This is a genomic window from Paenibacillus sp. VT-400 (assembly GCF_001029205.1).
GTDB lineage: Bacteria > Bacillota > Bacilli > Paenibacillales > Paenibacillaceae > Paenibacillus > Paenibacillus amylolyticus.
On the sequence record NZ_LELF01000067.1, the window covers coordinates 692,056 to 807,398 of the forward strand.

The 115,343-nt window shown below is 43.5% G+C and carries 110 protein-coding genes and 4 pseudogenes (1 of these 114 running past the window's edge); 80 read left to right on the top strand and 34 right to left on the bottom strand.

What is annotated here, in order from left to right; genetic code table 11:
* A protein-coding gene (locus EL84_RS13735; RefSeq protein ID WP_047842058.1) for a PQQ-dependent sugar dehydrogenase crosses the window boundary here: on the top strand, positions 1-217 show its end. It extends 995 nt beyond the left edge of the window; the window shows 217 of its 1,212 coding nt (coding positions 996-1,212); its start codon lies off the left edge, out of view; its stop codon occupies positions 215-217.
* A gap of 774 nt (positions 218-991) precedes the next feature.
* Here the strand turns inward: EL84_RS13735 and EL84_RS13740 are convergent.
* Both EL84_RS13740 and EL84_RS13745 read right to left on the bottom strand, forming a co-directional pair.
* Entirely contained in the window at positions 992-1,723 is a 732-nt protein-coding gene (locus EL84_RS13740; protein WP_047842059.1) for an MBL fold metallo-hydrolase, read from the bottom strand.
* A gap of 56 nt (positions 1,724-1,779) precedes the next feature.
* Positions 1,780-2,322, bottom strand: coding sequence for a hypothetical protein (locus EL84_RS13745; protein WP_047842060.1), 543 nt, complete (start codon positions 2,320-2,322; stop codon positions 1,780-1,782).
* 104 nt (positions 2,323-2,426) lie between these two features.
* Between EL84_RS13745 and EL84_RS13750 the strand changes: the two genes are divergently transcribed.
* Positions 2,427-3,290, top strand: a complete 864-nt coding sequence (locus tag EL84_RS13750; RefSeq protein ID WP_047842061.1) for an SDR family oxidoreductase — start codon at positions 2,427-2,429, stop codon at positions 3,288-3,290.
* A gap of 47 nt (positions 3,291-3,337) precedes the next feature.
* Here the strand turns inward: EL84_RS13750 and thrS are convergent, their stop codons facing one another.
* From thrS to EL84_RS13765, 3 genes are all read right to left on the bottom strand, one after another.
* Entirely contained in the window at positions 3,338-5,338 is a 2,001-nt protein-coding gene (gene thrS, locus EL84_RS13755) for a threonine--tRNA ligase (RefSeq protein WP_235431530.1), read from the bottom strand.
* 471 nt (positions 5,339-5,809) lie between these two features.
* The gene (locus tag EL84_RS13760; protein ID WP_047842062.1) at positions 5,810-7,570 is read right to left on the bottom strand and encodes a sensor histidine kinase; all 1,761 of its coding nucleotides are present in this window, start codon (positions 7,568-7,570) and stop codon (positions 5,810-5,812) included.
* On the bottom strand, positions 7,567-8,328 hold the full coding sequence (locus EL84_RS13765) for a response regulator transcription factor (protein ID WP_047842063.1): 762 nt from the start codon (positions 8,326-8,328) through the stop codon (positions 7,567-7,569). The genes EL84_RS13760 and EL84_RS13765 overlap by 4 nt, the downstream gene beginning before the upstream one ends.
* A 220-nt stretch (positions 8,329-8,548) precedes the next feature.
* On the opposite strand from EL84_RS13765, the gene EL84_RS13770 reads away from it, so the two are divergent.
* Together EL84_RS13770 and EL84_RS13775 are read left to right on the top strand one after the other, a co-directional pair.
* A complete protein-coding gene (locus tag EL84_RS13770; protein ID WP_161799429.1) occupies positions 8,549-9,649 on the top strand; it encodes a peptidoglycan DD-metalloendopeptidase family protein in 1,101 nt (366 codons plus the stop codon).
* 303 nt (positions 9,650-9,952) lie between these two features.
* Positions 9,953-10,456, top strand: coding sequence for a GNAT family N-acetyltransferase (locus EL84_RS13775; protein WP_036610704.1), 504 nt, complete (start codon positions 9,953-9,955; stop codon positions 10,454-10,456).
* Positions 10,457-10,572: 116 nt separating this feature from the next.
* Here the strand turns inward: EL84_RS13775 and EL84_RS13780 are convergent, their stop codons facing one another.
* Positions 10,573-11,064 carry a DinB family protein gene (locus EL84_RS13780; RefSeq protein WP_047842064.1) on the bottom strand — a complete coding sequence of 164 codons (492 nt, stop codon included), beginning with the start codon at positions 11,062-11,064 and terminating at the stop codon, positions 10,573-10,575.
* Positions 11,065-11,350: 286 nt separating this feature from the next.
* Between EL84_RS13780 and EL84_RS13785 the strand changes: the two genes are divergently transcribed.
* From EL84_RS13785 to EL84_RS13810, 6 genes are all read left to right on the top strand, one after another.
* Positions 11,351-11,770, top strand: a complete 420-nt coding sequence (locus tag EL84_RS13785; protein WP_047842065.1) for a hypothetical protein — start codon at positions 11,351-11,353, stop codon at positions 11,768-11,770.
* Complete coding sequence (locus EL84_RS13790; RefSeq protein WP_047842066.1) at positions 11,767-13,056, top strand: ammonium transporter; 1,290 nt, start codon at positions 11,767-11,769, stop codon at positions 13,054-13,056. Before EL84_RS13785 ends, EL84_RS13790 begins: the two co-directional genes overlap by 4 nt.
* A gap of 149 nt (positions 13,057-13,205) precedes the next feature.
* Entirely contained in the window at positions 13,206-14,147 is a 942-nt protein-coding gene (locus EL84_RS13795; RefSeq protein WP_047842067.1) for a DUF1963 domain-containing protein, read from the top strand.
* 176 nt (positions 14,148-14,323) lie between these two features.
* Entirely contained in the window at positions 14,324-14,791 is a 468-nt protein-coding gene (locus EL84_RS13800) for a DinB family protein (RefSeq protein WP_235431531.1), read from the top strand.
* A gap of 106 nt (positions 14,792-14,897) precedes the next feature.
* On the top strand, positions 14,898-15,851 hold the full coding sequence (locus EL84_RS13805; RefSeq protein WP_082219015.1) for an aminoglycoside phosphotransferase family protein: 954 nt from the start codon (positions 14,898-14,900) through the stop codon (positions 15,849-15,851).
* A 148-nt stretch (positions 15,852-15,999) separates the two neighbouring features.
* The gene (locus EL84_RS13810; RefSeq protein ID WP_047842068.1) at positions 16,000-16,506 is read left to right on the top strand and encodes a DUF2569 family protein; all 507 of its coding nucleotides are present in this window, start codon (positions 16,000-16,002) and stop codon (positions 16,504-16,506) included.
* Between the two features lie 131 nt (positions 16,507-16,637).
* Here the strand turns inward: EL84_RS13810 and EL84_RS13815 are convergent, their stop codons facing one another.
* From EL84_RS13815 to EL84_RS13880, 14 genes and pseudogenes are all read right to left on the bottom strand, one after another.
* The gene (locus EL84_RS13815) at positions 16,638-17,096 is read right to left on the bottom strand and encodes a threonine/serine exporter family protein (protein ID WP_047842069.1); all 459 of its coding nucleotides are present in this window, start codon (positions 17,094-17,096) and stop codon (positions 16,638-16,640) included.
* Positions 17,097-17,114: 18 nt separating this feature from the next.
* Positions 17,115-17,876 carry a threonine/serine exporter family protein gene (locus EL84_RS13820; RefSeq protein ID WP_047844182.1) on the bottom strand — a complete coding sequence of 254 codons (762 nt, stop codon included), beginning with the start codon at positions 17,874-17,876 and terminating at the stop codon, positions 17,115-17,117.
* 235 nt (positions 17,877-18,111) lie between these two features.
* The gene (locus EL84_RS13825) at positions 18,112-18,417 is read right to left on the bottom strand and encodes a hypothetical protein (protein WP_047842070.1); all 306 of its coding nucleotides are present in this window, start codon (positions 18,415-18,417) and stop codon (positions 18,112-18,114) included.
* A gap of 64 nt (positions 18,418-18,481) precedes the next feature.
* A complete protein-coding gene (locus EL84_RS13830) occupies positions 18,482-19,525 on the bottom strand; it encodes a S66 peptidase family protein (protein WP_047842071.1) in 1,044 nt (347 codons plus the stop codon).
* 111 nt (positions 19,526-19,636) lie between these two features.
* Positions 19,637-20,956 carry a DUF4179 domain-containing protein gene (locus EL84_RS13835; protein WP_047842072.1) on the bottom strand — a complete coding sequence of 440 codons (1,320 nt, stop codon included), beginning with the start codon at positions 20,954-20,956 and terminating at the stop codon, positions 19,637-19,639.
* Positions 20,953-21,468 (bottom strand): sigma-70 family RNA polymerase sigma factor, encoded by a 516-nt coding sequence (locus EL84_RS13840; RefSeq protein ID WP_047842073.1) that lies wholly within the window; start codon positions 21,466-21,468, stop codon positions 20,953-20,955. Before EL84_RS13840 ends, EL84_RS13835 begins: the two co-directional genes overlap by 4 nt.
* Positions 21,469-21,904: 436 nt before the next feature.
* Positions 21,905-22,432, bottom strand: coding sequence for an ankyrin repeat domain-containing protein (locus EL84_RS13845; protein ID WP_047842074.1), 528 nt, complete (start codon positions 22,430-22,432; stop codon positions 21,905-21,907).
* Positions 22,433-22,501: 69 nt separating this feature from the next.
* Positions 22,502-23,365 carry a helix-turn-helix transcriptional regulator gene (locus tag EL84_RS13850; protein WP_082219018.1) on the bottom strand — a complete coding sequence of 288 codons (864 nt, stop codon included), beginning with the start codon at positions 23,363-23,365 and terminating at the stop codon, positions 22,502-22,504.
* A gap of 18 nt (positions 23,366-23,383) precedes the next feature.
* On the bottom strand, positions 23,384-23,836 hold the full coding sequence (locus EL84_RS13855; RefSeq protein ID WP_036611088.1) for an NUDIX domain-containing protein: 453 nt from the start codon (positions 23,834-23,836) through the stop codon (positions 23,384-23,386).
* Positions 23,837-23,995: 159 nt separating this feature from the next.
* Positions 23,996-24,484, bottom strand: a pseudogene (locus tag EL84_RS13860) (GNAT family N-acetyltransferase); the annotation flags it as partial.
* A gap of 148 nt (positions 24,485-24,632) precedes the next feature.
* Complete coding sequence (gene flgB, locus EL84_RS13865) at positions 24,633-25,043, bottom strand: flagellar basal body rod protein FlgB (protein WP_036610664.1); 411 nt, start codon at positions 25,041-25,043, stop codon at positions 24,633-24,635.
* A gap of 183 nt (positions 25,044-25,226) precedes the next feature.
* On the bottom strand, positions 25,227-26,042 hold the full coding sequence (gene speD / locus EL84_RS13870) for an adenosylmethionine decarboxylase (RefSeq protein WP_036610662.1): 816 nt from the start codon (positions 26,040-26,042) through the stop codon (positions 25,227-25,229).
* Between the two features lie 157 nt (positions 26,043-26,199).
* Complete coding sequence (locus EL84_RS13875) at positions 26,200-26,778, bottom strand: DUF1273 domain-containing protein (RefSeq protein ID WP_047842075.1); 579 nt, start codon at positions 26,776-26,778, stop codon at positions 26,200-26,202.
* Positions 26,779-26,850: 72 nt separating this feature from the next.
* The gene (locus tag EL84_RS13880; protein WP_152683021.1) at positions 26,851-27,999 is read right to left on the bottom strand and encodes an RluA family pseudouridine synthase; all 1,149 of its coding nucleotides are present in this window, start codon (positions 27,997-27,999) and stop codon (positions 26,851-26,853) included.
* Between the two features lie 189 nt (positions 28,000-28,188).
* On the opposite strand from EL84_RS13880, the gene EL84_RS13885 reads away from it, so the two are divergent.
* On the top strand, positions 28,189-28,596 hold the full coding sequence (locus EL84_RS13885) for a hypothetical protein (protein WP_047842076.1): 408 nt from the start codon (positions 28,189-28,191) through the stop codon (positions 28,594-28,596).
* A gap of 217 nt (positions 28,597-28,813) precedes the next feature.
* On the opposite strand, the gene EL84_RS13890 is transcribed toward EL84_RS13885, so the two are convergent.
* On the bottom strand, positions 28,814-29,524 hold the full coding sequence (locus EL84_RS13890) for a GT-D fold domain-containing glycosyltransferase (RefSeq protein ID WP_047842077.1): 711 nt from the start codon (positions 29,522-29,524) through the stop codon (positions 28,814-28,816).
* Between the two features lie 312 nt (positions 29,525-29,836).
* Here EL84_RS13890 and EL84_RS13895 point away from each other — a divergent pair, with 312 nt between their 5' ends.
* The 6 genes from EL84_RS13895 to EL84_RS32015 all read left to right on the top strand — a co-directional run bounded on the left by EL84_RS13895 (position 29,837) and on the right by EL84_RS32015 (position 35,625).
* Positions 29,837-30,526, top strand: a complete 690-nt coding sequence (locus tag EL84_RS13895) for a glycosyltransferase (protein WP_047842078.1) — start codon at positions 29,837-29,839, stop codon at positions 30,524-30,526.
* Positions 30,527-30,544: 18 nt separating this feature from the next.
* Positions 30,545-31,534 carry an SDR family NAD(P)-dependent oxidoreductase gene (locus tag EL84_RS13900; protein WP_047842079.1) on the top strand — a complete coding sequence of 330 codons (990 nt, stop codon included), beginning with the start codon at positions 30,545-30,547 and terminating at the stop codon, positions 31,532-31,534.
* 75 nt (positions 31,535-31,609) lie between these two features.
* Positions 31,610-33,013, top strand: a complete 1,404-nt coding sequence (locus EL84_RS13905) for a nucleotide sugar dehydrogenase (RefSeq protein ID WP_047842080.1) — start codon at positions 31,610-31,612, stop codon at positions 33,011-33,013.
* Entirely contained in the window at positions 33,000-33,746 is a 747-nt protein-coding gene (locus EL84_RS13910) for a class I SAM-dependent methyltransferase (protein ID WP_047842081.1), read from the top strand. The genes EL84_RS13905 and EL84_RS13910 overlap by 14 nt, the downstream gene beginning before the upstream one ends.
* Positions 33,747-34,197: 451 nt before the next feature.
* Entirely contained in the window at positions 34,198-35,328 is a 1,131-nt protein-coding gene (locus tag EL84_RS13915; protein ID WP_047842082.1) for a glycosyltransferase family 2 protein, read from the top strand.
* Positions 35,329-35,475: 147 nt separating this feature from the next.
* Complete coding sequence (locus EL84_RS32015; RefSeq protein WP_161799430.1) at positions 35,476-35,625, top strand: hypothetical protein; 150 nt, start codon at positions 35,476-35,478, stop codon at positions 35,623-35,625.
* 334 nt (positions 35,626-35,959) lie between these two features.
* Here EL84_RS32015 and EL84_RS30840 read toward each other — a convergent pair whose 3' ends face one another.
* A complete protein-coding gene (locus tag EL84_RS30840) occupies positions 35,960-36,484 on the bottom strand; it encodes a DUF5412 family protein (RefSeq protein WP_053061486.1) in 525 nt (174 codons plus the stop codon).
* A gap of 24 nt (positions 36,485-36,508) precedes the next feature.
* Positions 36,509-37,402: an AraC family transcriptional regulator gene (locus EL84_RS13925; RefSeq protein ID WP_047842083.1), complete on the bottom strand. Its 894-nt coding sequence runs from the start codon at positions 37,400-37,402 to the stop codon at positions 36,509-36,511.
* A gap of 114 nt (positions 37,403-37,516) precedes the next feature.
* Here EL84_RS13925 and EL84_RS30845 point away from each other — a divergent pair, with 114 nt between their 5' ends.
* The 10 genes and pseudogenes from EL84_RS30845 (at position 37,517) to EL84_RS13975 (ending at position 52,132) form a co-directional block, all read left to right on the top strand.
* Positions 37,517-39,337: an ABC transporter ATP-binding protein gene (locus EL84_RS30845; protein ID WP_053061487.1), complete on the top strand. Its 1,821-nt coding sequence runs from the start codon at positions 37,517-37,519 to the stop codon at positions 39,335-39,337.
* A gap of 202 nt (positions 39,338-39,539) precedes the next feature.
* Complete coding sequence (locus tag EL84_RS13935; RefSeq protein ID WP_235431613.1) at positions 39,540-41,291, top strand: ABC transporter ATP-binding protein; 1,752 nt, start codon at positions 39,540-39,542, stop codon at positions 41,289-41,291.
* Positions 41,270-41,580, top strand: a pseudogene (locus EL84_RS13940) (Rpn family recombination-promoting nuclease/putative transposase); the annotation flags it as partial. The gene EL84_RS13935 and the pseudogene EL84_RS13940, both read left to right, overlap by 22 nt.
* A gap of 355 nt (positions 41,581-41,935) precedes the next feature.
* Positions 41,936-43,816: a DNA helicase RecQ gene (gene recQ / locus EL84_RS13945; protein ID WP_017689902.1), complete on the top strand. Its 1,881-nt coding sequence runs from the start codon at positions 41,936-41,938 to the stop codon at positions 43,814-43,816.
* 1,072 nt (positions 43,817-44,888) lie between these two features.
* Positions 44,889-46,931, top strand: a complete 2,043-nt coding sequence (locus tag EL84_RS13950; RefSeq protein WP_047842085.1) for a B12-binding domain-containing radical SAM protein — start codon at positions 44,889-44,891, stop codon at positions 46,929-46,931.
* Positions 46,932-47,418: 487 nt separating this feature from the next.
* Complete coding sequence (locus EL84_RS13955) at positions 47,419-47,925, top strand: BglII/BstYI family type II restriction endonuclease (RefSeq protein WP_200904530.1); 507 nt, start codon at positions 47,419-47,421, stop codon at positions 47,923-47,925.
* A 94-nt stretch (positions 47,926-48,019) separates the two neighbouring features.
* On the top strand, positions 48,020-49,855 hold the full coding sequence (locus EL84_RS13960; protein ID WP_047842087.1) for a stalk domain-containing protein: 1,836 nt from the start codon (positions 48,020-48,022) through the stop codon (positions 49,853-49,855).
* A 641-nt stretch (positions 49,856-50,496) separates the two neighbouring features.
* Complete coding sequence (locus EL84_RS13965; RefSeq protein ID WP_047842088.1) at positions 50,497-51,078, top strand: histidine phosphatase family protein; 582 nt, start codon at positions 50,497-50,499, stop codon at positions 51,076-51,078.
* A gap of 74 nt (positions 51,079-51,152) precedes the next feature.
* Positions 51,153-51,503, top strand: coding sequence for a hypothetical protein (locus tag EL84_RS13970; protein ID WP_047842089.1), 351 nt, complete (start codon positions 51,153-51,155; stop codon positions 51,501-51,503).
* Between the two features lie 44 nt (positions 51,504-51,547).
* Entirely contained in the window at positions 51,548-52,132 is a 585-nt protein-coding gene (locus tag EL84_RS13975) for a chloramphenicol phosphotransferase CPT family protein (RefSeq protein WP_047842090.1), read from the top strand.
* A gap of 42 nt (positions 52,133-52,174) precedes the next feature.
* Here the strand turns inward: EL84_RS13975 and EL84_RS13980 are convergent, their stop codons facing one another.
* Positions 52,175-52,549, bottom strand: coding sequence for a hypothetical protein (locus tag EL84_RS13980; RefSeq protein ID WP_047842091.1), 375 nt, complete (start codon positions 52,547-52,549; stop codon positions 52,175-52,177).
* Between the two features lie 159 nt (positions 52,550-52,708).
* Between EL84_RS13980 and EL84_RS13985 the strand changes: the two genes are divergently transcribed.
* The 12 genes from EL84_RS13985 (at position 52,709) to EL84_RS14045 (ending at position 63,589) form a co-directional block, all read left to right on the top strand.
* The gene (locus EL84_RS13985) at positions 52,709-53,002 is read left to right on the top strand and encodes a hypothetical protein (RefSeq protein ID WP_047842092.1); all 294 of its coding nucleotides are present in this window, start codon (positions 52,709-52,711) and stop codon (positions 53,000-53,002) included.
* A gap of 136 nt (positions 53,003-53,138) precedes the next feature.
* Positions 53,139-54,179 (top strand): ABC transporter substrate-binding protein, encoded by a 1,041-nt coding sequence (locus tag EL84_RS13990; RefSeq protein WP_047842093.1) that lies wholly within the window; start codon positions 53,139-53,141, stop codon positions 54,177-54,179.
* A 1-nt stretch (position 54,180) separates the two neighbouring features.
* Positions 54,181-54,957: an IucA/IucC family C-terminal-domain containing protein gene (locus EL84_RS13995; protein WP_047842094.1), complete on the top strand. Its 777-nt coding sequence runs from the start codon at positions 54,181-54,183 to the stop codon at positions 54,955-54,957.
* Between the two features lie 45 nt (positions 54,958-55,002).
* The gene (locus tag EL84_RS14000; RefSeq protein ID WP_047842095.1) at positions 55,003-56,724 is read left to right on the top strand and encodes a helix-turn-helix domain-containing protein; all 1,722 of its coding nucleotides are present in this window, start codon (positions 55,003-55,005) and stop codon (positions 56,722-56,724) included.
* 354 nt (positions 56,725-57,078) lie between these two features.
* Complete coding sequence (locus EL84_RS14005; protein ID WP_047842096.1) at positions 57,079-57,684, top strand: hypothetical protein; 606 nt, start codon at positions 57,079-57,081, stop codon at positions 57,682-57,684.
* A gap of 668 nt (positions 57,685-58,352) precedes the next feature.
* Positions 58,353-58,682: a hypothetical protein gene (locus tag EL84_RS14015; protein WP_152683023.1), complete on the top strand. Its 330-nt coding sequence runs from the start codon at positions 58,353-58,355 to the stop codon at positions 58,680-58,682.
* A gap of 134 nt (positions 58,683-58,816) precedes the next feature.
* Entirely contained in the window at positions 58,817-59,059 is a 243-nt protein-coding gene (locus tag EL84_RS32530) for a DUF4279 domain-containing protein (RefSeq protein ID WP_235431532.1), read from the top strand.
* A 574-nt stretch (positions 59,060-59,633) separates the two neighbouring features.
* Positions 59,634-60,215: a hypothetical protein gene (locus tag EL84_RS14025; protein WP_047842098.1), complete on the top strand. Its 582-nt coding sequence runs from the start codon at positions 59,634-59,636 to the stop codon at positions 60,213-60,215.
* A gap of 19 nt (positions 60,216-60,234) precedes the next feature.
* Complete coding sequence (locus EL84_RS14030; RefSeq protein WP_047842099.1) at positions 60,235-60,690, top strand: hypothetical protein; 456 nt, start codon at positions 60,235-60,237, stop codon at positions 60,688-60,690.
* Between the two features lie 47 nt (positions 60,691-60,737).
* Positions 60,738-61,196, top strand: coding sequence for a hypothetical protein (locus EL84_RS14035; RefSeq protein ID WP_047842100.1), 459 nt, complete (start codon positions 60,738-60,740; stop codon positions 61,194-61,196).
* Between the two features lie 107 nt (positions 61,197-61,303).
* Complete coding sequence (locus EL84_RS14040; protein ID WP_047842101.1) at positions 61,304-61,678, top strand: hypothetical protein; 375 nt, start codon at positions 61,304-61,306, stop codon at positions 61,676-61,678.
* A gap of 117 nt (positions 61,679-61,795) precedes the next feature.
* Positions 61,796-63,589 (top strand): serine hydrolase domain-containing protein, encoded by a 1,794-nt coding sequence (locus tag EL84_RS14045; protein ID WP_047842102.1) that lies wholly within the window; start codon positions 61,796-61,798, stop codon positions 63,587-63,589.
* Between the two features lie 191 nt (positions 63,590-63,780).
* On the opposite strand, the gene EL84_RS14050 is transcribed toward EL84_RS14045, so the two are convergent.
* Complete coding sequence (locus EL84_RS14050; RefSeq protein WP_047842103.1) at positions 63,781-64,161, bottom strand: hypothetical protein; 381 nt, start codon at positions 64,159-64,161, stop codon at positions 63,781-63,783.
* A 329-nt stretch (positions 64,162-64,490) separates the two neighbouring features.
* On the opposite strand from EL84_RS14050, the gene EL84_RS14055 reads away from it, so the two are divergent.
* From EL84_RS14055 to EL84_RS14090, 8 genes are all read left to right on the top strand, one after another.
* Complete coding sequence (locus tag EL84_RS14055; RefSeq protein ID WP_047842104.1) at positions 64,491-65,252, top strand: hypothetical protein; 762 nt, start codon at positions 64,491-64,493, stop codon at positions 65,250-65,252.
* Positions 65,253-65,376: 124 nt separating this feature from the next.
* Positions 65,377-66,000: an SLATT domain-containing protein gene (locus tag EL84_RS14060; protein ID WP_047842105.1), complete on the top strand. Its 624-nt coding sequence runs from the start codon at positions 65,377-65,379 to the stop codon at positions 65,998-66,000.
* Between the two features lie 181 nt (positions 66,001-66,181).
* Entirely contained in the window at positions 66,182-67,054 is an 873-nt protein-coding gene (locus EL84_RS14065; protein ID WP_047842106.1) for a hypothetical protein, read from the top strand.
* Between the two features lie 96 nt (positions 67,055-67,150).
* Positions 67,151-67,957: a hypothetical protein gene (locus EL84_RS14070; protein ID WP_047842107.1), complete on the top strand. Its 807-nt coding sequence runs from the start codon at positions 67,151-67,153 to the stop codon at positions 67,955-67,957.
* Positions 67,958-68,148: 191 nt separating this feature from the next.
* Complete coding sequence (avs4, locus tag EL84_RS14075; RefSeq protein ID WP_047842108.1) at positions 68,149-72,846, top strand: AVAST type 4 anti-phage nuclease Avs4; 4,698 nt, start codon at positions 68,149-68,151, stop codon at positions 72,844-72,846.
* Between the two features lie 155 nt (positions 72,847-73,001).
* Complete coding sequence (locus tag EL84_RS14080; protein WP_047842109.1) at positions 73,002-73,751, top strand: hypothetical protein; 750 nt, start codon at positions 73,002-73,004, stop codon at positions 73,749-73,751.
* A 619-nt stretch (positions 73,752-74,370) separates the two neighbouring features.
* A complete protein-coding gene (locus EL84_RS14085) occupies positions 74,371-74,556 on the top strand; it encodes a hypothetical protein (protein WP_047842110.1) in 186 nt (61 codons plus the stop codon).
* A 36-nt stretch (positions 74,557-74,592) separates the two neighbouring features.
* Complete coding sequence (locus tag EL84_RS14090; protein WP_047842111.1) at positions 74,593-74,904, top strand: hypothetical protein; 312 nt, start codon at positions 74,593-74,595, stop codon at positions 74,902-74,904.
* A gap of 207 nt (positions 74,905-75,111) precedes the next feature.
* Here the strand turns inward: EL84_RS14090 and EL84_RS14095 are convergent, their stop codons facing one another.
* Both EL84_RS14095 and EL84_RS14100 read right to left on the bottom strand, forming a co-directional pair.
* Complete coding sequence (locus EL84_RS14095; protein ID WP_235431533.1) at positions 75,112-75,786, bottom strand: hypothetical protein; 675 nt, start codon at positions 75,784-75,786, stop codon at positions 75,112-75,114.
* A gap of 64 nt (positions 75,787-75,850) precedes the next feature.
* Complete coding sequence (locus EL84_RS14100; protein ID WP_047842112.1) at positions 75,851-76,399, bottom strand: RNA polymerase sigma factor; 549 nt, start codon at positions 76,397-76,399, stop codon at positions 75,851-75,853.
* A gap of 312 nt (positions 76,400-76,711) precedes the next feature.
* Here EL84_RS14100 and EL84_RS14105 point away from each other — a divergent pair, with 312 nt between their 5' ends.
* Positions 76,712-77,314 carry a hypothetical protein gene (locus tag EL84_RS14105; protein ID WP_047842113.1) on the top strand — a complete coding sequence of 201 codons (603 nt, stop codon included), beginning with the start codon at positions 76,712-76,714 and terminating at the stop codon, positions 77,312-77,314.
* 57 nt (positions 77,315-77,371) lie between these two features.
* Entirely contained in the window at positions 77,372-78,586 is a 1,215-nt protein-coding gene (locus tag EL84_RS14110) for a hypothetical protein (protein ID WP_047842114.1), read from the top strand.
* A 101-nt stretch (positions 78,587-78,687) separates the two neighbouring features.
* Here EL84_RS14110 and EL84_RS14115 read toward each other — a convergent pair whose 3' ends face one another.
* The 3 genes from EL84_RS14115 to EL84_RS14130 form a co-directional block, all read right to left on the bottom strand.
* Positions 78,688-80,367 carry an ABC transporter substrate-binding protein gene (locus EL84_RS14115; RefSeq protein ID WP_047842115.1) on the bottom strand — a complete coding sequence of 560 codons (1,680 nt, stop codon included), beginning with the start codon at positions 80,365-80,367 and terminating at the stop codon, positions 78,688-78,690.
* 134 nt (positions 80,368-80,501) lie between these two features.
* Positions 80,502-82,112: a response regulator transcription factor gene (locus tag EL84_RS14120; protein ID WP_047842116.1), complete on the bottom strand. Its 1,611-nt coding sequence runs from the start codon at positions 82,110-82,112 to the stop codon at positions 80,502-80,504.
* 422 nt (positions 82,113-82,534) lie between these two features.
* On the bottom strand, positions 82,535-84,346 hold the full coding sequence (locus tag EL84_RS14130) for a sensor histidine kinase (protein WP_047842118.1): 1,812 nt from the start codon (positions 84,344-84,346) through the stop codon (positions 82,535-82,537).
* 170 nt (positions 84,347-84,516) lie between these two features.
* On the opposite strand from EL84_RS14130, the gene EL84_RS14135 reads away from it, so the two are divergent.
* The 5 genes and pseudogenes from EL84_RS14135 to EL84_RS14155 all read left to right on the top strand — a co-directional run bounded on the left by EL84_RS14135 (position 84,517) and on the right by EL84_RS14155 (position 89,939).
* The gene (locus tag EL84_RS14135; protein WP_370739087.1) at positions 84,517-85,479 is read left to right on the top strand and encodes an ABC transporter permease; all 963 of its coding nucleotides are present in this window, start codon (positions 84,517-84,519) and stop codon (positions 85,477-85,479) included.
* A gap of 16 nt (positions 85,480-85,495) precedes the next feature.
* Entirely contained in the window at positions 85,496-86,368 is an 873-nt protein-coding gene (locus tag EL84_RS14140; RefSeq protein WP_047842119.1) for a carbohydrate ABC transporter permease, read from the top strand.
* 191 nt (positions 86,369-86,559) lie between these two features.
* Positions 86,560-87,069, top strand: a complete 510-nt coding sequence (locus EL84_RS14145; protein WP_047842120.1) for a hypothetical protein — start codon at positions 86,560-86,562, stop codon at positions 87,067-87,069.
* A gap of 318 nt (positions 87,070-87,387) precedes the next feature.
* Positions 87,388-89,003, top strand: a pseudogene (locus EL84_RS14150) (xylulokinase).
* Between the two features lie 294 nt (positions 89,004-89,297).
* Positions 89,298-89,939 (top strand): FusB/FusC family EF-G-binding protein, encoded by a 642-nt coding sequence (locus tag EL84_RS14155; RefSeq protein ID WP_047842121.1) that lies wholly within the window; start codon positions 89,298-89,300, stop codon positions 89,937-89,939.
* Between the two features lie 128 nt (positions 89,940-90,067).
* Here the strand turns inward: EL84_RS14155 and EL84_RS14160 are convergent, their stop codons facing one another.
* Positions 90,068-90,655 (bottom strand): NAD(P)H oxidoreductase, encoded by a 588-nt coding sequence (locus tag EL84_RS14160; protein ID WP_047842122.1) that lies wholly within the window; start codon positions 90,653-90,655, stop codon positions 90,068-90,070.
* 245 nt (positions 90,656-90,900) lie between these two features.
* Between EL84_RS14160 and EL84_RS14165 the strand changes: the two genes are divergently transcribed.
* The 13 genes and pseudogenes from EL84_RS14165 (at position 90,901) to EL84_RS14225 (ending at position 98,395) form a co-directional block, all read left to right on the top strand.
* Positions 90,901-91,299 (top strand): winged helix-turn-helix transcriptional regulator, encoded by a 399-nt coding sequence (locus EL84_RS14165; RefSeq protein WP_047842123.1) that lies wholly within the window; start codon positions 90,901-90,903, stop codon positions 91,297-91,299.
* Positions 91,296-91,790, top strand: a complete 495-nt coding sequence (locus EL84_RS14170; RefSeq protein ID WP_053061488.1) for an NUDIX hydrolase — start codon at positions 91,296-91,298, stop codon at positions 91,788-91,790. The genes EL84_RS14165 and EL84_RS14170 overlap by 4 nt, the downstream gene beginning before the upstream one ends.
* Before the next feature lie 3 nt (positions 91,791-91,793).
* A complete protein-coding gene (locus EL84_RS14175; protein ID WP_047842124.1) occupies positions 91,794-92,240 on the top strand; it encodes a hypothetical protein in 447 nt (148 codons plus the stop codon).
* 58 nt (positions 92,241-92,298) lie between these two features.
* Positions 92,299-92,814, top strand: a complete 516-nt coding sequence (locus tag EL84_RS14180; RefSeq protein WP_047842125.1) for a hypothetical protein — start codon at positions 92,299-92,301, stop codon at positions 92,812-92,814.
* A gap of 28 nt (positions 92,815-92,842) precedes the next feature.
* A complete protein-coding gene (locus EL84_RS14185) occupies positions 92,843-93,706 on the top strand; it encodes a DUF4085 family protein (RefSeq protein WP_047842126.1) in 864 nt (287 codons plus the stop codon).
* 35 nt (positions 93,707-93,741) lie between these two features.
* Positions 93,742-94,014, top strand: coding sequence for a hypothetical protein (locus EL84_RS14190; RefSeq protein ID WP_152683025.1), 273 nt, complete (start codon positions 93,742-93,744; stop codon positions 94,012-94,014).
* 22 nt (positions 94,015-94,036) lie between these two features.
* Positions 94,037-94,252, top strand: coding sequence for a hypothetical protein (locus EL84_RS14195; protein WP_152683026.1), 216 nt, complete (start codon positions 94,037-94,039; stop codon positions 94,250-94,252).
* Between the two features lie 43 nt (positions 94,253-94,295).
* A complete protein-coding gene (locus EL84_RS14200) occupies positions 94,296-94,844 on the top strand; it encodes an HAD-IIIA family hydrolase (RefSeq protein ID WP_047842129.1) in 549 nt (182 codons plus the stop codon).
* Positions 94,845-94,864: 20 nt separating this feature from the next.
* Positions 94,865-95,338, top strand: coding sequence for an NUDIX domain-containing protein (locus EL84_RS14205; protein ID WP_047842130.1), 474 nt, complete (start codon positions 94,865-94,867; stop codon positions 95,336-95,338).
* A gap of 78 nt (positions 95,339-95,416) precedes the next feature.
* A complete protein-coding gene (locus EL84_RS14210; protein WP_053061489.1) occupies positions 95,417-96,280 on the top strand; it encodes a phosphotransferase in 864 nt (287 codons plus the stop codon).
* Positions 96,281-96,351: 71 nt separating this feature from the next.
* Entirely contained in the window at positions 96,352-96,915 is a 564-nt protein-coding gene (locus EL84_RS14215; RefSeq protein WP_047842131.1) for a MepB family protein, read from the top strand.
* A gap of 258 nt (positions 96,916-97,173) precedes the next feature.
* Entirely contained in the window at positions 97,174-97,548 is a 375-nt protein-coding gene (locus EL84_RS14220) for a MerR family transcriptional regulator (RefSeq protein WP_047842132.1), read from the top strand.
* Positions 97,511-98,395: pseudogene (locus EL84_RS14225) on the top strand (aldo/keto reductase). Before EL84_RS14220 ends, EL84_RS14225 begins: the two are co-directional and overlap by 38 nt.
* Positions 98,396-98,595: 200 nt before the next feature.
* Here EL84_RS14225 and EL84_RS14230 read toward each other — a convergent pair.
* Entirely contained in the window at positions 98,596-98,817 is a 222-nt protein-coding gene (locus EL84_RS14230; protein ID WP_047842133.1) for a hypothetical protein, read from the bottom strand.
* Positions 98,818-99,076: 259 nt separating this feature from the next.
* On the opposite strand from EL84_RS14230, the gene EL84_RS32535 reads away from it, so the two are divergent.
* The 5 genes from EL84_RS32535 to EL84_RS14250 all read left to right on the top strand — a co-directional run bounded on the left by EL84_RS32535 (position 99,077) and on the right by EL84_RS14250 (position 106,237).
* Positions 99,077-101,578, top strand: coding sequence for a X2-like carbohydrate binding domain-containing protein (locus tag EL84_RS32535; RefSeq protein ID WP_053061490.1), 2,502 nt, complete (start codon positions 99,077-99,079; stop codon positions 101,576-101,578).
* A gap of 1 nt (position 101,579) precedes the next feature.
* On the top strand, positions 101,580-104,306 hold the full coding sequence (locus EL84_RS30855) for an InlB B-repeat-containing protein (RefSeq protein WP_053061491.1): 2,727 nt from the start codon (positions 101,580-101,582) through the stop codon (positions 104,304-104,306).
* Between the two features lie 186 nt (positions 104,307-104,492).
* Positions 104,493-105,521 carry a hypothetical protein gene (locus EL84_RS30860; protein WP_053061492.1) on the top strand — a complete coding sequence of 343 codons (1,029 nt, stop codon included), beginning with the start codon at positions 104,493-104,495 and terminating at the stop codon, positions 105,519-105,521.
* A gap of 197 nt (positions 105,522-105,718) precedes the next feature.
* Positions 105,719-105,877 carry a hypothetical protein gene (locus EL84_RS32025; protein WP_161799431.1) on the top strand — a complete coding sequence of 53 codons (159 nt, stop codon included), beginning with the start codon at positions 105,719-105,721 and terminating at the stop codon, positions 105,875-105,877.
* Between the two features lie 63 nt (positions 105,878-105,940).
* Complete coding sequence (locus tag EL84_RS14250) at positions 105,941-106,237, top strand: SHOCT domain-containing protein (protein WP_047842134.1); 297 nt, start codon at positions 105,941-105,943, stop codon at positions 106,235-106,237.
* Positions 106,238-106,384: 147 nt separating this feature from the next.
* On the opposite strand, the gene EL84_RS14255 is transcribed toward EL84_RS14250, so the two are convergent.
* Entirely contained in the window at positions 106,385-107,368 is a 984-nt protein-coding gene (locus EL84_RS14255; protein ID WP_047842135.1) for a cation diffusion facilitator family transporter, read from the bottom strand.
* A gap of 293 nt (positions 107,369-107,661) precedes the next feature.
* On the opposite strand from EL84_RS14255, the gene EL84_RS14260 reads away from it, so the two are divergent.
* The 5 genes from EL84_RS14260 to EL84_RS14280 all read left to right on the top strand — a co-directional run bounded on the left by EL84_RS14260 (position 107,662) and on the right by EL84_RS14280 (position 112,288).
* On the top strand, positions 107,662-108,339 hold the full coding sequence (locus tag EL84_RS14260) for a response regulator transcription factor (protein WP_047842136.1): 678 nt from the start codon (positions 107,662-107,664) through the stop codon (positions 108,337-108,339).
* Positions 108,336-109,712, top strand: coding sequence for a sensor histidine kinase (locus tag EL84_RS14265; RefSeq protein ID WP_047842137.1), 1,377 nt, complete (start codon positions 108,336-108,338; stop codon positions 109,710-109,712). Before EL84_RS14260 ends, EL84_RS14265 begins: the two co-directional genes overlap by 4 nt.
* A 67-nt stretch (positions 109,713-109,779) precedes the next feature.
* Positions 109,780-110,910 (top strand): ABC transporter permease, encoded by a 1,131-nt coding sequence (locus EL84_RS14270; protein WP_047842138.1) that lies wholly within the window; start codon positions 109,780-109,782, stop codon positions 110,908-110,910.
* Complete coding sequence (locus EL84_RS14275; protein ID WP_047842139.1) at positions 110,907-111,584, top strand: ABC transporter ATP-binding protein; 678 nt, start codon at positions 110,907-110,909, stop codon at positions 111,582-111,584. Before EL84_RS14270 ends, EL84_RS14275 begins: the two co-directional genes overlap by 4 nt.
* A gap of 164 nt (positions 111,585-111,748) precedes the next feature.
* Positions 111,749-112,288, top strand: coding sequence for an NUDIX hydrolase (locus EL84_RS14280; RefSeq protein WP_047842140.1), 540 nt, complete (start codon positions 111,749-111,751; stop codon positions 112,286-112,288).
* A gap of 284 nt (positions 112,289-112,572) precedes the next feature.
* Here the strand turns inward: EL84_RS14280 and EL84_RS14285 are convergent, their stop codons facing one another.
* Positions 112,573-113,067, bottom strand: a complete 495-nt coding sequence (locus EL84_RS14285; RefSeq protein WP_047842141.1) for a PLAT/LH2 domain-containing protein — start codon at positions 113,065-113,067, stop codon at positions 112,573-112,575.
* Between the two features lie 302 nt (positions 113,068-113,369).
* Between EL84_RS14285 and EL84_RS14290 the strand changes: the two genes are divergently transcribed.
* Genes EL84_RS14290 through EL84_RS14300 form a run of 3 tightly spaced genes read left to right on the top strand, consistent with a single transcriptional unit; the run spans position 113,370 to position 115,326 of the window.
* Complete coding sequence (locus EL84_RS14290) at positions 113,370-113,963, top strand: DUF4304 domain-containing protein (protein ID WP_047842142.1); 594 nt, start codon at positions 113,370-113,372, stop codon at positions 113,961-113,963.
* 42 nt (positions 113,964-114,005) lie between these two features.
* Positions 114,006-115,013 carry a phosphotransferase gene (locus EL84_RS14295; protein ID WP_047842143.1) on the top strand — a complete coding sequence of 336 codons (1,008 nt, stop codon included), beginning with the start codon at positions 114,006-114,008 and terminating at the stop codon, positions 115,011-115,013.
* Between the two features lie 19 nt (positions 115,014-115,032).
* Complete coding sequence (locus EL84_RS14300) at positions 115,033-115,326, top strand: RNA polymerase alpha subunit C-terminal domain-containing protein (protein ID WP_047842144.1); 294 nt, start codon at positions 115,033-115,035, stop codon at positions 115,324-115,326.
* Positions 115,327-115,343 lie beyond the last annotated feature (17 nt).

The window sequence follows — 115,343 nt, forward strand, 5'->3', positions numbered from 1 at the left end:
GAATCTGCGTGGAGAGCAGCTGCTGAAGGTTACTCTTTCGGAAGATGGCACACAGGTGGAGCAGGTGGAACCGATCTTCGAAGATGAGTGGGGCCGGATTCGCAATGTGAGTGCTGGCGAGGACGGGAAGTTATATGTGCTTACGAACAATCGGGATGGACGAGGATCGCCACGTGATGGAGATGACAAGCTGATTGTACTAACTCCGGAGAGCTGAGTCGGGGTCAGGGGAGAGAAAATCAGTGTTGTAGGACAACGTCGAACCGAACTCGTCTCCCCGTAAGGTAGTGGATGGAGTAAGTTTAAAACGAACGGTTGCCGCTTATCTTGAGCTAAAGCCCTGAAGTGCCCTGAATCTGAATCGCTCTAAATAATATTTTTCTAACGAACCTGACGCACCTTAAATAGAGGTTTGGTGGCGTTCGTAGAATTTAACGAACCTCAGCCACGTTATATAGCCAAAATTCACTCGAAACCTGCAGAAAAACCAACGAAATGAGTAACTAAGGTGTCTGGAGTTCGTTAGAAAATCTTGATACTCAAAATACTGCGTATAGGGTGTCTGAGATTCGTTACAAAACAAGTATAACGTTTAGACTGTGCCCAATTCGTTAGAGGCGGACCTCAGTCAATAAGTAGACACTTACGTTACGGATTTTCCGGTGAATTGATTTGCCAAACGGGCAGGGGAAAGAAACTGTGCACATGTCGTAGTTCAGTATAAGATACTGCGTGCATACTGTATGAATAGCGTGCACAATAGGAGCTACCATACGGTCAACACCAGTGCAGTAGAATAGTAGAAGTGCGTGGTTAATTAATTAAAGGAGCTGTCCCCGTCAAATTCATGACTTATGGGACAGCTCCTTGATTGTAATGTATGTGTCATCCTAATCTTGAATGAGCTACAACGCACAATGCCGCACGAAGAGAAACAGCGTTAATAGGATGCGTTATCGTTCCAAAAAACTCACAGGTCCGCGTTCTTTACTTACTCTGCGCTCTCCGCAAGTGTGGCAATACGCTGAGCCGGATCATTCATGTACTCTCCACCGTGATAACAGAGAACCTTATTGAGCTTAAGGTTGGTCAGTTTCTTCAGGCTTCGCAGCGCTTCAGGCATGTCCGGTGTCGCTTGTGGTGCGGGGCCAACCAGTTCATCATCGACCACACGAAGTTCATCGGCAGCGAGCAGGAACTGTTGCTCCCCGAAATACAGGCAGATATGACCTGGCGTATGTCCCGGTGTATGAATGACCTGTGTACCACCTTGAAGGGGTAATAAATCTCCGTCCGACAGAGTTCTGCTAATGTTCACTTCAGGCAGCTGCAAGAGCAGTTGGTCTGCCAGTGCCAAAACGGGCGCGGGCAGCAGAGCACGACGTTCAGGCGTGAATTTGATCAAAGGCTTCTCACCGGTTAGATATGGAATCTCATTGGCATGTGCCCAGATTTCCAGATCAGGGATGGCATCCAGAAGAGCACCCAAGTTACCGATATGATCGATGTCCTGATGAGTAATAATCACACGTTTGACGTCCGAGAGCTGTACGCCCTCTTGTTCCAATGCGGATTGAAGTTCAGCGAATTGTCCAATCATGCCTGTATCCACCAGGGTAACGCCATCTACATCACGAAGCATGACGGGGAATATGGGGCTGTTCCCAGAAGGCGTAGGAATCTGAAGATTTAGCACAGTAATCGAAGTTGTTGGATGGCTCATGGTTATTCGGACCGTAGTCCGGTACACCTCCTTATATTTTTTAGCAATGATTGTTGTTATTCAGGGCGATTATATTTCAAGTGTTTTCTATATTTTTTTACCGTATGGAGCAGCGCTTCGAACGTATCTTCTTCATTACTGCCATCCTTAACGATGGAGACAAACGAGAAGTTATCATGAACAAGTTTGTTCCTCGTCTGAAACACCAGACTAAGGGCTTCAGCGAAGTTTTCTTTTTCGGGTTCCAGAGCAATGAACTCTTTACTCAGTTCGGCCTGAATAATCTCCATGTTGGAGCGTGCACGGTAGGCAGGAGTTTTCATCAGCTGAGTCGAATTAAACTTTTTCTGATATACGTCTCTGTACAGTTGATGTAACATTTGTTCAATAATGGCGCATAGTTCGATGACCAGTGAAGCATATCTTCGGTTTTTACGTTTTCGGGTGAGCTCACGTGTTTCTTCTTTGTCCAAAACACCGTATTTTTCATACAGCGTAGAATCAACGTTCTGCAAGATTTCCTGATATTCCTGTTCGAGTAGTGCGATTTCAAGTTTGGCTTGTTTTTTAACTTTTTTAAAATCTTCTTTGGTCAGCATACTTGTCCTCCCATGGAAACCGAGATGTGATCCTATCATTATCTCATATTGTCCGTCGTCGCGCCTCTAATTTCGGAACCTCAGGTTCAGAAGGGAAGTACCTCATGTCCAATCAGACAGCAATTGTAACAGGAGCTAACTCAGGTATGGGGTTGGCAACCACCATTGAACTTGCAAGGCAAGGATATCGCGTAATTATGGCATGCCGCAGTGAGAAGCGCGGACAGGAGGCTCTTCAGGAAGCTGTGCGTCAGTCCGGTTCTTCTGCGATTGAATTGATGCTGTGTGACCTGGGTTCACTCGAAAGTATACGCCAGTTTGCCGGCACATTCCGCGAGCGTCATGATCACCTTGACGTTCTGGTTAATAATGCGGGGGTAGTGATGGTTAAGCGGAAGGAAACCTCAGACGGGTTCGAACAAAGTATCGGTATTAACCATCTGGGACATTTCCTGCTGACCTTACTTTTGATAGAACCTCTGAAAGCTGCGAAGCAGGGACGGGTTGTGAACGTTTCGTCAGGTGCCTACAAGGCCGGCAAAATCCACTTCGAAGATCCACATCTGCACAAAGGTTATAATCCGATCAAAAGTTATGCTCAATCCAAACTGGCGAACGTGCTGTTCACTCGTGCACTGGCTAGCAAACTGTCAGGTACTTTTGTCACAGTGAACTGTCTACACCCTGGTGCGGTGGGAACGAGTATTGGCGTAGATCGCAATACCGGATTTGGCACACGCATTATGGCATTTGCAGGTAAACTTCCATTCTTTCTGTCCCCTGAAGAAGGGGCGCGAACGGCTGTTTATCTGGCCACAAGCCCTGAAGTCGTCGGCATCACCGGTCGTTACTTCTATCAACAGAAAGAGCAGCAGCTGAAGGCACATGCCGTTGACGATGCTTCAGCTGAGCGTTTCTGGACGTGGAGCGAAGAACAGGTGGGGCTAAGAGATGACGAGAAGTTGTAATTCAGCACAAGCTGATGAGTGACTCATGAATAGAGTCGTTACATATTTTATACTTTTGCCTTCACAGCTTGTTGGATCATTTCAATAACAGCTTCAATACGTTGGATGCCTTGATCTCCCTGACCGTATGCACGGACAGAGGCGGATGAGGCATTTTTCTCATTCTCACCAAGCACGAGCGAATAAGGCACTTTTTCCATCTGGGATTCACGGATTTTGTACCCGAGCTTCTCGCTACGAAGATCTGTTTCTACCCGAATGCCCGCAGCACGGAGTTGGCTCTGTACTTGGAGTGCATAGTCTGCATAATGATCTGACACAGGTAGGAGCTTCACTTGTACAGGTGCGAGCCAGAGTGGGAACGCTCCTGCATAGTGCTCAGTCAGGATGCCGATGAAACGATCGATCGAACCATAGATGGCACGATGGATCACGACCGGACGGTGTTTCAGGCTATCCTCGCCAATGTAAGTGAGGTCGAATTTCTCCGGCATTTGAAAATCAAGCTGGATTGTTCCGCACTGCCAGCTGCGCTTCAGCGCATCGAGGATATGAAAGTCAATTTTCGGTCCATAAAAGGCACCGTCCCCTTCGTTAATGCGATACTCCACGCCCCGACGATCTAGTACATTTTGCAATGCGCGTTCCGCTTGATCCCACAGCTCTTCCGAGCCCATGAAATCTTCCGGACGAGTGGACAATTCAATCTTATATTCGAATCCAAAGATATCGTACATACGTCCGATCAGTGAGATCGCCTGATTGATCTCGTCCTCGATCTGCTCTGGCATGACGTAGAGATGGGCATCATCCTGGCAGAATGTCCGCACACGCATCATGCCGTTCAGGGCACCTGAGAATTCATGGCGGTGAACCTGACCAAATTCCATCATGCGAATGGGTAATTCGCGATAGGAATGAAGTGTGTTTTTGAAGATCAGCATATGCCCAGGGCAGTTCATCGGTTTCAGTGCAAAAGTGGCATCGTCCACTTCCGAGAAATACATATTGTCCTTGTAATGCTCCCAGTGACCGGATTGCTCCCACAGACGATTGTTCATCATGAGAGGAGTCCGAACCTCCTGATAACCTTCCTGTAATTGTAGCTCACGGGAGAATTGCTCCAGTTCAGTGCGAACAGTCATGCCTTTGGGCAGATAAAAGGGCATGCCGGGAGCTTCTTCGGAGAACATGAACAGTTCAAGCTCTTTGCCAAGTTTACGGTGATCTCGTTTCTTCGCTTCTTCGAGCATGTGCAGATGTTCATCCAGTTGGGCTTTGTTCGGGAAAGCAGTGCCGTAGATGCGTTGTAGCATCTTATTATCCGAGTTACCCCGCCAGTACGCACCAGCTACATTCAACAGCTTGAACGCTTTGATCCGACCAGTGGATGGAAGATGGGGACCGCGACACAGATCGAAGAACTCTCCTTGATCATAGATCGAAAGCTCGGCGTCCTCTGGCAAATCCCGAATGAGTTCATGCTTGTAAGGGTCCTGGATTTCTCCGAAGATACGGAGGGCTTCCTCCCGGTTAACGACCCGGCGACTGATCTTATGATTTTCCTGAATGATTTTGTTCATTTCCCGCTCGATGGCAGCCAGATCACTGATGGACAAGGCATGCTCCAGATCAACATCGTAATAGAATCCATCTTCAATGACTGGGCCGATACCCAGTTTCACTTGTTCTGCACCGTAAATGCGTTTGAGTGCCTGTGCGAGCACATGTGCTGCGCTGTGACGATAACGATACAGACCTTCCGCACTTTCTAAAGTAACGATAACAAGTTCGCAATCTTGCTGGAGCACCCAATCGAGATCGACATTTTGACCATCTACAATACCGCCGATAGCCTGTTTCCCAAGACTTGTGCTGATAGATGAGGCAACCGCACCTACAGTGATGCCTGCTTCGTAAGAACGTATCGCGCCACCTTGCAGACGGACCTCAATGGAATGACTGGATGGTTTAAGATCATTTGCTTGGTTGTTTATTTCGTTACCTGATTTGTTGCTTACTGAGTTACTGTTTTCTTGTTTGCTCATGTGAACCACTCTCCATTTCTTAAAATGAAAGCGCAAAAAACACCCGTCCCGGAAAAGGGACGAGTGCGCTTGGCTCGTGGTTCCACCCTAATTTTGGTTATGGTGCACCCTGCTCTCGGCCAGCCGCCGGAACAGAAAACATCATAACCCTCATTGGAATCCGTTATCGGGGATCAGGCGGTGAACTCTACTGGCAGCATGCCAAACATCCGAAGGAAGTTCGAAATGCTGAGGTTCGAGGTCACGGCTGCAGAGGGGTAATTCCGGTCCGTTCGCTGAAGAAGGTTTCACCAATCCCCTCTCTCTCTGGGCAGCACGCAAACGAAATCATGTCTCTGGTCATCGCCAAATATGTTAGATCAACTCATCAGATGATCCTGAAATGTGTTGTGTTCATTATCAATATATTGGAACAGGTGTTATTGAGTGTCGATTATATAGACTGAAAATGGAAAGGTCAAGCGGAACATTTTAATTGGTTTCGGACGGCCCATCCCATATTAAGCGAATGATCGTTCCTTCACCAGGGGTGGACTGTACCTCAATACGACCATTCATGGCTTCGATCAAACCTTTGGTTACCGCCATGCCCAGCCCTGATCCAACGTCCGATGTACCTGTATCTGTACCGCGATAGTATCGTTCAAATAACTTCCATACCGTCTCGGAGTCCATGCCTCTTCCATTATCGGCAAACTGAATGCTGAACTCATCAGCGTGTTCACCAGAATGCACACTGACAACCAGGATGGACTCGGGCGGATTATGAAGAAGGGCATTGGCGGTCAGATTATCCACAATTCGTTCAAACGACGGAATATGGACAAGTCCATACACAGGCACTTCGGAAGGTTGGAATAGGATGCGACCTTCTCCATATGCTGGATTCCGTTCAGCGCGCTGGATCAGATCACGGAGCAACGTATTTACGTCAGTCTCTTCCACCACAGGTTGATATCCTCCACTGCGTAATCGATAGGTCATGGCAAGGTCGTTAACAAGCCTGTCCATGTACATGGACTTATCGAGCATTATGCCTGCGAATTCCCTGACTTCCTCCGCGGTCCAGCTATACTTATCCGCCTCAAGCATATGAGCATATCCCTGAATGGAGGAGAGGGGTGTCTTCAGGTCATGTGTTATGCCAGCAATCCACTCCTCCCGCAGAGAATCGGTCTGTTTCCGAAGTTCTTCATCTTGCTTCAAAGTGTGAGACAGGGCCTGCATGGAGCGAAGCACTTCAGCATACACGTTGTATTTTCGCTTCCACTTTCCGTTACGACGCTGACTGCGAGGCACTCCAAAGGCTCCGGTAGGTTCCTCGTAATGTCCTCGTTCCAGACGCTGTAACCATTGGAGCATATGCAGCATGGGTGAACCGAATCGGTTGGCATACCAGAAGGCAAGCAAAATGAGCAGAATGATGATGGATACAATCAATACGACCAATGCCGGTTCCAGAATAAAATTGTAGGGGTTCTGATCACTGTTCACCGCCGGATCAACAGGGATGCTAATCAGCCAAGTGGTTTCACTCTGTTCGTCGTACCACGTTGCAACAGACAGGCCAGATCGACTCGGATAGCGAACTTGCAGAACGAGTTCCTGAATGGTGTATTCGGTCGGTACGCCCATGGTTGGTTTGTTGAAGGAAGAAATTTCACGTCCTGACGGGTCCAATATTTGAAGATAAGCATTGGCAGTACGAAGGGCCTCCTGTTGGTTGGGCTGAAGATTAAGCTTCCCGTTGGTAAAAGCAAGATCTGAACGAATGTTATTCATTAAGGACTTGGCCGGGTTACGCTCACCATATAACAAGGTAAAATCCTTTCCGTTCTTCTCCCGGATCAGCATGGCGATCTGATAAGGGAACGGCTTCTGGCTTTCCCAGTATGCAATCAATTCCCCCGGTTTATAGTGAGAAGGAACATCGGCGGGTGTGTGATATTCATCAATGGCGTTGCCTTGTTCGTCAAGAACTTGGAGCCAGCCTTGATTTTTATCCACTTGCTTTAGCAATTCAGGGTCATACCGGATGGTATTATCCGGCAGGATTTCTGCTGTACTAATCAATTGGTCCAGACCATTGGCAGCAAAATCATCTACCAGATTCACTTCATTTACCTTTTGCACGACCCAGTAAGTGGCTACAGACCCAAGCAGGATGATAAGAACGACTGCACCGGCAAGCATCCCGATAAACCGGGTCATTAACCTGCGACGAATACTCATGGGCGTGACACATGTTCCGGCTGAATCAGTTTGTACCCCAGACCCCGGACGTTAACAAGAAACACCGGATTGGAAGGATCGGCTTCAATGCGCTCCCGAATGCGGTGAATATGAACCATCACAGTATTGTCATCACTAATGGCTTCCGAGCCCCAGACCCGCTCATATAGATCTGATTTGGTGAAAATTCGATTGGGATGTTTGCAGAAAAAGAGTAACAGTTGGAACACAAGTGCCGGACAAGATACAGACTCACCTTCAACCCGAAGTTCACCAGCCCACTCCAGTACCTGGAATCGTCCAAAGTCGTACACGCCTTCCGATGTGCTGGGAGATGACGTATTTACGTTAGATGGGACATGATCCGAGATCGCTACGCTTTTAGATGGTAAATAACGCTTCAGTAATGATTTAATTCGAGCAACGACTTCCAGCGGATTAAAGGGTTTGGCGACATAATCGTCGCCACCAACGGCGAATCCGGTTAATTTGTCATAATCGGTTGTTTTGGCCGTTAGAAACAGGATGGGCGCATCGGTGACCTGCCGTAGAAAAGGACAGATTTCCAGTCCACTTTTGCCAGGAAGCATGATGTCGAGCACGATGCAATGATACGTCTTGTTGTTGCATGCTTCGATGGCAGCTTCGCCTGTTGTAACGGTATCAATATCGAGAAACTGCTCTTTGAGCAGAACGGTTTTGAGCATATGCAGAATAGCCTGTTCATCATCCACAAGCAGTAATGAGACGTTATCCATAGTTTAAAAATGACCTCCTGATCCTTCCGTTGTGTGTATTGCTAATCATACCATCCAAGAAGGCTGTATAGCGTACGAGCTATCTTAACGGAATCTTAATTATACAACCTCAAAAGGCGTTGCAAGTTTAACTACATGTAAGATGGGGTTAGACGAAGGATAAGACTCATTCTGTACACTTAACTGGAAAGTATAACGATTAACTGAAGGGATGTTGAGAATGAACAGAGAAGGTCATCTGAAATCAGAACAACAAACACATTCTAAATTACAGAATAGAAAGGGCTGGAAGGTGCTTGCGATTACCCTTGGAGCTTGCGTGATATTGTCTGCTTGCGGCAACAGTAACTCCATTACTTCCGACCAGGCAGAGCAGCAGTCAGCCGAACAGGCATCCAATAATGAAGCGAGCGAGAACTCCAATCAGGAGCAGAACTCAAGTTCAGAGGTGAGCGCGGTGGTAACACCGGACAATTTCATAGATACGTTGATGAACGGTTCAAAGGATGCAATCTATAATCAGTTCTCTCCGGAATTGAAGGGGACGTTAACGCTTGAGCAGTTCAAGACGACCGCTGATCCTTTTCTGGAAGGTGTTGAATCGTGGGAGCAAGTGGTAGACGCCAAAATGAATCAATTAACCGAGGTGGCTTGGAAGGATCAGACTGGGACCAAAGGGATTCGAGCCTATTTTTCCGAAGAAAATCAAATTGAAGGTCTCTCGATCCAACCGCTGCAAGCTTATGAGGACACGGATGCCAAATTCACCAAAACGGAATTTCAATTGCCGATGAAGGGAGAATGGTATGTATTCTGGGGAGGTAATGATGTGTTGTCGAACTATCATTATGAGCATGAAACCCAGCGGTATGCGCTGGATATCGTACGGACCAAAGAGCAATCCAGTTATCAAGGTGATGCAACGGCAAACGAAAACTACTATGCTTTTGGTGAACCGCTCTATGCAGCTGCCGATGGTACTGTCGTCGATATCAAAAATGATATACCGGACAATGTACCGGGTGTCATGAATCCGGAAGAACCGGCTGGTAACTACGTGGTAATCGACCATGGCAACAGTGAATACAGCATCACAGGACACATCAAGAAAGGCAGTGTTTCGGTCAAAAAAGGAGATAAGCTCAAGCAGGGAGATCCTATCGGTGAGCTTGGTAATTCGGGGAACTCCAGTGAAGCTCATCTGCATTTCCAGGTATCGGACGGCCCGGATCTGTTCACATCTCGCTCAATTAACATTCGTTGGGCAGACCAGAGTCAGCAGTTCACTCGTGGGAACACAATTCAGGGACTTCCAGAGTAATGCTATATATAAGTTAAAGCATTGAATTTACACTGGACTACTACGCGGTCAGAACCATCTTCCGATCGCTGTTATCCCCAGATTTTATTGATTCCCTTATATAAAGGGGCAAATCCGGGGATAAAGGCGCACGCTTCGCTTCTTCTGATTGGTTCTGTCCTCTCCTCTCCGTTGTCGTGTAAATGTTTACTTAAACATTTACAGATTTCTCTGTCAGAATGTTAGGGATGACGAAGACTTCTCTTCTCCGTTATAATATCTTCTATAATTAGAGGTTTGATCTGGAATGATGGAGGAATAGCGATGAAACTGGAAGATGTGCAGATTGAATATGCGCGCCTGGAGGACTTGCCGAGGATTGTGGAGATTTATAATTCTACTATTGAGGGCCGTATGGCAACAGCGGATTTGGAGCCAGTGACGGTGGAGCAACGTTTGCCTTGGTTCGAGGAACATACACCGGAACATCGTCCGCTTTGGGTGATGAAGCAGGCAGGACAGGTGGTAGCTTGGGCGAGTCTCAGCTCGTTCTATGGACGTCCTGCGTATAATGGAACGGTGGAAGTCAGTGTATACGTGGATCAGCAATGCCGCGGAATTGGGGCTGGTGGGCGTTTGCTCGAAACGGTATTTGCAGCATGTCCTGCACTTGGAATTAAGACCATTCTTGGATTTGTCTTCGGGCATAACGAACCGAGTCTGGGGTTATTGCGCAAGCATGGATTTGAACAGTGGGGATATTATCCCGAAGTGGCCGTGTTGGATGGTGTGAATAGAGATCTGGCGATTTTGGGCAAAAAAATATAAGTGTCGTTCTTATTCGTAACATAAGAACACTGAAAACCTCCAACCTAAATTAATAGGATTGGAGGTTTTTTTGTCGTTCGACTATATTTTTCGCTATGTGAAAAAGGAGGTTGTGTTTATACGCCAAGCTGCTGTTTAATCTCTTGGATCTGTCCCAGATGACGTTCCTCATGATAACTTGTAAAGTCAATCCATTGGGTTAGATCCATCTCACCAAATACGGGATGAGGAAAGGACTTGCTACGCAGCAGGTCAGGATCATGATCCAATGCAAAGTTGTTTAAAGCTTGGTGAGATTCGTCCAGATCACTGCGTACGTCTGCAAGTGCTTCAGGTGCTGCTGGAGGCTGAAGATGGGGTGGTGCCTCGACGGAGCGGCTGCGGTCCAACGATAGTTCATATGGTTTTTTGTCCACAGACACCGTCTGTTCCTTCTCGAGGGCCAGGCGGGCTTGTTTTCCAATTACATTTTCCATCAGATTCAGATGTCGTAGTACTTGCATAATACTCCATTGTTGGGGTGAAGGTTTTCGGTTCAATTGTTCTTCTTCGAGTCCAGAGACTGCTTCCCAGATTTGGTTGCGTATATCGTCATTACGAGTAAACATCGTACAATCCTCTCCTTATATATAGGTTCTATGATGCGGGTAGTCTGTGTATGTTCATTACCCCAAATGTGGATGCTTATTCTATAAGCATTGAGAATGGAAAGAGTGAATGCGAACCTGGGCAACATTATCCTTTGTTAGATGTAATTCGTGGCAAATAAAAAAAGCCGTTCTCCATGAACGGTTCATTTAAATCCATTCCAAGTCCAAAAAAAGATTGACGGGCAGACCCCGGCAAACTATAATCGGTACAAGTAACTTGATATGTAAGGAGTCCTGACATGATATGTTAGTAATCGACGAGGTGTATCACCATACAGCATTGCAAATATCATCGTCCGATTTATTGTACCTTATCGAACGGCTGAAGGTCAAAAAAGAAAATGAGATCGAAACGCTCAAGAAAAAGATCGAACAGTTCGAACAAAAGCGTCGAGCGGAAGAGGTTGCTTATCAATCGTTGTCGCCCGTACGCAAATGGTTTGCGGGACGTCCAGCATCCCATCATCAGGCGGTGGAGTATATGGTGCAGGTGAAGGAACGTTTTCGCAAGATGGAACAGATTCGCAGACGCATCCGTGAATTGGATCAGATCGCAGAACGAATTAAGCATCCGGACAGCATTGAGCGGGACGAGATTGAGCTTGCGCCCGATACAATCCGTGAGCTCAGACAGCTTAGTGAAACGGAGGATGTACAAGCATGACTTTGGAGACGTTAAGCACCGGGATTGATACGGTCTGGGTCGTACTGAGTGCAGCGATGATTTTATTGATGGAGGGTGGATTCGCCCTGCTCGAGGCTGGCTTTGTGCGTTATAAAAATAGTGTGAACATTATTATGAAGGTTTTTGCTGACATTACGATTGGGACGTTACTGTTCTATGCGATCGGTTTTGGACTGATGTATGGTTCGGACGTTGGCGGTTTTGCGGGAGTAACGGGATTTTTCCTGAATGGGGATTTGTCTCACCTGGACGTACCGGTATCTCTGGAGACATTCTGGTTGTTCCAGGCGGCCTTTACCATTGCCGTTATTTCCATCGTTTCAGGAGCGGTAGCCGAGCGCATCAACTTCCGTGCCTACCTGTTGTATATCATATTGATGACGGCGGTCATCTATCCAATTGGTGGACACTGGGCATGGGGCGGCGGCTGGCTTAGTCAGCTGGGGATGCAGGACTTTGCCGGTTCGGCTGTCATCCATGCACTCGGCGGATTCTCGGCATTGGCCGCTGCGATTATCATTGGTCCACGTAAAGGGAAGTACACACCACTTGGCGTAAGTGCCATTGCACTCCCGAGCAATCTGCCACTGGCATCTGTAGGTGCATTTCTGTTATGGTTCGGCTGGTTTGGCTTCAATGCGGGTAGTACACTCAGCGCGACGGATGTAAGAATTGGTCACATTGCGATTGTCACGATGTTATCTGCGGCTTCGGGTGGTGCGGTTACGCTGTTGTATACGTTATTCCGCTTCAATCGTTCAGATGCACCCTCGGTCATTAACGGTTCGCTTGCGGGACTGGTCGGTATTACGGCAGGCTGTGCCTTTGTTGGTGATGTAGCAGCGATATTCATTGGGGCAGTATCTGGCTTGTTGATGATGGCTGCCACTAACTGGCTGGACCGTCGGCAGATTGATGATCCGGTTGGTGCTTTCCCGGTGCATGCTGCATCAGGAATGTGGGGCACGATTGCTGTAGGTCTGTTTGCCACGGATGGTGGATTATTTATGGGCGGCGGCTGGAGGTTGCTGGGTGTTCAGGCACTTGGCCTTACAGCCCTGGTCATCTGGGGATTCGCCATGACCTGGATCGGGTTAAAGTTGATTGGCAAAATTGTGCCTGTACGTTCGACAGAAGAAGAGGAAGATCTGGGTCTGGATATCAGCTACCATGGTGTGATGGCAGCCCATCAGGCCCATGAATTCCTGGACGGTGAGGAGCATATGCGCGCTTACCAGGAAAAGTCTTCTGATCCAAATCGTTAAATGGAATATAGGATAAAGAAGTAGACTGACAGGGGATGTCAGTCTCTTTTTTTGCTAGAAGCAGGGAAAGACGTCCGGGCAGAAGAATATACAGGTGTGAACCTGAATATGTCTCAGCATAGGTGTATTGTCAAAAGGGGAGGATCTATATGATTAAGCCAGAACAATGTGAACGTCTGACCAGAAAAGCCCGTAAAACACTTGAGGAATATGGTTTGGGAGTTGCTGCCGATCTGCTGTTGTCCTCAAGCCGCTGGGGAATTCGCCTCGATGTATCCACACTGGACGAATATCGCAGAACAGGAAACTCACGTGTGGGTGGACATCCGGATTTGCCAAGTCGCATGGAATGGCCCGTAACACAAGAAGGAGTTCCAATGACTTTCCTGGCCCAACTGAACTTGGTGGATTTGTCGCCGTATACGCCGAATGATGGGCGCGGGACTTTGCCTGAACGTGGAATGTTATACTTTTTCATTGGCAAGGATGAATCTGCATGTCCCATTGAACATCATGTGATTTTTGAGCCGAGTTCTCATAACCTGATAAGGCGAGAACCTGAGGGTGATACCGCGCTGGATGGAGCACCGTTTGTTGCACATTCGGTGACTGTGCTGCCTAATCTTGAGTTTCCTACATATGCATATATTGACGCCAACGCGCTGAATGAGCTCTCGCCGCCGAGGCTTGAGAACGATGAGGCCGAAGCGGAAGTGAGTCTGTATGACCGTTACCTTGAATTTGAGTCGAGTTGGAATCATCCAAGTACGCTGAATTGGGGTGGTATGTTTGGATATCCTGACGGGCAGCATCCGGATGCCGAGCATCGTGCCTTGTTACAGATCGCACTGGGAGAAGAGTACGATTATAGTGAGCAGGAGTGTGAGAAGAAGCTGACCAAACATTACGGCGGTGACGAGGATCGGACATGGCAGGAACTATCCGATACGTTGCTGCTGCTGAAGATAGATACCCATGATGCTATTGGTTTCCAATGGTGGGATTGCGGGGAACTGCAATTTTTCATTCGCAAGTCTGACTTGGAGGCTGGACGATTCGAGCATACGTATTGTTCGTTATACTCAAGTTGAGCAAAGATTTGAACTCATATAGGCAACAAAATGTCCTGAATCCCGTCTATAAGAAGGAGGAAGGACTTTTTTTGTTCGTAGATTGTTAGATTTGGTATATAGCTTGTTTATATATTAGGGAGGGATATCTTGGTTGATAACCGATCATATGTTCTGTATAATGGGATAAAAAGGAAGTGTGTCTGTTGATTCAATCTGCGTTTAAACATATTGACGTGGCTGTAACATCTTTAATCGATATATGTGATCAGTTGTCGGAAGAAGATTTGGCTTTGACTCCAATTGAAGGTAAACGACCTGTTGGAGAATTACTAGCCCATCTGTCTGTGATCTGCCGAGCGGATGTTTATATTTCCGAAGGTGCATCGGAGGAAGAGATGGCTCAATTCTATGCAGAGAATCAGGTGCATTCGCTCTGTGAGATCAAGCAGGCTTTGATTGATAACCAGATGTATCTATACCAACGTTACAGGCAGTTTAACACGGAAGAGTTATTACATGTGACGGATTCGTACTGGGGAGCTTCCTATAGTCGTCTGGAGTGGTTGCTTGAGATTATGGGGCATGTATATCATCACAGAGGACAATTGTATACGATGCTGACCCTGACGGGCAAAGAACCCGAGTCAGTACTTTTTAAATAAAAACAAATAGAATACATATAAGCATGTTATAGGAAACATCATGGGTTAAAGTGGGAATAAACCGACGATACTACACGTTATACGTGAAATAACGGAGGATTCTGGTATGGAACGACATAATACATGGAATGCACCGATGGACAATACGTTGATTGACAGGTTAAAACAGATTCCTGAACTTGATCAGGCTACACGGATTGAACCCGTTATGAAGGGGTATTCAGCGGATGCTAAATTCAAAATGTTTGTCCCTGGCCAAGGCCATGTGTTGGTGAGGGTATATGATGTTGCTGAGGAATCGATGAAGCAAAGGGAATATCAATGTTTGAAGAGCATGCAACAATTAGGTGTACTGTGTCCAGCAACGTTGGGCACAGGTAGATTGGATGAGAAGAACGGATATATGATTCTTAGCTACATTGAAGGCGAAGATGCTTCCGAGAGACTGCCTCAACTGAATGAACAGCAACAGTGGGCGGTTGGCTTTGAAGCAGGAGCGCAGCTACAACTGATTCACAAGTTGCCGATGGAGGAACAGACCGAATCATGGTACATACGCAAGAGCACGAAGCATCAACGTTACGTAGAGCGCTATAAACAGTGCCCGATCGTGATGAAGGAGGATCAGGCCATTCTAACGTTTATTGCAGACCATCTCGGTTGGATGAAAAATCGTCCAGATGGATTTCAGCATGATGACTTCCACCCGAGCAATCTTGTCGTTAAGCAGGATAAACTCGCAGGAGTGATTGATTTTAATCGTTATGATCAAGGGGATCCCATTCATGAATTTTTGAAGCTGGGTTTGTTTGCTTCGGAGATCAGTATTCCATATTCCATAGGTCAGATTCAGGGCTATTTCGATGGCAATGAACCGAATGAGTTATTCTGGAGATTGTATTCACTGTATATGGCTATGGCGCTGGTGTCTTCTGTGGTGTGGATTCAGCAGGTGAAGCCGGAAGAGACACATGAGATGATGACCAAGATCGAACGTGTCCGTGAAGATCATGATGATTTTCGCAGTTTGATCCCTCGGTGGTATACTCTGAACAGGTAGGGAATTGGGGAAGGAAAAGCATAGCCAACAGATTATGCTAAGGTATACCCGGATCAGAAGATTATATTTAAGGCCAGGCAGCGAAGTGAAACTTAGGCACAATCGGTTATTACTGGAGACGTTTAATATTCGGTATGAGGAGGATGAAATGAACAATAGATACATGAACTCGGATGGAGAGCTGCCTGGTATCTCCGGATTGGGCGGATGGCTTATTTTAATCCAGATCAGTCTTTGGCTTGCGTTGGTGTTCCTCATTTCGGATGTATCGCAGGTGAATGTCATCATGGACCCTGCCAGATGGGAAGTAGACCGTGGTGTCGATCCTCAGATTTACACGGATATGATCCGTCCACTCCTGTGGTTTGGTTTCATAAGCAGTACCATTCTATTGATGATCGTTATCGTGAATCTCATTCTTTTATATAAACGGAAGAGACAGTTTCCGCGTATGATGATGGTGATGTACCTGATGAATGTGATCATAAGCATCGTGACGTGGATTCTGATTGCGCGCAATGAAATCCCAAGAGAACAGCATGTGCTTGATGCAACTCCGGCTTTTCAGTTGATCGTACGATCCATTCTGACGTGCTGTATCTTCATTCCATACTTCCTAAAGTCGGTACGTGTGAAAAATACGTTTGTGAAGTAAATAGACTTCTTTGATTGTCTCACTGCTTTATAATGCTCTATAAAAAGCGATACGTAAGGCCCGTTAGTATACAAGATTTCATCCTGTATGCCTAACGGGCCTTACGTGTGCTGAATATGTGAAAAGAACGATTATTTCGATGATGATTTTGTCCGCAGTGAGGCGGGAATTCGGCGTATCATCTGGTTTAATACCTCGGATAACACCAGGCCTACGGCAATAGCGCCAGATAACATGAGTGCCTTGGCGGCCATCTCCATAGCGGCACTGTAGTCATTTTGCACAAAACTTCGCATCGCATTATACGCCAGTCCACCAGGAACGAGAGGAATGATGCCTGCGACGCTAAAGATGATGACGGGTGCGCGAAACATGCGAGAGAATACCTGGCTGATGACACCTACCGCTATGGTCGCTGCAAGTGTAGCAGGAACCGCATCCGCTGCATATTCAAGCACGATATAGATGATCCAGCCGATCATGCCGACAAATCCACCGTGGAGCAACATGCGCCGTGGTGCGTTGAATATGATCCCAAACGCGGCTGAAGCGACAAAACTGGTCAAGGCTTGTTCAATAAAATGGAGCATATCCTGCATTCCTCCGTCTTACATAAAAAGTGAAAATACAACTGCAATGCCAGTACCTATGGCAAAAGCAGTCAGAAATGCCTCGGCTCCCTTGGATAATCCGGATACGAGATGTCCGGCCATCAGGTCGCGTACAGCATTGGTAATCAGTAGCCCCGGAACCAGCGGCATAACCGAACCAATAATAATTTTGTCCCGTTCATGACCTACTCCCATGTAGATGAGGAGAAAAGCGAGTAAGCCAATAACAAAGGATGCCGTAAGCTCGGCAAAGAATTTGACCCGCACTAACCGGTGAAAGGCAATAACGGCAGCATAACCTATACCACCGCAGATTAGCGCCGGAAAAAAGTCGCTCCAGCCCCCGCCAAACATAATGGTAAAACAACCACTGGATAACGCTGCGGCCGTAAGCTGCACAGTCGTTGAATAGGAGGAGGGCTTGCCTTCGATCTGTACCAACAGATCGTGGGCTTCCTGAGCGGATAGCTCACCTTGCCCGATACGGCGGGAGACCGCATTCACCTCGGACACCTTGTCCAGATCCGTCGTACGCTCGGAGATACGAATCAGCTTGGCAGGTTCGGTTGCATCAACAGAGAAGAAGATGCCTGTCGGAACAACGTAACTGTGCGAATGGGGTAAACCCAGCGCAGCTGCCATACGTTTCATCGTATCTTCCACACGGTAGGTTTCACCACCGCTTTGCAGCATGATTTTGCCTGCGAGCAGACAGATTGCAATCACGCGTGATTGTTCAGTAGGATTGCTGCCAATCATACCCGTCTCGGCTTGTGATACGGGTGATGAATCATGACGTATGTATTCCAACCGGATCAAGCTCCGTTTCATATGAGATATGGGGTGGTGCGACACCATTGTATCATATTTCACACGCTCGCAAGGAATCATACCGCACCATCGCCAAGACGATAAAAAAGCCTCGTTCCCAAGACTTGAAGATCTCAGGAGCGAAGCTTCTTGGAACAGGTTCGGATATAGAAGTACAATACCACTACATCAACAGTGTGATAACCAACAATTCATACAGCACAAGCGGCAAAATCGTTGGTCCAAACAAGGCGCGCGGTTCAGGATATCCATGCATCGGGGTAACCTGGAGATACAAAATTCCCCGGTCTGCACTGATGATGACACCTTCCCACACTTGCCCATCGATATTCTGGACTTGTACCTTCTTGCCTACATGCTGCCGGGCTGTATGATGAAGCATATTCCGCACACTTTGCACGGATTGAAGCATCGGTTGATTGGCTTGATACACGACACGTGTGGATGGTGTGGATGTGGATTCAGACATGATGCACAACCCTTCCTCAAAATAAGTTCTTACTTCAAGGTATGCATCTGCCTATAAAAGGTGATTACACAAACGCCATCTCAAGGCTCCCGCGTCCATTTTCATAAGCGACTTTGCCTAATGCTCCATTCACAAAGGTGAGCTGGGGTGGAACATGGCCGAGATCCACATCGAACAGTACAGGGACATCCAGACCCCCAAGTGCAGAGGATAGGGCATCGGTGAAATTAAAATCCGCTGTATCGGAATAACCCGCAGGTCGGCCAAACATGAAACCTTTCACACCAGCAAACCAGCCGGCCTGTCTCATCTGCCACAGATGACGGTAGATATCCCCCGCATTCATTTCACAGCTTTCCAGATACCAGATCGTTCCTTCATCTGCACAGTACTGATCCAAATACGATTGGACGGGTGCATACGGCGTACCAATCAGACTAGTGATCGTATCCATACAGCCACCGATCAGCCGACCGGAGAACGACACAGCGGTATCTGCATCTTCCAAGTGGCCGAGCTGTTTCCAGCGCGAAGGTGTATCCAGGTTAAAACCAGGAGATTCCGGTTTCCATGCCGATTGATAATGTGTGGAAGACGATTGTTTGATCTGTCCGCCGTATTTGGTCTGTAACACATCAATCCAGCGCGCAGTCACGGGATCGAGGGCGTTTGATCTTAGATCAACATAATTGGTGCCATGTGCGGATGCTGTTCCAGTGATCAGGGTATAGGCGAACAGGAACGTACTGATATCCGAATATCCCATGACCCATTTGGGCGGTAATGTTTTCAAAGCTTCCCAATCCAGCAGGGGGAGGATATCCATCAGAAATTCCCCGCCCCATGGAGGGATAATGGCTTGAATATTTGGATTGTGGAAAAATTCATTCATCTCTTCGGCGCGTTCCTCTTTGGAGGCACTCACACATTTGGTGTTGTGGCGGAGCGATGGGCTTTCCAGCACGCCAAAACCAAGGCGCTCCATATTGCGTTTGCTCTCCTCAAGATAATGGTGCAGGGATTCGCCAACACCGCTGGAGGGTGCTGCCACACCGATCATGTCCCCTTGCGCGAGTGGTTGCGGATAACGGATAGAACGATTATTCATTGTGGAAACACCCTTTCCTGTGAACATATCGATTTAATGCAGCTGTTTAATATTTTCATTATAGTGCATGAATACGTCGTGTGGCTTGCAATTATGGCTGTTACATTTTCTTTAGGGAGTCACAGGAATTTCAATAGAGAACGGTGCACGAATTTGATCAGGGTAAGAGAATATTTCCATTGTCAGATTTCCTTTGGCTGCGGCTCCATCTTTAATGACAACTCTTGCTTCAAAGACGGAAGGGCTCCAGCTTACTTCATTAATGTCGAAAGGGTTTCCTTTACTGTCCTCAATGTTGGTAAATGATAGCCCTGAAGTAGCATTTTGAGCATCTGCAATTGAAAACTCGAGGATCAGATTTTTGCCCTGGACCGTGCTTTGCAGCAATTTCAAACTCGATGGGCCGCCTTGTATTTCACCTGAAGAGGGATCGATGCTGATAACCAGTTCATCCATATCAACCGCTGAAAGGCCAGACCCTTGCAAAGTCAGTTTTTTCGGAGTGGAGAAGTACATGCTTTCGAAAAAGACGGAACTTCCAGAGCCTCCGATGGAAGATGAATCGGTTCTCCATGCTCGGCCTTGCTCATCTACCAAGTGCAGATCACGAATGCCAAAGATTTTTTTGGTGTTGTTCCGATCATATTCGATATCAAGTACAAGACGAGTGGGATACAGAACGGCCTGTTTCACATGGATACGCTGCCCGTCCACGGTCATTGTTTGGTTTACGGGAATGATTTTTTTCATGCCTTTTGTTAAGCTGTGATCCACGGGGAAGGTGACCTTCCACTTATTATTCGGTTCCTTACCTCGTTCCTTAAATACAACGGTCAGCTCTTGTGGCGGTAAAGATTCTGTGAATGAGACATCGATTTTGTCCTCGTAAACGCCACTTTCTGAAGCCGGCTTAGGAGAGGAATAACTAAATCCAACCGGAAGATCTTTACCGTTTTCATCCAGCAAATCGATATCATATCCACCCTTCTCCGGATCTTTCATACCTTTCATCGTGTAAAAAATAACCATACGTGACTCGTCTGTGATAATGCCTTCAACGGTCAAGGAAGCACCATCATGCTCGTCGGTGACACCGACCTGCTGTAAGAGGGACTTATCGATGGCCATCATTAATCCTTTGTCCTGGCGAATCATACTCACAATGCCCTCCATTCCGGGCAATTGCTCCACGAAGGATGCAAAAGCGGGAGAGACACGGATACATCCGGTAAACAGCAGGATGAAGGCCGCTGCCGAGATGGAACTCATGTACCAGCGCAGCCGGGACTTTCGCTTACGGGCAGCCTGGCGGATTCCGGACTGCACAGCCTGATAGGCGGCGGAATCGGGCACAGGCATTGTTTCGTACTCCGTCTTTCGAGCATTCAGACGTTCTTCCAATGTGTCGAATGAGTTTTGTTCATCCGTCATGAGGATACATCTCCCTTCGTTTCAAGTTGATCACGGAGCTGTCCGAGTGCCCGATGTAATCGGGATTTTACGGTTCCGGTCGGGATTTCGAGAATATCGGCAACTTCAGTTAAGGAGAAACCTTCGAAATAACTCAGGATAATAATCTGTTTGCAATCCCGGTCAAGGGTGGATACGGCAGCAGCAAGATCGGGGTCCGCAGGACGATCCCAGCTGCTGGATTCATGAATCTCGGTGACGGGACTGAACCGACTTTTGCGTTTGCGTTCGTCCGCACAGTAGTTGAGCAGAATGCGGATGAGCCAAGTGCCAAAGTAGGAGGGCTCTTTTAATTTTTTGAGTTTATGGAAGGCCCTGAACGTTGATTCCTGAATCGCTTCGAGCGCATCACCTTCGTTATGCAGGTAGGCATAGGCGATACGGTACAGTTGACTCTGATGTAATTCCATTAAGGCTGCAAAAGCCTCGGCATCCCCTTTTTGTGCGGCGATGGTGAGCTGAAGAGGGGTCACATGGCTCCTCCTTTCATGGATATGTTGAGTATTAGACCGCGTAAGGCTCCAAACGGTTCTTATTTTCTAAAAAAATATAATGTATCGGGATTTCTATAGAAGTTGAACGAAGTATTTACATGAGAACGTAGAGGACAGAAATAACGTGAAGAAGCGGAGCTAAAAGCTTTCTGAAAGAAAGCTCCTTCGGAAGCATACACTTCGCCTTTATCGCCAGATTTTCACCTTTGTAAAAGTGAATTAAAAAATCTGGGGATAACAGCGATCGGAAGGTTGTTCTGTCATCGGAGTGGCAAGTGTAAATATTCTTTAGCTCAACTTATATAGCCTCTCGATAGAGGTATGTAATCGAACAACAAATAACCGTCAGACCTTCTCTTTGTACTCCAAAAAGAGTCTTGACGGTTATTCGCGTATTACTCACGTTATCTAATCATTATTGCTGATGCGCTGTAACGGCTGCTCGCAGACATGAAGCTGTAGACGTGTTACCACGTTCAAGTGAAATATCCAGAGCGGTTTGGCCCGCTGAGTTTAGCGCTTTTGGATCAGCTCCATGCTGAAGTAACATCTCGATAAGTTCGATCTGATCCGTATGAAATGCTGCGGAGTGCAACGCATATTGTCCATCGCTGTCCAGAATACCCGTGGATGCCCCATATTCGAGCAAAAGTTGGATAACTTCTGGCGAACGTTCTCCCGCAAGCGCTGCATGTAGTGCAGTATTGGACGGGATAAAGGAAATCTTGGAATGAGAAAGGTTGTTAACATCTGCTCCATGCTCCAGAAGGAGACGAACTACTTCTGCTTGTCCATAATGAGAGGCATATCCCAGCGGAGTTAACCCATCCTGATTTTCAGTATTGGTGAGTTCCGGGTGAGAAGCGAGCAATAATTGCAGGTTGGCCACATCTCCAGACTGTGCAGCCTGAAATAGTTGATTCATCTGTTCTGCATGATTCATAAAGGAATACCTCCATCTGATGAGATAATGTAATTATAGATGTTCCTCTTCAGAGGTTCTTCTTCATAATCACCTTTTTGCCCGCAGCTGGGAAGGAGAGCTATGGAAGCGTCTAGTGAATAATGAACTGAACGAACCGAGGCTTTCGAAGCCCACATCATAACAGATAGTGGTGACAGACCTGTCCGAATATAGCAAAAGCCGCTTCGCAGCCAATAGTCTACATTCAGTCAGATAACGATGGGGTGAAGTACCAAACAACTTTTTATAACTGCGTAGAAAATGATTCACGGATAGTTGTGCAGCCGATGCTGTCTGTTCTAGCGTTAACGGCTGATCATAATAGGCGGAGATATACTCATGCCCGATATAGACTCTTCGGTACAACTCTTCTCGGGTTGAACGTCTGATCATATCCAGTTCGTTGATCTCTTGCTGAACGTTACGGTGTAGATCCAGCATGTGAACAGCAAGCTGATGAAGCTGTTCCGCTATTGCCCAGGAATCCAGCGTGTCTTGACTGTACAAATTCCGCAAATGATTCAGGGCTGCGCCAAGCCGATTATCCATCGCGTATGTACGTTCTACCCATTCCATCTTGCTTGAGGGTGAATAACTATACGGCTCATCAAGTAGCCGAAGATCACTGATAATTAGATTCCGACCGATCTCTTCCACATAACCGGGAGGGAAGAAGATACAGAAGGATTCAACTGGAGTAGATGAATCAATGTGAAGACTATATTCCTGAGCCTCATTCAGAAGCAGATAGTTCTCATTATTGACTGCGAAGTGACCGCGTCCCGCTTCATAGAGCGTTTTTCCGTTACGGAATGTTTTCAGTGATAACGAGCCGCTGCCTTTCCAATCGAATTGGGAACTCGATTCATGCAGAATGAAGGGTACAGGTCGAGGAAGAGGAATCTCCAACACTTGCAAGCACCTCCAAGCTTAATTCTGGTTATACAGCTTCTTCACAGCTTCCAGCCCAGGCACGGCAAAGCAGGCGAGTGGAGAGGGCAAATCATTCAATGGGAACCAGCCGATCTCACCGATGGCTCCGCCTTCTTCCAGATTACGAGCATGACCGCCAATCACCTTGGTGGAATAGAGCACGGATATCCAATGTTCCTTCTGTTGTGGCTGGATCGTCTCCGCCGTGCAGAGCAGACTGTCAATGGCGATATCCAGATTCACTTCCTCCTTGATTTCACGGATGACGGCAGTTTCGAGTGATTCATAGGGATCGACTTTCCCGCCGGGAATACTCCAAGTATGCTGTTCAGGCTGACGATTCCGCCAGGCGAGAAGCACTTCGCCCCGTTCATTCAGGATGACCGCACCTACGCCGATGCGAGGTGAAATTTCAGATTCACCTTTTGGAACAGAACTTAATTCCGACATTGACAGCGCAGCTTGTTCGTTCCCATTACGTTGTGAAAAACCACCCGCTACCATATCCCCAGATTCAGGAGTACGAGTAGACTGGAATGACAAGGGAAGCCCAGCCTGTGCGGACCATTCTTCAGCAAGAATACTCATTGAGATCAGGTCATAATGCATGCCATCCCGCAAAACTGCTGAACGCTGGCGACCCTCTTCCCGGAATCCGGCTTTTAGGTACGCACGTCTCGCGGCTTCATTGTATTCAATGACTTCCAGTGCAATCCGGTTCAGGTTCAATTCGTGGAAGCCATATCGAAGAATCAGAGCCAGAGCGTCGCTTCCGTAACCTTTACCCCGATCATTTTCTTCGCCGATACCAATGGCCAGACGAGCCGACCGATTGTTCCATTCAATTCGGTAGAGGGCTGTGAATCCAATGAATCGGTTACCCTCCAGTGTACGTAATGCAAATTCAAATCCGTTGTCTCGGCGGACAGACGAAGAACCCGTTTCATCCGGCGTTAACGGGATCGCGATATCGGTATCCATGTTGCGCAAATATTCATAATCATCTGTGAAGCGGGAGAGACGCATGCAATCTTCCGGGCATGGGGCCGCTAATCTGACTTTGGAACCTTGAAAACCATTTAAATGACGTGGAGACATGTTGCACCTCTTTTGTTCGATATGAAATCAATCGTTTCTCCCCATTATACTACGAACAGGAGAGGATACCGAAAAATGGCACCAAACGAGCTACACTCAGGGAAAAACAACAAAAAAAAGCAGCCATTTCGGGCTGCTTGTACATTCATTATTTCAGATCATTCAATAAATTCTTCATTTTTTTGTAATGTCCACTGACCCGATCAACCATGTAGTTATACATGAGCTGATTCTCCGAAAGATTAGCCATTTCCTTGTCAATGTCAACGTTATTGTTGTTATTGTTCATGGCTGTTTCGTTGTTCTCGACAATTCGGTACTGTACGATGGAAGAATTGGGATCACTGATAGGAAAGTGTTTGTCATGAGTCCGCTTCATGGCGAGCTGATCTGTTTTGCCATTTTCAACGATACGTCTCAGCTCTTCCTGAAACTCTACCGTTTTCTTTTTGTAGTTGGGCGTGTCTGCATTGGCAATGTTATTGGTAATGGCATTGTGTTGTGCAGTAAGCGCTTGTAACAGTGATTCGTTACGTCTTGTCGTATTCGTTTCGATCACGGGCTCAGTCTCCTTCACTGTAGATTGTACAGTTACTTCTATAATAAGAAATAAAGTTGCGCACTGTCAACATAACAAAGAAAAAGACAAGCACATGCCGGAGGTCCCCCGAAAAGAAGAACCCTGCCTTCATGAAATCTTGTCTTAGATTTTGCCCTAATGGATCAGCGTTAAACAACCTCTTTAAGAGGGACGATTAATATTTTTGCCGTAATAGATCTCGTCCATCTCCAGCTTCAGCCATTCTGTAATCTCCTGTTGTTCCTTCTTGCTCAGCTTATCCTTGGTATATCCAAACAGATAATTGTCGAGATCAAATTCCCTCAGTTTACACTTGGTATGAAAAATGTTCTCCTGATAGACGTTCACGTCAATCATGTCAAAGCTGCTCTTGATCTCATCCGGAATATAATTCTGAATCGAGCCGATCTCATGGTCAATGAACAGCTTGCGTCCGCTCGTATCCCGCGTGAAACCACGTACCCGGTAATCCATCGTCATAATGTCCGTATCAAAGGAGTGGATCAGATAATTCAGTGCCTTAAGCGGTGAGATCTCACCACAGGTGGAGACATCAATATCCGCGCGGAAGGTACTGATACCTTCACTAGGATGAAATTCAGGGTAGGTGTGCACCGTGATATGGCTTTTATCCAGCTGCATAACGACGTTATCGGGCAGAGGGCCGGGAGATTCATCAAGTGATTCCTCGGGGATTTCCACAATCGGGCCTTCCGAAACGAGCATCGTCACACTCGCACCTTGAGGCACGTAATCCTGCTGGGCAACATTAAGAACGTGGGCTCCGATGATGTCAGAGACGTTGTTCAGAATTTTGCTCAGCCGGGCAGCGTTATACTGTTCATCAATATATTCAATGTAAGCTTCGCGTTCGTCTTTGGTTTTGGTATAACAAATATCGTACATATTAAAGCTGAGCGACTTGGTCAGGTTGTTAAATCCATGCAGTTGAATGCGCTGCTCTGGCGTAATTGTCATGGTTGCAGTTCCCCTTATCCCATACGACATATCATCGCAGTTATAATACTACTTATACCCAACCTGCCTCGAAAAAAAACATATGTACGTCATTCAAAATACGATTCCTCTCTGAAGAAAGCTATGCATGAATGGACTTCAGATGATCTACATTTTTTCAGAATGAAGAATCGTCGAAATCTGCAATATCATTCATGCGCTCATCCTCAGCTACTGATTGGATATCCTCTGAAGTGACACTGATGATTGTATAGTCCTCGTTCTGCTGTTTCTTCACGGCTTTTTCCTTCACAAAACGGGGACTGCCTTCACCGGCATCTTCGTCATAGACGAGCAGAAGACCGTCACTTTTACGCAGCAACAGGTCATCCCGTGCAGTGAACTGCCACGGCCCGATATAAGGTTGATTGCTAATCGCACCGTAATAGTCCACACCCGAGAGGATGGAACGGTAATACTCCTGCTTGTCTTCTTTCCATTGCTCCTCAGGGTTCTGAAAGGCAGTGATGATCGACAGTTTCAGATGTGGATACGTCTTCTTCAGATTAATCACTACTTCGCAGGCCCACAGATCCACACCGTATTGTCCCGGCGTCAGCACCCATTCCAAACCTTCTTCGACAAGGGGAGTGAGGCGGGAGGAGATGGCTTTTTTGATAAAAGGAATACCTTCATGTTTCTGTCCAAAAATCTGCAATTCATGTGCCCGGTAACCGGTGATTAACAGGTTTTTCAGTGTCCGTTCCTCCTTTCAGGCATGATCAATCGATTAGTGAATTTTCTATATATGCACACATTAGAGGTGCAGTTATTTCGCAGGTGGAGTTTCTGCACGGAACGGATACAGGAATGGCTTTGGAATATCCGTTTCAAATGACATTAACTCATCCGTTGTGGGATGGATAAACGAGAGTATACGTGCATGAAGTCCGAGACGGCCAAGGTCTCTTGTGCGTGCACCGTATTTTCTGTCACCGGCAATCGGATGTCCGAGATCTTCCATATGCACACGAATCTGATTTTTACGCCCTGTCTCCAGACGCACTTCCAGCAAGGAGAACTCACGGTTCGACTTCAGACGTTTGTAATGTGTGATGGCATGTTGTCCATCATTCGGACGAGAGCTGGAATACATTTTCAGCGTTTTGGTTTCCTTCAGCCAGGAAGAGATGGTGCCTTCTTCTTTGGCTACTGAACCTTCAACAAGGGCAACGTAGACGCGGTCCTGCACATTTTCTTTCCAGTTGTTTTGCAGCTTCTGCTGTACCTCTTCACTTTTGGCAAACATCATGACACCTGACGTATCCCGATCCAGACGATGTACAACAAAGATCCGGTTGAGCGGATTCGTGCGGCGTACATGCTCTGTCAGTTGGCGATAAGCCGTCAGGTCATCCGTCTTGTCAGCGGCGATGGACAACAGTCCGGCTTCCTTGCGGATCACAATGATATCATCGTCTTCATGCAAAATGTTAATACCCGTCAAGGACGGAGCAGCGACTGCACCTTCTTTTCTAATATATACAATCTGACCTGGCGTCAGCGCCTCATTAAACTTGGTTACGACCTTCTGATCCACGGATACCTGTCCACGACCGAGAATGGACTTCACCGCGTTCCGTCCTGATTTCAGATGCTGCAACAGGAAGTTCAACAGTTCGTCCGGTTCGGTTACTTTGTACTGGCGTGGTGGTTCCTGCTTGCGATAGTAGGAATTGCCTGGTCGTTTGGATGCGCTGGCATTTTTGGGTTTGTTACCTCCAGCTTTCTTGGGTGCACCCGATGATTTCGCGGCTATTGGCTTCTTATTCTCCTCCGTATTGCGTGATGCGGAAGCACCTGATGTTTTGGCAGATGAGAAGTTGGACTTGCCGGAACGTGCTGTAGATGTACCTGCGTATGTTTTTCCCTTGGCCGAGGCCGATGTTTTGCCTGTTGGACGTTTGCGTTTATTCATGAATAATAATCTCCTTCTGAACAGCCTGTACCGCTTGTGTGCATACGATCCGTTCATTTCGTTATGCAGTTCAATATACCACTAACAGTCGACAAATAAAAATAGGTTCATGGAATCTGCTATACATCCAATCCGAAGAGTTGTGAGATTCATAGGATATGTTATCCCATAGCATTGGAGGTGTTACTCATGGGCGTGTTTCTCGATATGAGAACTTCGATGAACTCGGCAACCGTAGGACAGCCCGGTTTATCTCTAAGTTCATCCCCGGAAGCATTCGGCGCAATTGGTCTTCAGACCCAAGGTGTGGTGAACCCCATTATTACGTTGAACGGGACAGTAGGTGTTACGGGAGAACTGGGAGATACCTTTGTTGTGGAGCTAGTACGGGGATTCCTATATGATCCTTTCTATGTGATCTACCGTGCTGAAGGTACGATTGGACAGAATGGCGGTGCCGAATTTCATTCGTTCACTGCTCAGGATCTGTCTGCACCACCAGCATTGGAAAGTGTGTATACTTCGTTCATCTCGGGCGTGTCCACAGCAGTAAGAACCGGGCCGGAGATGTTATACGGTATTGCAGCCACCGGTTAGTAGTGAAAGGCGAAATATAACAGGCAGAGTGCTTCGTCATCACTTCTGTTGACGGCAGAGTTCGCTTCATACCCCAGAAACGCAAGACAATGCAACGATAGGTTTCGACTAGCGCTCAGCAAGAAACCCCCGGCTCAAGAAGTCGGGGGTTTCTTGCCGTACAAGCATCTGTACATTTCAATGTAGCTCACTCATCTGAAGGAAGTGCCCGTGTGGATCAGTTGGCACGGCCTTTCAGAATGATGTTGTTGGCTTTGCCAAAGTCGATGGCAACTTTGCCTGCGAGTGCAGCTGTTCGCTCCGCAAGGATAACCGCGTTGACGCCACAGGAGAAGAGAGCGACATCGAAGGTATGTTGATTATTCTGAATCCAATGCAGCGTTTCATCCATTTGATCATAGCTGTCGAAGGGCAGGGCAGTCACAATGTTTAGATTATACGGCTCACGTTCAAGCATGACACGCAGAGCCTCAATCTCACGAGTAACGAGTAACACACGCTTGCCTGCAAGCATCTGCCAGAAACGCGGATTCTGCGCCAGTTCCCGATTGACACAGGCATGACAAGTCATCGGAGGAGAGATGCCAAAGTGTGCAAATACCATGTCGGTCAGGGGTCTTTTAAGATAATCGGGAGCATTGATGGTGCTGTCACCACGAGGAAGAATGCCCACGATATCGGCACGTTGCAAGGAAGCGGCGACTTCATCCCGTAGTTTCGGGTTGGGAAGACGAAGTCCCTTTTGCCCTAGGTTGGCTTTCTTGGCCCAACGCTCCTGAAGGACCTGTTCCATGGGCCATACGGTTTCTTGAGACATGACGATATTCTCGCCATCACCGACTCTTACAAGAGACAGCGGTCGGTGTTCCAGAAGTGCCGCTTCGAGCTGATCAAGCACACCTTCCATTTCAAGATAGATCGAATTCATTTGATGGGTTGCCTCCTTTGAAAATTGAACTGTTCTATTCTATGTTGCGACTACCGTAACGATATGTACGTTCGACCCAAAGGGCGCCATCCTTGGTTGAATATCAATCTATTTATATGAAAGTTAGTACATCTGTCGGTACCGCTTCTATCAACGTTTCATACGATATAGAGTGCTGGATTCACAAGCGAGATGTCGCTTGTAAGCGATCAGATAGATAGAAGATGATTTTCGTAGGAAGACGGCATCAAAACTATGAAAACAGTCTGTATCCGACAAACGGAACTTGCAGCGTTCATGAGGAGGAATGTTATGTCCAGGAAAGTTGTGATTGAGATTAACTTTAATAATTACGGGATGGACCCGCAGCGATTAACGCGGGAATGGCTGGAACGTCGGATGAGCATTTTCCGCACGTTCACATTGCATTGCCTGAAGGCGCAGACGAATCAGGATTTCCTCACAGTGGTGAAGTTGTCCAAGGAATCCGGGGAATTAATGCAGGAGATTCTGGCGGGTCAGGAGCCGCTTCCTTCCAATATTCGTTTTGGAACCAATATGGAGAGTGTACGTGCCATTTTGGAGTTTGCCAAAGGTACAGAGCAACTCTATATTGCTCGTCTGGATTCGGATGATTTATACCATAAAACCTTTGTTCAACAACTCTACGATATTCAACCACAGCTGCAGACGATGGCACTGATTAACCAGAACGGATATCTGTGGGACAGTGTGAATAACGAGATGGCCCCAGCGTTTCACCGTTCTCCACAGTTCTATGTCTACTTATATAAGACAGCCGAATACGCAGCAGGATACCGGGTCAAGCTCCCGGGCAGAGGTACACATGGCAATGTCATTGAACTGCCGCACGAGCTGCTTGCTCCGCGCAATTATGTCAACATCGTGCATTCGAGCAATACTTCAACCAAAAAGGTACCGCCCAAAGACCGGTTAAGCCGGGATGAGATGGCACAGGTACTACGCGAATTCATGATCTGATCAGGGAGGGATTCATCCATGATTCAAGGACAAACGATTCTGATCACTGGAGGCACGGGCTCCTGGGGTCAAAAGCTGACTGAGGTACTGCTGGAGCAGGACCCGGCTGAGATTCGCCTTCTGTCACGTAATGAATACGCCCAGATTGCGATGCAGCGAGAGTTCAACCATGATCCGCGTCTGCGATTCATCATTGGGGATATCCGCGATTATCGGGCAGTGGAAGATGCATGCAGAGGTGTGGATGTGCTCTTCCATCTGGCTGCGCTGAAGCATGTTCCGGTCTGCGAAGACCAGCCAGATGAAGCGTTCAAGACCAATGTAATCGGGACGCAGAATATTATTCGGGCTGCGATACGTATGCAGGTTGCCAAAGTCATCGATGTGTCCACCGATAAGGCGGTAGATCCGATTAACGTATATGGCATGACAAAGGCTTTGGGTGAAAAAATGATGATCCGTGCCAACTGGCTAAGTGAAGGTACCCAGTTTGTCTGCATCCGCGGGGGCAATGTGCTTGGAACCAGCGGCAGTGTTGTGCCCTTGTTCCGGCGTCAGATCGATGAAGGCAAAAGCCCGACCATTACAGACAAAGGCATGACCCGTTTTTTCCTGACGCGTACCGAAGCTATACATTTACTGCTTAAGGCGGCTGAGGCGGCCGTGGGCGGAGAGACTTTTGTGATGAAAATGAAAGCTTGCAAGATGACGGAACTTGCATCCGTCATGTTGGAACAGGCAGGTCGTCCATCCTTCGATTATAAGGTGACGGGAATACGTCCAGGCGAGAAATTGCATGAAGTCCTGATCTCGCCCTATGAAGCGCCGCGTACGTATCAATATGATGCGCAGTATTATGTCATCCTGCCGGAGCACAAGGACAAGAGCCTGACGGATCAGTACAGCAGTCTGCCACGTGTGAACTTCTCCGAGTATCGCTCGGACAGTGCCATGATGAACAAACCAGCGATTGCCCGGTTTTTGCGTGAAGGTGGCTATATCGATTAGGGTGTATCTCAAAACTCGTTCGGAGTTTTCAGACACACCCACCGAGGGGAGGCGGAGCGTTTGGAGGTGGTAGGAATGGAAGAAAATCATCAGCACAACCAGCACGAAGGTAATGAAGAGTTACAGCAACGTACCCTAATACAACATATTAATGACCGCTCCCTAAAAGCTGTTGTCATTGGTCTAGGCTATGTTGGTTTACCCATGGCTGTAGAGATAGCACAGGCCGGTTATCAAGTCCACGGGATTGACATCGATACTTCCAAGGTAGCCAAGCTGAAAGCCGGGAATTCGTATGTCATAGGTATAGAAGATGATGTTGTGCAGTCGCTTATGCAGGCTGGATTATTCACGGCAAGCACCGATTATGCAGCGGTGGTACAGGCAAATGTCATTGTAATCTGTGTGCCCACTCCGCTGACTGCCGAGCATCAACCGGATATCTCGTATATCTCGGCCGCGGTGGATGGCATGACTCCGTATTTGCAGGAAGGCAGCCTGGTTATATTGGAAAGCACGACCTATCCGGGCACAACGGAGGAACGTGTAAAACAACCGATTGAAGCGGCAAACGGCTGGCGAGCTGGAGAACAGTTCTACGTCTGTTATTCTCCAGAGCGGGTAGATCCGGGCAGTGTGCATTATGGTGTGAAAAATACCCCGAAGATTATTGGCGGCTCCACACCCGCTTGTCTGAATTATGGTAAACAGTTCTACGGCTCGTTCCTCAACGAAGTTGTTCCGGTAAGTTCAACAACGGTAGCGGAGACAGCAAAGCTGTTCGAAAATACATTTCGTAGTGTCAATATTGCACTCGTGAATGAGCTGACCCCGGCCTGTGAACAGATGGGGGTAAACATCTGGGAAGTACTGAATGCGGCGGCAACCAAGCCGTTTGGTTATATGCCATTCTATCCCGGTCCCGGCATCGGAGGGCACTGTATCCCAATCGATCCGATCTATCTGTCCTGGGCTGCAAACCGTCAGGGATCGGAGCTGCATTTCATCCAGCTGGCGGATGCAACTAATCGGCAAATGCCAGAGAGAGTGGTGAAGCGTGCCGCGGAGCTGCTGGAGCAGAATGGTGTATCTGTGCGGGGAGCACGTGTTGTACTGGCGGGTATGGCTTATAAAAAAGATATTGACGACTTGCGCGAATCGCCAGCATTGGACGTTTTTCGGCTGCTAAGCGCAGCGGGTGCAGATGTGGTTTTCACCGATCCAATGGTGCCTGTCTTCCGTAAGGATGATGGTACAGTGCTGCACTCTTGTCCAGCGGTGCCAGAATTATGGACAGGAGCTGATCTGGTGATCATCACCACGGATCATTCGGCATTCAATTATCAGGAGATGGCAGGTCATGCAAAGCTGATTTTTGATACACGCAATGCAACGGCCGGATGCCTCGGGGGAAATATTGTGGTGCTGGGTCAGCCGGTTCATCGGGTGAAAACGGGAGAAACCTATGGCCAATCATGATCGAGTGAGTGAACGCTATTATGGCGAGATTAATTCGGAAGATTCTCATGAAGCGACGAGAACGCGTATCCACTGGATGTGCCGTGAGGCGACAGGCAGACGCATTCTGGATGTCGGGTGCAGTCAGGGCATTACATCCATTCTGCTGGCACGTGAAGGATTTCGTGTGACAGGGATTGATCTGGAAGAAGAAAGTGTTCGATATGCGCAAGCTGAGCTTGCCAAAGAGTCTAGGCCAGTTAGGAACAATGTGGATTTTAGAATGCTGGATATTACGCAATGGAAAGTAAGGACTACCTTTGATACTGTGCTGCTTGGAGAAGTACTGGAGCATTTTGCTCATCCGGAGACGTTGTTGATCCAGATTTATCGGCTGTTGCAAGAAGATGGGACGCTAGTGGTAACCGTGCCGTATGGGTATCACCCGTTCTATGACCACAAGCAGACTTTCTATGCGGGAAGTCTGGCGATGACCCTAATGCCGTATTTCGAAGTCTTGAAACTGGAAGTTCATCATAAATATCTATGTTGCGTGGCCCGCAAACGGCGGAGTACACAACTGCATATGTCGCCAACTTTGGATCAACTGATGGAGTGGATGGAGCTGGATCATGTCCATTTTGCCGAGGTGGAACATCAGCACCTCCGCGTAATGAAACAGCGCAAGAAGGCATTGGACAGTGCAGTGGAGCAGGTGAAACGACTTCGTCGTCAGGAGAGTGGGGAAGGGTAGCGGTGAAGGTAGGGACAGTGGCAAGGGCAGGGGTATTCTAACGAATCTCACACGTCTTATTTTGATGAATTAGACGAGATGAGAAATGTAACGAATCTCAGCGGCGCTATTTCATCTGAAAGCTGCGATAAACGACGAATGGTTGCCTAAAATGCGATAATAACGGGTCTCAGATTCGTTACATTTTTCAAGTGGCTGAAATGCACCAAATAGCGTCAGCTCAGTTCGTTAGCCACAGTGAAAATGAAATGAATTCTTTATTGAACTTTGAGATTTGGGAGAATGAGTGTGAAAGCAGCCTCTTGTAGTGGTAGCACTGATTCTTGGTTTACAAGTTAATCGTAAGTTTGAAGAGAAAATTGGAGTGGCTTAGTACCAGTACCTGGTCAATGAAAGAACAAACCCGTTATGACATTTCGCAATACGCGTACGACAGGAAGGGGCTCAAAACGTGATCACCATCAGTCTGTGCATGATTGTGAAGAACGAGGAACGCACGCTGGCGCGCTGTCTGGACTCGGTTGCCGGCATCGCGGACGAGATCGTCATTGTGGATACCGGTTCATCGGATCGCACGATGGACATCGCTGCGCAGTATACCGACCAGGTCTACACGTATGAATGGAAGGAAGACTTTGCCGCAGCGCGGAATGAATCATTCGCCAAGGCCACGCAGGAGTATATCCTGTGGCTGGATGCGGATGATGTGCTGCTGCCCGCGGAACGGGCGAAGCTGGAGGTGTTGAAGCAGCAGCTTCCGTCCGGTGGGAAGACGGAAGCTGTGATCTTGAACTACACGCTGGCCGAGAGAGCGGAGGGAAGTCCACTTGTGACGGACCGACGCCTTCGCCTGGTCAAGCGGGATGCCGGGTGCCGCTGGCATGGCCGGCTGCACGAGCAGCTCAGCTTCCCGCGGGGCGAGGTCATTACGGCAGATATTGCCGTCACGCATCGCCGCGAAGCGGGACATCATTCGGCGCGAAACGTGCGCATTCTGCGCAAATGGATCGCCGAAGAGGGCGTAGCCCAAGGTCGCCTGCTGTTTTATTATGCAGGCGAATGTTATGACCGCCAGCGTTATGCGGCGGCGGCACGCGGGTATGTGAAGCTGCTGGAGCAGCCAAGTGGTTACCGCGAGGATCGCCTGATTGCCTGCGCGCGGCTGGCGGAATGTTATGAACGACTGGGTGAGCCGGGCCGTAAGCTCGGAGCATTGCTGCAGTCATTCCAGTATGATCTGCCACATGCCGATTTCTGCTGTGCCATTGCGGCCTGTTTCCATGAGCGGCAGGAACCCGTTTCGGCGATCTACTGGTATATGCAGGCGGTGGACGTGAGCAGCCGCGATCCGGGCCTGCGCCCGGTGCCTATGGCTTGCCGTACATGGCTGCCACATGCTCGTTTATCCCTTTGTTATGCCCATCTGGGCAACTGGGAGCAGGCACTCATGCATAACACCAAAGCCCGTGAGTACTTGCCCAACGATCCCGGGTTGCTTGCCAATCGGCAGAAGCTCGAAGTGGTGGTACGCAAGGAGATGAAGGAGCGGGAAGAACGTGGTGAAGTGTCACCGCGTAAGTAGGGAGACGAACTGGGACAGATGAGGACAGAAGGGTTTGAAGCGGGAGTAGAGATAGAGAAAATAGATTGAAGTAGAAGTGAAATAACACAAAAACTAATCCGTTGCTGGTAGGATGCGATAGGGCGGATCAGTGAAAATAAGGGTTGAGTGGAGATAGAGTGTAAGGCACAATTGCGAGCAGAAGCAGAAGCAGAAGCAGAAGCAGAAGCAGAAGCAGAAGCAGAAGCAGAAGCAGAAGCAGAAGCAGAAGCAGAAGCAGAAGCAGAAGCAGAAGCAGAAGCAGAAGAGGTAGAATAGATGTGATAGATAAGTTATGTGCTGCCATATATTTAAAGTTCCATAGCTACGAAGTTGTTAATAAACAAGCATATTAGATCACAATGAAGTATAAGTAATTACACGATAACATGTAGAACAAGCGTAGCCCCGCTTAACCGAAAGAGTCGGTAGCGGGGCTTTTTACGCTTCTCGTACCGCGTGTATATCCTACATGGTGTAATGAAAGTAGCATTTGGTGAAATTTTCACAAGGCTTACACCGCGTAAGACTTCTGACATGCGGTGCAGTGAGGATTACTCATCAAGATGAGCCGTCGAGTGTTCAAGGCCATCATATTAGCTGTTAAGTTATTTTACTTTTCGGGTGCTAGGCATCGCACAGACTGGTCCTTCATTCGTAAGCTTTTGCAAGCCCAGCCCCATCCATCATATATTTCGTCATCGATATTGAGGGTAATGGTTTCATCCGTATATTCATTCCAGTTTTCAATCCGGAGTGTGTTTTCACTTTCCCATTCGAGATGGTTATTTCCGTGGTGCTTGGCACGATAGATCGTTTTTACCGTGGTGTCCTCAGGGGGATTTGTCTTCTTAACATCGATCCAGATTGTAACGCCGCCTGCCGCACCACCATAGGGCACACCATAAATCTCGGCAGTATACTCACCATTCCTTGAAGGCATGGAATAGCTTAATTCTCCTTTCTCAGAACGGTCAAATGTGGAGAAGTATGGACGGAGCCAGAAATACAGGAATACGGCAACGAACAGTATAAGAATCAACAATGTAAATGTGGTGAAAAACGGGTGTCTACGTATCCAAGGTTTGCGAGAATCTGTATGGGATGAACTTGAATTAGCTTGAGTATTTTGATCCATAAGCATGGAACCTCCATTTGCACCTTACAGTGAAATTTGCTTTGCAGGAATATAAATGTCCAACTCTCCGTAGTGGTCCTGAGCCAGACTGCCGTCAATTCTTTCAAAATAGTATGGATCACTCTTCTCGTACCCCGAATGGCTCTGCCAATATTCATCGATAAATGTCCAGACACTGTCCAGATGATCAATATTGATGAGACTTGGATGGAAATCACAGACAAATTTGAATACGGCATACTGGTTGGCCGGGACCTCAATTCCGTCCAGTTCTTCAGGGATATGATCCAGACTGGTGACCTCTACAGACGGCTGATATGTACTGTAATCCTCGTTAATTTCATTGGTAAATCCAATATATACGTTGGGTTGCAGCACGTTAGGAATCGAATGAAAGTGTTTTTCAAAAAAGTCGTTGCCTGCTGAATTGGCTTCATAGTGCTCTTCATTATCTGCATACCGAATATGGGATCGCTGTCCAATGAGTTTCATAGCCGGTTTTCGTACATACGTTGGTTTGAAAATATATCCATATGGAAGCGTTGTGATCATGGACGAAGTCATGCGGGCTGTGAATTCAAGGTTTCCAGCTCCCTGTTTGCGATACTGCAGGGGTGTAATGCCGAAGGCTTGTTTGAAAGCACGTATGTAGGATTGTTCATGTTCAAAAGCGTAATGTCCGCTGATATCGATAATCTTCCAGTTCAGATTCACCAATTGCTCCAGGCTGCGTGCCAATTTGCGTGAACGAATGTATTCTCCAGGCAATTGTCCGCTGACATGTTTGAACATGCGATGCAGGTGGAATTTGGATATATGAGTCACAGATGCCAGATGATCCAGCGTTAATTTGTCTTGAATATGGTCTTCTATGTAGTCGAATAGCTTATCCAATGTGTCTAGCAGATCATGTTGCATATCAATCTCCTTACTTCTAATAGTACTTACAGCAATAAATGTTCATTTTTTCCTTATCACCGATGATATCATAACCAAGTACATAATTTAATGACAAGATTGGAGAAAGCATCCATGTTTGCTGACAAAAAAAATTATACAACGTTAGGCATGTTAACTCGATTATGGACACTAACGGGCAAGTACCGTATGTTCATCATTCTGTTACTTTTCGCCGCATGTATGGTCTCCCTGATTGAGGTCGGTTATTTGGAATCGATCCGAAGACTGGTCAAAGGCGCGACTGAAGCACAGTTTTCGTTACTCTACTCAGGTTTGATCATAGGCGTTAGCATTGTAGTATTACGATTGATTGTAACCGCATTCATGACGAGGGTCGAGACGTTATTCCAGCAAAAGACATTATTGTCTGTGCAGTCTCTACTGCTCTCATCCTTTAGCAACACAGAGACACGCGATCTGGCACATTATCATACAGGTGACCTAACCTCTAGGATCTGGACTTCAGCTAAGGAAGCACAGAAGGGGATCAACCAACATGGCATTGAACTCGCGAAAAATATCATTCAGCTGATTCTTGCCTTTGCTTACTTCAGCTGGGTGAACTTGCCGCTGTCGTTGGCTATCATTGCATTCACATTGATCTATCCTCTTGTAACGGTAGGACTTGGTAAACGTCTACAAAGACGGCATGATCAGTTGAATGCCAGCGCAGCGTTAAGAGATGAGATACTGACTGAAATCATCCAAGCCCCAGTTGAGATTCGAAGTTACGGACTCGCGGGTTATGTACACCATCAATTTAAAGGTCGAATGGATCAAGTGTTCAGACATACAATGTCCGTATCTGTGTTACAACGACTTTCGGAAGCAGCCGGACGGGTCTCCACGTATGGTGGCATGATTCTGATTCTCTATCTAGGCGGCATGCAGGTCCTGAATGGACATATGGATGTAGGAGGACTGGCAGCTTTTCTGGTAGCAAGCAGTCAGTTAACACGTCCGATTGAATCGTTATCTGGGTTGTGGAATGATTTTATTGGTTCGGCTTCTCATGCGTCCAGAATCTTTGAAGTGCTGGATTTGGAGAGAAAGAACACGGTTGCTAATACCGGTACAAATACATATGTACGGTCCGATACGCATTTAGGCCAGCTTGAAAAACAATCTAAACCGGCTGGCATCAACGTGCAGCATGTGTCTTATAGGTATGCGGAGCAAGAAGAAGTGTTAACGGATATTTCTTTTGAGGCCAAGAAAGGAAAGCTTACTGTAATCACGGGGCCAAGTGGATGCGGGAAAACCACGTTATTGAAATTGATAGCTGGATTAGATAGACCTGTTACTGGTTCGATCCAGGTCATGAATCAGAAGAATTCACTGAAGGATATGCACGAAGTTCAGACAGGGCATGTCAATCAGGTGTATGTTCCGCAACAAGCCTTTATTTTCACAGGAACAGTGGAAGAGAATATTGTTTTTGGACAAGAGGGGGTATCTGCCGATCAAGTAGAGGTCGCGGCCCACATGACACATGCACATGACGCGATTATGCGTCAATCGCTCGGCTATGGGACAGAGCTTCAGCCACAAGGCGGGACGATGTCGGGTGGTGAGCTTCAGCGTATTAGTTTAGCCAGAGCGATGCTGAGGAATCCGGATATTCTATTGTTGGATGAACCGACGTCATCTCAAGACCCGTGGCATGAGCAACGGTTGAATGATCTTTTTGCAAGAATCACTGCTGACAAAGGCACAACGGTTATTGCCGTTACTCATCGATTATCGCTGATAGAACGGGCGGACCAGGTCATCTATATTCAGAAGGGACGCGTCGAAGATACGGGGACTCATCGTGAATTGCTGGATCGTCCAAACGGATATCGAAGTTATATTGCGGAGCAGGATACGGAAGTGGAGGGACAGCATGAGTAACAAGATCGAAGATGCAGCATATACCGATGACGTTGAAATGAAAAGCAGTCATGAGAAAAGCGGAGCATATGAGATAAATGAAAATAATGAAATAGAAAATATCGAAAATGAAGCTCATCATCAGATGAACGAAAGTGATGTTCCAGATGACCCAAAACAAGCTGTATCATTGGCAACGGTGTGGCCCGTTATTTTTCGCTGGATGAAGCCTTATGGATTAGCTGTAGCGATCTTGCTCATTTTTATCGCCGCAGATGCGGTCTTTGATTGGGGACTTGCCTTTGTACAGGGATTCTTCGTGGATGCTATTCATGATGGGGGACAGGAGCAGTTAAACGCTACAGCGTTGATCTTTATCGCCATTCTGGCAGGGTTTATCGTATTGCTCGCGATGCATCGTTATGTTCTGGTATGGCTCAAGGAATCGATGCAACGGGATATGTCCATGGATCTGTTGAAACTGTTAAACCGGATGCCCTATTCCTGGGTGCGCAGACAGAAGTCCGGGGATGTGATGCTTCGTATCAAGGAAGACACGAAGCATGGTTCAGAAGTTGTGGAGGCTATTGCAGAGGGTGTTACGGTTGTATTCATCATTGCTCTATCGCTGGGATACTTGTACAGAGCAGATGCATGGGTTGCAGTTATTGCCTTGGTAAGTGCAGGGGCAATCTGGTTCACGGCGAGGTTATATGATCAGCGAATTGTACATCTGTCCGATGAGGTCGAATCCAGGGAAGGCGAGTCCCAAGAACAGATCCAACAGTATGTTGAAGGGATACCGGTGATTCAGATGTATAATGCTTCACCGTGGTTTCTCGTACGATTTCGAACACAACAGCAATCACTGAATCGTGTTCAGGCCAAGTTACAGATGACCCTGAGCATGTCGGATAACGTGGCGATGGCGGTGTTTGGTCTGGCTCAATTGGCAGCGTTGTTCCTTATTGCTTTGTCAGCGGCTAGGGGAACTTTGTCTCCGGGCATGGTTGTTGCAAGTAGTCTGCTGTTTGAACTGGTGGTGTGGCCAGTACTCGGCTTGTCCAGCCAGTGGAGTCAGATGCAAGCCAGCGTGGGTGCATTTGGACGTATCTCTGCATGGTTGAAATTGGCGGAGAACAAGAAGACAGACGCATCTAATACTAAATACGAGGAGCTTACACAGGGAATTTGTAACCAAGATCAAGGGAATACACAAAAAGGGGCACAAAAAGAGAACGAAATTGCTATGCTAGGTCTTCAACAGGTTACGGTAACCGATGAAGAAAGTGGTCGAAAGATTCTGGATCAGCTTACGCTTAATTTGGTTCCTGGTGAACTGGTTGCGGTAGTTGGCGCCAGTGGTGCTGGCAAATCTACACTGTGCCAAGTGTGTGCGGGGTTGATCGAGCCAACAAACGGAAGCATATTACTGGGAAATAAACATGTTGCAGATTATATAGAAATGGGTGACCAGTCCAAACTCACGTATATGCCGCAGACACCTACTTTTTTTACAGGAACGATTGAAGATAATATTCGTCTGAGTTCAGACGTTACATTGGACAGAGTGAAGCTTGCGGCAAAGCAGGCAGGTTTGCATGAATATATAGAGGCACAGGAAGGACAATACGCAGCAATGTTGCATGAGAAAGGGGCCAATCTATCTGGAGGCCAACAACAGCGACTGTCGCTTGCTAGACTCTTTACGAGGTCATCTGATCTATATATTCTGGACGAACCAACGTCATCATTGGATATTCAGACAGAACAGAACGTAATGAATCACTTGCTGAACTTTATGAAAGGCAGCATAGGATTGCTTGTCACACATCGAATGGAGGTTGCTCGCCAGTGCTCTCGCATCCTTGTGATGGAACATGGTCGAATTGCCGAGGATGGAACGCATGAACAACTGATGCAGAGGAAAGGATTGTATTATCGCATGAATGCAAGAGGCGGTGGTACAACATGAATGAACCTATTTTGAAGAAGGCAATGGATACGCTGGAGTTCTTGAGTCAGGATCGGGAAGCACGTCGTTTGTATGAAGAGCGGCAGAAATATTTACATGACGAAGCTTCTATGATTGAGTGGGCTACGGAAAAGGGAATAGCTCAAGGAATAGAAAAGGGATTAGTAGAAGGCGAAAAAGAAAGACGATTGAGATTGCAAAAAATATGCTCTCATTTGGGATTGAAGTTTCAGTTATTGCCAAAACAAGTGGTCTAACTGTGTCTGAAGTTGAGGCGTTGAAAGATTAAAGTGAAGTTGTAAAGTTGTAAGGTATAGTAGCTTCACCAGATGAATGGGTACGGGTACACTAGCGTGATATGAGTGTGTCGGTTGTGAATAAAAGTTTACAACAATCGTTTTGTCCAACTAGGGCAGGACGGTTGTTTTATTTTAATGAAGAAGCTTCAAACGTTTTACAGTAAAACGCGGTTGCTCATTCGGGGCTGGGCCGTTAAACTAAAGGGAGCGGCGTTTGCTTGACGGACAAGTCATGAGAACGCCATTTTGTTGTCAAGGATGCGGCATATGAGCCGCTTTCGGATGTCAGAATCGGATCGGACCAAGCTGGTGTAAAAACACCGGTGATAAGTAAGGAGTCTTTACATGAGTGTGCAAACACCTACATTAGAAGAAGCGCAGGGTCTCCTGCAAAAATATTATGGCTACCCCGACTTCCGTGAGGGACAGAAAAAGATTGTAGCCAGTCTGCTGGAACGTGAAGATACGTTGGGTATTATGCCAACTGGGGGCGGTAAGTCGATCTGTTATCAGATCCCCGCTCTGTTATATTCGGGTCTGACACTTGTTGTTTCCCCGTTGATCTCATTGATGAAGGACCAGGTCGATGCGTTGACGACCGCCGGAATTGCTGCCGCGTATATTAATAGTACACTTAGCGGCAAAGAAGTGAATGATCGGATCCGCGCGGCGCAGCGCGGTGAGCTGAAGTTGCTCTATGTCGCGCCTGAGCGACTGGAGCTGGATTGGTTCCGCGAGGAGATGGGCTATTTGCCGATCTCATGCGTTGCTGTGGATGAGGCCCACTGTGTGTCACAGTGGGGGCATGATTTTCGGACAAGCTACCTGGCGGTAGCGCCGTTTGTGGACAGCTTGCCGGAGCGGCCGGTGGTTGCGGCCTTCACGGCGACAGCGACGCCCGAGGTCATGGGCGATATTCTGCGGCTGCTGCGTTTGCAGGATCCGCAGACGTATGTGACCGGACTGGGGCGCGATAATCTGGCGTTTAGCGTGCTGCGCGGTGAGAGCAAGAAGGATTTTGTCCTGAATTATGCGCGCGAGCATGCCAGCGAGCCAGGGATTGTATACGCCGCGACCCGTAAGGACGTGGACGATCTGCATCAGCGTTTGTTGCAGGCGGGATTGCCCGCAGGACGTTATCATGCCGGCATGACGGACGATGAACGGTCCCAGAGCCAGGAAGCTTTTTTGTACGATGATATCCGAGTGATGGTGGCGACCAATGCGTTTGGGATGGGGATAGATAAATCGAACGTGCGTTACGTAATTCATAACAGCATGCCGAAGAACATGGAGGCATATGTACAGGAAGCCGGACGTGCGGGCCGGGACGGAGAGCCCAGTCAGTGTATTCTGTTATTCGGGGCACAGGACATTATCACCCAGAAGTTCCTGATTGAGCAGAATCCGATGGAGGGCGACCGCAAACAGAACGATTACCGGAAGCTGCAACAGATGGTGGATTACTGTTACACAACGCGTTGTCTGCGCAGTGCGCAACTGGATTATTTCGGTGAGGTGCATGACGATACCCCTTGCGGTACTTGCAGTTCCTGTACGGACGACCGCGAGTTGGTAGACATGACGATTGATGCACAGAAAATATTCAGCTGCATTCACCGCATGCGTGAACGGTATGGTGTATCGCTGGTCGCTTCGGTGCTCAAAGGCTCCCGTGCCAAAAAAGTGCTTGATTATGGCTTCAACTCTCTGCCAACCTACGGCGTGATGGGTAATCGGACAGAGCGCGAGATATCGGAGATCATCAACGTAATGGTATCCGAAGGATATCTGATGTTGTCCGAGGGGCAGTATCCGGTTGTTCGTTTGCAGCCACTAGCGGTGGAAGTCCTCAAAGGCCAGCGTGAAGTGATGCAGCGTGTCGTCCGCAAGACAGCGGCGACGGCTTCGGGTACGAACTATGGCGGACGTCGCGGACGCGATGCGATGCCATCTGCGGTTAATGAGACGGTATTTGAACAACTTCGTCTGATCCGTCGTGATCTGGCGGCGAAAGAGCATGTACCATCGTACATTATTTTCAATGATGCGACCCTGCGTGAGATGAGTGTGGTATGTCCACAGACAGAACGTGACATGCTGGATATCAAAGGGGTCGGCGAGGTCAAGTACCGCAAGTACGGACTGCCGTTTCTGGAGTTTTTCCAGAAGCAATCGGGTGAAGAAGTGGATACGGATGACGATGCGTTTTACGAGTATGAGTGAGTGTGAAATGAGTATAAATTGTTAAATTTCACTTTCCAATCTTTGAAGTTCATGTGCTTAAAGCTCAATGTATGAAAAGATGATAGATATGTATCTAGAGGGTATCTTGAAATCTGCCGAAAGCCGAAGCACAATTGAGTGTCAGGGGCGGAACATGGAGCGGAAGTGCTAACGAACCTGTGACGTCTTATTCAGGGATTTGAAGCGCCCACAGCAATCTAAGGAATCTGAAACTCGCTATATTAGGATAAACAGCCGTTTACAGCAGGTTTGTCAGGTGATTTTGGTCAATAACGTGTCTGATGTTCCTTACAAAATAAAAGGAGGACCGGATGGCCAAATAAGTCGTCCTCGGTTCCTTAGAAAATCGTCTGGACAATTCGCCAGGATTAGCAAGCCTGTGTTCTCATTCACAGCATCTTCCTGCTCCGTGCAATCCTTTTGTTCCACAATCCGTTGGACAGTTCCATCTTCTCCGGTGCAAGGAATGATCGATCTTTTGGCCGAGTTTAAAGCTACAGTTGCTGGGATAGGGGTTGGACCTTGGGAATCCTTTCAACGTATCTCTTGCCTGAGTTTGAAGACACGCTCAAGAAGAATTCGATGGCTTCTCCATGATATGGGTGAAGTGTCCAGTAGAGGTTCGAGATTAAAGGCTCAAGGCAGTAATATGGGGATAACGAATTGTGGATGGAACACGATTGAGGTCTTTTACAGGTTGAAGTTGAGTTTGAAGTTGATTATTTTGTCTCTGTAGAGTGGACAAATGGTGGCGAAATGTCTTTCAAAGGGTGGACATTTGCGTTAGAAATGGCTGACCGCATCGTATACAACATGTAGGTTAGAGGTGCGTGTTTTATACTGTATGTTGTGGTTTGGGTTTGGCGAGGTGTCTATGTCTTTTTGAAAAGAGTGTCCACTCTTTGAAAGACAAAAGTTGGATATGTCCATGAGACATGGAATGGCTAGTTCAAAAGAGGTTTAGATGAACAGCATCCGGGGCAGGATGGCTGTGCAGCTTTCTTTTTACCAAAAAAATATGGTCTGGGTGTCCAGGCAAAGGTTGTGAACCATGAAGGTTATTCTTTCTACATTAAATGCAAAGTACATCCATACCTCCTTGGCCTTGCGGTGTCTGAAGGCGTACAGTGAGAAGGATTTTGATATTGACCTGGCGGAGTATACGATCAAGGACCCGGTGATGAACATTGTGTCTGATCTGTATCAGCGTGGGGCGGACGTGATTGGTTTCTCATGTTACATCTGGAACATCGAAGAGACGATCAAGGTCATTGATAATCTGAAGAAGGTTATGCCTGATGTGAAAATTTTGCTGGGCGGGCCGGAAGTGTCCTACGACACGGAATATTGGATGAACCGGATTCCCAATGTGGATTTCATCGTGATGGGTGAAGGGGAAGAGACGCTGCATCAGCTTTTGACGGAGCTGGAAGGAACCAAGAAGTTCCACTTCGTGTATGGACTGGCGTATCGCAAAGGGGAAGAAGTCATTCTCATGCCAGGACGGCCAAAAGCGGATCTGAACGATCTACCTTCACCGCACCGATTTGAAGAGGATATTCCGGAGCTTGGGAAAAGGGTGATTTATTTTGAGACCAGCCGGGGCTGCCCGTTCAGTTGTCAGTTCTGTCTGTCCAGTATTGAGGTCGGCGTGCGGTATTACGATATTGAGCGGACGAAGTCGGACATTCTGTACCTGATCGAGAAGGGGGCAAAGCTGATCAAGTTTGTGGACCGGACGTTTAACATCAAACGGGATTATGCGCTCGAAATGTTCAAATTCCTGATCGAGAATCATCAGGGGACGGTGTTCCAGTTTGAAATTACGGCGGATATTATGCGCCCTGAAGTACTGGACTATCTGGCAGAGAATGCGCCGCCGGGCACATTCCGGTTCGAAATTGGGGTTCAGTCCACGAATGATCCGACAAATGAACTGGTGAAACGCCGTCAGAACTTTACCAAGCTGAGCCGTACGGTCAACAAGGTCAAAGCTAGTGGCAAAATCGATCAGCATCTGGATCTCATCGCCGGACTGCCGGAGGAAGATTACAATACGTTCCGCAAAACGTTTAACGATGTATTTGCACTGGGGCCGGAAGAGCTTCAGCTCGGATTCCTCAAAATGCTGCGTGGTACGGGTCTGCGTCTGGATGCGGAGAAGTATAACTACACATACATGGATCACGCGCCGTATGAGATTCTGGGCAGTGATGTACTGCCGTTCAGTGACATCGTGCGCTTGAAGCGGCTGGAGGATGTGTTGGAGAAATACTGGAACGCACACCGGATGGACCATACGCTGAAGTATCTGATGGAGCAGGAGTTCAACTCGCCGTTTGATTTCTTCCAGGCGTTTGGGGATTACTGGGAAGGTCAGGGCTGGCAGAAGATCGGTCACCAACTGGAGGATCTGTTTACTCGTCTGCACAGCTTCCTGGAGTCGCGGAATACGCCGCATATGGATATCGTGCTCGGCCTGATGAAGCTGGATTATTTCCTTGGGCACAAATACAAACCACGCAAAATCTGGTGGGAAGATCCGCTTCAGAAAGACCAGTGGGCGGGTTATATGAAAACGTTGGCTGAACGTCCGGAAGACGTTCGACTGCCACGTGTTGCCGGTGCCGCAGGCACGGCATGGCTCGAAAGCAGCGGCACAGGTCCGAGTGCCGCTGTGGCAAGTTCGGCTGCTGCCGGGGAAGACGCTGCCGCGGATGCGGCGGGTGTAATCGGCAGCGAAGCCGGGGGTGAAGCGTCGCTCACTTCGGGCGACGCAACAGGGTCCGCCGCGGATGGAGCGGCGGACATGGTGGACGGCAACGCTTCGCGTGCGTTGCCGATGACCTCGGCCATGACCGCACAGACGGTCATGGGTGCCCGTGCTTTCGCCGACCTTGGTCTCGGCGAAAAGGAACTGCAGAAGCACACCGTATTGGATGTGCTTCCGTTCCGGCTTGAGCGTGTGCTAGCTGGCGCCAGCCCGCTTGCCGCGAAAGGCCGGACGCTGCTGGTCGTTGTGTACCAGCAGCATGAAGGGCAGCAGGCGCAGTATTACACGCTGCCGCTGGGAGAAGAAGCCGCTGCCATGTAGGTGCAGCGGCCTAGGGAGAGCACCGCGATCATTAACGCGGTGCAACCCCAATAGGTGGTAAGCCTATGGGACGTAGCATCATACTTGTATTCTTCTAAGAGTACGTATAATTTGAGAACATCGGAAGGGGGACTAACCGAAATGGAGGATAAACCCCTTCCTTGTTTTTGATTCAATAACTTATTAAGGAAAGGAATACCAAGAAGAGCTTTTAAACAACTGTGCGTCGGTTACGAAGAAATACCAAATTAGGTGTCATAATATACTGTTAAATCAATGAAGTAAAAGTAAATAATATTATACTCAGATTTTGTGCAAATTCGTAGCTAAGTTCGCTGAAAAAGCTAGAATGACATTAGATTCATTATGTTGGATGTATACTGCGACTGCCGGAAGAACTTAACGAACACAGTGCATCGGTATCTTCTTGCTTAGATCTGTTAGTTTTAACTTGTTATTAATCTAGTACATTTAGGAGAAGATAAGATTGTCACACTTAAAAATACAAACATATTCTTATAGATTTGCCGAAGAAGTAATTAATAGTAATTTGAGCTTGAAGAAAGAAATAGAAGAAATCTTACAAAGCGATTTTGATGAATCATATCTATCTAGACCAGGATTTAATAGATTGATAGAAATAGAGTTTAAAGAAAGAATGTGGATTTCCCAACCACCATTATTCGAGGAAGCAGGAGATCCAGCAACCAAAATGGATTTTCTAAAAAATAGACTAGGGGTGGAGGTTCAATTCGGACATTCATCTTTTATTGGAATAGATTTATTGAAATTTCAGGTTGCTTCGTATTCAGGGTTGAATAAGATCGATATAGGTATTTACATAGTTACAACAAAACATTTCCAGAGAACTATGAAGAATCTATACAATCATAACTGGGAAGGATCCCTATCTTTTGAGAAGGTAGTTAAATATCTTCCTCATTATAAGAGTGCAATTCAAGTGCCGATTTATGTAATAGGTATAGATTGTTAAAATGTTTTATGGTGGATTATCATGCCAAGTGCAATACCAATTGGTAAGATTTAAGTATATAAATTATAGGTTGAGAATGGAAAGGAGTTTTAGTATGAAAAGAAGTAGAATTATGAGGAATAGTTTTTTGTTATTGTTGGTTTTTGCAATGCTTTGTCCTAGTATGGCAATTGCCAAAAGCAAAAGCGTAGAAATTAGAATTGACGGGGTAAAGCTTTCCTATAACAGCCAGAGACCTGAGATTTTTGAGGGTGTGATTATGTCTCCATATACACCTGTTCTGAAAAAAATGAACGCAAAATATGTCTGGAACTCCAAAAATAAGACACTTACAATTGAAAAAGAAAAAAGTAAGTTAATTCTAACCATTGGTAGCAAAAAAGCTGTATTGAATAATAAATTCATAAATTTAGATGCAAGTCCGCGGCTAATTGAAGGAAATATATATATCCCAGTAAAGTCTGTTGCATTAGCATTTGGAGCTGAATTAGAGACCTGGGACTCATCTAATAATACAACATTGCTATTTTCTTTTACTGATTATGCTAAAATGATTCGTGCATTGGTGAATGATGATTATGATAAGGTTAAGAAATTGGTTGATATGGGTGTTGATTTACAGTATAGAGATAAAAATGGAGATAACTATTTACATATAGCCGCTTTTGCTTCATCGGTAGAAATTAATCGTTTACTTTTGGAAAAGGGGGTATCAACAAATCAATTAAATAAATTATATTCTACTCCTCTATCAGTTGCAATTATGAGTTCAGCCGAAGACGTTGTGAAACTACTTACATCTTATACAGATTTATCAGTAAAACCTTTTCTGAGTTATTTAGATGCAGCTGAAAGACAAGTGGAATTTAATAAAAAATATAGTTCTCTAGATAATTTAAAGAAGGCAGAGAACATTGCTATATATTTGGAGAAAACTTTAGGTGACAATACAACTGGTAGCACAGATAAACACCCTGCTGCGACTGGTGAAACCTTAACAGTAAGTACTACTCTAAGTTCTAACCTGAAAAAATCAATAGGTATCACAGTGGAACAAGTTTTAAGAGGGGAAGAGGCATGGAAGAAAGTTGCTGAAGCAGCATATTATAATTCACCCCCTTCTGATGGTAAAGAGTATGTTGCAATAATGGTGCGGGTTGATTTGGATTATGACTCTCAAAAATATATTCCACTGGATAGTGATTTCAATTTGGTCAATATTCAGGGGGATGGGTATGTGAGACAAATATTACGTTCTTACCCTACACCGCAATTTGATTATTATTTTGAAACTAAGAAAGATACATCTAGCTGGTTAATTTATAGTGTACCTAAAGGTATAGAATTGGATCAATTGATACTCAGATACAAAGGAAGATATGATTCTAATAATTTAGCCCAGTTTAAACTGCAAGATACCTCTGATAGTGATAAAAAAGCAGTCGATCTCAGTCAGCTTAAACTTCCAACCAACATCAGTTCTATGCCAAGTGTAAACGAGCTTAACGTGGTTCTTGAACAAAATTTTAGTAGAGTATCTGTTGAAACTCAAGGTGAAATGAATTTTGAATTCAGAATTTCTAAAAATCAGTTTACGACATCGCCATATGATTATGATATCAAAACGTTATTCAACTTTTCAAAATACTATGATTTAAAGCACACTAATTCAATTACTGAAGAACAACGATCACTAGCGTTTCAGCAGTTAAAAGAGCATCAGGAGAAGATTGGAATGACGCTTTCAGCTCTCTATCCTAATGTTAAGTTTACTGGAGGGTACTTTGATTCATGGTACAAATATCCCACAATCAAGGTGGATTTTAATTCATTTAATCTTAATGAATGGAGTAATTATGATGCGCCAGCGATACGTGCAAATTCTTACCAACATACAAAAGTATCCTTTTTTAGATGGGTCAATTCATAAGTGATTTTAGTAGTTTAAAAGAATAATAATAAAACTGGAACCATACTACAAAATCTTCTTAGAATCTATAATGTTTGGATATAGTGCTCCTTACAGTTTACAGGTTAATTTTAGTAACCTAATGCTGTAGTGGGGCACTCTTCTATTAAAAATAAACGCATCCTTATGTTGCACTAATGTATAGCTACTAGAGAGATAATTCAGGAAAGTTATAGGAAAGAAACATGAAGATATCAAGAAAGTGATAGATGCTGCTCCAGATGCATATGTAATTATGGAGGATAGATATATCTGTCTTGCCTAATGAAATTAAAACATTACATACTCTATTAATAGAGTTAGATACCATTGCATGGAGATGTGATGCGGGATAATGCGATGCGAGGGTTATATTACGAAAACAATTTCCTGGTGATCTTAGATTTAACTTCTTTTGAAAGCATCTTGCTTCATTTCTACTATACACATATCTGAAAATTATTGTAAATTAAATTGTCTAGCAAATTATCAATCCTGAATTAATTCAGGATCTAAAATATGATGGCACTATGTAATTGATTTTTGGAACGGAAAGACAAAATAAGTTGAAGGACCTAAAACGTGACCATAAATTTTGATAAAAGAAATTCAAGGAGGGTCCTATGAAGACCATCGTTTATATGGTTAGACATGCGGAGTCATCGTATACGGAAGGAACGGAAAGAACGAGGGGGCTTACCCTGCAGGGCAAGATGAATGCAGAACGAATAACGGAAATATTAACGAATGAAGGAATACATTCCATCGTCTCAAGTCCTTATGCCAGGGCGATTCTAACCTTAGAGGGTGTGGCAGCAGCGTTAGAATTAGATATTCAGATCATGGAGGATCTGCGGGAAAGGCATTTTTCAGATGATATGATTGCGGATGAAGAGTTCGAGCCTGCTTCGAAGAAGATGTTTGATGACCCCAATTATGCATTGCCAGGAGGCGAGTCGAACACGGTTTGCCAGAATAGAGCAGTGGGCGTGTTGAAACAGATTTTAGAAGAATACAAGGGTAAAAAAGTGGCGATCGGCACACACGGACATGTAATGACGTTGATGATGAATTACTTTGATTCGAGTTACGGATTGGATTTTATGAATCAAACCAAGAAACCGGACATTTATCGATTACAATTTGACGAGATGGAATTAGAGAACGTGACAAGGCTATGCAGCGAATGGGGTGAAATTGAATAGGTGAGAACGCTTGTTCATAATTTTGGTTACAGGTAAAATATAGATATTCTTAAATATGGAAGGGTTTGATTCCAATGACGTTACAAAACTTGTTTCATGGAAAACCAACGAAACTATGGAATGAGAGAATGATTGAAGGCGGAGTTGAGCTCTTCACAGAAGAGAGATTACTCAAGTCTGATCAAGCCCTGGATACATATTTGCACCAATTAATAGCATTACAAGAAACGAAAGATTCTGAGCGCATGATGAAGGCTGTAGAAGAAGTTGTGCTTAGGTTTAATGAAATGAATGAGGCCAATGGTTACTTTATTGAGACGATGGAACGTGAAGAATTGGCTGATTTTATAGACAAGGCGGCTAGGTTGGCTGGATTAGACATACAGAAGGATGAAGATATTACGGAAGAATGGAGAGAGTGGTAAACGGTATAACAGTGTTTTCCAATTTAATGATAAGGGTGATCAATATGGAACGAGGACTCATTATATTTTTGAACGGAACGTCAAGTTCGGGGAAGACCAGCATTGCGATGGAAATGAAAAATCAGGGAGATATTCCGTTTCATCATCTATCTGTAGATCAATTTCTGCATAATTATGATCAGTTTATCGACAATACATATCCAGATATGAAACCAACAAGAGAAGTGGAACACCATGTGATGACCGATATCCTGTTCGACCCCATCAATTCGTTGTACTGTGCAACCATTAAACTGTTTTCGGAAATGGGTTTGAATGTCATCGTGGATACGGTCATCAGCAATGACAAGTGGTTTAACGATTTTTATAATTTGCTTTCGGATTATCCGATATTGTTTGTAGGTGTGCATTGCTCGAAAGAAGAACTCACCAGAAGAGAGCAGAGCAGGGGAGATCGTGAGATTGGACTTGCCCATTCCCAGTTCGACTACATCTACTCCTATGATGAATATGACCTGGAAGTGAATACGGAAGAGCTTAGCTCAGCTGCATGTGCGGATAAGATATTAAGTTATATGAAGTCCCATCAGGAATACTCGGCATTTAAGAAGTTAAGCAGAAGAGGCTGAAGCTGATTGTGTCAGATCATATGATATCCATTCCAATGAAAGTTAGGGATTCGGCCAAATCTTTTTCTTAGAGTTGCTGCCAGGACCTAATAAGTAGATTTCATCAACACTCCCATAAGTATTAGAAAATGAAATTGTGAAGTCTTTACTACCACCGATAGGAAGTTTACTGCCTTTAATCTGAATGAAAAGTGAATTGTTATGATGTGAGAGGTAGTAGCCGTGATATCTGCTAATACTGTCTGCAAATCCACCTGTTATAGTAATAAGCTCAGGAGAAACTTCAGTTCTCGTAACCATTGTCTCGTCAGGATCGACAACCTTGTTCAACATATAAAATCCAATGATAATAGGAACAACGACAATAATAACTGCGCTAATAATAATGCTAAACTTCATGTTTGGTCGCATACTCATGATTCACCTCATAATTAGATGATATGAATCGATGTCTCAATACTCATTGGGCATCGATTTATTGTATTTAATCAGAACAGAATTCTACGTCTAGTAATATTTGGATCATTTAAATAATATACTAATTCATTTTTTTTGTAGAGATAGGGGGAGTAATTGATGGAAATTAACGCTATGAATCCAGAAGATCATATTCAACATATGTTACAGGCAATCATTGAAAAAACACAATCCATCATCAACGATACTGGTAAACAATCCTTCGGCTCTTTGGCGTATTTCTTGGAGCACATTATAGCCTACCGGGATGAACAGCAATACATGTCTAACGAGTGGCATATCCGCACACCGCGCTGGCTAGGGGAGTATGGAAATACACCGGAGGAAGAAGAGCTTCTTTCAGACATCTACCGATTGCAAGCGTACATTGCAGAAAAGTTAAAGGGCGGATAAGCGGCTCGCGATGTCGCATTAGTCCGGCTGAAATGTCGCAAAAGTACATGGTAACACGATACGGAGATCGTATATACTCTCTTTATGTTTCGATAATGAAAATCATTATCAGTATTATACATAAGGGGGATTCATCATGAATCAAGGAACAAAGGGGCAAGCGGCTGGTAACAAAGCCTACACTGCTCACAAATCACGATTACTCATGGGCTTGATGCTGGCCCTTATTCTTGTATTGACGGCTTGCGGTGCCGCAACAGGTACAGATAGTGGTAAGCAATCTGCGGCAACGCCAGCTGAGACACCTGCGAATGCGGAAACGCAGACGGACGGAGCTTTTCCCGTAACGATCAAGGGTATGAAGGGTGACATCACTCTAAACGAAAAACCACAGAAAATTGCAGTGCTGGATGTTAAGTTTCTGGATCAAATGTTAGCCGTTGGCGAGAAGCCAGCAGGTAGTGTTATCGCTGGAGGTAACACTGATTTTCCAGAATACTTAGGCGATCAACCGAGTGATGTACAGGTTCTGGGTACACGGGATGAGCCTAACCTGGAAGCGATTGTTGCACTCGACCCGGATCTGATCATCATGACCGACTTCCAGGAGAAACAGTATGAGAGTGTAAGCAAAATTGCACCTACCCTGGTACTCGATTTCTACGAAGACTGGCGTGATACGTTAGGTACGGTTGCTAAAATTACAGACAAGCAGGACGAGGCAGAAAAAGTGCGTACAGCCTATGAGGAAAAAGTTGCTGGTCTGAAGGCACAGCTGACAGAGAAAATGGGAGATGAGACAGTCGCTCTGATTCGTCCGCGTAAAGAAGGTATCCGTGTCCATGGCATCGAGCACCGCACAGGGGGCATTTTGTATAATGATTTGGGCTTGAATATGCCTGAACTCGTTAAAGAGATTAAGGATGATACTTCTGTTGAAATTTCCATGGAGAAAGTCCCTGATATTAAGGCAGATCGTTATTTTGTGCTGTCGGATGAGCTGTTCGCAGCAGAGGCAGAGGCTATGTTGACTAATCCCGTGTGGAAGTCCCTCGATGCTGTGAAGAATAACCGCACGTATGACGTAAACTCAACTCTGTGGATCGCTTATTACGGACCGCTTGCGATTAATCTGATTGTAGATCAGGCATCGGAAGCCCTGCTCGGATCGAACTAATATGAACCCATATCTCTCGACAGACTTATGGAAAGAGACGGTAGAGGATCATTCGATTTTGCTTGGTGAGCCGCCTGAACATAGTGTCCGTACCATTGCTTTGAGTGAGTTGCATGACGAAGAGGCGTGTCGAGAGTATATCAGCTGGTTTCAGAACTATATCGATGCGCCTGACATGAAAGTCGCAGCCTCCATGTTAGCCAAGCGGCTTGGCTTTCTATGGACGACTCCGCTCGTGACCGCGATGACGTTTCATCATCAGCATGTAACCTTTCAGCTGGAGAACAGCTTTCTCTATCATCCGGCACTCTCAGATCATGAGGGCGGCACACGATTTCCTTTTTTAGCGGTGAATGCACTTCAGGCTGAAGGACTAACGGGAGACAGGGGAGTATGGCGGGAAAAGGTGCTCGAGGAGATGTTTGCGGTACAGCTTACACCTCTGTTAAAGACACTTGCTGCGATTGCACCTCTTTCGATGAGCATTCTCTGGGAGAATATTATGGTACGGATTGGCCGACTATTCGCTCCTGATGAAGCCGAGACAGAGCAGGAAAGTAAGATCATTCGAGAGGACTTTTCCTATCTGACGCAGGTGGCATCCGGAGAGGTGTTTGGTGAGAGGAAGAATCCGTTAACCCGCTTCACCGATTGTAAGGACAATGTGCATGTTGCCAAAAGCGAGCGAATTACCTGCTGTTTCTATTACCAGATGTCAGGTGAATATTGTCTCAAATGTCCGAAAATTGACAATGAGAAAGAATCTCAACTAAAATGACAACAGCAAGAATTTTACCTTTGCGATTGTCAGGAGATGAGAGAAATGCCGCTGCAAGAACAGACAAGTCTATGGAGTGATACAACGATCAAGATGCTTGACGGGTATAGCGGTACTTTGCAGACAGGCAGCGTTTTAGACGAAACGGATTTAACTTCAAATGTGCTGCTGCTGGCATATGGAGGGGAAGGGGAGCTTGCAATGGATGGCGAGGGTTGCCACATTGGAGCTTCTTTTGCCTGTCATGTGGTGAAGGGAGCATCCTTTACGCTGACGGCCAGATCAGACGAACTTTATTATATCGTAATCATGTACGAGGCTTCTTCCATGGAAGGAGCCTCCCATGCCATGCCCTCGTATCGCAAACATCCGCTGCAAAATTCGTTTATTCAGAACCCTGTGACTCAGGCAGAATGGATCCAGAATGCGGAAAAAATCGTTGTCAAATGGCGTCGTGGCGAAGGACTGGAACGGTTTCATGCCCATGCTTTGCTCCAGGGGATGATCTATGAACTGATCATGGAGTATGAACGTGGTCAAGGCGGAGCAGAGTCCGACCTGGTGGATGTGGTCGTGTCATATATATCATCGCATTATCGCCAGAATCTGGAGCTTAAAGAGCTGGCGGCTCTTGCCGGTTGCAGCGTAAGGCAGTTACAGCGACGATTCAAACAAGAGAAGCAGCTTGGACCGATGGAGTACGTCATCCAGCTACGGATGGAAAATGCATCGCGGATGCTGCATCATACAGATGCGTCCATTGGGGAAATTGCTGACAAGATGGGCTACCGCGACATGTATTATTTCAGTAGGGCCTTTAAGAAATATTATGGCGTTCCTCCGCTGCGTTATCGGCTTGATGCCGCTACAGAATCAGATACAAACTATGCTCAATCCTTGCTGCGGAATCGCATGGCTTCTTCGTACGAGTCGGACCAAGGTCCAGTGATATGCCATATGCGAGGTGAATATCCTGTCACCCGTTCTCCACTGCGTATCGCTGTACTCGATGTGCAATATGCGGATCATTTGCTTGCGCTTGGATTGTCTCCAGCAGGAAGTGTGGGATTGGGAAGTGGAACGTTCCATTTCCCACAATATATCAGGGCAGGACTACAGGATACCGAGATACTCGGAACGTATGAGTACCCTGATCTGCTTGCTGTCGAACGACTGTCCCCGGATCTGATTATTTGCACCGAGGTGCATGATCAGTACTATGAACGGTTAAGCCGGATCGCTCCAGTTCTTATGTTTAAGCGCAATGAGAGTTGGCAGACCATTCTTAGTCTGTTCGGTGAATTAACTGGTAAACGAGCAGAGGCAAAACGTATACTTGCGGATTATCACCGACGAACCACATTGCTTTCTGAAGAACTTGCTCCAGTACTGGCAGGTAAGAGCGTGGCACTGATTCGTCCGCTGGATTCTCTGGTTCGCGTACATTCTGCTTCGCATCGTACAGGTGCTGTGCTGTACCGTGATCTGGGTTTGCCTGTCCCGTTATTTGTAGCAGATACCACCGACACGGCCTATCATATCTCCGTTGACAGACTACCGGCTGTGCAGGCGAGCCACTACTTTTTGCTTAGCAATGAGATCATGCAGGAGGGCATATCCGCGACCGAGCAACGTGTCTGGGGGATGCTTGATACAGATGAGCGACAGCAAATACACTCCGTAGATGCCGCGACATGGATCGGTTGTTATGGACCAACAGGCATCAATGGCATTGTGGATCAGATTGAGCAGGCGTTGTTGGCTTGATGGGTAGTTGTTGGCGCTAGCCCGCTTGCAGCGAAAGACGGTACGTTCTACCTTTTAAAAAATTTGATATGTTCTAAATGCACTGGAAGGTCGTCGGATTCCCTATGGGATGAAGAAGGGCCTTTTTGTTTTATTACTATAACGAAAGGTTCCACTGCATACTCGAATCCTTTACAACTCTGCATATATTCAGCGTATTCAAAGCCCATTGATCGATTGGATACAGGTTTGAGAAAACTAATAAATCTCCCTTATTCGCCAATTTCCTTTCGCAATTGTAACAATATGGGTTATCATATACGTAGTTCAGGCACTAGTGGGATGGATTCAAATATAAGATTACGAGGTGATTCAATGAAAAAAAATATAGCAATAATCATACTAATGGTTGGATTGGTAATAAGCATGTACTTCAACTATCAATTCAAAGCGTACAAAGATAATCAAGAAGTTGAATACACGGTTAAACTAAATCATGGAACTCAAATGGGTATAAAAGAATCCATCTACAATTTAGATAATGTGATAAAAAGCTTAGAGGACGGCTCTTCCAAGGAAACAGTCATACATGCCTTAGGAAATGTGGCGGTATCTTTGAAAGTCGGTGAAGAATCATTTGTCTTTCTGAATTCCGACTTCAGGGAAGATCAATTATCATCAACCAATTTAATCTACAATGTGTTTAGAGATATGTATACGTATATAAGTGTAGAAATCACAGACGACATTTTATCGAATAAGATATCGCTAGAAAAAGAATCGAGAAATCAACTGATTAAGGATATAGGAGTGTTTAAACAAGATTTGGAGTATATTGATAGTCAATTTAACGAGGATATTCTGAAAGAACAAAGTCCTAAGTGGATTGAAAATAAATGGAAAGAGTTAATTGGAGAGATTGTAAATCGAAATACGGAATATAAGTTATATGAAAGAATGAAAACGAAATACAATCTATAAGTAGTTTGTGGAAGTAATGAGATCTAAATATCAACCAATCTACGCCGTGTTGCTTCAAGTCGCTTTACTCTTTAAGGGTAGAAGGAGAGAATGTAAATGAACAACATAACCTCTCATAATTGCAACCTAAATATAAGGTATGACCTGCCTGATGAAATGTGGGCTAAAGTTTCTAAAGTATATGAGCGGATGCCAGGGTGGATTGGTTAGAAAAGTGGAATTCCATATTGGTTTGGAACTGAAGAGGATGATTTTTTCATTGAAGCATCCGTTGAGCCTAGTGGATTATCATTTTATGCACAGATGAATAGCGATGTATGGATGTCGTGGATAGAGACATTTAAGTTGGAAGCGACAAAAGTGTTGGGTTTTGATGTTGGTGAACCTGAAGATGGATATGTGTGATGAAAGAAGGAGGATCTAAGATTCATGGGCAGTGAATACCGCCGCAGGATGGCATAGGTGTCTGGATGTATTGGTGAAGATCATCAATGGTAAGCCCATTCAGTGGCAAGATAACTCAACTGAGCTGCGTAAAATCTATAGTGAAGCATTTAAGGTGGAGGATCTAAACCAATAAAATGATTTAAAAAGGATAAAAGGAAAAAATGATAAACTCTATTAGCATTGATGAACGGAATGGGACCACATTTAATGAAGAGATCGTTATGAATCCTACATGGGCAGACAGTTTACGTTTTTTGAGAAAGCTCGATGGAGATAAATTTACATTAGTTTTTTTTGAGGTATTAGACACAGGTTCAGCATTAGTTGGAGGCGGACCGGAATATTTTGTAGTGTCTATTACAATGGATGAACATATATATACGCTTATGAACGATAAGCAGGGAAATAGTGAAATTTCTCTAGTTATCGGTGGTCAGTTAGGAAATTATTGCGATAACATTTGTATAGAATTAATACCCATGCTTGAAGTGCTAAAGTATTTTTATGAAACTGGTAAACTACACGAATCACATCAATGGAAGAAAGAATAATTACTGGCCAGTTAGGGTTCTCGGGCTCGTAAACACCAAATGTTATGTGCAATTGTATTAAAAGAGTTGGAATAGCGGAGGTCCATACATCCATTCTTAAAGAGGTGAAACCCCTGAAAGACAAAACCGAAGTAATGGCCTATTTTTGTTTGTTTGGAGATGAATTCGATCCGAATCATGTAACTTCAATACTTAAAATTGAACCTACGAATACGGCTTATAAAGGAGATATAATTAACGAAAAGCTTCGAGTAAAAGAAACATCATGGACATTAGGTACAGAGTATGAAGAATCATTAGATGTAAATCACCAATTAAGAAAAGTAGTCGATACATTAAGAAACAAAGTAAAAGAAATCAATTCGATTCGGATTTAACATCAATTAAGCACGAAATTTTTCATTGTAATAAGAATAGAAAAGGGGGAAACGCCTGCTCTTTATTTCGATTCTGATTTTATTGAATTTGTTAATATGATTCATGCTGAAATTGATGTTGATTTGTATGCAAATCCATACAATGAAGAATCAGAATAAGAAATTAATTTTTCGAAACACGCTTCGAAGTAATGGACATCAGATAACATTACACGCTATGGACTTTCGTCCTGGGTCCGGCAAGAGACAGACACCCAGCATACGTTGGATCGTGAACATAGGAATGTTATCTGCAACATTCTGATGAGTGATAATTGATAAAATATTAAATACATAATCTCCAGTGAAAATAGTTAATTAAATCTTAAGCAAAAGACTGTATTTAGATAAGAGCATACTAGAAAGATAAAAGTTATGTTGCTTCATAAGGATGAAATAATAATTAATTTATAGCAGGGATGCGGGAATTCTGAAAATATTTTTGAAGTCAATCTACTTATTATCTGCTGTAGGAGTCGGCGTTGGATGTTTTTATTCATTCATATTTTTTATTTTTAATATTGGCGGTGGTTTTATGAGTAATGATAACAAGCCTGCCGCTTTCGGGGTTGCTGCTATGGCGATAGTAGGAACAATCGTTTTTTTACTGCTTGGCAGACTCATTTACAATTCCAACTCCTATATTGGCACAAGTATTATAATCATAGTTGTTACCGCTATTCTGACTTTGCCAGTTGTGGATGTGGCTTATAATGTGATTGATACTTATCAAACACACCGCGCGAAGCCTTATGTGGAAAGTTATATGAATGACTTAAAAACAGGTTTTGTTGATAAAATAGCACCACTGGAATTTGATTATAACGAAAGCAAGACTGAAACTCTTCGTTACTGGAGTAATAATGGACATGATATTTGGATTAAATTAAGAAAGAAAAATGAAACACTGACATCAGAGGATTTAAATAACGTAATTAATACCTTACCTTCAGCTAAGTATAAAGTAAGAGTATTTATATATTATAAGAGCTTTAAAGAGTATCCAATCGATCAGTATTTTATTGATTTTACGATTCGAAATAGCCCAACTGTTCCACCATATTGTAATTCAGATGACTTTGAACATAATCTATGTGATTTTGTAATAGGGAAATAAATCTAAAGGAGTTCCTGAATTGAAGAATCAAAAGCATGCAATGATTATACTATTTCTTTTAATAATAGTGGCCCTAAGTGGTTGCATTTCATACAGTGTGAAGGCGGATAAAATTGTTGAGGATGGGTTCATAATAAACTCAATTTCATTTGGACTGGGTGAGAGCGAAGAAGATGCAGGTATTACAGTGGTAACATACAATTTCGCTCTTCGAAATAGAACCAATAAATCAATAATGTTAAAAACAGTTGAACCGATCTTGAGTAAGGATATTCAGGAGAGATTAATTGATAGGGACATTAAATTGGACATAAATGAGAAAGTTGATGGTAATAGCTCGGAAGAACTGACAGGTACTTTTAAATTAGATACTAAAGGGCTGGATAAAGAAGGAATAATCAATTTAAACATTAATGTTAACGAATTTAATTTAGCAATTGAACAAGTCATAGGAATGAATGAAGTCAATAACTAATTTGAGATATCTCCAAGAAAACATATCAAACAAAGAGGTGTATCTTTATGGAAAGAAAAAAAGATGAAAACAATGAGATGGCTGTAATTCCAGAGCACCATAGCCCTGTTCGACATATCCTTAATGAAGCAAATGGACAACCGAACAATCAGTTTATAGATAGTTTTAAGAAAGCTCTGGATACTCCAGATGCATATGTAATTATGGAGGGTGATTATGGAGGACAAATCTACTTGTCTTGCCCTATGAAACTAGTAAACTGCAGTGAAGAGACATTACATACTCTATTAAAAGATTTAGATACCATTGCATGGGGCTGTAATGAGGGAGAAGGCCGAGGAATATATTTCGAAAAACACTTTCCTGGTGATGGAATTGGTGGAGGTATGGGGGGAGGAGATGTTGAGGAAGGACTATGGATTCATAACGAATTTATAGATTTACAATTATATGGTGAAATTCATGAAGTCGTATTAGGCAATAAAGAAAGAATAACAAAGCAATAAAATGAATGATCATAAGGCCCATCAACATCGAATAACAAAGTGTTCATGTGGATGGGCAAACTGTTGAAGTACTGCATACAGAGAAAAAGGAATATGTGAGGTGAGTTATGGGCGTAAGAAAAAAATATAAACGTAAAATCGTTCGCTCCAATCGATTATTTTATTGGTATGTTGAACCGGATATAGACGATGAAGGGAAAATCAAATTACATATCGTTTCTGAGGATAAGAAGTTAATCGTCACTTATGAAGTGGGACAACACAGTATTAAGAACAAGCCCCCATATATAGTCATCATCGGAGAAGAATTCGAAGGTTGGACAACAGAATATATAGGATACAGAAGAGTATTAACACCGAAATGGAGCGATGAGATCATCACGCCAGAATTGATAGGTGAAATTATTGATTGGTGCCTCTTGAAAGATAAAGAAATAAACATCGTTAATTGGAAAGGTGAAATTCTCCGACCTCTCTCCTGAATGGAGTGTAATTGCATTTGAAAATAATTTAGATGCGAGTGGACTTATTTGAAAACGCATACGTGAAAACAAGACTATGTAATTATCATTTAAATAAAAGGAGAGAATCTAATACAGATGAAACGTGGATATCACACTGTTAACAAAGTAATCGCTTGTGTTCTGTCATTCATATTTATCCTTATGGCAATAGCAGTACCTGCCCACGCTGAAGAGAAACAGGTGGAGACTACACCATCCAGGATTCCGTTATCCAAGTTAGAGGAAACGATTGATGCTTATGTTGCCTCGTATGAGAAGTATACCGCTGCCGTTTCGGTTGTGGCTATCAAAGACGGTGAAACCATCGTGAATAAGGCATATGGTTACGCAGATATAGAGAATCAGCGAAAGGCGGATACCTCTACGGTGTTTGAATGGGCTTCGATCTCTAAACTGTTGGTCTATACGAGTGTGATGCAGCTTGTCGAACAAGGAAAGCTTGATTTGGATACGGATATCCAGGAATATCTGCCAGAGGGATTTTTCAAAAAGCTGAAATACGATGATCCAATTACCCTCTTGAACCTGATGCATCACAATGCGGGTTGGGAAGATCAAACAGCGGCCGAGGTGTTTTATTACTCCGAGGATGAAACGTTAGAATTAGGAGAAACACTGCGTAAAAATGAGCCGAAACAGATATATAAACCGAATAGCATAGTGGGTTATTCGAACTACGGCGTTGGTCTAGCTGGTTACATTGTGGAAGAGATAAGTGGACAACCTATTTATGAATATGTCAATCAACATATATTTAAACCGCTTCATATGAACGACACCTCGATTCATCCAACGGGGCAAGATCATCCAGACCTAGTACAAAGAAGGAATGAGATTGAAGGGTATACGAAAGATTTGAAACTGATCCCTGAGAACAGAGTATACGTAACCTTTTATCCTACAGGGGCAGCGATTGGGACAGCAGAAGATTTAGGCAAATTCCTTGCAGCGCTGATGCCAGTAGATGATAGCAATGTATTATTTAAGAACAGGGATACGTTAAACGAAATGTTGTCAACAAGTCTATATTATGACGGGACTTCTACTCCGCGATTTGCGCATGGGTTCGTTGAGATGGAATACTGGGTACCTACACTGATGCATGAGGGGAATCTGAAAGGGTTTTCCAGCAAAATTGTCTTTGATCCCGAATCTAAATTTGGGATGGTGGTCATGACAAACCAGTCTTTTGAGGAAATTTATTATTATGGACTTATTAAAGAAATTTTCGGTGATAACGTCAATTCTAATAGAATTACTTCCGATGGGGAAGGATATTTTCAATCCGCACGACGGCCAGCCGCTAGATTTACTGATTTATTCAGGCAGCTTGATATAACCAAATTTTCAAAAGCTGAGTTAAGTAGTCTGTATAATGTGGTCGAGCATAATGGTGTTGTTGAGAAAATTTCCTTTACTCCTTACATTGATTATTTGCCTGTATCGAATGTAAAGGTGAACTTGATTGTAATATCTTTTATTCCTGTCATACTAGCCATCCTTTTCAGTGTGACTGCTTTGCTCGTCTATTTTATACGGATGCTACTTTACAAACTAAATAAACGAGGAAATCCTCGGATAGATTTTAATAAATATCATCTTGCAATTAATGTTGCAGGTGTGGTACTTCCTCTTAACCTTTTAATCATACACACGAGACTTCCAAATTATCCCGCTTATTCTTCGTTACGGATCAATTTAATGTTTAACCTACTTTATGTGGTTCTAGCAGTGGCGTATCTTGGCTTACTTATCTACAAACTGCGGAAGAACAGTTACAGCAAAAAGAAAAAGGTGATGTACATTATGTCTGGCATCTCGGCTTTCATCTTGGCTACTTTTATTGTGGGATGGCATTTGTATGTTTAGACTGGCAAACGCTGAATATAGATATTCAAAGCATTGCAATGGCTCGCGGATGACTTCTATATATAAGTGATAATAAGTGTGGTTAGCTAAAAGGAGTAAAGGCAGCAGTTCCTTATAGGGGACTGCTGCCTTTGTTTTAGTAGCCCTTTGGCAACTTGTGCCTCGGCATATTGAAGGGGATCAAGATCATCCTATTTTTTGTCTCTCAAAATAAATAATTTAATAGAACTGTAAATGACCACTAGAATATTCAATAATAATAGACCTATATATCCATCCGTTAATTTTGTTCTTTCAATCCACTTGTTCACCAACTCTCCAGAGAGAGCTTGTTTTCCTAAATATTTATCTATATCATTTTGATATATTTCATCCCTATATATAAGTGGAAACTCCATGCTATTGGAAGAAGCAGCTAGCGGCGGATAGAACTCTACCCATTTTTGACCTGCCCATCGATCATACTTATAGTGAAGGTCTGCGCTGGATTCAAGATGGCCCCACCTGAGAAAACCAAATATGAGTAGAATACATAGTGTAAAAAAACTAAATATTAACTTCTTGTTATTCAAATAAACCCCATCCTTATGTTGTACTACTAACAATACCGTTTTATGAAGACAACTTCATTATCCGTTATATTCTGGCGGTATTTTCCTTTATCTGTAAGGTGATTGTTTCATTGCGAATGAAATGAGTGTATTCAAAGCCCATTGGATCGTATAGACATGGGTGAATGAAAGAAAACTGATAAATATCCCTTATTCGGCAATTTTTTCTTCGCAAATACCACCGCATAGGTTATCATATACGTAATTCAGATATCAGGCGGGGTGTGTGGTATTTACGAAGTACATAGATTAGATGTTATGTGAAATCATCAAAACATAGGAGGTATAAGATGACGAGTTTTATCTGGGGAAGAGACCCCCAAGAAGCTTATCAAAACCCTTATGAATACGAAGCTCAAAATCAGTTTTACAGAGAAGCCAGTAAATTATTAAAGCTATTATTTGAACATATGATAAAAAAATCAGGTACATATGTACGTGACGATCAAAGTGCTGAAAAGGCTATTTGGATGTTATCTCTTGATTCTCTAGAATCCTTAATTGATTGTCTTGATTTACTTAAAGATAAAAAGCATAGGATTGCAGGTAGACTATTTCGTGATGCTGTAGAAACAATGGATATAGCCTCTTATTTTAATTCCAACGATCCAAGAAAAGATAAGCACTTAAGAGACTGGTATAAAGATAAAGTCATACCAAATAGCATCTATAGAAATTATATAAAAGAAAACAATGAACAGGAGTGGGAAGTACTGCAAAGATACTATAAACAATTATCCAGAATTAATCATAGAACATATAGATCCTTGGCGTTTTCTTACTCATTAGGAAGTAACAAAAGGCTGATATATGAGGGGAGATATGAAAGCGGACTAATGGTTCCTCCTCATGTGATCGCAATGTATTATGCTCTACTTAGTGGTTTAATCAGTCATTTCGTATTGAGAGTAGTTGATTGCAGATTGATTTCTGCTGAAGAAGTAGATGCATTTTGGGATCAGGCTTTAGAAAAGGAAGTTATAGAAAGAAGATTTGTTTCGCCTAAAGAAATATTTGAAAGATTTATCAAAAAGGTTGATGACATCACATAATATTCACGCTGCGGGAATACAACCTTGATCCGGCATTCGCCGGATAACCAGCATATGCTGGGTCGTGAATATAGGAACGTTATACGAAATCCTCGCAAAGAGATATTAAGAAGGAGAAGATTGGATGAATTCATCGGAAGATAGCTCACAGAAGACTCAAAAAGATGTATTTCAGGATTTGAAAAGAAGGCTAAAGACTACTAGAAAAGCAAGAATAAATGCATCAAAACGATTAAGAAAAAAACATGAGTTGTATGAGAAGACTACACATGTATATTCAGTTGTTATTTTGGTGCTTTCTATTTGGTTCATTGGGGATAATGGAAGTGATGATTACAATCTATTTGTCACAAAAATATTACTCATATTATCACTGGCACTTACATTTTTTACAATGTATATAAATACAAAAAACTATAAGGAAAGAGCTAGTGAATTCGAAACTAATTATCAGAATCTCGATATTCTATTGAATAAAATAGATAGGATTGAATCGGAATCGATTGAAATTGATAATGAGATACTTAAGGAATTACATAGAGAGTACGAAAAACTATTGTTAGAAAAGGAAAATCATCAAGATATTGATTACATGATTTCTAGCGATAAGTTACAAGAAAAGTTCAAAATACAGATATGTATTTACAGGCTGAAAACATTTTTGATTAGTCTACTTGTTGTCATACATCCAATTGTTCTTTTAGGTTTTATTTTATTGGTAAACTTATTGCTTCGAAAGTTCTTGTGATTTTGTGGGGATTTCAAAGTATGCGAGGATATCTTATAACATTATATTCAAGCAGCGGCTCCTGTCGGAGCCTTGATCTGCTAGATGGATTTCAAGAAGGAATATCAGCAGACAACTCCTCTGAGATTCATGAATACAGGAAAGTTATAGGAAATCATGGTGGAAGGATGAAAACAGAAGAATGAAATTTTATATATTCTCCAAACATGAACGGTTTTATAAGGTAATTGCTTTTTCTTTAGTTTTTATTGTTACTATTGCATGTATTTATTTCTATATCAATCTAAATAATACTCTGAAATCTAATGAGCTGAATATTTTGACTTTTGTATTAAGTCTATTCTACGCCTTACTTCTTTTTATCATTGGTATATATTTGACAGCCATGCAAAACAAATCGGGGAATTTGTTTTATAGAAGAAAACAACAATATAGATATTTGAAAAGTCTACGCTTATCTTATTCTGGAAAATTCACATTAGATGTAGATGCAAAAACCTTACACCATACAATTATTTTTCTTCAGATATTAACAGGGCGAATTGATTCAGATAAGAAGGTTCCGATTCCCCAAGATGGATTTGAGTTTACCAATAAATATCTCAAGTTAGAAAAAACCTTTTTAGAATATCGAGCATCTCTAGATAAGATAGATTCTAAAAAGCAGCCTGATCAAGATACAGACTTTAAGCCAAAAAAATCAAAGTACAAATCTGTAGAAAAGAAAGTGAAAAACTATCATCTTAATATAGTCAAACGAGTTGATAAAAATATTATCAAAATAGAAAAAGTGTACGGTGAAAGATTAACTGTAAGTCTTCAAGATGAAGATAGTCTAACAAACAATCTTTTAATTTTAGAAAGATTATTAAATGAGGTGAAAAGTAGCTTGTTAGATTATGAAGATATCGAACAAGTAGCTCAAGAGTGCTCGAATCACTTAAAACGTGACGTGGAGTCGATTATTTTACAGCTAGTAGACCGCGTAGAAAACTGCACTGATACATTACAAAATATTGAAATGAAACTCAAAGAAGACAATGACATCCTATAACATAATATTCACGTTGCGGGCATACGCCGAACCTGGGCTGGGGTATGAATAATGGGAAATCAGGAGAAAGCATTTATAAGGTTAAGGTGATATGAAATGGAATTAGTGATAAATTCGCTTAACAACAAAAAACTATCTATTTTAAAATTTGAGATTCTTCCACCTGGAGAAAAGGAAATTGTCAAAAAAAAATTGATTTGCTTTGAGTGTAGGGTTCAAGCATTCTATAGAAGAAAAACTAAGGATGGAAAGCAAGCTTGCTTTTATGCAAAACATGCAAGTGGTTGTGGGCAGGGAATGAGTAATCCTAGCAATGTCGATAGTGAAATTAAAGAAGAAGTTAACAAAATTAATGTTGTATACAACGAACTGATCCTTAGCTTGGACCAAGGCAATGAGCCTTATGAGAAAAGAAATGGGGGAATGAGTTCAGTTGAAACTGCACAAAAAAAGCATTCTCGATCATATACAATTGATCCTTCAAAAAATAAGTCCTGTAAAATTACATTGAAAAAAATATTAAAGTATGCGATTCATGATCTATTGGATGATATCGATATTCCGATAATTTTTGAAGGTAAGTCTTACAAAGATCCTTTTGATTTAATTATACATTTTAAAGATGTAGATCATTCACTCAAAGGAGAAAAAAGAATATTTTGGGGAGAAGTTAATTCGATTTCATCGAATAAACAATTTTTAAATTGTGGCGCATGGGATGGAAAAGGATATGATTTTTCTATTTTATTAAGCGAGAACATATCTAATAGTACAAAATTGAAAAAGATACATTGGAATAAAGGTGTTTATTGTATTTTTATAGCAACATTGTATATCAATAAATATGATAAGCCTTATATTCGGTTAAATGATATTAACTTAATGGCGTTAGAGACTAAATAATTCATAAGAGTACCGATTGCATAGCCTAACACAATATTTTCGCATTGTGTCACGAATTTGTCCAACGCATACTCCTGGAACTTTATTTAGAAATTTTAGATACAATTTGGTTAGATGTATTAAAAGTTAATCGCTATACCCAATTCTCGGCGAAAACAAAATAGATCAACAATCTATAAAGGAGGAACAAAATGAATTGGAGTATTTTTAAATTAAAATACGATAAGCAAGAACAATGGGCATTTGAACAATTGTCCTATTTGCTTTTCTGTGCAGAGTTTAATAACAAAATTGGATTATTTCGTTACAAAAATCAAACAGGAATTGAGACCGAACCAATTGAAAAAGATGGACAGTTTTATGGTTTTCAATCTAAATACTACACAACTTCAATTGCGGATAAAAAAAACGATATTTTTGATTCGATTAGAAAAGCCAAATCTAAAAACAAACAATTAGACGAATTATATCTTTACATCAACCAAGAACTTTCCGAAAGCAACACTAAAAGCAAAAAGAAGCCCCAATATCAACTAGACATTGAGGAATTCGCTAATACATTAGGAGTAAACATCCAATGGCGAGTTCCAAGTCATTTTGAATTACAATTGTCTTTGCCTGAGAATAAATATGTATCTGACATTTTTTTTAGTCTTGACCCAAACGAAGGAGACTTACTTGATGAAATTTCTAGGCACAACGAAAATATTTTACAGGCAATTCAAACTGAAATAACTTTTGGAGACAAACAAATTAAAATTGATAGAAGTTCTATTATTGAAGAAATAGAAAATGCTTCTCAAAAGAGAAAAAATATAATTATTTCAGGTGAAGGTGGTTGTGGTAAAACCGCAATTTTCAAGGATTTTTATAACTCTAATTTTAATAAAATACCCATTTGTGTTTTCAAATCAAACGAACTTAATGTTAATCATATTAATGATATATTTCAATTTGACAACAAGTTCACGTTTAAGCAATTTCTCAATGCATTCAAAGATGAACCTATTAAAATTTTTGTGATTGATTCAGCTGAAAAACTTGCAGAGATTTCTAATAACGATATTCTTACAGATCTAATACAAAATTTAAAAGAAAATAGATGGAATATCATCTTTACAACACGCTACACTTATCTTAATGATTTAACTTTTCACATTAAAGAGAACTATCAGTTACCATTTAGTGTGAATGACGTTTCTCTAATAAGTGCTGATGAATTAAAATTAATGTCAGAAGAATTCACTTTCTCACTTCCCGACAATCAAAAATTTATAGAACGCCTGAGAAATTTGTTTTATCTAAATGAATACATTAAATATTATCCAAGTATTGATAAGAAAAGTGATTTTAAGAGTTTTGTTGATTTACTCTGGAAAAAGCAAATACAAAATAATATCATTCAAAAAGACAATTTACATCTTGAAAGAGAAAAGTGCATTATAAATATTGCTAAGCAAAGATGTGAAACAGGGAGGTTTTATATCAATGCGGATGATTTGCCACAATCAGCGTTGTTCAAATTAAAGCAAGATGAAATACTTGGTTATGATGAAGCACATAACGGGTATTTTATCACTCATGACATTTATGAAGAATGGACATTGGAAAAAATAGTTTCGCGTAATTTTTCAAATTACTCAAGTACAAGACAGTTTTTTGAAGATTTAGGCTATTCATTACCTATACGTAGAGCGTTTAGATTGTGGCTTTCTGACCAATTGTCAGACAACAATAAAGAAATAGAGAGTTTTATTCAAGATGCGTTTATTTGTAACGAAATCATACAATTTTGGAAAGATGAAATTTTAGTTTCTGTTCTTCTGTCAGATTATGCGGAGACATTCTTTAATTTTTTTAAGAAAGAAATTATTGGGAATGATTATGAAATATTAAAGAGAAACTTATTTTTGTTAAGAATTGCATGTACAGATATATCAGCAGTTGAGAAGATTGAAGTTATAAAACCTAAAGGCAAGGGTTGGGAAGAAGTAATTTCACTTATATATAAGAACAAATCTGATTTTTTTGAAAAAAATTTAAATCTTGTTTTGCCCTTGTTATCAGATTGGTGCAATTACAATAAAAAAGGGGAAACAACAAGACAAGCTGGCTTACTAGCATTGAGTATAATACAGAAAACTGAAACCGAAGCGAATTTTTTCGTGCGAGATGAAGCAGAAGAAAGGATTTTAAAGGTGGTTTTCAATGCATCTAATGAGATAAAAGTTGAATTGAGAACGATTTTGGAAAAGGTCATTGCTAATAAATGGGCTGCCCACCGTGATCCATACGAAGGACTTTGTTCGAAAATATTAGAGAAACCATACCTAGCAACCGAATTAATAAAAACCCTTCCGTCAAACGTTATTAAATTATGTGATTTATTTTGGCAAAAGTATCCGAAAAAGCATGACAGATTTGGTTATGAAAGAGATACTATGGAAAGCCGATATGGCTTGGCCGATAAGCATGAGTTCGATTACTTTCCTTCCAGCGCCAATCAAACACCAATAAAGTGGCTATTGCAAACAGCTTTCTATGAGACACTTGACTTTATTATTAATTTTACAAACAGATCTGTAGAAGCTTATAGGCAATCTGACTATGGAAAAGAAGATACTATAAAGATCACACTATATATAAATAATACTGAAGTAACGCAATATTTGAATTGGGCTTTTTGGAGTATGTATCGTGGAAATGGAAGCCCGAATGTTCCGTACGTTTTACAATCAATTCACATGGCATTGGAAAAAACTCTTTTAGAATATACTCAAGTATCGAAGCCAGAAATAATTCAAGGAATTCTTTTTAAAATCCTCATTCAATCTAAGTCAGCTTCTCTTACTTCGATTGTGTGTAGCATTGTGCTTGCCAATCCTGATAAATTTTATAATGTAGCGGTAATTTTGTTTAAAACGATAGAATTATATCATTTTGATACAATTAGATGGACAAGAGAGAATGATGCTAAATCGTTATATTTAATCGGTTATGGAGTTAATAAAACAAAAGACTTTTTATATGCAGATGAAAGATTGAAGTCGTGCGAGGATAAACATAGAAGTTTAAATTTAGAATCATTGTTTTTGAACTATCAATTTTTTGGTATAAAAGGATTTACAGAAGAACAAAATTCTGAATTTATTGAAAATTTGTTCGAAATAATTGATCAGCACAAATATAACGATTCAATAAGTGAGAAATTTGGGATTTTGTTGGCGAGAATGGATAAGAGGAACCTAATTCCCAAAGTCTCTGAACGTGATGACGATAATCTATTAATCGAATTTAGTCCAAAAGAACTCTCAGATCGACATAGAAAGGAAAGCGCAGAAGCACTTGATCAATATCAAGAAGCTTTTAAATATTCCTCTCTAAGAACGTGGTCGGATTTTTTGTTTGGTGAAAGTAGTCAAAACCAAAACAAAAAACACGAAGAATATGACGGCAATCCTCTTTCAGCTTTATCAGAGACTAAACAATTAGTTGAAGAACTTAAGTCAGGACGAAATAGTTTGGGAATATTTGATTATTCTATACCTTCATATGTTTGTTCGAAATTATTAATTGAACATAAGGATAAACTGACAAGGGAAGATAAATTATTTTGCAAAGACATAATCCTTTCAACTCTGTCAAATCTTTTTTCTGACGATTACGGCTACCAAATAAGTGATGGTGTTGAAGCCTCAGTTCATGCGGTCCCATCATTAATAAATGAGTATCCTGAAGAAACAGAAAGTTATATATTAATAATGGTTTTGGCTCTTATTGATGAAACATCTATTGGTCATTACAAAAGAATATGTGATTATGTTATCGAGTCTATCAAAAAATCAAGATTATGGAAAGAAAATCAAAATGTTGCTCAATTAATATTACTCGGATATATAAAACTCAAGCCTGTGTGGAATAACATTGTAGCTGAAAAAAGAAAGAAACAAAGATATTGGAGTGAAATTTCTAAAAGTTCAATTTTAGAAGAGTTAGAGAAAAGAAATATTGATTTTACATTTGATGATAAATCATTTGAAATAAAGGATATTGATTCACTTGATACTCATGACTTGGAAGTAATTCACCAACTAATTCCATCAAAAACAAAAGACAAAATCCATTTAAGTATTTACGAGAAATCTTTGCCAATGATGGCTTCACAATTGCTTATAGATAGAAGAAGTCACAAATATGACTCAGGAGATATTTCTAGGATTTATAAACTACGTTTACGTGTTTTTAAGAGGTTTGCTCACTTCATTTTACAAAGAGATATAGCTGAAATTGACAATTTTCTTATACCATTTCTTAATCTTTTTTCTACAAACGAAGAAACAGCTTCTTTTATTGAAGAACTTGTAAGTGCAGAACATTACTTAAATCATCATGAACAATTTTGGTTTATATGGAAATCAATGTATCCTAAAATAAAGGAGTTATGTATAAATCCTCGTGGGTATTATTTAAAAGATATAATAATTAATTACTTATTAGCATGGCGATGGTGGCCTGAAGGTATTGAAGAGTGGCATAGCTTAAAAAATGAAAATTTATCTCTCTATGCGAACGCGTCGAAAGAAATTGGGAATGTTCCTGCTGTATTGTATTCTATCGTCAGAGTTTTAAATTCAATCGGAACTAAGTTCAAAGATGATGGTATTGTATGGGTTTATACAATAGTATCGAGAAATAGTGCTTTAAATCTTGAAGAGTTAGAATCAGATACTTTATATTATTTGGAGAAATTTTTGAGGAAATATATTTTCATTAACAGACAAAAAATCAAAAAACAAATAAGGTTAAAAAACAATATTATTCCAATTCTTGATTTCATGATTGAAAGAGGTTCTATACATGGATACTTATTAAGAGAAAGTATTCTATGAATAATTTTAATTGGAGTTACTTCTAACAACGAGTGCCCAAATGAGTTGTATGTCATCGACCAGAGTGGCTTCTAAGTATTCAAGTTTGAATATTTTCCAATAAAAGTATTTATTTCAAATAAATTTTTATTAATAAATCTAGGAGAAAATACAAAATGAAGATTTTAGGAATTGATCTAACTGTTATCATCATTGCTTTAATAACAGCATATATAGGATATCAATTTAATCATACCTCTAAAAAGAGAGAAGCATTTCTTAAGGAGCTTAATAACAGCTACAATGAGGTTTACTCTCCGATGTTTGAACAACTGCAACAGATTATAGAACTAGAAAATAGTACAATAAAAATAGAGAAAATTGATTGCTTTATGGAAGAGTATTCAGGTAAAAATTCCAAAATTCGATTTATTGCCTCGTCATTCTTATTGGAACATTTCTATAAGTTACGTGAAGTTCACAAAATATATAAGCAAGAAAACAACAGAACCAATGCGAAAGAGCTATTGAAAAAAATAGAAGGATTTCACATTATGATCGAGAATGAATATTGGGATGCTCATGATATTATCTATGAAAATCATAAACAGTTTGTGAGCGATAGTTTTTTGAATCCTTTTTTTGTTTTTCTTCGTAGCATACTGAAGATTTTTTATCATCTATCCGTATTTTTATTATGGGCCAGTGCTGCTTCTGTCTATTTTACACTGGCTCATATTGCTAGTCCTCTCGCGTGGGTCCCTGAATGGTGGAATATGCCTAATGCAATATTAATTTTTGTTGGAACTCTCATGTTTTTCGGTTTTATGCTTATGTTTAAAGAAGTATTAATTAAAAAAAATAGAAGAGAGAGTAGAGTTGTAAAAAACTTAAAAGGAAGACTGAAGAAGTTTTTTAATAAGTGATTTTATTGATTTTTAGTAAATTCATAATATGAAATTAAAATTCTAAAATTAATGCTATTCATAACAAACTCCGATTGCCAAGAAATTTGGATAATCGGGGTTTAATCTAGGTATTTCTTCATTTGAGAGAAACAACTTGTTTGTAGATAAAGCACTAAAATACTTTTTAGTAATGTTATTTGTTTTGTTACTTATTTCGTGTTTATCTTTCCCAAGTAAATACCTCACAGAAACCTCTAACGCCTTCGCAATTACCAACACTTCATAATCTTGAACAAGACGATATTGATCCTCCAGACAGAAAGGATTGATCTGACTGATATCCAAATCAAATGATGCTTGCTATCTGGTTAGAAATTTTCTTTTTTGATTCCCTTTCTTTTGCTGACATTTACAATCCGCCAACAAATATTATTTCTTGACACCATGGGTTATTAAGATGTCTTTTTTATTTTTAATTCGATCTCCGCATTAAAGGGATAACGGTTTACCTTACAATTTGGATTAGACAAAGATATTAGTATTAGCATCGAGGCATAGATAATCGCATTAAAATGATTGCTCATGTCTAGTCTTAACAAGACATGGCGCAGTTTAGACCCATCAGAGAGGTGGATGTATGAGCCGGTTGCTTGACTTATTGGAAGAGGAACGGCGCAAGCTTAATCAGCTTGGAGAGGCATCCTTGAAGCAAGCGATTCCGTTGTGGGACAACCCCGAAGTGCAAGAACAGAGCCGAAGGGTGGACGAACTGGTGGCCCGAGTGGGTGAAATGAAGGCGAGACATAACCGAGTTGTACGATGATGAGTGAGGTACATAATGCGTAGGGGAGGAGAAGCAATGGATTTTCCACCGTGGTTGCAACAAGCGATCCAGGCAAGGTTAGATGAAGTATCTGCCCGAATCGAGCATGACCCTGAATTGAGTCGTGTACGTGAGGAAAAGGACGAAGCGTTCGAAGGATTGTTTTCAGGTGAGGTTGTCGAGCAGACACCTGAATATACCGAATGGGAGAATCGTTACATTGTCAGTAAAAGCATAGAGAATGGACGTTTGTACATGCAGGGGCTACGAGATGGGATTCAGCTCACTGTATCCTTATTAGGGCAGTCAATGTTGACTGAGAGGGATAATGACAGACCGGATGCCTAATTGTTTGAAATATGTCTCATAAGAAGTGAGAAGAGTTGAAAACAGAAAAACGTAATCTGTGAGTTGTTAAAAAGGTTCATCCTATTAACGCGAACCCATAAGTCAGGGGGAGCGCCCCCGATCTTTAACTTAAAAAACCCGAGCCGAAGCGATAAGTTACACGCTTCGGCTCGGGTTTTTATGCTCTACTTTTCCAAAATCCAATTCTTACTTCGCACTTACCGATTTAAACCAATCATTCACTTCTTGCGTGATCTGATCTCCGCCATTGGATTTCCAGTTGGCGACGAATTGGTCAAAGGCATCGATTGGCAAATTGCCGTAGATGATTTTGTTGAAAGTTTCCATCTCGGACTGGCGGAGCAGGTTCCATTTGGATACCATCGTTGGCGTTGCAGCGCCAGTGAAGTAGTTTTGTTTACGGACGTCGATCTGGGACATAACGACTTTACCTGCATACCAGTTTTCCGGTTTACGGAATTCGGCCATTTGCTTCTCGTAAGGTGTTTCAGGCTTCTCGCCGTTGGCCAGCTTCACGAGTGTTTTCATGTACAGATCCTGGATAAGTGCCGGGCCGGTCAGGAAAGGGAATTCGTTGGAGAAGTCTTTGATCTTCTCTTTGTCACTGGTCGGTTGTCCGTCAATGATATCCCAGTCGTAACCTTTGGCGAAGCCGTATTCATACTCACTGCCCGCAGCCGGGTTAGCCAGGTTATCGAGCAAGTAGTTGTAGTACAGGAAGATGGCTTCTGGATGCTTCGCATCCTTGTTGATCATGATACTTGCGTTGACACCAGAGTTCTGCCACTTCGTACCGATCTTGCCGTCAGGACCTGCTGGAACGGGATAGGCTTTGATTTTGATCAGATCGGATGCAGGCAAGTCTAGAACTCAGTTGAAGCCTGGCAGGATGCCCGCGTGCCCGGCATAAGTCGACGTTAGCAAATCAGTTTTTTTGGAGATTGTGAAGTAATTTTTTTCGGGCCCTAGCTAATCTTTGTGTAAATACAGACTCTGTTAAATGAAGTTCTTGACAGATTTCACGATACGTTTTTCCCTCCACATAAAATAATAGAAGAGCTACTTGATAGTCTAATTTTAACTCGTCAATTGCTCTGTAAAGTTCTTCGTTAGTCTCAGTTCTCTCTACTTCTCGTTCCACAGTAAGTGCATCACTGAGAGTTTCAGTATTGTAACTGCAGGGGTGTGCCAAAAAGCGGCGCTCTCTATTCAATTTTCTTAAGTAATCTAAAGTAGTATTATAGGTCAATCGTTTAATCCAAGCTGGGATGTTCGCATCTGATCTAATATATGGACCCTTTGTGATTGCTTTAATGAAAGCATCCTGAATAATATCTTCTGTTAATGAATAATCAAGTATCATGGAATAAACGCTCGGATATACGAACTTGTAAAAAGAGCTATACACCTTTTCCTGAATTGTTGAATCAACACTGTCTAGTGGGTCTCTAAAAAAATCAAACCATTGAACCATACGTGTCCTCCATAAATTTTTATGTAATTAACACGAAACAGAACAATCTGTTCATTGTTAATTATACATCTTATATGGAATAATAAGTTATTTAATTTTGTTGATTCATATCACTAGTAATTCAATTGATTTTTATATTTTACATATTCATACTTTTTTCGTTAGATAATGCAGATTGTAACGTTATATATGTATGCACCTTTACACCATGAATTTAATTCTGCGAAGGCTTGGGAGGAGCTGATAAGGAAAGGAGGGCGTTAATTATGTGTTAAGCTTAAAGAAACAAAGGCAGAAGTGAGGTATGGATATATGAAGAAAAAAAGATCTAAATACTTAATCTTGCTTTTTATGTTTATTGTAATTGTATCTATTCTGTTTTTTTTGAATTTCAACAAAAAGGAAGCCAATGAGCCAGTGGTTAATGGCAATATTATTCAAATTAAGAACTTTGATCTGGATGCTAAATCAACAAATTTAAAGACAATGACAGAAGGGTCGATATTCGTTGAGGGTGAGAAGGAGCATATTGATCATATCAAAATAGTAGCACATGTAGAGATTGACCCCGCTGACTGGGGTGGTGTTGCATTTTATATCCCTGATCAATGGAGTGTCTCCAGCATCACCAGCAGTTATCCTGAAAATCAATCGAAGTTAAAGCCCGCTGAGTATGTATCCACCTGGATGAATTCTTCTGATGACTCTTCTTGGCGCACGATGATCGAAATTGGGAGAGAGCGGAATTTCACAGCAAATGGCGGAGGTACTGGAACGATCGTGATTGATTTAAGTCCGGATCAAAAGGGTGTGTCCCCCTCTGAGTCATTAAAAATTGGTATTGAGGTCGGGTCAGAAGAGAAAAATGGAAAAAGAGTTATGGGTACAGATTCTGTTGAAGTTCCGGTGTTTTAAAGTACTTAATTGTGATTCTTTTGTTTTGGGAAACGAATACAAAGGGAGTTGACCTAAATGAATTCATTATTAAGAAAGCCTTTAAAAAGAGCTGTAAGCGCACTGCTAATTACAAGTATTTTTTCGACAATATTGTTTGGAAATTATGCTTTTGCAGCGGATCAACCTGTCAATCATACAGAGGCAAGTAATTCTCTGACTTGGAAGGAAGCTGGAAATAATCATTATGATATCTACAGCGCGTATTCGGTTGGGTTTATGGGTGCAGAATGGTCAAGTGCTCGCCGAGCCTGGGGATTCAACTATAGATTGGTTGGAACAGGAGCAAGTAGATACAACGATAAAGCGACAAGTAGAATAAGAATAGCGGCATTTGAAATAGAAGGAACCTCGAATACAAGCAAATTAGCTTTATGGTCCAGCGCAGACAGTAAGTATATTGGCTCTGCGCCAGAATCTTCAGGTTCAAAACCAGGCTATAGCTCTCTTGCGGGCGCTGTTATTGGTTTTGCAATTACAGCTATTAACAATTTAAGTGCTGGGTATGCATGGTCAGTTGTTGGATTAATTGATGCAATGCGTAGTACAGTGGATGACGTTATTTCTACTGATAATCGTTTGTGGAGAAAGTGGGATTGGTCATCTGATATTTCAGATACCGGTCAGTACTTCTGGTTCATCGCTGATGTGGAGCCTAACCAGACCGCCCAAATATCAACTGAATATATGATTTTTGGTCCGGGTTACGAACTCTTATCTGCGGGTGTAAGATACCGGAATCTTGAAGCTGGTAGTGCAGGAAGGAGTTTAGCAGCTAAAACGAATGAGGAATGGAACCCGGGAATGATGTCGGCTACGGAAAAAGAAGAGTATGGAATTGAAGAAATTCCAAGAGAGCAGTTTGATAAAAGAGCAAAGGAACTGAATATCTCTTCCAGAAGTGTTGAGGAATTTACGAATTCAGATGAAGACGTTTTTTATTACGCACATGATTTTAAGGAATATGAAGTAAGCCAACCTGAGCTTGCGGCCACTTCGTCGTCTAAAACTGATTTAATTCAAGAAATAAATCAAAGCTTGGAAAGAAGTTCAAAAATTGTAGAAGCCTTCTCAACAAACGAAGTTCTCCAAGAAGAGGATCAGGCTATTATTGAGAAACATACGATCAAAATAATGAAATTGAAAGAACTCTTAAACAAGGTGCAATCCTTAAATGAAGAGGATTCAGGAGCTATAAATGCTCAAAGGAAAGCTTTCCAAAACGAAGCTTAGAATAAAGCTGGGTTAACTAGATATAGAAAAACAAGCCGAAGCGTGTATCTTACCGCTTCGGCTTGTTTTGTTTACTCTTTATTTCTCAAAAAATCTAATCCTTACTTCGCACTTACCGATTTAAACCATTCATTCACTTCTTGCGTGATCTGATCACCGCCATTGGATTTCCAGTTGGCGACGAATTGGTCAAAGGCATCAATTGGCAGATTGCCATAGATGATTTTGTTGAAGGTTTCCATCTCGGACTGGCGGAGCAGGTTCCATTTGGATACCATGGTTGGTGTTGCAGCGCCAGTGAAGTAGTTTTGTTTACGGACATCGATCTGGGACATAACGACTTTACCTGCATACCAGTTTTCCGGTTTACGGAATTCGGCCATTTGTTTCTCGTAAGGTGTTTCAGGCTTCTCGCCGTTGGCCAGCTTCACGAGTGTTTTCATGTACAGATCCGGGATACGTGCTGGGCCGGTCAGGAAAGGGAATTCGTTGGAGAAGTCTTTGATCTTCTCTTTGTCACTGGTCGGTTGTCCGTCAATGATATCCCAGTCGTAACCTTTGGCGAAGCCGTATTCATACTCACTGCCCGCTTTCGGGTTTGCAAGGTTATCCAGCAGGTAGTTGTAATACAAGAAGATTGCTTCTGGATGTTTCGCATCCTTGTTGATCATGATACTTGCGTTGACACCAGAGTTCTGCCACTTCGTACCGATCTTGCCGTCTGGGCCAGCTGGAACAGGGTAAGCTTTATACTTTGAGCCAGGTACGTTCTTCAGCAGGTCAGGTGCAGGCCAGTCCGGTACCCAGTTTGCGCCAGGCAGAATGCCCGCTTTGCCAGCTGTCCAGCTTTCAGCGGATTTGCCTTCGTCCCACAGCGCGGAGTCAGCGTGGATATAACCTTTATCCATCCATTCAGCCAGCTTGGCAAGGGCTTGTTTGGCACCCGGGTTAACGGAGCCGTACTCGAGATTGCCGTTCGCGTCTTTGTTCCATTGCTCCTCGATTGTGCCGTATGCACCGAACAACCAGTCGAGCTGACCCATCCAGGTGTTGGTGTTATTTTTCAGCGAGATCGCCAGCGGGAATACTTTGTCTGGAGACAGGCCGTCCGGGTTCTCGTTCTTGAATTTGTCCATGATGTTCTCAAGGTCTGCGATGGTCTTCGGAGCTTCCAGGTTCAGCTTCTCCATCCAGTCCTCGCGGAGCCAGAGCAGTGTATCGTCGTTATCGGTGTACTCCATGATTGGCATGTTGTATTTCTTGCCGTCCTTGGTGAACGGATACCACAGTTCAGGATGTGCTGCTGCGTGATCTTTCAGGGTCTGACTCGCGTACTTGTCGAACAACTCATCGATGGCGATGAATTGACCGGAGTCGATCAGCTGATTGGTCAGTACCGCATTGGTGGGTACGGTGACGAAATCTGGCAGCTTCTCGCCAGAGGCGATAGCCAGTTGCAGCTTTTGTCTGTATTGATCGTCATTGGCCGGATACCAAGTATCTTTATGCTTCATACCCAGCGTTTCGAGCATCCAGCGATCGTGCACGTTATTTTCTTTGGTATCTCCTTGCACGTATTTCTTCGGCATCAATACCGAACTGAACTCGATGGGTGGATCATATTTTCCTTTAGCAAAAGCAGCTTCTGCTTCAGCTGAGCCGACAGTTCCCGGCGTATTATTACCATTGTCACTGCCTGTCTCGCCACTGCCGCACGCAGTGATCGTGATGAGCGCGATAACCATGAGCAGTGACCACCATGTTTTTTTGAATTTGATCATTGTTCAATCCCCCTACGGTGTATGATCTTTACAGTTTAACTGTACCAACTTGTGCGGGAGTGCATCTATATGAGTTTTTTAGTTTCGATAGGACTCTATTAGTGAATGTTCCAAAAGACCGTTTTTCAGTCATGTTATTTATGCTGGTCTCTGTACTCCTGCGGCGTAACGCCGAACTGGCGCTTGAACACTTTGATAAAATAAGCCGGGTCCATATAACCAATCTCCATGCTGATTTCATACACTTTTTTGGTGGTCGTGACCAGCTTGTGACAGGCCCGATCCATGCGCAGGCGCGAGATATAATCACTGATGCCTTCACCCGTTTCGATCTTATAGATCTTGGACAAATGGGTCGGGTGCAGATTGACATGGTCAGCAAGCACACGCAAAGACACATCCAGATGTAGGTTCTTATCCGTAAAATCTTGAATCTTCTTCACATACTCGGAACGGATGTCCTTGATCTCGTTGGACGTGCCTTCCTTGAGTTTGCCAAGCACACTGAGCGACCATTTCCGCAATTTACTGATGGTAGCGAAAACTTCCCCACTTTGCAAATCCTCGACATCATTGCCCATTAAAGTAGTCAAAGTCAGCTTGTTTCGGTGGGCAATATTGGTGAACGAAGCCGTAATAAGAAAACCAGCCTCCATGCAATGCTCCCAGGATTCCGACCATTTCTCATCCAGCTCAGCGCAGACCGCGAGGATTTTCTCTTCGGCGGCATCCCACTGTCCGCTTTCTAACAAACTAATGAAGGTGGGCGGGGTGTACAGTACGTCCAAGGGACCTTGCGCCGCAGGTGTCTCGACATCACTGACACGCATGACAAATTCACGTTCATCGCCGACGATCTGCCGGAAATAGGCGGAAGCCTGACGGAAGCGATCGTAGAGCTGATCCGGAAAGGTGAACCACTCGGTGATAACGATGGAGAGGGAGCCTTTCAGAAATTGTTTTACTTTGGATTGAAGCTGAATGGACAGCTTCTCCAGAATGGTTTCTTTGCCAATATCGCCTTTCCGTTCTTTCAACTGAAGTAAAAACACCAGATATCCGTGCTCCTCCTTGACGCCCCACACTTCCATAAACTCACCCATAATCTCTTCCGCCATGTTGATGATGGCATATTCGATCAGGGTCTGATCATTGCTGTCATAGTGTCCGAATTCTTCTTCCAAACGAACCAGCATTAATGCAACATCCCCGGTATGAAAGGGCAGAGCGTAATTAGCGAGCTTCCGATCCCATTCGGCAGCGGCGATTCGTTGTCCCTGCAAAGCCCCTAGGAGCAGTCGTCCCCGCAAATGGGGAAGATTCTCTCGCAACGTAAACTGCGTTCGTGTCAGTGAACTGACAAGTTCCCATTCGCTGTTCAATTGATCAATGGCCTTCTGCACAGCACCCATTAGTTCATCGTCTGTGGGCGGCTTCAGCAGATAGTCTACAGCTTCGAACTGAATGGCTTTTTTGGCGTAATCAAATTCGGAATATCCGGATAACAGAATACATTTTATTTTTTTGTCCCGTATGCGGATGCGTTCGATCAGTTCAATTCCTGTCATTTCGGGCATCTGAATGTCCGAGATCACGATATCGATGGGATGGGTGTCGATCATTTGTAGTGCTTCGTGTGCCGAGTATGCTTTATGCACATGTTCAATACCCAGCGTATGCCAGGGCTTGGTCATGGACAGGTTATCGACCCAGTGTGCTTCGTCGTCTACGATCATCATGTGCATTGTGTAGTGTCTCCTTGGTGGTATATAAGTCTTAAGAGTTAAAATCAATGGATGCTTCTTGTGAACGAGGTCGCTACGGATTTGAAGGGTTCTTTCGATCGCTGTTCAAGCCCCATTTTCTGAATTGGAAGATTGAATGGTTAAAATGTTGCTTGAAAGGCGAACGCTTCGCTTCTCCAGAATCCCTTCAATCCTTCGCTTTGGTTCACGTAAAGTTTAATCCCTTTATTTTAAAACAAGCCCTATATAAAGGTTGAATTTGTAATAAAAGCGAAGCGTATGCTCCGATGCGGCATTCTTTCCAATTGGTTTTCATGAGAACACTTCCGAACGCTTTGCTTCTTCAGGTTTTTTCTGTCCTCTGCGTTCACGTGTAAATGGTTCGTTCAAAATCAAATATCAACTTATCGTTAGTATCGAAATTAATTTGTATCGGTATTTCCTTTATCGGAATCTGTATCCTCTTTTGGTATCTCCCAGATAATCTCGGTCCGGAACCCGCCAAGTGGGGATGGGCCGAATAGGAGGTAGGAATGACTGCCGAACAGGTGCGTGATTCGTTGGTGCGTATTCCAAAGGCCGCAGCCCATTTCTTCTTGTAAAGGTTCCTGCATCTTCAAGTTTAGCGCTTCGTATTGTTCCGGGCTTAAGCCAGGACCATCGTCGTCGATGTATATTCTGCCAAAACCATTCAAACGCTCCCCGGTAATTCGGATTTCCCCGGATGAATAGGACTTCGCCACGCCGTGAATCACGGAATTCTCGACCATCGGCTGAAGCATTAATCGTGGCACCGACTGGGAGAGCATATCCTCAGGGATATCGATGTGATATTCAATGCGACCATTACGCAGCTTCTGGATATCCAGATAGTTGATCAGCAGCTTGATCTCTTCCTGAAGCGACGACGTCTCCCGTTCCATGCGGGTGGTGTAGCGATAATACGCACTAAGGTTATGCGCCATGGAGACCACGGCTTGCTCGTCCTTCATCTGGGCCATGTTGATGATATAACCAAGACAATTATATAGGAAATGCGGATTGATCTGCGCTTGTAATTGCTTCAGCGTAGCTTCCCTTGCTCTAATTTTCTCATGGAATACATTCTCGATCAGATCTTGAATCTGATGAGACATATCGTTAAATCGGCGGAACAGGAATGAGAACTCATTCTGGTTTTTGCTATGCAGTCGCACAGAATAATCACCCTGCTCTACGCGGCGTAAGCCTTTGATCAGTTTTTTGATCGGATATTGAACATTCCGGTACAGCAGGATTGACGCCGAGATACCCACCACCAGCAGCAATATCATACAGGTGTAGAACAGATTCTGACTCAGCGAGATGGGTTTCAAAATCTGATACAGCGGGATCACGTCAACCAGATGCCAATCCAGATAGGTGGACTTTACGGAGCTAACCAGATAGTTCTTGCCGTTCAGTTCGACCACGTCCTGTGTGGTATCTTCGGGAGAATGCGTATCCAAGTACTGAATAAGTTCTGCTGATAACTGTTTGTCCGCGCTGCGATTGAGAATGGGTGAATTTCCTTTGTGATACAAGAAAGGATCGCCTTGTCCACCCGCTTTATACGTATCCAGCATATTTTGAATATTTTCGTAGCTGAAGCTAGCTTCAATCACCAGATTACTTCCCGTGAGCATCCCCGGCTGTGCCAAGGAATCGGTATAAAACCAATAGAAGGAATTTAGTTCGTCCTGTGATGCGGCTCCCTGATCCCCATAGGTCCATCGTCCACTCATATTTTTTTTCAAATACGCCTCATCATATCCTGTCGTTTGGTTGTAGTTGGCTATGACATCCTTATTCTGCTGTGAATACACCGCATATCGGGTAGGCCATATATCCGTAACGCCGGTTTGCAACGTCATCTTCTCTTGTATCACATAACGGGTCTGCATCCGGTCATATCGATCATCCCACATGTTAAGGCCGTTGAAAGCTCTGACATTTGGATCTCGGGAGAGAATTAGGCTGAAATCCATCATCTGATTGATGCGGGAGTCGATCTGACTGGACAGAAACGTGAGCTGTTTGGTGTTGGAGATCTGCAGTTCTTTGCTGACGACATCATAGGTGACGTTATTCGAGTAGGTGTACATGATCAGAATGGGGATGAACAAGACCACAATTAACAAGTTTATTTTGGCAAAAAGACTGAATCGGGATCTGGTAGTACCTTGAAAAGGCATTAAGCGCTTCCATATATGCATGAAAAGTCTCCTTCTAATTCGTGTGTAAACAACCTCTTCCGATGATACCCTAACAAAACACTATCAAGCCTAACAATGTTATATAGTCAGACCTCAGAACGGCTTGATACTATTTATATCAGAGAACCCGATCACACACAAAAACTTTTTTTGGGAACAGGAGAAGCGCTATGGAGGCTAAATTGGAGGGTAAGCGGATCCCGCAGGCAAACGTTGGGAACAAGCTGGATAAAAAGAGAAAAAAACGCTACAAACAGCCATGGATTCTGCACTTCATGGTGTTGCCGGCGGCCATTATGGTCTTTATATTTTCATACATTCCGATGTCCGGGATTTTGATGGCATTTCAAGATTATAAACCTGCACTTGGATTTTTTAATTCCGAATGGGTAGGACTGAAGCACTTCAGGTATATGTGGGAAAATGATTATTTCCTGCAAATTACGTGGAACACGCTATTTTTTGCCTGTACGAAGATCGTCATGAACTTGATCATTCCGTTTGTATTCGCCTTATTGCTTAACGAGGTACGGAAGATGGCACTGAAAAGAACAATTCAAACACTCGTGTATCTTCCTCACTTTCTGTCTTGGGTTACGTTGTCAGGCATCCTGATCGACATTCTGGCTCAGACGGGTATTGTCAATCAGTTCCTGGTTTCGGTATTCGGCATCAAACCGATCTTCTTCCTGGGGGATGGCAGCTGGTTCCGATTCACAATTATTGCGAGTGATGTCTGGAAAGAGTTTGGATTCAACACAATCATCTTCCTCGCGGCACTGTCTGGCATTAACCCTGCACTTTATGAAGCAGCTGAAGTAGATGGGGCAGGACGCTGGAAGCAAACGATGTATATTACCATCCCGGCACTGATTCCCATTGGGATCGTAATCGCAACCTTGGCACTGGGTAATGTGCTTAACGCCAACTTTGACCAGATCTTTAACTTATATAGTCCGTTGATTTATCAACAAGGAGATATTATCGATACGTTTGTGTATAGAGAAGGTCTGTTAAGTGGGCAGTTCAGTTTCGCTACCGCTGTGAATCTGTTCAAATCGGTCATCAGCCTGATCCTGATTGTGATCTCGTACCGACTGGCTTACCGATTCGCCGGATATCGAATTTTCTAGAAAGGATGACAAACGAATGTATCATAAAACGATGCCTTACCGCATATTCAGCATATTCAACAATGTGTTCCTGACCATCCTTTCACTGCTCTGCTTGCTGCCTTTGTATCACTTGCTCATGGTATCACTTAGCGCATCTGCGCCTGCAAATGCTGGTCTCGTCACGTTCTGGCCAATTGGATTCACACTGGAGGCGTATGCGAAGACATTTGCCAATACCAACTTCCTCTCCTCCTTATGGGTATCTGTGGAGCGGACGGTACTCGGTACTGGACTTGCGTTAATTGTTAATACGCTTGCAGCCTATGCGCTTTCCAAAGAGACGCGGGTGTTCCGCGCACGTAACATCTATCTGTGGTATTTTGTCATCACGATGCTGTTCAGCGGTGGCCTCATTCCGGGGTATATCCTGATTCTGAAGCTGGGACTGATGAACACATTGCTGGCCTTGATCCTGCCGGGATTGGTTGCGGTGTTTAACATCATTCTGTTGCTGAACTTCTTCCGTACCGTTCCGAAGGACCTGGAGGAAGCTGCATTTATCGATGGCGCAGGTCACTTGCAGACGTTTATCAAAATCTACCTGCCTGTCTCCGTACCTGTTATTGCAACGGTTTCTCTCTTCATGATGGTTGGACATTGGAACGCATATTTTGACGGGATTATCTACATCCGTGATGCGGAAAAACTTCCACTCGCGACATTCATGCAGACGATCATCGTGCAGGCCGATATGTCGAAGCTTGATCCAGAAGCGGTGAAGAACCTGTCCCAACGGACGATTCGGGCTTCGCAAATCTTTATCAGCGCACTGCCGATCCTGCTTGTGTACCCGTTCCTGCAACGTTATTTTGTAACGGGGATTGTGGTTGGAGCTGTTAAGGAGTAGTTGAATGTAGGAAATGAATAGGATTGCAAAATGGAGTCACTGAACTGGGGAAGGCCAGGGAGGTGGCTTCTTTTTGTGGAAAAAGAACGTTGCGCATATGTAGTGCATTACCTTTATTTTAATAAAATGGTACGATAAGAAAAATGAAATGCAAGTATATCCTGATTATTCCTATCGAGGAGTTGTACATAGTGAAAAAGATGATGATGTTGACACTTGCTGTAACGTTATTAAGCTGCTCCATGGCTCACACCGTTTCAAGTGCACCTAAGAAAATCAGCGTGATTTTTAATGAAAAGGAACTCCAAACACAGGCAGGAGCCGAAGCGAAAATGATAGACGGCCGAGTATATATCCCGGCTAATATCCTTCGAGGTGCGAGATTCTCGGTAGAGTATAAAAACTCAACGCTTCATTTGATTAATAGCTATTTTCTGTACGCCAGAAATTTGATGGAGATGCATGTGTTTAATCATGTCTCTACAACGCGATTCAACAAGATGGATCAGGAAGTGGTTCACATTTTGGGCAATGTGCTGCTGGAAGAGCCGGTAGATTTCTCGAAATTACACGAGTTCATAGCGGAAGCTGAATCAAATGCGGGAATCCGACCGGAGAACTTTACTCCCGTGCTAGACTATAATTCCTTTGATTTTGGATCTGCGAGACGAAGTGTAGAAGCATACAAAAAAGCAAGTTGAGAGTTAATCGCTTATGTTGATACTGGAGACAAAGAGAGGTTGAAGTCGTTTTACGAAGAGAGAAAACAGGCACTTGAGTATTACGATTCTTACACGAATGTGTATGATCTTATTTTTAAAGCGAGTTTTACGAGTGCAGTGAGATAGAGAAGAAAATAGTAATGATAATAAGTGCAGGAGGGAATTCAAAATGGATTTTAGAAGAATAACTTGGGATAATTTTATCGAATGTATTGAACTTTAAAATGACTTGGGTTATTAAGATGACTTTATTCTCGAATCGGCTGAATCCCAAATTCAGAGAGGATGAATACGATGATGGATCAAAACTTGATACAAGCAATAGTCAGGGGAGAAACTTCGCTGGGCATTGAATTTGGATCCACACGAATCAAAGCTGTACTCATGGATCACCATTTTAATACCATCTGTTCCAGCAGTTATGAGTGGGAAAATCAATTGATTGGCGGTTACTGGACTTACCCTATGGATGACATGATTCATGGGTTGCAACAAACCTATCATCAATTAAAGCAAGAGATTGAAAAAATTATGGTGTAACGATACAAAAAATTGGCTCGATCGGATGTTCTGCTATGATGCAGGGTTACATTGCACTTGATCAAACAGGGGAGTTATTGGTTCCGTTTCGTACATGGCGCAATGCCACAACGGGGAAGGCTGCATCAGAGCTAACCGAGAAATTCCAGTTTAAAATTCCAGAGCGCTGGAGCATCGCACATTTGTATCAAGCGATTTTGAACGGAGAAGAGCATGTTACGAACATCAATTATATTACGACACTATCAGGTTACATACATCGGCTGTTGACTGGCAGTAAAGCTATAGGTATAGGGGATGCCTCCGGTATGTTCCCAATTGATGAATCCACACTGGGATATCATGAAGAAATGGTAAAAAAGTTTGACGATTTAATTGCCGACAAAAGCTACCCGTGGAATCTTAAAGATATTTTACCTAAAGTGTACACTGCCGGTGAACATGCCGGATATCTTAGTGAAGCTGGTGCACGACTGTTAGATCCATCAGGTAACTTGGAATCCAATATTCCACTGTGCCCTCCGGAAGGCGATGCTGGAACAGGCATGGTCGCTACGAATAGTGTCCAAAAACGTACGGGTAACATTTCCGTAGGTACATCGATTTTTGCCATGATTGTATTAGATAAAAACCTATCTAGGGTATACCCTGAGATTGACATCGTCACTACACCTGATGGCAATCCTGTGGCTATGGTTCTTGCGAATAACTGCTCCAGCGATATTAATGCTTGGGTCGACATGTTCCGTGAGTTTTATGAGGCGATGGGACAGAAGCCCGATATGAACCAATTATTCAGTGTGTTGTTCAATGAAGCACTGAAAGCTGACGCTGATGGCGGTGGCTTACTGAGCTATGGCTACTATTCAGGCGAGAACATTACAGGAATTGCAAAAGGTCGTCCGTTGTTCGTACGTTCTCCAGAGAGCCGCTTCAATCTGGCAAACTTTATGAGAGTTCATCTATTTGCTGCGTTTGCTGCACTAAGGCTCGGGCTGGATATTCTTACACAGAAGGAGCACGTAACGATTGAGCACATTTGGGCGCATGGCGGATTGTTCAAAACCCCACGAGTCGCTCAAAAAATATGCGCATCCGCACTGAATATTCCCGTGTCGGTCATGTCTACCGCGGGTGAAGGTGGCGCATGGGGAATGGCTATTTTGGCTTCCTACATGGTTAATAAGCAGCAGCACGAGGGTTTGGCAGAGTACCTTACTACTAAGGTGTTTATTGATGCAGAAGGACAAGAGGTTTCTCCAAATAGCGCAGACGTGAATGGATTTGCCTTGTTCATGGAGCGTTACACGGAAGGGCTGGCCATTGAGCAGTCAGCAGTAGATCATTTTCTGGAAAATGGGAAGAAAGCCTGAGATGTAATAATTTCTTGAACAGAGGAAATTGGAACGAAGCCCGTTGCCTACACTATGCTGCCCTGCTATAATTCCTGTATATCTACTGCATTGGGGGTTATGACGTGGCAATATGGATGATGCCGGATTGCTCGTTCGCTAGAAAGCCTTACGCAAAGCCTGAATAGGGGCGGACTTTGTGTAGGGCGCGACAAAAATGAGATTGTTGCCCTGAAATCAATATCAACATAATGGTTCATCCCGCAGGCTTTGCACCTTATTTGTTCTTCCAATAAAAATAAGGGGCTGAACGCCATGCAAACACCATTTATTCAGAATCATCAATTTAATTATATTCAAAAACAAGCTGATTTCCTGCTGAAAACGCTACGCTCGGTTGTAGATCCCAAAGTATTGGAAACCGTACGTTATACGGTCGGCACCAATGCGGTGAGCATCTTCGATGAACTCACTTCGGAGCAGAAGCAACTGCTGGAGCAGTTATCCACGTATGAGACGACATATGAATTGCAGACGTATCTGAACGGGCTGGAATCATATCTGATTCCATATCCGCAAGTATCCGCGAAGCAGATTCAGAAGCTGTTTCCCAAGGTAAAGAAGCTTAAGGTGCCGGATCTGGAATCCATCGATTACGCGCGTACAACTTATCTGAGATGGACCGATATTGCTACCGATCGCTTGTTCATCGTGTATCCGTATGAAGGCAGATTCCTAGGGATTGAGGGGCGAATTACGGCGACGAACAAGAAGGGATACTGTATGTTCTGTCATCGTCATCAGGAGCTTGGATTCTTCAACGTGAAGACCAAGGCTCATTCGCCAGACAACTTTTCTTCCATTGCCCAGTACGTATGCATGGATAACACAGCTTGCAACCATAGCATCACTGATATCACTATGCTGGAGAAGTTTCTTCTCTCGACAGTAAAATAATGCAAGACACACAAGCAGGGTCGCTCTTCGGAGCGACCTTTTTGCGTGTTCAAGCGTTGTGATTCGATATTGAACGTACCACAAAACTTCAGAATACATATTCGGGTCATACCTTTTTTCTCATACGATCATGGAGTCGGAATATCGTTGGCATAGTTCAGTCCCAAGTGATGTGCATGGTTCAGCAGTGCCTCATAATGCTCAGGCTTGGATTCCAACGTTTCATATAAAAACTCAACCCTCGATTGGGACACGCCGCAGTAATCGGCAATACCCACATTGAGCAAATTGGCGATCGATTGACCATAGTTGCGCTTCTGCATCTGTTCTTCCGTCACACCCGAAAGAGAGATCCACAATATCTGCTGATGAGGAAGTTTGTTCGCGCCGTAGGCAAACCCGTTGTTCATGACACGATCCACATAGCCTTTCAACATGGCTGGCAGATGCCACCACCAGAGAGGAAACACAAAAGCCACAGCATCGTGTTTCTTCAACCGATCCATCTCCGTCTCAACCTCAGGCGAGAATACCTGATTTTCTTGGGTATAGTCTGGTTCGTCTATCTCACGAAGAATCGGGTCGAATCCAATCCCATGCAAATCCAATATCTCATAACTGTGACCAGCCTCGGTAAGCCCCTGTGCAAAACGTTCAGCTACCTGAAAGGTCAAGGAATCTTTACGCGGGTGGGATACTACGACGAGTACGTTCATCTTATCTTTCACTACCTTTCTGGATTGCAGTCTTGTAGCCATAAATCAGTGGCTGATGCTATTATAAACAGGTATGAAAACATCTGGAAGTACGCACTTTGATGTTCTATAGGAAGAATGAAGTGCTATAGGAACATTAAAGTACCCTAAATGGATGCCTCGAAATAGGCTCAAATAATAGAAAGAAGAGCACCAAAAAGATTAAGATTCACCTTGATATAGCCTGATTATGGAGGGGTTCAAAAATGACGGAACATGAAGACACAAACGCTACAAAGAAATATAAAGTAGGCGTGGAAGCGGCCTTGGAAGTGATGGGCGGAAAGTGGAAGCCTTTGATTATTTATCATTTGATGACAGGACGGAAACGCACGTCGGAGCTTCGGCGGTTAATACCCGACATTACGCAGAAGATGCTGACAACACAGCTCAGAGGTCTGGAAAAGGATGAGATTGTGCAGCGCAAGGTATATTCGGAGGTTCCTCCCAAAGTGGAATATGAGTTAACGGACTACGGCTGGGGACTAAAGCCTGCCCTGGACCATTTATGTTATTGGGGAGAAGAGCATCTGGATAAAATCCACGGAGATAAGTTTAAAGTTTTGGAGGACTTCGATTCTGAAGAGAAGGGGGCGAGAAATTGAATGGTGCGGAGCACGTGAAACAGGTAGTCCCTATTCGTTGTGAAGGCGTGGCTGTAGTTCTGTTGAAGAAAAGCCTCGATCAATACCGTGTACTGATGCTGAAGCGGGCTGGTCGTATGTTGCATAACGAATGGTGTTATGTTGGCGGCGGGATAGAAAAGGGCGAGAAGGCATGGGAAGCTGCACTCAGAGAAGTCCACGAGGAAACAGGTATTACGGAAGTCCGGTTGTATTCTGCCAATCAATTCGAACAATATTACTCACCCATAGAGGATTATATCTATACCGCTCCCGTATTCGTAGGATATGTGGATGAAAGCCAGGTTGTCCGGTTAAATCATGAACATATCGAGTACCAATGGATGACGTTTGACGAAGCCAAAGAAAACGCGGCATTGCCCGGCATTGATGATATTTTGGATTTTGTTGAAAAACATTTTGCCAGAAAAACCCCTTCCGAGTGGCTTCGGATTAATGAAGAGAATAATTAGGAGATGGAACTCATCACATACAAGACGATTTATCCAAGAGCATGGTTGAGCCTACTATGTATGTTGGTCATTGAAACTATACTTTTAAGGGATGGTATTTACAATAAAAATGGGATTTGGAAGTACTCCCTGATCGCTCTATTGACCTATATTCTGGTGTATATCGTTTTCCTGATCTGGCGGTTATTTTTCACTAAACCCAGTATTACGCTGGAAAGCGATCATGTGATTTCTACGACACATCAGAGGTATGATGCATCTCAGATTGAGTGTATTTATGTGAATTACAGACGGATTGGCATCAAACTCTATGGTAAACGGTTAGTGCCGATGGATCTATGTTTTTATTTTCAACGAGGTCAGGAATCCGCAGGCGTAGAAGCTGTTCATGAATGGGCTGCGCGAAACGACAAAGAAATAAAACACAAATTGTTTCAAACCTTGGGGTAGACCAGTACGTCTGTTGAGTATAAGGAGTCGTTAAGGCTAAAGATTTGGAGGCGAAGTGATGCAAACCATAGAGCAATTTCTAACGAGTGATTGGTATAAACAGGTAACAGCAGAAATCATTCAGCTTAAACCTCAGGTCCAATTTGTCGAGCATGCCAGTTTTGAAGCATCGTTGCTGATGGATTCATTTAAAGAACGGAAATATGTGCTGGAGGGTTTCAGCGTCTCGGCTCCAACCGAAGAGGAGTGTATACAGTGGATCATGGAGCAGATGGACGGAGACAAGGATCACATAACGTCCTATGTTTTGGCTCGCTTTACATTCAGTGAACAATTGGAAGATGATCCAGATGGAGAATTTCCAGAAGGTGAGGAGCTTGAGGCAGGAGATCGATCTGAAGTGGTCGAGGTATTAGGTTTTACGAGATCTGTTATCGCTAACACCATCATTGAATATGATATGGTCAAAAACCATCCTAAACAATTAACAGCTTATTTTAAACGCACACATATTCCAGGTGCAGCTCAATTCTCGTCACAAATTAAAAAGCTTTACGCTTCAATCGCAAAGTAAATTCTAAAAATCAGCAGGAGAGATGCCCATGAAATATCGAACGAAAGAATGGTATGAGCTGTGTCAACGAACAGGACTTCATTTTGGGATGAGGGTACATAGAGGAACTTACGAGTTAAACGAAGCACTTTTTCTACGACGGTATAAAAGAAAAGAAAAAGAGTATATTGAGCTTCAGCGTGAGATGTACAACACAGATCCTCGTTTTTTGCTGGAGCAAAATGGTCATGTTTTAGTCCCTGCTGAAAAGTTTTTTAGTGGGAATGAAATATCGGAAGATGATAAAAAAGTATATCAGATGCCTGCCGAAGAAAGAGAGCGGATCGAGAAATTAATCGCAGATTATGATGTACGGCCTCCTTTTGACGAGTTGAGCTACAAGCAAGAGTTTAAAAACAAACTGGAATGGGATTGCAAACACCAGAAAGCGCGTTTACCCCAAGAGATCTTTGAACAAATCGCAGATATCCGTGTGTTTACGTTGGGCTACTGTACGAAAGAAGTTATGCTACAGCTGAAGAAACAGAGTGCAGAAAATTGGAGAGAGATGGAGCGTGTATCCAATGAATACAGGGAAGTAATGATGGAACAGGATATCCCCGATGAAATACATAGCCGGGTTCAATTTCATGATTGTACGGTAACGGAACTGCTGATAGGAGAGGAAGTGCTCATTCGTTTTGACACCCGCGGGGGCTTCACCAACATAAATAAACTTACACTGGTTGCACCAGAAATCATCAAGCAAGACGGTGGGATTGTAGGCACTTACTGGCTGTATCAGGAGCTGTACCGGATTGATAACGGATATGAGCTTCATGTTCTATTTGATGGAGAGAATATGCCTGAGTTGATTGTTCGCTGTGCTGATATTCTCGTAGAGGAAGAATGAGAGAGACCAAGAGGATGAATATGGAGGGAATAGAGATGGAATGGACCACCAGTACGTTTGGTTATTTATCTACTCCCGTATTTGTCGTGGGTATTGCATGTTACTTCTTTCCTGATTTTCTATACAAAATATTTGTCCTGATGAGATATCGAAATATTAAACCGAATTACGAGTTTGAAGATAACCCTCCCAATAGTGATATCCCTAAACATATCGAAATAATATTAAAAGTACTAGGCACCATTATGGTTATCCTGGGGATTATATGGTTTTGGTTTTCAGAAGAGTTTTATGACTTATTATTTTGACAGCAAGGAGTTGGACACCATTTTGGAATTTATCTGGACTTTAGTGATCTCAATTATAAGTTTAATTGTCGTTCTTATCTTTGCTGCAATTGTACGGTATGCGATAGATTCATCCAAAACATCGAAAAAGCTGGATGTATTGATCAAAGAAGTACACTATCTAAAAACTGAAATTAAAAAATTGCAACACCATAAACAGCAAGATGGTAGCAAGCATATTATCGATGAGAAAGTATAGATGAACGACAAGACTTAAAATTTTTCTGAGAAGGGAACAGACCATGATGAAACCACAGGGAAACGTACAAGCTGTTTTTATAGACAGAGATGGAACAATCGGTGGTACAGGTCATTTTATTCATCCGAGAGATTTCAGATTATACCCCAATGCTCAAGAAGCAATTACGCTTTTGAAACGAGAAGGAATTATGGTACTGGCTTTTACGAATCAATATCGAATCTCACGTGGAGAAGCAAGTGTTGAGGATTTTGAAGAGCAATTTCGCGAGTACGGATTCGATCACTCCTATATATGTCCGCATGAGCAAGAATGCAGCTGCAGAAAGCCTAAACCCGGAATGTTATTACAGGCATCAGAGGAACTCGGTCTGGATTTATCCAAATGCATCGTTATTGGAGATGTAGGAGATACAGACATGCTTGCTGCCCATGCCGTAGGAGCGACCAAGATCATGGTGAGAACAGGCTGGGGGGAATCTTCATTAACCAAATTCAGAGACAAATGGACGGAGACTGAACCCGATTATATCGCAGAGGATATTTGGGATGCCGTACAATGGATCATTGATGGAAGGGAAATCAGAAAATAGAAGACAGGAGGTAACTGTGGATGGGTATGTCAGACTATTACAAAAACCTCAGGGAAAAGATCGGCAATGAGCTTATTTTTATGCCGGGTGTAGCTGGGATTATCCGAAATGAACAAGGGGAGATTCTGTTCGGTCGTAAACATAACGAATCAACCTGGGGGCTGATTGCTGGAGCAATCGAGCTTGGTGAGACACCGGCGCAAGCGATGGTAAGAGAGGCACTGGAAGAGACAGGTCTAGTTGTTGAACCGGAGAAGATTATCGGAATATACGGGGGTGAAGCAAGACGGTTTACATACAGCAATGGTCATCAGGTTGAATATTTGACTATCGTATTTGAATGCGGGATCAGATCTGGACAACTTACGCCCGATAATGAAGAGATGAAGGATCTGCAATTTTTCCCCGAGGATCAGCTTCCACCCATGGCAAACAAGTACCCAGATTACATTTTTAGCTCCAACCAAGAAGAACGAGCCCGTTTTGAAAGGTAAGCCACTGTGCATTTTTATCAAAACTTAACTTATGTTTACCAAATGAATTCAGATCCTAGTTATTATGAGGAGAACCATATGTTAATCAATCCAACGGTAAATGAGATCAATAACTTATTCAAGATGCATCAGATCAACAAAGAAATATCTGAAATTCAAAGTTTGTCAGGTACCACAGCTGGACGTGTGTATCGGTTGAGTACGAGCCTGAATAAACACTATATTCTAAAATCGGATGAACCCGAACAGATTAACATCGCCCAGCAGTTTTTGGATACGTATAAGAATTCTTCGTTATTGCCTGAAGTTTTGTACACTGATCCGGCTAACACTTATTTTATTTATACGTATATGGAAGGTACGACCCATTTCAACCGGGGCCTGAAGAGAGAGTGGTTAACTCGTCTGGTGAAAGAGTTATTCAATACATATGTGCGTTCTACAGATACGAAATCATGGGGCAGAATAGAGTTCCCACGGAGGACATGGAAAGAATTCAATCAGATTAGTATTCATGAAGCAAAGATGAATATCGGAAATATTTTAACGACAGATGATTATAATCTGGTTCATTCTAAAGTGGATCGTCTCTTTGATGAGGAAGAAGAGAAGTTTCTTTTGCATGGAGATACGGGGGTCCATAATTTTGTATATGATCAAAATGAACTCATCGGCGTTATTGACCCATCTCCAATGGTTGGACCTATCCTCTATGATTTCTTGTACGCTTTTAGCTCCTCGCCAGATGATATTAACAGAGAAACATTATTTGCTACGTTCGAACTTCTGGAACAAGTGGAAATGGATAAATCCAGATTGATCGAGGAAGCTCTGGTCCATCTATATTGCCGAATTGGGTTGAGTAACAAGCATCATCCGGATGATCTGCCTGAATATTGGAAGGCATGGCAGGGATGGAAGCGATTATGTCAGGAACTTTGAATTAGCAGAGTTTTTATTGCTATCGCTAATGCCTTAGTTCAGACTGTACAAGACAGGAGAGATATCACAAGTTGGATAACAAAAGTAGTTTGAATCGTTCGAATGCTTGGACAACCCCCGATATACTTCATGGTGACTTACTTGCCAGTAAAGCACTTATCTATGACAAGTGTGGCTTTATATGCTCACAACCACATGAAGAAGCACAAAATGCTGAATATGGGGCATATGTGTTCACCTTAAATTCTCTGTCCATTCGATTTCGTGTCGCCAAAACAACCCCAACCAAGATCGGACAATTTGTTACCCTCTGGCAGCGGAGTGAGGATGGATCGACACAGCCATATGATGTATCAGATCCAGCAGATATGTATGTCATTAGTACGCGCTCAGGTAGCCATTTTGGTCAATTTGTATTTCCGAAGCATGTATTGTTGCAGCGAGATATCGTATCGGATCAAGGCAAAGGTGGCAAGCGCGCCTTACGTGTATATCCGCCTTGGGACAAGCCAGCAAGTAAACAGGCTCTAAAAACGCAGCAATGGCAGCTGGAATACTTCTTGGAAGTACCTGAAACCGAACCGTTGAACTGTAATCATGCCAGGGTACTTTATGGCTCCCAGCGATTAAAGTAAGCGAAACAGTAGCCCGGCATCTCCAAACTCTTTTCCTCTGAATATCAGCTTGTCACCGATCTTTTCGTCATATCTCCTCTAATCGTTATTTCCCAGTACTGAAGCATGTGTTATGTCCTCCATTTGTTAGAATAGTGAACGTCAGTTCAGTTGATTTTTTTGAAATTTGTGCTTGCCTTAATGTGAACATTAAGCCTTAGGATGTAAAAGAACCGGCCAAATGCATCCAAAAATGAATATAAAGGAGGAGTCAGCAGTATGGCTTTCTCGATAAAAGAAGCTTCGGAGCGGCTGGGTTGTCCTGCACATAAAATTCGTTACTACGAGAAGGAGGGACTACTCCCTTACATTCAACGGGATCAACATGGAAATCGGATGTTCGAGGAAGAACATCTGGATTGGATGAGACTGATGTCCTGTTTCCGGGCAACGGGTATGAAAGTATCTACACTGAAACATATGGTTAGTCTGGCACTGGACGGGGATTCAACGATTCCACAACGGAAAGCGATCCTTCACGAATACAAAGAGGAGTTACATCGCCGCCAACTTGAAATTGCCGAAGCACTTCGTATCTTCAATTGGACTGGGAATTATGGGCATGTCTCCAGGGATGTATGGGGAAACCAATGATGAGGAGTCAATGAGGACCATCCATCAGGCACTGGAGATTGGCGTTACACTGCTAATACAGCTGATGTGTATGGTAATGGTCATAATGAAGAACTACTGGGTAAAGGGCTGAAGGGACGTCGCGATAAGGCCATTATTGCTAGGGAATTCGCGTATACCCCAAACTATGAGACGTTGAATGGTCATCCGGATTACGTGAAAAAGGCCGTAGAAGCAAGTCTTCGCAGGCTGAACACCGACTATATTGATCTGTATTACCAACATAGGGTAGATCCTCAGATTCCGATTGAGGAAACTGTTGGCGCGATGGCTGCCTTGGCTTGTCGGAAGCATCGGCTTCCACTTTACGCCGTGCACACGCCGTTCATCCGATCTCTGCGTTGCAGAGCGAATATTCCCTGTGGAGCCGGGATATTGAGGACGAGATTCTACCAACTGCGAGAGAACTGAATATTACCCATATTGCATACAGTCCATTAAGCAGAGGGTTTATCTCAGGTGAGATACGGAAATTCGAAGATTTGGATGATAATGATCTGCGCAGATATATGCCGAGGTTCCAAGGAGACAATTTCCTCAAAACATAGAAGTTGTGGATAAAATCAAAGAGATCGCCATGGTTAAGAGTTGTACATCTGCACAATTGGCTATGGCTTGGACTATGGCTAATAACGCATTGCCGATTCCGGGAACGAAACGAATTAAATATTTGGAGGAAAACGCGGACGCTACAACGATTGAACTGACACCTGATGACTTAGCTCGCATTGAAAAGGTAAGCCCTCAACATGATGAGGTCTATGGAACACGTTATATGAAAGAAATGATGACTCAGCTTAATGGGTAAATTATGTCCCTATAACTTGTTATTAGTAGTGAAGTAGTTGTTTGTTAAAAGCAAAGATGTAATGCAAAAGAGACTTTCATCCTCGAAAGTCTCTTTTACGCAACACTTATACTACACGGCTTATTTCGCAAAGAACGGCAAAGCTTCCTTCAGAATCTCCGCTCCAGACAACGGGCCTTTTAAAGCCCATATTTCATCAATTACAACCAGAATGTGGTTGTTTTTAACCGCGTTGATGGGTTTGTAGGATTTTTCATCAAAATATATAAGTTTTTACTCAGAACTTTAACGACCATGACTTTAGGCTTGCCATTAATTTGAGAATGAGTTTGCTCAATATTCTGGTTTAGATTATTTATGACCTGATCATGTTCTTTTTCTTTCTCAAGCAACGTTCCAGGCACAGAGAAGTTTGATTCCATGTCTCCATACCCGTTGGTGGGAAATTAAATGTTGACCCTAAGAAAAAAAGGGATAAATGGATAAATTTGAATCGGTATGATTTGATTGAGCGCCATAATTATGAATTGTATGGCGTTTTTTTGCGTTTGCGGCTGGGAAAACAAAAAACGCATGTTCAGAATCGGTTCAGAATCGTTTGTTATAATTCACGTGAAGTTTCAAATTTTAAATGTAAATGAGGAGGAACATGATTTGAAGGGGAGCATAGGGGGCAAAAAGATGGCATCTTTCAAACGAGGGCTAGTGATTATACTGGCATTTTTGATAATGGTGGCATTCATGACGCAAAATTCTGCGCAAGCTGTTTCTGGCGAATGGGAACAGGTGAGTCCATTCCCTACGGCTAATTCGATTAGTGCTGTAGCCTATGGGAACAATAAATTTGTCGCTGTGGGACGAAATCAAGTAATTATCACTTCCACTGATAGTAAGAATTGGATAGTCTCGGACCATCCACAAGCAGTGAATTCCAATCTAGCAAGTATCACCTACGGTAATGGTAGATTTGTCGCAGTTGGATCAAGTGGTTTGATAGTAACCCTAGTAGACAGTGAAACTCAATGGAAAATTCAGAGACAGAATATCACCTCTTATGCTATAACTAGCGTTGTATTTGCCAACGGGAAGTTCGTAGCAGTAGGGGCCAATGGAATTGTTATGACATCCACAGACGGGATAACTTGGACGGGGCAGCCAGTAACCAGTACATATCATATGGGTGTTACTTACGGCAAGAATAAGTTTGTTGGTGTCGGGCAAAGAGGATCTGTGATCCAATCTGCCGATGGAACTACTTGGAGCACAGCAACAGTCAACAATACCTATATGTTTAATGGAGTAACTTATGGCAATAACAAATTTGTAGCTGTTGGTCAAGGTGGTTTGATTGCCACATCCAGTGATGGTAACAGTTGGACAACCGCAATCAGCAATTCCACGGTCACGTTTAACACAGTGACTTATGACAACCTTAATAACTTATATGTAGCAGTCGGTGGAGGAGGCACCATTGTGACCTCAGCTAACGGAATGAACTGGACAGTTCAAACCACAGGTACTATAAAGGATCTTAATGGTGTTTTTGCTAGGGATGGTCTCATTTTTGCTGTTGGTTACAGTGGTGTGATCTTAACCTCTAATAATGGAATGACTTGGACAGATCAGTTGAGGGGAACAGCTGCAGGTCTTGAAAGCCTGACTTATGGCAATGGCATGTTTGTTGCAGCTGGCTATGAAATGATAGGATCGACGAGTCTGATAGGTGCAATTTACACATCTGAAGATGGACAAAATTGGGTGAACCGAAAAAAGGCAGTTTTCCCGTATAAACGAGATTATATTAGTAGTGTTAGCTACGGTAACGGCAAATTCATAGCCGTAGGGTATAAAGAACTTTCTGGACTCTCAAATACTGGGTTTATTATGACCTCATCTAACGGAGTATCTTGGACAGAGCAATTATTAGATGAAGGGACACTCTTGGATAGCGTATATGGTGATCATCAATATGTGACTGTAGGGGCTTTTGGCAAAATAATGACTTCACCGGATGGTGAAACTTGGATGAGCCGAACAAGTGGAGTGTCAGTTCCGCTTACTGACATTAGTTATGGAAATGGTTTATATGTTGCCGTAGGCGGGAGTACAGTTGTGACATCGCCTGATGGGGTTACATGGAAGGAACAACCGAGTGACTCTTCAAGGTATATATATGATATCGCATACGGTAACGGTTTGTTTATTGCCGTTGGACCAAGTGGAAAAATCATCACTTCTTCCAACGGGGAAAACTGGAGTACTGTAACGAGTACGGTAAATAATGTGCTTCAAGGCATACATTATGACATGAATGGATTTAAGGCTACTGGTAACTCTGGAGTCCTGCTTACTTCACCGGATGGTATCACTTGGACCAAGCAAATAAGCGGGACAAAGGTTGATCTGCGCGGCAGTATCTCAAGCGGAAGCGAGGATGTAGTGATAGGTTTGGATGGACTTATTTTGCGAAAATCGGTTATGAACAGCACGATCAATCCTACAACCGCTTCTTTTGACAAAAACAGTTCATCTGCAGATTACAAGGATATTGAAACAGAAGTCGTCTTAAATGGGAATGAATTCACTGGAATTGAAAATGGAGCCGAGAAGCTCGTATTGGACAGCGATTACAAGATGGTTGCGGGTACTGTGACGATCCGTAAGGAGTATTTGGTCAAACAAGCAGAAGGAACAATAGACCTGAACTTTACCTTTAGTACAGGGGCTACACAGAAGCTGGTAGTTACAATTAATAACACTACACCAAAGGTCGCGACGGTTAGCTACTTACAAGGAGAGCATGGGACAATCGACGGCACGAGCGAGCAGGTAGAGATTGGCGGACATCCAGTAAACGTGCCGACAGTCACGCCTGCTAAGGGGTACCATTTTGCAGGATGGAGCAGCGATGGTGGCATCACTAAGCTTAGTAGTCATGAAGTAGGTACATCCACAGTAACAGCTGATGTAACGTATACTGCACAATACACGGTGTTTGTCATGGGAGATGCAGATGGCGACGGTAAAGTGACTGCTGCTGATGCACTTTTGTTAACCAAATACATGAAAGGCAAGATTACACTTACGCCGGAGCAATTGCACGCGCTTGATATGAATGGTGATGGGAAATGGGACGATGAGGATGTCAAAGCGATTCTTGCCATCGCCGTAGGAAAGGGTTGATATGATGGCTTGGAAAAAATGGATTTCAATAATGATGGCGGTCGTTTTATTTTTAACTTTTGGAACAATGGGTTATGCCGAATCTAGTTCAGATGTAGCTTCAAACTCGATTAAGGTAAGCAGCGAACAAGGATATCCTGGAGATTTCGTTGACATTTCGGTACATTTGACACCGGAGGATCTGATCAATCACTATGATATTTCGATTGGATTTGATGAATCTACGTTGGCGTTGGTACCTGGAAATGAAGTGACAGATGAGTTGGGGGTCATTTCTGATGAAGGAGGTTTTGAATCGGATTTTTCTAGTAATGGGACGATCAATATCAAGGCTAATCCAGTATTCATTACAGAAGCAGATACAAAGGCATTCACTCTTCATTTCAAAATCACGGACTCCGCAGAGCCTGGAGATTGGGATTTTAATGTGATAAAACATGACCTCTACGAGGGTGATGAACTCGCTTCCACCTCAGTTGAGTCTGGGAAGGTAACGGTAAAGACAAAAAGTACGATTAAGCATACTGTGACATTCGACTCACAGGGAGGCAGTGTTGTAGAGAGTGTGACCAACGTGGACAGCGGCAAGACGATCAGTGCTCCTCCAGCGCCGACGAAGGCGGGATACTCGTTTGCAGGCTGGTACAAGGAGGCGTCTGTTGCGGATGCATGGAACTTTGAAGAAGACGCGGTAACGTCTGATATGATGTTGTATGCGAAATGGACGCGGCACGCGGTGCAGATTCAGGTTGGCTCGGTGAGCGGAACGCCTGGCTCCACGGTGGACGTACCAGTCACAGTGACCGACTTAACTTATGGAATAGCAGCCTATAGCGTACAGCTTGATTTTGACACAGAAGGTTTGGAAGTAACGGGAGTTACGGGAAACGTTGGAGATTACTTCGACTCCAATTACGATAACGATGCAGGCTGGCTCAAAACAGTATGGGTAGATAATGATGGGGGAGATACACCGATCCTGGCCGGAGAGAGAATGTTTACTGTTAGCTTCAAAGTGAAGAGCGAGGCAGTGTTAGGCGAGAAGGCGCTGACAGTGCAGACAGAAGATTCCGATCTATTCTCCATCATGGATGAATCAGGGATAGAGATGAACAAAATGCTTACCCCTGGCAAGGTAACCGTAATCGAGGGACCAGTGCAACATATGGTTACATTTAACTCGCAGGGAGGTAGCAAGGTTTCCAGTATCTCCAATGTGAATAGTGGCACGACAATCAGTGCTCCGACAGCACCGACGAGAGCCGGTTACACATTTGCAGGTTGGTACCAAGAAGCAGCGGGTACAAATGCTTGGAACTTTGCAACGGATATAGTCACCTCGGATATGACATTGTATGCGAAGTGGACAAGCAATGGTTCGAACAACTCAAACAACTCAAACAATTCTAATAATACAAATAACTCTGGCTTGCCATCCGTTCCAAGTACGTCGTCCGACGATAAACCAGTCGGTTTTCAAGTCATTGTTGACGGTGTTGTGAAAGACCAAATTGCTACAGGATCGACGGCTATAGAGAACGGAAAATCGGTGCTGAAGGCTACAATTGATTCATTCAAACTAGCTGATCAACTTAAGAAGGCGGCTGACAAATCCACCGTGGTCATTCCTGTGACCGCCAAAATAGACAAAGTATTAGTGGTTTTGACCGGTGAAGCAGTGAAAAGTATGGAAATTAAACAATCGATCTTGGAGGTACAAACGACAAACGGTACCTATAAGCTGCCTGCTGGGCAAATTACCATCGATGATATCTCCTCTAAACTGGGCGAACAAGTTAAACTTTCTGACATTGTCGTTCAGGTGGAGATTGCTAAGAGCGATGAGGATACAGCTGTTCTCGCCGAGACTGCTTCTGCGCAAGGAGGCTTTGAGGTTGCAGCCCCGCCGGTCACTTTTAATGTAACAGCTTCTTACAATGGTAAAATAGTAGCTGTTGAGCAGTTTAGCAGCTACGTGGAACGTGAAATTCCGCTTCCCGCTGGTATCGATGTGAGCAAGGTGACGACGGCAGCCGTGCTGAATTCAGATGGCCGTGTACGCCACGTACCAACCTATCTCACGACTCGTGAAGGGAAGAATTATGCGACCGTGAACAGTCTCACCAACAGCGATTACTTCCTGATCTGGAATCCAAAGACCTTTGCGGATGTGGAAAGTCACTGGTCAAAGCAGGCCGTTAATGATATGGCTTCCCGATTGATTATCAAAGGTAAAGATGAGAATCATTATGAACCGAATGATGTCATCACTAGAGCAGAACTTACAGCCATTATGGTTCGTGCGTTGGGCTTGTCTGACACTGGCACCGAGAGTGCATTCAATGATGTCTTGTCCAGTGATTGGTACGCAGGCTCTATCGCTAAGGCTGTGGAGTATGGCTTGATTGAAGGCTATGAGAACCGGACCTTTGCTCCTAACCAAGCTATTACTCGGCAGGAAGCATTGGTGATCATAAACCGGGCGATGAGACTGGCGGGTATAGCAGCTGACGGAGCCTCTCCAGACTCTCTGCTGTCTCCATTCGCAGACCAAACAATGGTTGCATTATGGGCAAAGCAGGCCATGGCTGCAGCTGTGAAGAACAGACTTGTAGAAGGATCGAATGAAGGCTTGATGCCTACAAAGAACCTTACCCGAGGTGAAACTGCAGCGATAGTGCAAAGGTTTTTGATAGAGACCAATCTAATTGATAACCCGAATGACTGATGGGATAATTTACTGATGTACAAAACTAGGCTCTATGTTTTTAATAGAGCCTAGTTTTTTTGTTGTTAATTGATGATGAGCAGGGAACATACATGCTAGGGCTCTTTAAAATATCGGTATTGTTATATATACTAATGATAGTTTAACCCTACATAGAGAAGATCACGGAGAGGAGCGGTTTTTATTATGCCGACCTACTACTACCTTGCAGCAGTTTTATTAGTTGTAACAGCCTATTTGGTTCGACGTAAGCTCAAGATTTTCCGTCCAGCAGCAGGAAGACGCAGAAAACAGATGAAAGTTACGTACAGACGAAAAAAAGCACCATTGAATCTTGGACTTCGAGAAGAAGTCTCCTATCAGCAAACCATTCTTCAATTGGAGAAGAGTTACAATAAGCATTTTGCCAACAAACTCAAGATCCGAATTCAACAGGAATATCCTCACATGAAAACGCTGGAGTATCGGTGGAAATTGATAGAACTTAAGCGATATTTCATTATGGCTTCATTACTTAAGCAGGTGCCCATGTTCAGTGATGAAGTTGATGATTTGTGGCATGAGATGCTGATGTTTACGAAATCTTACGCTGATTTTTGTGCAGAATTAATGGGTTCCACGGTACACCATGAGCCGGCAATCACCCGCCGCGAAACGCCAGGAGCACGTGCATGGTTTGACTGGGTGTACTGTCAATTATTTGAGTTCACCCCCTACAGTGCTGCAATATGGGGTGATTTTTTCACTTACCCATTATCCAGTGATGTACAGAAGCTGATCGCACAGGGAGATCAATTCGAACTGGTAAATGAACTGTTTCATGCCAGACGCATGCAGGAGGATCCTGAAGCTGCTCAGGTTATTATCTACTTGATTGATCAACTACGTAGATCGGCAACTCTAAGTGAAGAAGAGCTATCTCCAGCATCTTCCGGAAGTAGTGATGTAGCTCTCGTCATGGCTAGCGCCATGGTGTATTACTCCATGCATAACGAGGCGACATATGGGTTACACATGGGGCGGCTGGAACAGGAAATTCTTCCACAGGAAAAGGCAGCCTATGGTTCCTCGTCAAGCAGTGGCTGCACGAGCAGTTCCAGCTGTTATACGGACCAATGTACAGACAATAGTAGTTCCTCGGGAGGATCTGGATCATCTTCTGACTCTTCTTGCAGCTCATCCAGCTGTTCATCTTGTGGTGGTGGCGGAGATTAATGAAGTTGAGTATTTGGGCTACAGTGAATCTGCAATCTTGAATGAAACAGTCACTAGACAAATGGAGATTGCCGGAAGGGAAGAGCACATGCGAAGCAACAAATTCACACCGTATTTAAGTTTTATAGGTTTTGGATTAGTCATTCTGACCTTAAGCGTGAATGTAAGCTTTAAGCTAGGAATTGAGAAAGGCTTGGATGAAGTCCAAGCTGGAACGCGGAAAAATGAACAAAGAAGACTACTTGGATCAGATCAAGAAAGTTAAGACCAGTTTGGGAATCAACATCAGTTATATTGTCATCCTGTTGTTTCAGCTTGGATACGTCATTATAAACTGGGACGAGGTTAATGTTTAGTCTTCTGACCGACCTTTCCTGAAGTTTGAATAGAACATACATAACATTTAGGAGGAATATTCATTGAAAGCATTATCAATCGTTAGCCTTATTGGGTTCTTACTCAATTTTTTATTAATCGTAGTTTTTATAGATGGTTCGCAAGAAAGTGCGGAGGTAGCGGCAGGTTTGGGGATTTTGGGTGTCCTGTATGGTCTGCTTTTCTCAATTCTAGCCTTGATCATATCAAGCAAGAGAAAAAAGACCCCTGTGAATGTTCATGAACAACTGCTTCAGCTAGGTGACTTAAAAGAAAAAAATATCATATCAGAATATGAATTCGATCAAAAGAAAGAGAAGTTACTCTCCAGATACAAGTAGTCCAGAGCCCGCTACGGTTAGGTAAAGGCTATTCTATTTTCTACTCATACCAAAAAGCTGAACTTAGGAAAATAAAAACAGGGCGTTCCTTTCATCGGGGAATCTGCCCTGTTTTCATTTAGAAGCAACTAATATTTGTTACCCATCTCAATGGTGATGATGCGCATGGGCATCTGGTGCGTCGCCTTTGACGGTACATAACACCGAGGTGTCATGCAGATGTTTTTCGGACTCCACTTGGAGCGTCACATGTTTGATTTCTTTATGTTCCAGCATGTGTTCAATCTTCTGAACCAGGATCTCGGATGCATAGACATCCATCGTTCCATCCACTACGATATGTGCGGTCAGCGCATTCAGGTTACTGGTAATGGACCAGACATGCACATCGTGTACACCTTTGACACCTTCGACTTGTTTGATGGTCTGCACCAGTTCATTCACATCGACATTGGCTGGAGTGCCTTCCATTAAAATATGCAGGGATGATTTGGTGACATAGAACCCACTACGCAATACCAGTGCCGCGACAATTACACTCGCAAGTGGATCGGCCCAACCCCAGCCAAAGAACATCATGAGCAGGGCTGCCGCAATGGCCCCAACCGATCCCAGCATGTCGCTGATGACATGGAGATAAGCCCCGCGCATATTCAGGTTATTCTCTGTATCGCTACCACGCATCATGATCCAGGCCACCAGAATATTGATGAGCAATCCAATGACGCTGATGATTAACATGCCTACGGTTGCGACTTCTGGAGGGTTGATAAAACGCCCAATCGCTTCGTAGAAAATGTAGAGTGCAATGGCGATTAACGTAATTCCGTTTAACGTAGCGGCCAAAATTTCAAATCTTCTGTAGCCGTAGGTTTTGCCGGTATTTACTGCTTTTTCACCAAAGGTGAACGCCAGTAAAGCGATCCCGAGCGCTATGGAATCGGACAACATATGACCTGCATCCGAGATAAGCGCGAGACTGTTGGTGATGAATCCACCAATGGCTTCAACGATCATATAGATGGTAATAATAATGAAGGAAAACAACAGTACTTTCTTGTTATTGGTTGTGTGAGCGTGGTTGTGTCCATGATCGTGCCCATGGTTCTGATCGTGATGATGTCCGGACATATAAATCCTCTCCTTTGGAGCCTTGCTCCGTTATGTAATATGATTTCTAGTGTGGAATATAGATGATTCTTGGCAATGTTTGATCACCTACAAATGAATATATGAGCGTTCGTTCATATGTTATGGTTTTATTATAGTTGCGCCTCATAATAGTGTCAACCAGATTCATGGAAATGTAAACATGGCCGCGGTGTTTCCGGGAATGTGTGCTGGCGAATGAGATTGCTTTTATGCTACCATCTGTGCAGGATCAAAGTGAGATGTACTTGTTACATAGAAGGGCGGACAACCATATGAAACATCTGCTGCTGGCAGACGATGATGCCAATATTCGAGCACTCCTGCGGCATGTCATGACCAAGGAAGGGTATCGGGTCCATGAAGCACAGGATGGATTGGCAGCGGTCAAACTGATGCAAGAAACGCCGATCGATCTGGCGATCCTCGATGTGATGATGCCAGGTATGGATGGACTGGAGTTATGTGATTACATTCGGCAGCATTACGACATTCCAATTATGTTGCTGACGGCACGAGATCAGCTATCTGACAAGAGAGACGGTTATCTGAAAGGAACAGATGAATATGTGACCAAGCCATTTGAACCTGAAGAACTGGTCTATCGGGTAAAGGCGTTGTTTCGTCGGTACCATCGCACATCCAGCGATATCATCCGTATGAACCGGGTTGTCATTGACCGTAACAATGTTGAGGTTACTGACGGGCAATCCATTCTCTTTTTGCCAATGAAAGAATTTGAATTACTCTCACAGCTTGCCCAGTTTCCGGGCCGTTTGTTCTCGCGGGATGAGCTCATTCGGCTTGTATGGGGAGCAGACTACGAAGGAGATGATCGTACCGTTGATGTGCACATCAAGCGGCTGCGTGATCGTTTTACCGATTATACGGACGATTTTGTCATTCAGACTGTGCGGGGTATTGGTTACAAGATGGAGGTGAAAGCACCTTGAGGACCTTGTACGTCCGGGTATTCCTCATTACAATTGCGGTGATTATGGTCAGCGGCATGCTCGGTTTTCTTTTGTCCAACATCTACTATCATACAAAGCTCAAGGATTTCAATGATGAGAAGCTGGTGGGCATCGCGACGCATATGAAGCAATTTGTGGAGCAGCAACCCGGCACGATGGAGCAGTATTTGAACAATGCCGCCGCACTTGGGTACGAAATCTATGTGACGGATGGAAAAGGCAACGACCAATTCTACGGCCGCGAATTTCGAGAGAAAGATTTGGACAAACAAGCTGTAGAACTGGTGTTGAATGGTGAGGTATACCATGGCGTCGCCCAGTTTCCAAGCAAACCGTTCATTACCGGCTTCTTTGATAATCAATTAAGCAATACCGTGGGTGTTCATCTACAGCTAGGCAATGCGAATTACGCCCTCTTTATGCGTCCGGATGTAATTCTGCAATTCGGTGAGCTGCGGATCTTTTTTGCGCTGATTGGAGCATTGACGATAGGTATTAGTATCCTGATCTTTCTGATCAGTACCCGCTATCTGGTCAATCCGATTGAACGTCTGTCCGAGGCAACCAAGCGCGTTGCTCAAGGAAAATATAATCTGAAATTGCCTACCACACGGCGTGACGAGATTGGGCAATTGGCCCAGCATTTCATGACCATGAGTCGTGAATTGGAGAGGGTAGATCAGGCGCGGCAGCAGTTTGTATCGAATGTATCGCATGAGATTCAATCACCGCTGACCTCGATTCAGGGTTTTGCCCAATTGGTGGCGGATCGGGATCTGCCTGAACAGGAACGGGAGCACTATGCATCAATCATTGAGGAGGAGAGCCGTCATCTCTCTTTGCTCAGCAAACAACTGCTTCTCCTGTCTTCCCTTGAACAAGGCAACGAAGATCTGTCCAAAGTAAAGTTCTCTCTGCGAGATCAATTCCGGCAAGCGGTTCAGGTGCTGCAATGGCAATTGGAAGAAAAAGAACTACTCCTTCGGATTTCGGTGCCCGATTCCATCCAGCTGGTGGGCAATGAAGTGCTGCTCATGCAGGTGTGGATGAATCTGCTGGGAAATGCAGTGAATCATCTGCCACAGGGAAGAAGCATCGAGATTCATGCCGAGCAGATGGATAACCAGTGTGTGATTCAGATTCGGGATACAGGAGACGGGATTGCTGCGGAGCATCTGCCTTTCCTGTTCGATCGATTCTATCGGGTGGACCGTGCGCGGGAACGTTCTTCCGGACGAACCGGGCTTGGACTTGCCATTGTGCAGAAAATAATTCGAATTCATGACGGTACAATCGAGGTTTCCAGTTCGCCTGAGGGTACGGTCTTTATCGTGACACTTCCGCAGATGTAATCTGTTATTCATTTGCCGTTCATTTTCGCCTCCTATACTTGGATTATCAAGAGGGAGGTCACAGAACATGTACTTGGCTATTCGGGAAATGAGGTATGCCAAAGGGCGCTATGCCTTAATTGCTACAATCATGGTACTGGTTTCATTTCTGGTACTGTTTGTTACAGGTCTTGCACAGGGGCTGGCGTATGATAACGCAGCTTCGGTCAAAAATATGGCAGCAACCCACTTTGTGCTGGAGCAGGATTCGAATCATCGGTTCACCCGGTCACAAGTGGATCAGGATCAGCTTGAGCAAGCTCGCTCCGTAGTGGGGCAAGAGAACGCTGAGCCACTCGGTGTGAAAATGACAACCGTCAGTCCAACCGGCGACACAAAAAAGATCGATGTCACGCTGTTCATGGTTAATCCGGAGGGCTGGCTTGCTCCAACCGTTACCGAAGGAACTCCGATTACAGATCAGACAAACGGGCAGGTTGTGGTAGATCATAAGTTGTCTGAATCTGGCGTCACGATTGGCACTGTTCTCGTCGATCAAGCTTCGGGAGCGGAGTGGACCGTTGGTGGATTTGTACAAAATGAGTCCTTCAGTCACTCCCCAGTGGTGTTCCTGAATGAACAGGAATGGCTTACGCTTCAAGGAGGTTCACGAACTTCGCAAGGTTCAGCAGACACCAATGCCAATGCTCCGATATACAATGCTATTGCGATTAAGGATGGGGGCGATCAGGTAGACCGCCTGAGTGCTGCAATGCCTAATATGGAAGTCATCACAAAGTCGGATGCTGTATCGGCCATTCCTGGATATAAGGAAGAGCAGGGATCGTTGCTCATGATGATCGCATTTCTATATGTCATCTCGGCGTTTGTGCTTGCGGTATTCTTCTATGTCATCACAATTCAGAAGACGAGTCAGTTCGGCATATTAAAAGCCATCGGAACGCGGAATGGTTATCTGGCGGGGAGCGTTTCGTTACAAGTTCTGGTCTTGTCAGTTGGTAGTCTGATAATTAGTGTACTGTTGGTTCGACTGTTCGAGTCCATCTTGCCAGCATCAATGCCATTTCAATTAGGCTTGTCCACTCTCGCACTGACCTGTGTATTATTCATACTCATGTCTGTGGCGGGTTCGTTATTCTCGGTGTGGAAGGTTAGCAAAATTGATGCACTTGATGCGATTGGGAGGACAGCAGCATGAGAAACCGATTGGTATTACAGGGAATTACACAGACCTTTGAAGATGGCGGCAGCAAACGCACGATTCTGGACAAACTGGACCTTGAGGTTGCTGAAGGGGAACTTGTGGCTGTGATGGGGCCTTCCGGCTCGGGTAAAAGTACATTCCTGTCCATTGCTGGCGCACTTCTCGAACCTACGGAAGGACAGGTTTTGCTGGACGGGGCTTCTATTTTGGGCAAAAGCAAACAAGATATATCCGATATGCGGCTTCAGCAGCTTGGTTTTATTTTTCAAAGTGCCAACCTCATTCCGTATCTGAAAGTAGAAGAACAACTCATGGTCGTTGCAAAGCTCGCCGGATCGGATAAAAACAAGGCGGAGAAACGAGTGGATGAGTTGTTGGATACGGTAGGGTTAACCCATCGGCGGAAGGCGTATGCGGAGAAGCTGTCTGGCGGGGAACGTCAGCGGGTCGCTATTGCACGGGCCTTGATGAACGATCCGGCTGTCCTGCTCGCGGATGAACCAACAGCCAGCCTGGATGCGGAACGTGGGCTGGATATTGTCGGCATGATTGCACGGCTCGTGAAAGAGCAGGGCAAGAGTGCAGTGATGGTTACGCATGATGAGCGAGTTCTGCCGCTCTGCAGCCGGGTTCTTTTTTTGGAAAAGGGAAAGTTGGTACAGCATTAGAAGGAGCATGGTCTGAAAGTCTGGGGACAATATTGATCCAAGGCTTAAGGGCGGAGAGTGTAAGAAGAGGGTCACATATTCCCGGTGGGGAGGTGGCCTTCTTTCTTTGTTTGCGACTATAATTGGAAGAATAGTGAATTTTACATAGAGAGGAACTGATGTGGATGAGCGGCTTAAATGCAGAACAATTCCCGGCACTGAGTACGTCGATTCATTGGGGGATTATTGAGGCAGAGTTTAGATTAAACGACATCGTGGATGAAAAGCTGGTGAGTAATATTAGCATCATTCCATTTGTTGGGGATCAATGTGTCGTCTTTCAATTGGATAATGGAGACTGGGAGCTGCCCGGAGGCACGCTTGAAGCAGGTGAGCATTACATGGATGGACTGAAGCGCGAACTGATGGAGGAACTTGGGGCAGAAATGCGGTCCTATCAGATTTTCGGTCAATTCCACTGTACATCCAGTGCGTTGGAGCCATATCGACCGCATATCCCGCATCCCAATTTCGTACGAATCATCGGATATGGAGATGTTGAACTTGTCGGTGATCCGCTGAATCCGGAGGATGGCGAGCAGGTGGTTGCAGTGGAAGTGGTAGAGGTTGATGAAGCGATCCGTAGATTCCAGGAACAGAACAGACATGACATTGCGGAGATGTACAAACTGGCTTATGTACTGCGAGAAGAAGCTAAACAGTGAGAGGCAATGGTTAGGTATTCTAATTCCAAATAGCCTACGGGGGTAATGATGGTTCGAGATAAAATTAATGAGTTGCTGGATACTTTACCCGAATTGGAACTGAACCGAGCATATTGGGGGATTGAGCGTATCCATCAGGAATATATGTTCAAGATGAATAATTTTATGATAATAGAGATTAATATACATGGATAGAAGAATTATGCTTTACTTACGGAGTTCATATCTAATGAAAAAAGCTTAAATCGGTATGCTATCCGATTTAAGCTTTTATGATTATTGTATTATTTAGGGAATAACACAACATTATCTAGGCCGTTTTCTCCAAAGAAACGTCCTGGTACATTGAATTGCTTTCCGTCTAGGGTGATTTTGCTGATTAACCAGCCAGACTTCCAACCACTACCATCTGACTTTAAAGCTATAGCTTGCACTTGTCCAACATCTTCACTACTGAAGTTGATGATGTCTGTTTTTCCTTTTTCAAAGTTGTCAATATTATAATTATTAAGTAATATTTCACTGGACTTTCCATTACTTCCGATAATGCTTATCCAAATTAAAGAATCGGTACCTGCATCAGCTTCATTAGAAGTTACAAAAGTAATCAGATGGTCTTTAAATGCTGCTTTAAGATTACTCTGATTAGTTTCAATGTTATTACTCGGCAAAGTGTTGTTACTCGTAGCATCTACGGTTTCTGCAAAAACTGAAGCAGGTAACAATAAAGATGAACCTAATAACAGTGAAGAGCCGAGCATCGATAGTTTTTTTCTCATTTTGTAAACTCACCATCCATTTTTGATATTTACACCAAATATGTAATTTGATATATTACATTTTCTATTATATATGAAAATCCTATATTTATATACATAATAATACAATTTGATTATAAAGTAGGAGGATTTGAAGTGTAAATATAGAATAGTCTAGTAGTAAAGAACTATTCTAAAGTGACACATGTAGCACAAATGAAAAGCTAATAGAGAGTTTGTATTTATTTTTTACACAACAAAATATAAAGTGGTTTTTCATGTGATGTTAATAATTCATATATTTGAATAGGGAGTAATATCTAATGCAGGAACTCTTTAAGAAGATCATCAATACAGAAGTCAAACCCGTATTTGCCAAACACGGCTATTCTAAGAAAAATCTGAATTTCTACAAAGCGGATGGAAACCTCGCATACAAGTTCAACATTCAAAGAGCAAAGTATAACACCAGTCGTCAAGTCCAGTTTTATGTTAATTGTGGTGTTCAATCCACCGAACTTGCGGAGTTGCATTCCGTTGGATTGAATGGAGACATATTGGAGTTCGTATCTCATTTCACCTGCCGAATCAGAGAAATAGCCCATTCCGCTCCCGCCCACTATACCCTAACGCCTGATATCGATCCAGACGCTTTATCGAAAGAACTGGTGTCACATTTGGAAGAGGGCATGTCATTCCTGCACTCGCTAACAGGGGCCAGAGATATAGTCCATTATTATATGGACAAGACAGCGCTACATTTAAGCGAAGTAACCTTCCGCTTCCTGCTAAAAGCCGGCGATACGGAAGAAGCCAAGCATTATTTACAGCAACTGCACGCCAAATACGGAGCCGAAAAGCGCTGGACGATATTAGAAAAGAAATATGCAGCCGTTTTTGCCGAGTACGGAATGTAATCTTTGCTCCAGACAAATAGCCAAAATGAGAGGGGATAACATATGAACGATACTCAATATAATTTAAATTTTGAGAAACTGTGTAATGAATTACAGCTTGGTGAATTGATCAGTTCGCCCAAACCGATTTCAGGTGGACTTCTTCATCGAATGTACGCCATTGAAACGACGCAAGCTAATTATGCAGTTAAGGCATTGAATCCCCAGATCATGATACGACCTGCTGCTGTGCAAAATTATATTAATTCAGAAAAAATAGCAGACGTGGCAGCTGAACATATCCATGCTCAACCTGCAAAAAGGTTAAAGGGTGCTTCTATACATAACATTGATCATCAATTCTATCTAATATTTGATTGGATTGAGGGTCAATGTTTGGAACAAGATGAAGTTACTATCAATAACAGTTCTCTGATGGGAACGATCCTTGCAGATATCCATAAAACGGATTTTAGACAACTAGAATTGGATAGTCCACAGGCGACTAATTCTAAAAAAATAGATTGGATGTTTTATCTGAACAAAGGAAGAAATGAGAATTCGGAATGGATTAAGATTTTGGATTCCAATATGGATAAGGTGTATGAGTGGAGCATGAAAGCTAAGAATTCATCTTCAATGTTAGCATCCAATAATGTTATTAGTCACAGAGATCTGGAACCTAAGAATGTGATGTGGAGACAAGACCTACCTATTATTATAGATTGGGAATCGGCAGGTTATATTAATCCGATGCATGATCTGGTAGAAACAGCTGTGTATTGGTCAGTAGATAGCGCTGGAAGTATAAACAAGGAAAAGTTCTTGGCTTTTATAAGTGGATATAAGAAGCGAGTGGGGAGTCTAACAGCCAATTGGGAAGTGGTTCTGGATATTGGTTTTGCTGGAAAGTTGGACTGGCTCGAGTATAGTCTTAAACGGTCACTGTGGATTGAATGTACGGACATAGAGGAACAGCTAGTAGGAACATCCCAAGTCATTAGGACTTTAGAGGCTTTGAAACAATACGAAAATATGATTTCAGATATAAAGAACTGGTTGAATACTTAATCCAGGAGGGGATGCCCACATGGCAAACGATAAAGGAACACTCAGAACATGCGAACAAGGACATTCGTATTATAAAAAAAGTGATTGCCCAACCTGTCCGACGTGCGAAGCTGAACGTAAACCGACAGAAGGATTTCTAGCCTTGCTGTCAGCTCCCGCCAGACGTGCCTTGGAGAATGAAGGCATTACAACACTACTGCAACTTGCGGAGTACACGGAGAAAGAAATCCTGAAGCTGCACGGAATCGGACCGTCTGCTATGCCCAAACTAAGAAGCGCTTTGGAAGAAGAGGGAATGTCTTTTAAGAAATAACCCTCTTCATGTTGTTC

Excerpts from the sequence above, each read along its gene's own strand:
- EL84_RS13790 (WP_047842066.1), top strand. The coding sequence starts at position 11,767 with ATGACTTTGGAGACGTTAAGCACCGGGATTGATACGGTCTGGGTCGTA.
- EL84_RS13970 (WP_047842089.1), top strand. The coding sequence starts at position 51,153 with ATGACGTTACAAAACTTGTTTCATGGAAAACCAACGAAACTATGGAAT.
- EL84_RS14165 (WP_047842123.1), top strand. The coding sequence starts at position 90,901 with ATGACGGAACATGAAGACACAAACGCTACAAAGAAATATAAAGTAGGC.
- EL84_RS13890 (WP_047842077.1), bottom strand. The coding sequence starts at position 29,524 with ATGAATTCGATCTATCTTGAAATGGAAGGTGTGCTTGATCAGCTCGAA.
- EL84_RS32535 (WP_053061490.1), top strand. The coding sequence starts at position 99,077 with ATGGCATCTTTCAAACGAGGGCTAGTGATTATACTGGCATTTTTGATA.
- EL84_RS13855 (WP_036611088.1), bottom strand. The coding sequence starts at position 23,836 with ATGTCGGAATTAAGTTCTGTTCCAAAAGGTGAATCTGAAATTTCACCT.
- EL84_RS13995 (WP_047842094.1), top strand. The coding sequence starts at position 54,181 with ATGAACCCATATCTCTCGACAGACTTATGGAAAGAGACGGTAGAGGAT.
- EL84_RS32530 (WP_235431532.1), top strand. The coding sequence starts at position 58,817 with ATGGCCTATTTTTGTTTGTTTGGAGATGAATTCGATCCGAATCATGTA.
- EL84_RS14110 (WP_047842114.1), top strand. The coding sequence starts at position 77,372 with ATGAATTCATTATTAAGAAAGCCTTTAAAAAGAGCTGTAAGCGCACTG.
- EL84_RS14120 (WP_047842116.1), bottom strand. The coding sequence starts at position 82,112 with ATGCACATGATGATCGTAGACGACGAAGCACACTGGGTCGATAACCTG.
- EL84_RS14105 (WP_047842113.1), top strand. The coding sequence starts at position 76,712 with ATGAAGAAAAAAAGATCTAAATACTTAATCTTGCTTTTTATGTTTATT.
- EL84_RS14220 (WP_047842132.1), top strand. The coding sequence starts at position 97,174 with ATGGCTTTCTCGATAAAAGAAGCTTCGGAGCGGCTGGGTTGTCCTGCA.
- EL84_RS13760 (WP_047842062.1), bottom strand. The coding sequence starts at position 7,570 with ATGAGTATTCGTCGCAGGTTAATGACCCGGTTTATCGGGATGCTTGCC.
- EL84_RS14070 (WP_047842107.1), top strand. The coding sequence starts at position 67,151 with ATGGAATTAGTGATAAATTCGCTTAACAACAAAAAACTATCTATTTTA.
- EL84_RS13745 (WP_047842060.1), bottom strand. The coding sequence starts at position 2,322 with ATGCTGACCAAAGAAGATTTTAAAAAAGTTAAAAAACAAGCCAAACTT.
- EL84_RS13845 (WP_047842074.1), bottom strand. The coding sequence starts at position 22,432 with ATGAATCATGCAGAACAGATGAATCAACTATTTCAGGCTGCACAGTCT.
- avs4 (WP_047842108.1), top strand. The coding sequence starts at position 68,149 with ATGAATTGGAGTATTTTTAAATTAAAATACGATAAGCAAGAACAATGG.
- EL84_RS14280 (WP_047842140.1), top strand. The coding sequence starts at position 111,749 with ATGAGCGGCTTAAATGCAGAACAATTCCCGGCACTGAGTACGTCGATT.
- EL84_RS14000 (WP_047842095.1), top strand. The coding sequence starts at position 55,003 with ATGCCGCTGCAAGAACAGACAAGTCTATGGAGTGATACAACGATCAAG.
- EL84_RS14085 (WP_047842110.1), top strand. The coding sequence starts at position 74,371 with ATGAGCCGGTTGCTTGACTTATTGGAAGAGGAACGGCGCAAGCTTAAT.
- EL84_RS14090 (WP_047842111.1), top strand. The coding sequence starts at position 74,593 with ATGGATTTTCCACCGTGGTTGCAACAAGCGATCCAGGCAAGGTTAGAT.
- EL84_RS14135 (WP_370739087.1), top strand. The coding sequence starts at position 84,517 with ATGGAGGCTAAATTGGAGGGTAAGCGGATCCCGCAGGCAAACGTTGGG.
- EL84_RS13975 (WP_047842090.1), top strand. The coding sequence starts at position 51,548 with ATGGAACGAGGACTCATTATATTTTTGAACGGAACGTCAAGTTCGGGG.
- EL84_RS14275 (WP_047842139.1), top strand. The coding sequence starts at position 110,907 with ATGAGAAACCGATTGGTATTACAGGGAATTACACAGACCTTTGAAGAT.
- EL84_RS14115 (WP_047842115.1), bottom strand. The coding sequence starts at position 80,367 with ATGATCAAATTCAAAAAAACATGGTGGTCACTGCTCATGGTTATCGCG.
- EL84_RS14200 (WP_047842129.1), top strand. The coding sequence starts at position 94,296 with ATGATGAAACCACAGGGAAACGTACAAGCTGTTTTTATAGACAGAGAT.
- EL84_RS14230 (WP_047842133.1), bottom strand. The coding sequence starts at position 98,817 with ATGGAATCAAACTTCTCTGTGCCTGGAACGTTGCTTGAGAAAGAAAAA.
- EL84_RS14285 (WP_047842141.1), bottom strand. The coding sequence starts at position 113,067 with ATGAGAAAAAAACTATCGATGCTCGGCTCTTCACTGTTATTAGGTTCA.
- EL84_RS14025 (WP_047842098.1), top strand. The coding sequence starts at position 59,634 with ATGAGTAATGATAACAAGCCTGCCGCTTTCGGGGTTGCTGCTATGGCG.
- EL84_RS13990 (WP_047842093.1), top strand. The coding sequence starts at position 53,139 with ATGAATCAAGGAACAAAGGGGCAAGCGGCTGGTAACAAAGCCTACACT.
- EL84_RS13980 (WP_047842091.1), bottom strand. The coding sequence starts at position 52,549 with ATGAGTATGCGACCAAACATGAAGTTTAGCATTATTATTAGCGCAGTT.
- EL84_RS14045 (WP_047842102.1), top strand. The coding sequence starts at position 61,796 with ATGAAACGTGGATATCACACTGTTAACAAAGTAATCGCTTGTGTTCTG.
- EL84_RS14160 (WP_047842122.1), bottom strand. The coding sequence starts at position 90,655 with ATGAACGTACTCGTCGTAGTATCCCACCCGCGTAAAGATTCCTTGACC.
- EL84_RS30845 (WP_053061487.1), top strand. The coding sequence starts at position 37,517 with ATGTTTGCTGACAAAAAAAATTATACAACGTTAGGCATGTTAACTCGA.
- EL84_RS13795 (WP_047842067.1), top strand. The coding sequence starts at position 13,206 with ATGATTAAGCCAGAACAATGTGAACGTCTGACCAGAAAAGCCCGTAAA.
- EL84_RS14295 (WP_047842143.1), top strand. The coding sequence starts at position 114,006 with ATGAACGATACTCAATATAATTTAAATTTTGAGAAACTGTGTAATGAA.
- EL84_RS13960 (WP_047842087.1), top strand. The coding sequence starts at position 48,020 with ATGAAAAGAAGTAGAATTATGAGGAATAGTTTTTTGTTATTGTTGGTT.
- EL84_RS14080 (WP_047842109.1), top strand. The coding sequence starts at position 73,002 with ATGAAGATTTTAGGAATTGATCTAACTGTTATCATCATTGCTTTAATA.
- EL84_RS14260 (WP_047842136.1), top strand. The coding sequence starts at position 107,662 with ATGAAACATCTGCTGCTGGCAGACGATGATGCCAATATTCGAGCACTC.
- EL84_RS13985 (WP_047842092.1), top strand. The coding sequence starts at position 52,709 with ATGGAAATTAACGCTATGAATCCAGAAGATCATATTCAACATATGTTA.
- speD (WP_036610662.1), bottom strand. The coding sequence starts at position 26,042 with ATGACAATTACGCCAGAGCAGCGCATTCAACTGCATGGATTTAACAAC.
- EL84_RS13810 (WP_047842068.1), top strand. The coding sequence starts at position 16,000 with ATGAACAATAGATACATGAACTCGGATGGAGAGCTGCCTGGTATCTCC.
- EL84_RS13900 (WP_047842079.1), top strand. The coding sequence starts at position 30,545 with ATGATTCAAGGACAAACGATTCTGATCACTGGAGGCACGGGCTCCTGG.
- EL84_RS13765 (WP_047842063.1), bottom strand. The coding sequence starts at position 8,328 with ATGGATAACGTCTCATTACTGCTTGTGGATGATGAACAGGCTATTCTG.
- EL84_RS13895 (WP_047842078.1), top strand. The coding sequence starts at position 29,837 with ATGTCCAGGAAAGTTGTGATTGAGATTAACTTTAATAATTACGGGATG.
- EL84_RS30860 (WP_053061492.1), top strand. The coding sequence starts at position 104,493 with ATGCCGACCTACTACTACCTTGCAGCAGTTTTATTAGTTGTAACAGCC.
- recQ (WP_017689902.1), top strand. The coding sequence starts at position 41,936 with ATGAGTGTGCAAACACCTACATTAGAAGAAGCGCAGGGTCTCCTGCAA.
- EL84_RS13820 (WP_047844182.1), bottom strand. The coding sequence starts at position 17,876 with ATGATTGGCAGCAATCCTACTGAACAATCACGCGTGATTGCAATCTGT.
- EL84_RS13780 (WP_047842064.1), bottom strand. The coding sequence starts at position 11,064 with ATGTTTACTCGTAATGACGATATACGCAACCAAATCTGGGAAGCAGTC.
- EL84_RS14140 (WP_047842119.1), top strand. The coding sequence starts at position 85,496 with ATGTATCATAAAACGATGCCTTACCGCATATTCAGCATATTCAACAAT.
- EL84_RS30840 (WP_053061486.1), bottom strand. The coding sequence starts at position 36,484 with ATGGATCAAAATACTCAAGCTAATTCAAGTTCATCCCATACAGATTCT.
- EL84_RS14130 (WP_047842118.1), bottom strand. The coding sequence starts at position 84,346 with ATGCATATATGGAAGCGCTTAATGCCTTTTCAAGGTACTACCAGATCC.
- EL84_RS13935 (WP_235431613.1), top strand. The coding sequence starts at position 39,540 with ATGAAGCCTTATGGATTAGCTGTAGCGATCTTGCTCATTTTTATCGCC.
- EL84_RS13805 (WP_082219015.1), top strand. The coding sequence starts at position 14,898 with ATGGAACGACATAATACATGGAATGCACCGATGGACAATACGTTGATT.
- EL84_RS13910 (WP_047842081.1), top strand. The coding sequence starts at position 33,000 with ATGGCCAATCATGATCGAGTGAGTGAACGCTATTATGGCGAGATTAAT.
- EL84_RS14100 (WP_047842112.1), bottom strand. The coding sequence starts at position 76,399 with ATGGTTCAATGGTTTGATTTTTTTAGAGACCCACTAGACAGTGTTGAT.
- EL84_RS30855 (WP_053061491.1), top strand. The coding sequence starts at position 101,580 with ATGATGGCTTGGAAAAAATGGATTTCAATAATGATGGCGGTCGTTTTA.
- EL84_RS13835 (WP_047842072.1), bottom strand. The coding sequence starts at position 20,956 with ATGACGGATGAACAAAACTCATTCGACACATTGGAAGAACGTCTGAAT.
- EL84_RS14175 (WP_047842124.1), top strand. The coding sequence starts at position 91,794 with ATGGAACTCATCACATACAAGACGATTTATCCAAGAGCATGGTTGAGC.
- EL84_RS13965 (WP_047842088.1), top strand. The coding sequence starts at position 50,497 with ATGAAGACCATCGTTTATATGGTTAGACATGCGGAGTCATCGTATACG.
- EL84_RS14180 (WP_047842125.1), top strand. The coding sequence starts at position 92,299 with ATGCAAACCATAGAGCAATTTCTAACGAGTGATTGGTATAAACAGGTA.
- EL84_RS13815 (WP_047842069.1), bottom strand. The coding sequence starts at position 17,096 with ATGCTCCATTTTATTGAACAAGCCTTGACCAGTTTTGTCGCTTCAGCC.
- EL84_RS13740 (WP_047842059.1), bottom strand. The coding sequence starts at position 1,723 with ATGAGCCATCCAACAACTTCGATTACTGTGCTAAATCTTCAGATTCCT.
- EL84_RS13830 (WP_047842071.1), bottom strand. The coding sequence starts at position 19,525 with ATGAATAATCGTTCTATCCGTTATCCGCAACCACTCGCGCAAGGGGAC.
- EL84_RS14035 (WP_047842100.1), top strand. The coding sequence starts at position 60,738 with ATGGAAAGAAAAAAAGATGAAAACAATGAGATGGCTGTAATTCCAGAG.
- EL84_RS14190 (WP_152683025.1), top strand. The coding sequence starts at position 93,742 with ATGGAATGGACCACCAGTACGTTTGGTTATTTATCTACTCCCGTATTT.
- EL84_RS14255 (WP_047842135.1), bottom strand. The coding sequence starts at position 107,368 with ATGTCCGGACATCATCACGATCAGAACCATGGGCACGATCATGGACAC.
- EL84_RS13905 (WP_047842080.1), top strand. The coding sequence starts at position 31,610 with ATGGAAGAAAATCATCAGCACAACCAGCACGAAGGTAATGAAGAGTTA.
- EL84_RS14065 (WP_047842106.1), top strand. The coding sequence starts at position 66,182 with ATGAAATTTTATATATTCTCCAAACATGAACGGTTTTATAAGGTAATT.
- EL84_RS13785 (WP_047842065.1), top strand. The coding sequence starts at position 11,351 with ATGTTAGTAATCGACGAGGTGTATCACCATACAGCATTGCAAATATCA.
- EL84_RS13885 (WP_047842076.1), top strand. The coding sequence starts at position 28,189 with ATGGGCGTGTTTCTCGATATGAGAACTTCGATGAACTCGGCAACCGTA.
- thrS (WP_235431530.1), bottom strand. The coding sequence starts at position 5,338 with ATGAGCAAACAAGAAAACAGTAACTCAGTAAGCAACAAATCAGGTAAC.
- EL84_RS14185 (WP_047842126.1), top strand. The coding sequence starts at position 92,843 with ATGAAATATCGAACGAAAGAATGGTATGAGCTGTGTCAACGAACAGGA.
- EL84_RS14015 (WP_152683023.1), top strand. The coding sequence starts at position 58,353 with ATGAATCCTACATGGGCAGACAGTTTACGTTTTTTGAGAAAGCTCGAT.
- EL84_RS13775 (WP_036610704.1), top strand. The coding sequence starts at position 9,953 with ATGAAACTGGAAGATGTGCAGATTGAATATGCGCGCCTGGAGGACTTG.
- EL84_RS14005 (WP_047842096.1), top strand. The coding sequence starts at position 57,079 with ATGAAAAAAAATATAGCAATAATCATACTAATGGTTGGATTGGTAATA.
- EL84_RS13750 (WP_047842061.1), top strand. The coding sequence starts at position 2,427 with ATGTCCAATCAGACAGCAATTGTAACAGGAGCTAACTCAGGTATGGGG.
- EL84_RS13950 (WP_047842085.1), top strand. The coding sequence starts at position 44,889 with ATGAAGGTTATTCTTTCTACATTAAATGCAAAGTACATCCATACCTCC.
- EL84_RS32025 (WP_161799431.1), top strand. The coding sequence starts at position 105,719 with ATGAAGTCCAAGCTGGAACGCGGAAAAATGAACAAAGAAGACTACTTG.
- EL84_RS14270 (WP_047842138.1), top strand. The coding sequence starts at position 109,780 with ATGTACTTGGCTATTCGGGAAATGAGGTATGCCAAAGGGCGCTATGCC.
- EL84_RS14155 (WP_047842121.1), top strand. The coding sequence starts at position 89,298 with ATGCAAACACCATTTATTCAGAATCATCAATTTAATTATATTCAAAAA.
- EL84_RS13880 (WP_152683021.1), bottom strand. The coding sequence starts at position 27,999 with ATGAATAAACGCAAACGTCCAACAGGCAAAACATCGGCCTCGGCCAAG.
- EL84_RS14205 (WP_047842130.1), top strand. The coding sequence starts at position 94,865 with ATGGGTATGTCAGACTATTACAAAAACCTCAGGGAAAAGATCGGCAAT.
- EL84_RS14060 (WP_047842105.1), top strand. The coding sequence starts at position 65,377 with ATGAATTCATCGGAAGATAGCTCACAGAAGACTCAAAAAGATGTATTT.
- EL84_RS14210 (WP_053061489.1), top strand. The coding sequence starts at position 95,417 with ATGTTAATCAATCCAACGGTAAATGAGATCAATAACTTATTCAAGATG.
- EL84_RS14290 (WP_047842142.1), top strand. The coding sequence starts at position 113,370 with ATGCAGGAACTCTTTAAGAAGATCATCAATACAGAAGTCAAACCCGTA.
- EL84_RS13825 (WP_047842070.1), bottom strand. The coding sequence starts at position 18,417 with ATGTCTGAATCCACATCCACACCATCCACACGTGTCGTGTATCAAGCC.
- EL84_RS14055 (WP_047842104.1), top strand. The coding sequence starts at position 64,491 with ATGACGAGTTTTATCTGGGGAAGAGACCCCCAAGAAGCTTATCAAAAC.
- EL84_RS13770 (WP_161799429.1), top strand. The coding sequence starts at position 8,549 with ATGAACAGAGAAGGTCATCTGAAATCAGAACAACAAACACATTCTAAA.
- EL84_RS14300 (WP_047842144.1), top strand. The coding sequence starts at position 115,033 with ATGGCAAACGATAAAGGAACACTCAGAACATGCGAACAAGGACATTCG.
- EL84_RS13925 (WP_047842083.1), bottom strand. The coding sequence starts at position 37,402 with ATGCAACATGATCTGCTAGACACATTGGATAAGCTATTCGACTACATA.
- EL84_RS14040 (WP_047842101.1), top strand. The coding sequence starts at position 61,304 with ATGGGCGTAAGAAAAAAATATAAACGTAAAATCGTTCGCTCCAATCGA.